General features: G+C 69.0%; 102 protein-coding genes, 15 tRNA genes and 2 pseudogenes (2 of these 119 running past the window's edge). 46 read left to right on the forward strand and 73 right to left on the reverse strand.

Features of this window, described 5'->3' with window-relative positions:
* The 3 genes from lepB to E7T09_RS14365 form a co-directional block, all read left to right on the forward strand.
* Positions 1-543 carry the 3' portion of a signal peptidase I gene (gene lepB / locus E7T09_RS14355; protein WP_240741803.1) on the forward strand. The gene continues 57 nt to the left of window position 1, outside the view, so only the last 543 of its 600 coding nucleotides appear in the window; its start codon lies beyond the left edge, outside the window; the stop codon is at positions 541-543.
* Positions 544-632: 89 nt separating this feature from the next.
* Positions 633-1,139 carry a hypothetical protein gene (locus E7T09_RS14360; protein WP_136389899.1) on the forward strand — a complete coding sequence of 169 codons (507 nt, stop codon included), beginning with the start codon at positions 633-635 and terminating at the stop codon, positions 1,137-1,139.
* Positions 1,140-1,271: 132 nt separating this feature from the next.
* Entirely contained in the window at positions 1,272-1,961 is a 690-nt protein-coding gene (locus tag E7T09_RS14365; RefSeq protein WP_136389900.1) for a DUF2259 domain-containing protein, read from the forward strand.
* A gap of 34 nt (positions 1,962-1,995) precedes the next feature.
* Here the strand turns inward: E7T09_RS14365 and E7T09_RS14370 are convergent, their stop codons facing one another.
* Together E7T09_RS14370 and E7T09_RS14375 are read right to left on the reverse strand one after the other, a co-directional pair.
* Entirely contained in the window at positions 1,996-2,511 is a 516-nt protein-coding gene (locus tag E7T09_RS14370) for a MarR family winged helix-turn-helix transcriptional regulator (protein ID WP_136389901.1), read from the reverse strand.
* Positions 2,512-2,751: 240 nt separating this feature from the next.
* A complete protein-coding gene (locus tag E7T09_RS14375) occupies positions 2,752-4,041 on the reverse strand; it encodes an aminopeptidase (RefSeq protein ID WP_136389902.1) in 1,290 nt (429 codons plus the stop codon).
* A 197-nt stretch (positions 4,042-4,238) separates the two neighbouring features.
* Here E7T09_RS14375 and E7T09_RS14380 point away from each other — a divergent pair, with 197 nt between their 5' ends.
* The 3 genes from E7T09_RS14380 (at position 4,239) to E7T09_RS14390 (ending at position 7,302) form a co-directional block, all read left to right on the forward strand.
* Positions 4,239-4,808, forward strand: a complete 570-nt coding sequence (locus E7T09_RS14380) for an NYN domain-containing protein (protein WP_136389903.1) — start codon at positions 4,239-4,241, stop codon at positions 4,806-4,808.
* Positions 4,792-5,853, forward strand: a complete 1,062-nt coding sequence (gene queA / locus E7T09_RS14385; protein ID WP_136389904.1) for a tRNA preQ1(34) S-adenosylmethionine ribosyltransferase-isomerase QueA — start codon at positions 4,792-4,794, stop codon at positions 5,851-5,853. Before E7T09_RS14380 ends, queA begins: the two co-directional genes overlap by 17 nt.
* A gap of 513 nt (positions 5,854-6,366) precedes the next feature.
* Positions 6,367-7,302, forward strand: a complete 936-nt coding sequence (locus tag E7T09_RS14390; RefSeq protein ID WP_136389905.1) for a homocysteine S-methyltransferase family protein — start codon at positions 6,367-6,369, stop codon at positions 7,300-7,302.
* Positions 7,303-7,401: 99 nt separating this feature from the next.
* Here E7T09_RS14390 and E7T09_RS14395 read toward each other — a convergent pair whose 3' ends face one another.
* Entirely contained in the window at positions 7,402-8,406 is a 1,005-nt protein-coding gene (locus tag E7T09_RS14395) for a GNAT family N-acetyltransferase (RefSeq protein WP_240741804.1), read from the reverse strand.
* Between the two features lie 85 nt (positions 8,407-8,491).
* On the opposite strand from E7T09_RS14395, the gene E7T09_RS14400 reads away from it, so the two are divergent.
* Both E7T09_RS14400 and E7T09_RS14405 read left to right on the forward strand, forming a co-directional pair.
* Positions 8,492-10,543, forward strand: a complete 2,052-nt coding sequence (locus E7T09_RS14400; protein WP_136389906.1) for a M3 family metallopeptidase — start codon at positions 8,492-8,494, stop codon at positions 10,541-10,543.
* A 73-nt stretch (positions 10,544-10,616) separates the two neighbouring features.
* Positions 10,617-11,099: a CAP domain-containing protein gene (locus E7T09_RS14405; protein WP_136389907.1), complete on the forward strand. Its 483-nt coding sequence runs from the start codon at positions 10,617-10,619 to the stop codon at positions 11,097-11,099.
* 30 nt (positions 11,100-11,129) lie between these two features.
* On the opposite strand, the gene E7T09_RS14410 is transcribed toward E7T09_RS14405, so the two are convergent.
* The gene (locus tag E7T09_RS14410) at positions 11,130-11,903 is read right to left on the reverse strand and encodes a 3-hydroxybutyrate dehydrogenase (RefSeq protein WP_136389908.1); all 774 of its coding nucleotides are present in this window, start codon (positions 11,901-11,903) and stop codon (positions 11,130-11,132) included.
* Positions 11,904-11,938: 35 nt separating this feature from the next.
* The gene (locus E7T09_RS14415; protein ID WP_136389909.1) at positions 11,939-14,995 is read right to left on the reverse strand and encodes a transcriptional regulator; all 3,057 of its coding nucleotides are present in this window, start codon (positions 14,993-14,995) and stop codon (positions 11,939-11,941) included.
* A 92-nt stretch (positions 14,996-15,087) separates the two neighbouring features.
* Here E7T09_RS14415 and E7T09_RS14420 point away from each other — a divergent pair, with 92 nt between their 5' ends.
* From E7T09_RS14420 to E7T09_RS14430, 3 genes are read left to right on the forward strand one after another with little or no spacing between them, the layout of a single operon-like run.
* Positions 15,088-16,245, forward strand: a complete 1,158-nt coding sequence (locus E7T09_RS14420; RefSeq protein WP_168734857.1) for a DUF5009 domain-containing protein — start codon at positions 15,088-15,090, stop codon at positions 16,243-16,245.
* Positions 16,246-16,292: 47 nt separating this feature from the next.
* Entirely contained in the window at positions 16,293-17,360 is a 1,068-nt protein-coding gene (locus tag E7T09_RS14425) for a hypothetical protein (protein ID WP_136389910.1), read from the forward strand.
* 13 nt (positions 17,361-17,373) lie between these two features.
* Positions 17,374-18,591, forward strand: a complete 1,218-nt coding sequence (locus E7T09_RS14430) for a polysaccharide deacetylase family protein (protein WP_136389911.1) — start codon at positions 17,374-17,376, stop codon at positions 18,589-18,591.
* 87 nt (positions 18,592-18,678) lie between these two features.
* Here the strand turns inward: E7T09_RS14430 and E7T09_RS14435 are convergent, their stop codons facing one another.
* Positions 18,679-19,101 carry a MarR family winged helix-turn-helix transcriptional regulator gene (locus tag E7T09_RS14435; RefSeq protein WP_136389912.1) on the reverse strand — a complete coding sequence of 141 codons (423 nt, stop codon included), beginning with the start codon at positions 19,099-19,101 and terminating at the stop codon, positions 18,679-18,681.
* Positions 19,102-19,162: 61 nt separating this feature from the next.
* On the opposite strand from E7T09_RS14435, the gene E7T09_RS14440 reads away from it, so the two are divergent.
* Positions 19,163-19,951 (forward strand): alpha/beta fold hydrolase, encoded by a 789-nt coding sequence (locus E7T09_RS14440; protein ID WP_136389913.1) that lies wholly within the window; start codon positions 19,163-19,165, stop codon positions 19,949-19,951.
* Between the two features lie 82 nt (positions 19,952-20,033).
* Here E7T09_RS14440 and E7T09_RS14445 read toward each other — a convergent pair whose 3' ends face one another.
* The 6 genes from E7T09_RS14445 to E7T09_RS14470 form a co-directional block, all read right to left on the reverse strand.
* On the reverse strand, positions 20,034-20,777 hold the full coding sequence (locus tag E7T09_RS14445) for an ABC transporter ATP-binding protein (RefSeq protein ID WP_136389914.1): 744 nt from the start codon (positions 20,775-20,777) through the stop codon (positions 20,034-20,036).
* Between the two features lie 23 nt (positions 20,778-20,800).
* Positions 20,801-21,547, reverse strand: coding sequence for an ABC transporter ATP-binding protein (locus E7T09_RS14450; protein WP_205747022.1), 747 nt, complete (start codon positions 21,545-21,547; stop codon positions 20,801-20,803).
* Positions 21,544-22,521 (reverse strand): branched-chain amino acid ABC transporter permease, encoded by a 978-nt coding sequence (locus tag E7T09_RS14455; protein ID WP_240741805.1) that lies wholly within the window; start codon positions 22,519-22,521, stop codon positions 21,544-21,546. Before E7T09_RS14455 ends, E7T09_RS14450 begins: the two co-directional genes overlap by 4 nt.
* Positions 22,518-23,378, reverse strand: a complete 861-nt coding sequence (locus E7T09_RS14460; RefSeq protein ID WP_136389915.1) for a branched-chain amino acid ABC transporter permease — start codon at positions 23,376-23,378, stop codon at positions 22,518-22,520. The genes E7T09_RS14455 and E7T09_RS14460 overlap by 4 nt, the downstream gene beginning before the upstream one ends.
* Entirely contained in the window at positions 23,379-24,488 is a 1,110-nt protein-coding gene (locus tag E7T09_RS14465) for an alpha/beta fold hydrolase (protein ID WP_136389916.1), read from the reverse strand. It lies immediately after the preceding gene.
* Positions 24,489-24,602: 114 nt separating this feature from the next.
* Complete coding sequence (locus E7T09_RS14470) at positions 24,603-25,763, reverse strand: ABC transporter substrate-binding protein (protein WP_136389917.1); 1,161 nt, start codon at positions 25,761-25,763, stop codon at positions 24,603-24,605.
* A gap of 105 nt (positions 25,764-25,868) precedes the next feature.
* Between E7T09_RS14470 and E7T09_RS14475 the strand changes: the two genes are divergently transcribed.
* Genes E7T09_RS14475 through E7T09_RS14490 form a run of 4 tightly spaced genes read left to right on the forward strand, consistent with a single transcriptional unit; the run spans position 25,869 to position 29,040 of the window.
* Complete coding sequence (locus E7T09_RS14475; protein WP_136389918.1) at positions 25,869-26,960, forward strand: alpha/beta fold hydrolase; 1,092 nt, start codon at positions 25,869-25,871, stop codon at positions 26,958-26,960.
* On the forward strand, positions 26,953-27,693 hold the full coding sequence (locus E7T09_RS14480) for an alpha/beta fold hydrolase (protein WP_136389919.1): 741 nt from the start codon (positions 26,953-26,955) through the stop codon (positions 27,691-27,693). Before E7T09_RS14475 ends, E7T09_RS14480 begins: the two co-directional genes overlap by 8 nt.
* Positions 27,694-27,715: 22 nt before the next feature.
* Complete coding sequence (locus E7T09_RS14485; protein ID WP_136389920.1) at positions 27,716-28,411, forward strand: CoA transferase subunit A; 696 nt, start codon at positions 27,716-27,718, stop codon at positions 28,409-28,411.
* Positions 28,411-29,040: a CoA transferase subunit B gene (locus E7T09_RS14490; protein ID WP_136389921.1), complete on the forward strand. Its 630-nt coding sequence runs from the start codon at positions 28,411-28,413 to the stop codon at positions 29,038-29,040. Before E7T09_RS14485 ends, E7T09_RS14490 begins: the two co-directional genes overlap by 1 nt.
* 45 nt (positions 29,041-29,085) lie before the next feature.
* Here the strand turns inward: E7T09_RS14490 and E7T09_RS14495 are convergent, their stop codons facing one another.
* Positions 29,086-29,709 (reverse strand): CBS and ACT domain-containing protein, encoded by a 624-nt coding sequence (locus E7T09_RS14495; protein WP_136389922.1) that lies wholly within the window; start codon positions 29,707-29,709, stop codon positions 29,086-29,088.
* 88 nt (positions 29,710-29,797) lie between these two features.
* On the opposite strand from E7T09_RS14495, the gene E7T09_RS14500 reads away from it, so the two are divergent.
* Both E7T09_RS14500 and E7T09_RS14505 read left to right on the forward strand, forming a co-directional pair.
* Complete coding sequence (locus E7T09_RS14500; RefSeq protein WP_136389923.1) at positions 29,798-30,289, forward strand: OmpH family outer membrane protein; 492 nt, start codon at positions 29,798-29,800, stop codon at positions 30,287-30,289.
* Between the two features lie 46 nt (positions 30,290-30,335).
* A complete protein-coding gene (locus E7T09_RS14505; protein WP_136389924.1) occupies positions 30,336-30,806 on the forward strand; it encodes an OmpH family outer membrane protein in 471 nt (156 codons plus the stop codon).
* 60 nt (positions 30,807-30,866) lie between these two features.
* On the opposite strand, the gene E7T09_RS14510 is transcribed toward E7T09_RS14505, so the two are convergent.
* From E7T09_RS14510 to E7T09_RS14555, 10 genes are all read right to left on the reverse strand, one after another.
* On the reverse strand, positions 30,867-31,361 hold the full coding sequence (locus E7T09_RS14510; RefSeq protein ID WP_136389925.1) for a pyridoxamine 5'-phosphate oxidase family protein: 495 nt from the start codon (positions 31,359-31,361) through the stop codon (positions 30,867-30,869).
* A 103-nt stretch (positions 31,362-31,464) separates the two neighbouring features.
* Positions 31,465-32,736, reverse strand: coding sequence for an MFS transporter (locus E7T09_RS14515; protein ID WP_136389926.1), 1,272 nt, complete (start codon positions 32,734-32,736; stop codon positions 31,465-31,467).
* A 37-nt stretch (positions 32,737-32,773) separates the two neighbouring features.
* Positions 32,774-33,079: a MarR family transcriptional regulator gene (locus E7T09_RS14520; RefSeq protein ID WP_240741806.1), complete on the reverse strand. Its 306-nt coding sequence runs from the start codon at positions 33,077-33,079 to the stop codon at positions 32,774-32,776.
* A 13-nt stretch (positions 33,080-33,092) separates the two neighbouring features.
* The gene (gene feoB / locus E7T09_RS14525; protein ID WP_136389927.1) at positions 33,093-35,324 is read right to left on the reverse strand and encodes a ferrous iron transport protein B; all 2,232 of its coding nucleotides are present in this window, start codon (positions 35,322-35,324) and stop codon (positions 33,093-33,095) included.
* A complete protein-coding gene (locus E7T09_RS14530) occupies positions 35,321-35,551 on the reverse strand; it encodes a ferrous iron transport protein A (RefSeq protein ID WP_136389928.1) in 231 nt (76 codons plus the stop codon). The genes feoB and E7T09_RS14530 overlap by 4 nt, the downstream gene beginning before the upstream one ends.
* 118 nt (positions 35,552-35,669) lie before the next feature.
* Positions 35,670-36,422, reverse strand: coding sequence for an RluA family pseudouridine synthase (locus E7T09_RS14535; protein WP_136389929.1), 753 nt, complete (start codon positions 36,420-36,422; stop codon positions 35,670-35,672).
* Positions 36,410-37,000: an NADPH-dependent FMN reductase gene (locus E7T09_RS14540; RefSeq protein WP_136389930.1), complete on the reverse strand. Its 591-nt coding sequence runs from the start codon at positions 36,998-37,000 to the stop codon at positions 36,410-36,412. Before E7T09_RS14540 ends, E7T09_RS14535 begins: the two co-directional genes overlap by 13 nt.
* A gap of 133 nt (positions 37,001-37,133) precedes the next feature.
* Positions 37,134-38,219 carry a M48 family metallopeptidase gene (locus tag E7T09_RS14545; RefSeq protein ID WP_136389931.1) on the reverse strand — a complete coding sequence of 362 codons (1,086 nt, stop codon included), beginning with the start codon at positions 38,217-38,219 and terminating at the stop codon, positions 37,134-37,136.
* Positions 38,219-39,391 (reverse strand): DUF898 domain-containing protein, encoded by a 1,173-nt coding sequence (locus E7T09_RS14550; protein ID WP_240741807.1) that lies wholly within the window; start codon positions 39,389-39,391, stop codon positions 38,219-38,221. The genes E7T09_RS14545 and E7T09_RS14550 overlap by 1 nt, the downstream gene beginning before the upstream one ends.
* A gap of 171 nt (positions 39,392-39,562) precedes the next feature.
* Positions 39,563-39,841 carry a cold-shock protein gene (locus E7T09_RS14555; protein ID WP_136389932.1) on the reverse strand — a complete coding sequence of 93 codons (279 nt, stop codon included), beginning with the start codon at positions 39,839-39,841 and terminating at the stop codon, positions 39,563-39,565.
* Between the two features lie 374 nt (positions 39,842-40,215).
* Here E7T09_RS14555 and E7T09_RS14560 point away from each other — a divergent pair, with 374 nt between their 5' ends.
* On the forward strand, positions 40,216-40,767 hold the full coding sequence (locus tag E7T09_RS14560) for a gamma carbonic anhydrase family protein (protein WP_136389933.1): 552 nt from the start codon (positions 40,216-40,218) through the stop codon (positions 40,765-40,767).
* Entirely contained in the window at positions 40,764-41,663 is a 900-nt protein-coding gene (locus E7T09_RS14565; protein ID WP_240741808.1) for a hypothetical protein, read from the forward strand. Before E7T09_RS14560 ends, E7T09_RS14565 begins: the two co-directional genes overlap by 4 nt.
* Before the next feature lie 6 nt (positions 41,664-41,669).
* Here E7T09_RS14565 and E7T09_RS14570 read toward each other — a convergent pair whose 3' ends face one another.
* Positions 41,670-42,566: an SDR family oxidoreductase gene (locus E7T09_RS14570; RefSeq protein ID WP_205747023.1), complete on the reverse strand. Its 897-nt coding sequence runs from the start codon at positions 42,564-42,566 to the stop codon at positions 41,670-41,672.
* 359 nt (positions 42,567-42,925) lie between these two features.
* Between E7T09_RS14570 and E7T09_RS22525 the strand changes: the two genes are divergently transcribed.
* Positions 42,926-45,205: a VWA domain-containing protein gene (locus tag E7T09_RS22525; RefSeq protein WP_136389934.1), complete on the forward strand. Its 2,280-nt coding sequence runs from the start codon at positions 42,926-42,928 to the stop codon at positions 45,203-45,205.
* A gap of 7 nt (positions 45,206-45,212) precedes the next feature.
* On the opposite strand, the gene E7T09_RS14580 is transcribed toward E7T09_RS22525, so the two are convergent.
* From E7T09_RS14580 to E7T09_RS14595, 4 genes are all read right to left on the reverse strand, one after another.
* Positions 45,213-45,566 carry a DUF705 domain-containing protein gene (locus E7T09_RS14580; RefSeq protein WP_136389935.1) on the reverse strand — a complete coding sequence of 118 codons (354 nt, stop codon included), beginning with the start codon at positions 45,564-45,566 and terminating at the stop codon, positions 45,213-45,215.
* A complete protein-coding gene (locus E7T09_RS14585; protein ID WP_136389936.1) occupies positions 45,563-45,919 on the reverse strand; it encodes a hypothetical protein in 357 nt (118 codons plus the stop codon). Before E7T09_RS14585 ends, E7T09_RS14580 begins: the two co-directional genes overlap by 4 nt.
* A gap of 62 nt (positions 45,920-45,981) precedes the next feature.
* On the reverse strand, positions 45,982-48,324 hold the full coding sequence (recG, locus tag E7T09_RS14590; protein WP_136389937.1) for an ATP-dependent DNA helicase RecG: 2,343 nt from the start codon (positions 48,322-48,324) through the stop codon (positions 45,982-45,984).
* A 223-nt stretch (positions 48,325-48,547) separates the two neighbouring features.
* Positions 48,548-49,954 (reverse strand): MFS transporter, encoded by a 1,407-nt coding sequence (locus E7T09_RS14595; RefSeq protein WP_240741809.1) that lies wholly within the window; start codon positions 49,952-49,954, stop codon positions 48,548-48,550.
* Between the two features lie 77 nt (positions 49,955-50,031).
* Here E7T09_RS14595 and E7T09_RS14600 point away from each other — a divergent pair, with 77 nt between their 5' ends.
* The 3 genes from E7T09_RS14600 (at position 50,032) to E7T09_RS14610 (ending at position 52,400) form a co-directional block, all read left to right on the forward strand.
* Positions 50,032-51,030, forward strand: a complete 999-nt coding sequence (locus E7T09_RS14600; RefSeq protein ID WP_205747024.1) for an aldo/keto reductase — start codon at positions 50,032-50,034, stop codon at positions 51,028-51,030.
* Between the two features lie 78 nt (positions 51,031-51,108).
* Positions 51,109-52,239, forward strand: a complete 1,131-nt coding sequence (locus E7T09_RS14605) for a deoxyguanosinetriphosphate triphosphohydrolase (RefSeq protein WP_136389939.1) — start codon at positions 51,109-51,111, stop codon at positions 52,237-52,239.
* Between the two features lie 84 nt (positions 52,240-52,323).
* Positions 52,324-52,400, forward strand: a tRNA-Ile gene (locus E7T09_RS14610).
* A gap of 115 nt (positions 52,401-52,515) precedes the next feature.
* Here E7T09_RS14610 and E7T09_RS14615 read toward each other — a convergent pair.
* The gene (locus E7T09_RS14615; protein ID WP_136389940.1) at positions 52,516-53,358 is read right to left on the reverse strand and encodes a CBS domain-containing protein; all 843 of its coding nucleotides are present in this window, start codon (positions 53,356-53,358) and stop codon (positions 52,516-52,518) included.
* 112 nt (positions 53,359-53,470) lie between these two features.
* On the opposite strand from E7T09_RS14615, the gene E7T09_RS14620 reads away from it, so the two are divergent.
* Positions 53,471-54,037 (forward strand): chloramphenicol phosphotransferase CPT family protein, encoded by a 567-nt coding sequence (locus E7T09_RS14620; protein ID WP_168734858.1) that lies wholly within the window; start codon positions 53,471-53,473, stop codon positions 54,035-54,037.
* A 49-nt stretch (positions 54,038-54,086) separates the two neighbouring features.
* Here E7T09_RS14620 and E7T09_RS21940 read toward each other — a convergent pair whose 3' ends face one another.
* Complete coding sequence (locus tag E7T09_RS21940) at positions 54,087-54,665, reverse strand: hypothetical protein (protein WP_168734859.1); 579 nt, start codon at positions 54,663-54,665, stop codon at positions 54,087-54,089.
* Positions 54,666-54,668: 3 nt separating this feature from the next.
* Between E7T09_RS21940 and E7T09_RS14625 the strand changes: the two genes are divergently transcribed.
* Positions 54,669-57,158, forward strand: a complete 2,490-nt coding sequence (locus E7T09_RS14625; RefSeq protein WP_168734860.1) for a helix-turn-helix domain-containing protein — start codon at positions 54,669-54,671, stop codon at positions 57,156-57,158.
* Here E7T09_RS14625 and lipA read toward each other — a convergent pair.
* A complete protein-coding gene (gene lipA, locus E7T09_RS14630; RefSeq protein WP_136389943.1) occupies positions 57,145-58,140 on the reverse strand; it encodes a lipoyl synthase in 996 nt (331 codons plus the stop codon). The two genes, E7T09_RS14625 and lipA, sit on opposite strands and share 14 nt — an antisense overlap.
* Positions 58,141-58,145: 5 nt before the next feature.
* A complete protein-coding gene (gene lipB / locus E7T09_RS14635; protein WP_136389944.1) occupies positions 58,146-58,868 on the reverse strand; it encodes a lipoyl(octanoyl) transferase LipB in 723 nt (240 codons plus the stop codon).
* Positions 58,869-59,060: 192 nt separating this feature from the next.
* Here lipB and E7T09_RS14640 point away from each other — a divergent pair, with 192 nt between their 5' ends.
* Positions 59,061-59,528 (forward strand): GNAT family N-acetyltransferase, encoded by a 468-nt coding sequence (locus E7T09_RS14640; protein ID WP_136389945.1) that lies wholly within the window; start codon positions 59,061-59,063, stop codon positions 59,526-59,528.
* Positions 59,529-59,683: 155 nt separating this feature from the next.
* On the opposite strand, the gene E7T09_RS14645 is transcribed toward E7T09_RS14640, so the two are convergent.
* Positions 59,684-60,496 (reverse strand): hypothetical protein, encoded by an 813-nt coding sequence (locus E7T09_RS14645; RefSeq protein WP_136389946.1) that lies wholly within the window; start codon positions 60,494-60,496, stop codon positions 59,684-59,686.
* 164 nt (positions 60,497-60,660) lie between these two features.
* Here E7T09_RS14645 and rplS point away from each other — a divergent pair, with 164 nt between their 5' ends.
* The 4 genes from rplS to E7T09_RS14665 all read left to right on the forward strand — a co-directional run bounded on the left by rplS (position 60,661) and on the right by E7T09_RS14665 (position 63,514).
* Positions 60,661-61,131 (forward strand): 50S ribosomal protein L19, encoded by a 471-nt coding sequence (gene rplS / locus E7T09_RS14650; protein WP_136389947.1) that lies wholly within the window; start codon positions 60,661-60,663, stop codon positions 61,129-61,131.
* Positions 61,132-61,246: 115 nt separating this feature from the next.
* Complete coding sequence (locus E7T09_RS14655; protein ID WP_136389948.1) at positions 61,247-62,044, forward strand: HAD hydrolase family protein; 798 nt, start codon at positions 61,247-61,249, stop codon at positions 62,042-62,044.
* Between the two features lie 81 nt (positions 62,045-62,125).
* A complete protein-coding gene (locus E7T09_RS14660; RefSeq protein ID WP_136389949.1) occupies positions 62,126-62,539 on the forward strand; it encodes an Rrf2 family transcriptional regulator in 414 nt (137 codons plus the stop codon).
* 72 nt (positions 62,540-62,611) lie between these two features.
* Complete coding sequence (locus tag E7T09_RS14665) at positions 62,612-63,514, forward strand: SDR family oxidoreductase (protein ID WP_136389950.1); 903 nt, start codon at positions 62,612-62,614, stop codon at positions 63,512-63,514.
* 110 nt (positions 63,515-63,624) lie between these two features.
* Here E7T09_RS14665 and E7T09_RS14670 read toward each other — a convergent pair whose 3' ends face one another.
* On the reverse strand, positions 63,625-64,203 hold the full coding sequence (locus E7T09_RS14670) for a DUF1795 domain-containing protein (protein WP_136389951.1): 579 nt from the start codon (positions 64,201-64,203) through the stop codon (positions 63,625-63,627).
* Positions 64,204-64,350: 147 nt separating this feature from the next.
* Between E7T09_RS14670 and E7T09_RS14675 the strand changes: the two genes are divergently transcribed.
* The gene (locus tag E7T09_RS14675) at positions 64,351-65,283 is read left to right on the forward strand and encodes an SMP-30/gluconolactonase/LRE family protein (protein ID WP_136389952.1); all 933 of its coding nucleotides are present in this window, start codon (positions 64,351-64,353) and stop codon (positions 65,281-65,283) included.
* A gap of 14 nt (positions 65,284-65,297) precedes the next feature.
* On the opposite strand, the gene E7T09_RS14680 is transcribed toward E7T09_RS14675, so the two are convergent.
* Positions 65,298-66,761: an ATP-binding cassette domain-containing protein gene (locus E7T09_RS14680; RefSeq protein WP_136389953.1), complete on the reverse strand. Its 1,464-nt coding sequence runs from the start codon at positions 66,759-66,761 to the stop codon at positions 65,298-65,300.
* A 72-nt stretch (positions 66,762-66,833) separates the two neighbouring features.
* On the opposite strand from E7T09_RS14680, the gene E7T09_RS14685 reads away from it, so the two are divergent.
* Genes E7T09_RS14685 through E7T09_RS14695 form a run of 3 tightly spaced genes read left to right on the forward strand, consistent with a single transcriptional unit; the run spans position 66,834 to position 68,841 of the window.
* Entirely contained in the window at positions 66,834-67,394 is a 561-nt protein-coding gene (locus E7T09_RS14685) for a histidine phosphatase family protein (protein WP_136389954.1), read from the forward strand.
* Positions 67,395-67,424: 30 nt separating this feature from the next.
* Positions 67,425-68,345 (forward strand): SPFH domain-containing protein, encoded by a 921-nt coding sequence (locus E7T09_RS14690; protein ID WP_136389955.1) that lies wholly within the window; start codon positions 67,425-67,427, stop codon positions 68,343-68,345.
* Between the two features lie 4 nt (positions 68,346-68,349).
* A complete protein-coding gene (locus E7T09_RS14695) occupies positions 68,350-68,841 on the forward strand; it encodes an NfeD family protein (RefSeq protein ID WP_136389956.1) in 492 nt (163 codons plus the stop codon).
* A gap of 66 nt (positions 68,842-68,907) precedes the next feature.
* Here the strand turns inward: E7T09_RS14695 and rpsI are convergent, their stop codons facing one another.
* From rpsI to murF, 15 genes are all read right to left on the reverse strand, one after another.
* Positions 68,908-69,309, reverse strand: coding sequence for a 30S ribosomal protein S9 (gene rpsI, locus E7T09_RS14700; RefSeq protein ID WP_136389957.1), 402 nt, complete (start codon positions 69,307-69,309; stop codon positions 68,908-68,910).
* A 2-nt stretch (positions 69,310-69,311) separates the two neighbouring features.
* Positions 69,312-69,737: a 50S ribosomal protein L13 gene (rplM, locus tag E7T09_RS14705; RefSeq protein ID WP_136389958.1), complete on the reverse strand. Its 426-nt coding sequence runs from the start codon at positions 69,735-69,737 to the stop codon at positions 69,312-69,314.
* Between the two features lie 158 nt (positions 69,738-69,895).
* Positions 69,896-70,318 carry a hypothetical protein gene (locus E7T09_RS14710; RefSeq protein ID WP_136389959.1) on the reverse strand — a complete coding sequence of 141 codons (423 nt, stop codon included), beginning with the start codon at positions 70,316-70,318 and terminating at the stop codon, positions 69,896-69,898.
* Between the two features lie 114 nt (positions 70,319-70,432).
* A complete protein-coding gene (locus tag E7T09_RS14715) occupies positions 70,433-73,459 on the reverse strand; it encodes an acyltransferase family protein (RefSeq protein WP_136389960.1) in 3,027 nt (1,008 codons plus the stop codon).
* 237 nt (positions 73,460-73,696) lie between these two features.
* Complete coding sequence (gene aroQ / locus E7T09_RS14720; RefSeq protein WP_136389961.1) at positions 73,697-74,119, reverse strand: type II 3-dehydroquinate dehydratase; 423 nt, start codon at positions 74,117-74,119, stop codon at positions 73,697-73,699.
* A gap of 25 nt (positions 74,120-74,144) precedes the next feature.
* Positions 74,145-75,191, reverse strand: coding sequence for a 3-dehydroquinate synthase (gene aroB, locus E7T09_RS14725; protein ID WP_136389962.1), 1,047 nt, complete (start codon positions 75,189-75,191; stop codon positions 74,145-74,147).
* A complete protein-coding gene (locus tag E7T09_RS14730) occupies positions 75,178-75,774 on the reverse strand; it encodes a shikimate kinase (protein ID WP_168734874.1) in 597 nt (198 codons plus the stop codon). The genes aroB and E7T09_RS14730 overlap by 14 nt, the downstream gene beginning before the upstream one ends.
* A gap of 119 nt (positions 75,775-75,893) precedes the next feature.
* Positions 75,894-77,042: a chorismate synthase gene (aroC, locus tag E7T09_RS14735; RefSeq protein WP_136389963.1), complete on the reverse strand. Its 1,149-nt coding sequence runs from the start codon at positions 77,040-77,042 to the stop codon at positions 75,894-75,896.
* Positions 77,043-77,159: 117 nt separating this feature from the next.
* The gene (locus E7T09_RS14740) at positions 77,160-79,406 is read right to left on the reverse strand and encodes a type II secretion system protein GspD (protein WP_136389964.1); all 2,247 of its coding nucleotides are present in this window, start codon (positions 79,404-79,406) and stop codon (positions 77,160-77,162) included.
* Between the two features lie 3 nt (positions 79,407-79,409).
* Positions 79,410-80,735: a hypothetical protein gene (locus E7T09_RS14745; RefSeq protein WP_136389965.1), complete on the reverse strand. Its 1,326-nt coding sequence runs from the start codon at positions 80,733-80,735 to the stop codon at positions 79,410-79,412.
* The gene (locus E7T09_RS14750) at positions 80,732-81,373 is read right to left on the reverse strand and encodes a type 4a pilus biogenesis protein PilO (RefSeq protein WP_136389966.1); all 642 of its coding nucleotides are present in this window, start codon (positions 81,371-81,373) and stop codon (positions 80,732-80,734) included. Before E7T09_RS14750 ends, E7T09_RS14745 begins: the two co-directional genes overlap by 4 nt.
* Positions 81,363-82,106 carry a fimbrial assembly protein gene (locus E7T09_RS14755; RefSeq protein ID WP_136389967.1) on the reverse strand — a complete coding sequence of 248 codons (744 nt, stop codon included), beginning with the start codon at positions 82,104-82,106 and terminating at the stop codon, positions 81,363-81,365. Before E7T09_RS14755 ends, E7T09_RS14750 begins: the two co-directional genes overlap by 11 nt.
* Positions 82,099-83,277, reverse strand: a complete 1,179-nt coding sequence (pilM, locus tag E7T09_RS14760; RefSeq protein WP_136389968.1) for a type IV pilus assembly protein PilM — start codon at positions 83,275-83,277, stop codon at positions 82,099-82,101. The genes E7T09_RS14755 and pilM overlap by 8 nt, the downstream gene beginning before the upstream one ends.
* A gap of 500 nt (positions 83,278-83,777) precedes the next feature.
* The gene (locus E7T09_RS14765) at positions 83,778-84,512 is read right to left on the reverse strand and encodes a hypothetical protein (RefSeq protein WP_136389969.1); all 735 of its coding nucleotides are present in this window, start codon (positions 84,510-84,512) and stop codon (positions 83,778-83,780) included.
* Positions 84,513-84,663: 151 nt separating this feature from the next.
* Entirely contained in the window at positions 84,664-85,959 is a 1,296-nt protein-coding gene (murF, locus tag E7T09_RS14770; RefSeq protein WP_136389970.1) for a UDP-N-acetylmuramoyl-tripeptide--D-alanyl-D-alanine ligase, read from the reverse strand.
* A gap of 126 nt (positions 85,960-86,085) precedes the next feature.
* Here murF and E7T09_RS14775 point away from each other — a divergent pair, with 126 nt between their 5' ends.
* Both E7T09_RS14775 and E7T09_RS14780 read left to right on the forward strand, forming a co-directional pair.
* A complete protein-coding gene (locus tag E7T09_RS14775) occupies positions 86,086-87,837 on the forward strand; it encodes a bifunctional UDP-sugar hydrolase/5'-nucleotidase (RefSeq protein ID WP_136389971.1) in 1,752 nt (583 codons plus the stop codon).
* A 62-nt stretch (positions 87,838-87,899) separates the two neighbouring features.
* Positions 87,900-88,883 carry an acetamidase/formamidase family protein gene (locus E7T09_RS14780; protein ID WP_136389972.1) on the forward strand — a complete coding sequence of 328 codons (984 nt, stop codon included), beginning with the start codon at positions 87,900-87,902 and terminating at the stop codon, positions 88,881-88,883.
* A 57-nt stretch (positions 88,884-88,940) separates the two neighbouring features.
* On the opposite strand, the gene rsr is transcribed toward E7T09_RS14780, so the two are convergent.
* The 20 genes and pseudogenes from rsr to E7T09_RS14865 form a co-directional block, all read right to left on the reverse strand.
* Positions 88,941-90,587 (reverse strand): RNA-binding protein Rsr, encoded by a 1,647-nt coding sequence (gene rsr / locus E7T09_RS14785; protein ID WP_136389973.1) that lies wholly within the window; start codon positions 90,585-90,587, stop codon positions 88,941-88,943.
* An 80-nt stretch (positions 90,588-90,667) separates the two neighbouring features.
* A tRNA-Met gene (locus E7T09_RS14790) sits at positions 90,668-90,742 on the reverse strand.
* Between the two features lie 96 nt (positions 90,743-90,838).
* A tRNA-Ile gene (locus tag E7T09_RS14800) sits at positions 90,839-90,913 on the reverse strand.
* Positions 90,914-90,994: 81 nt separating this feature from the next.
* Positions 90,995-91,069 (reverse strand) — tRNA-His (locus tag E7T09_RS14805).
* A 57-nt stretch (positions 91,070-91,126) separates the two neighbouring features.
* Positions 91,127-91,202, reverse strand: a tRNA-Ala gene (locus E7T09_RS14810).
* Between the two features lie 3 nt (positions 91,203-91,205).
* Positions 91,206-91,280, reverse strand: a tRNA-Pro gene (locus E7T09_RS14815).
* Positions 91,281-91,284: 4 nt separating this feature from the next.
* Positions 91,285-91,359 (reverse strand) — tRNA-Asn (locus tag E7T09_RS14820).
* A 4-nt stretch (positions 91,360-91,363) separates the two neighbouring features.
* Positions 91,364-91,439 (reverse strand) — tRNA-Arg (locus E7T09_RS14825).
* Positions 91,440-91,442: 3 nt separating this feature from the next.
* Positions 91,443-91,561 (reverse strand): annotated as a pseudogene (locus E7T09_RS21945).
* 8 nt (positions 91,562-91,569) lie between these two features.
* Positions 91,570-91,692 (reverse strand) — tRNA-OTHER (locus tag E7T09_RS21950).
* A 13-nt stretch (positions 91,693-91,705) separates the two neighbouring features.
* Positions 91,706-91,827, reverse strand: a pseudogene (locus tag E7T09_RS21955).
* Between the two features lie 18 nt (positions 91,828-91,845).
* Positions 91,846-91,985: transfer RNA gene (locus E7T09_RS21960), tRNA-OTHER, on the reverse strand.
* Between the two features lie 3 nt (positions 91,986-91,988).
* Positions 91,989-92,074, reverse strand: a tRNA-Tyr gene (locus tag E7T09_RS14830).
* 262 nt (positions 92,075-92,336) lie between these two features.
* Positions 92,337-92,414, reverse strand: a tRNA-Leu gene (locus E7T09_RS14835).
* Positions 92,415-92,533: 119 nt separating this feature from the next.
* Positions 92,534-92,608: transfer RNA gene (locus tag E7T09_RS14840), tRNA-Gly, on the reverse strand.
* Positions 92,609-92,876: 268 nt separating this feature from the next.
* A tRNA-Asp gene (locus tag E7T09_RS14845) sits at positions 92,877-92,951 on the reverse strand.
* Between the two features lie 19 nt (positions 92,952-92,970).
* Positions 92,971-93,045, reverse strand: a tRNA-Glu gene (locus tag E7T09_RS14850).
* A 224-nt stretch (positions 93,046-93,269) separates the two neighbouring features.
* Positions 93,270-94,829, reverse strand: coding sequence for a DAK2 domain-containing protein (locus E7T09_RS14855; RefSeq protein WP_136390137.1), 1,560 nt, complete (start codon positions 94,827-94,829; stop codon positions 93,270-93,272).
* A gap of 37 nt (positions 94,830-94,866) precedes the next feature.
* Positions 94,867-95,199, reverse strand: coding sequence for an Asp23/Gls24 family envelope stress response protein (locus E7T09_RS14860; protein ID WP_136389974.1), 333 nt, complete (start codon positions 95,197-95,199; stop codon positions 94,867-94,869).
* Positions 95,200-95,371: 172 nt separating this feature from the next.
* Positions 95,372-96,301, reverse strand: coding sequence for a DUF4032 domain-containing protein (locus E7T09_RS14865; protein ID WP_136389975.1), 930 nt, complete (start codon positions 96,299-96,301; stop codon positions 95,372-95,374).
* A 237-nt stretch (positions 96,302-96,538) separates the two neighbouring features.
* Here E7T09_RS14865 and E7T09_RS14870 point away from each other — a divergent pair, with 237 nt between their 5' ends.
* The 8 genes from E7T09_RS14870 (at position 96,539) to E7T09_RS14905 (ending at position 106,588) form a co-directional block, all read left to right on the forward strand.
* Positions 96,539-97,138 carry a sulfite oxidase-like oxidoreductase gene (locus E7T09_RS14870; RefSeq protein ID WP_136389976.1) on the forward strand — a complete coding sequence of 200 codons (600 nt, stop codon included), beginning with the start codon at positions 96,539-96,541 and terminating at the stop codon, positions 97,136-97,138.
* A gap of 64 nt (positions 97,139-97,202) precedes the next feature.
* Positions 97,203-97,706: a mismatch-specific DNA-glycosylase gene (locus E7T09_RS14875; RefSeq protein WP_168734861.1), complete on the forward strand. Its 504-nt coding sequence runs from the start codon at positions 97,203-97,205 to the stop codon at positions 97,704-97,706.
* Positions 97,707-97,780: 74 nt separating this feature from the next.
* Positions 97,781-99,595 (forward strand): HSP90 family protein, encoded by a 1,815-nt coding sequence (locus tag E7T09_RS14880; protein WP_168734862.1) that lies wholly within the window; start codon positions 97,781-97,783, stop codon positions 99,593-99,595.
* A 12-nt stretch (positions 99,596-99,607) separates the two neighbouring features.
* Positions 99,608-100,702, forward strand: a complete 1,095-nt coding sequence (locus E7T09_RS14885; RefSeq protein ID WP_136389979.1) for a hypothetical protein — start codon at positions 99,608-99,610, stop codon at positions 100,700-100,702.
* A gap of 71 nt (positions 100,703-100,773) precedes the next feature.
* A complete protein-coding gene (locus E7T09_RS14890) occupies positions 100,774-101,538 on the forward strand; it encodes a hypothetical protein (protein ID WP_136389980.1) in 765 nt (254 codons plus the stop codon).
* A 103-nt stretch (positions 101,539-101,641) separates the two neighbouring features.
* Positions 101,642-103,123: an alpha/beta fold hydrolase gene (locus tag E7T09_RS14895; protein ID WP_240741810.1), complete on the forward strand. Its 1,482-nt coding sequence runs from the start codon at positions 101,642-101,644 to the stop codon at positions 103,121-103,123.
* A 413-nt stretch (positions 103,124-103,536) separates the two neighbouring features.
* Complete coding sequence (locus E7T09_RS14900) at positions 103,537-105,336, forward strand: asparagine synthase-related protein (protein ID WP_136389981.1); 1,800 nt, start codon at positions 103,537-103,539, stop codon at positions 105,334-105,336.
* An 88-nt stretch (positions 105,337-105,424) separates the two neighbouring features.
* Positions 105,425-106,588, forward strand: coding sequence for an amidohydrolase (locus tag E7T09_RS14905; protein WP_136389982.1), 1,164 nt, complete (start codon positions 105,425-105,427; stop codon positions 106,586-106,588).
* Between the two features lie 27 nt (positions 106,589-106,615).
* Here E7T09_RS14905 and mutL read toward each other — a convergent pair whose 3' ends face one another.
* The 3 genes from mutL to E7T09_RS14920 form a co-directional block, all read right to left on the reverse strand.
* Complete coding sequence (mutL, locus tag E7T09_RS14910; RefSeq protein ID WP_136389983.1) at positions 106,616-108,259, reverse strand: DNA mismatch repair endonuclease MutL; 1,644 nt, start codon at positions 108,257-108,259, stop codon at positions 106,616-106,618.
* A 73-nt stretch (positions 108,260-108,332) separates the two neighbouring features.
* Positions 108,333-109,829 (reverse strand): DUF1080 domain-containing protein, encoded by a 1,497-nt coding sequence (locus E7T09_RS14915; protein WP_136389984.1) that lies wholly within the window; start codon positions 109,827-109,829, stop codon positions 108,333-108,335.
* A gap of 152 nt (positions 109,830-109,981) precedes the next feature.
* Positions 109,982-111,349: an FAD-binding oxidoreductase gene (locus tag E7T09_RS14920; RefSeq protein WP_136389985.1), complete on the reverse strand. Its 1,368-nt coding sequence runs from the start codon at positions 111,347-111,349 to the stop codon at positions 109,982-109,984.
* Positions 111,350-111,470: 121 nt separating this feature from the next.
* Here E7T09_RS14920 and E7T09_RS14925 point away from each other — a divergent pair, with 121 nt between their 5' ends.
* A protein-coding gene (locus tag E7T09_RS14925) for a basic amino acid ABC transporter substrate-binding protein (RefSeq protein WP_136389986.1) crosses the window boundary here: on the forward strand, positions 111,471-111,926 show its 5' portion. Its footprint extends 288 nt past the window's final position; 456 of the gene's 744 nt are visible here — the first part of the coding sequence; it begins with the start codon at positions 111,471-111,473; its stop codon lies off the right edge, out of view.

A 111,926-nucleotide genomic window follows, 5' to 3' on the forward strand; every position in this document is an offset into this window, starting at 1 on the left:
CGCACGTGGATTCTGGGCGCGCTGGTGCCGGTGTACGTGCTGACCACCTTCGTGGGCACGCTGGCCCGCGTGGACGGCGACTCCATGAACCCGACCCTGCACACCGGGGACGTGCTGCTGCTGCTGAAATACCCGCGCTGGCAGCGCACGTGGGGTCTCGGCGGATCGTACCCCCGGCGCGGCGATCTGGTGGTCTTCAAGGCCCCGGCAGACAGTCCCTACGCGTACGAGACGGTGCTGGGCGTCCGGCACCGGGCCTACAACATCAAGCGGGTGCTGGCCCTGCCCGGCGACCGCGTGGCGATCATCGACGGTCACGTGACTGTCAATGATCACCCACTGAACGAGCCGTACGCCGGTGAGGGGTTCGTGCAGGATCAGCCCGCCCAGACGGTACCCGTCGGAGCGGTCTGGGTCATGGGCGACAACCGCCGCCTGGGCGAGAGCCTCGACAGCCGCGCCTACGGCCCGGTCGCCCTGCGCGACGTGGCGGGGCCAGCCGATCTGCGCCTGTGGCCGCAGCCGGGCCTGATCCCTCGTTGACCACTGACCCTGCGATCACCCCCGGCCCCGCTGAATTCCAGCCGCGCCCTGCGGCGAGGTGCTCATGCGCCGCTGCTACGCTCGCGGACATGAAGGCCCTGCCCCTCTTCCTGACCGCCGCCCTGCTCGGGTCCACGGCCAGCGCACAGACCCTCGTGCTCGTCAACGATCCCAAACTCCCGTTTACCGTCGCGCTGCCCGGAGGGTGGCTCGGCGCCGACTTCGGGGACAAGGCCGCTGGCCTGAGCGTCGTGTCGGCCAAGGCCCCGCCCGCCACGCTGGTTCGGCTGCTGTACACCCCGAAAAATGGCGCGACCGTAGATCTGAACACGGAATTCAAGAAGTTCGAGGCGGGCGTGGCGGCCAGCGGCGTGACACTCAAGCAGCAGTCCAGCACGGCCGTGAAGTACGGCGGGGTCGGCGGTATCGAACGCCACTACCTCCTCACGCATCCCAGGGGCCAGCTGAGGATGCGCGTGTGGTACGGCAACGGTGCGAAGAACCTCTACTCGTTCCAGCTGACTGACTCGCCTGTCCGCTACGCGCAGGCCAGCGCCCTGTTCAGCAAGGTGCTCGCCTCCCTGCGCTTCCGCTGAGCCACACTGTCCGGCCGCTGTCCCCGCGCACGAGCCCCTGCTTCCGTCGGCGTGGCCCGATCAACAGCTCCGACTGAGCACTTCCTTGTACCGGGTGCAGCGGATCGCTCGGATGAGGGACTACGGTGGGCCATGCGCCGACTGCTTGCCCTGCTGCTCGCGTCCGGAACCGTGGCCCTCGCAAACGAGCGTCTGCCTGTCGACCATGTGCGCTTCGCCGCCACAGGCGGCCGTGTCCTCGTGCTCACGTCCGGCGTGAAGGACGGTTCCGGCCTGGGCACAGCGAGCCTGTCTGTGCTCAGCACGACCAGTGGGGTGACCCTCTACCGCCGGTCACGCCTGGCCGACCTGCCCCCCAACACCCTGCGGGGATGGGTGCTGGCCACTCCCCCCACCCCGGCCCGCCTGACCGCCTGGGGCCTGCAGCCAGGCCGCGTCCACACGGCGCGCTTCAACCGCACGTATCCCACGCCCTTCCCGCAGTGGTCGGACGCCGTGACGTCCGGGCAGAGCCAGCAGACGCCCGTGCCCCTGTGGACGCAGCCGGTACCCGTGGAGCTGGACGTGTACGCCCTGCCGTCCACCTGCCCGTACCCGGACATGCTCGGCGGAGCGGTGCCCGCCGGCTTCCGCCTGAGCGTGAACGGTCAGGTCGTGTTCCAGGACGCCGCGTTGCCCGCCGACCGGCGCTGCGCCGCTGGATACACCCTGGAGCGCGTTGACGTGCAGGGTAACCGCGCCCTGCTGACGGTCCGGGCCTACGTGCCGGGCTTCGAGGGCCCCGATGCCGAGCCGGTCTTTGTTGCCGTCACGTTGAACTGAGCTTCCAGAAAGACCGCGATCGGCGGAATGCTGATCAGGCCTTGGACAGCAGGATCGGGCGCTCGCGAAGCTTTTCGCGGAGCGGATCGTCGTCCAGCTGCTGCGTGACAGCGAGGCCCAGGGTGCGCGTCAGGGCAGCCAGGTCGGCAACCTCGTCGGGCGGCAGCAGCCGGAAGATGTCGCGGATGGTGGCCACGTGTTCCGGCAGCACCCGCGCGATCAGCAGCTGCCCCCTGGACGTCAGGGTGACGCTCATGACCCGGCGGTCCGTGGGCACGCGCTCCCGGCTGACCAGGCCGTCGCGTTCGAGGTTATCGATCACCATGGTCAGGTTCCCGCTGGATCGCAGGATCTTGTCGGCCAGTTGCCGCTGGCTGAGCGGGCCCAGGTGGTACAGCGCCTCCAACACCGCGAACTGGCTGACCGTCAGGTTGTGTTCGGTCAGGTGGCGGTTGGCGGCAACCTCGACCGAGTGCGCGGCGCGCCAGAGTTTGACGTAGGCGTCCAGCGCCACGCGCTCCTCGTCTGTGCCGGCATAACGGTTTGGCATGCACTTCATCGTGCGGCCCACAGGTACGGCCGTCAAGTCCGACCGGTCAGTCAGGTGTCGCGCCGAGACGCCTGATTTGACAGAAAGCGTGTTTCTCAGCACTTCTGTCGTTCACAATTGACAACACGGCGGCGCCACAACGCTCAGCGTGAAGGTGCCTTTATGGGCTGAGACGCAGGCATATGAAGAGGGAGGCGTCCTGGCCGTGAGTGGGCCGGGCGCCTCCCTCTTCAGCTCGCGTCAGATGCGGAGGGCCGCCTCGTTCGATCCGGTCTGCGCGGCCAGATACTCCTCGGTCGCCAGACGGATGCAGGCGGCCACCGCCTGCATGGCGGTGTGCACCTCGCTCAGTGGCGGGCGGGTGGGGGCCAGGCGGATGTTGCGGTTGTGCGGATCCCTGCCGCTGGGGTAGGTGGCGCCGGCCGGCGTCAGACTCACGCCCGCCTCCTCGGCGAGCTGCACGACGCGCGCCGCGACCGGGTACGCGGTGTCCAGCGAACTGAAGTACCCGCCGCGCGGATTCGTCCAGGTCGCGTACTCGCCGCCCTGGCCCAGTTCGGCGCGCAGCACCTCGTCCACCGCCCGGAATTTCGGCGCGATCAGGGCCGCGTGGTCACGCATCAGGCCCTCGACACCGCCAGGGTAGGATTCCAGGAATTTCACGTGCCGCGCCTGCTCGACCTTGTTCGGGCCGATGCTCTGCGCGTTGAGGTACTTCGACATCCACTTGATGTTGTCCTCGCTGCTGGCCACGAAGCCCAGGCCCGCGCCCGCGAAGGTGATCTTGCTGGTGCTCGCGAACACGAAGGCCCGGTCGGGGAAGCCCGCGTCGCGCGCGAGGGCCACGAAGTTCACTGTCTCATCCGCGTCGCCCAGGTGGTGCGCGCGGTACGCGTCGTCCGCGAGGATCGTGAAGTCCGGCGCGGCCGCCCGGAGACCCGCCAGCCGGGCGGCCTTCGCGGCGCTGATCGTCTCGCCGCCCGGATTCGAGTACGTGGGCACGAACAGGACGCCCTTGATGGACGCGTCGTTCGCCGCGAGCCGCTCCACGGCGTCCACATCCGGGCCGTCCGGCTGCATGTCCACGGTGATCAGCTCGAAGCCCAGCGTCTGCAGCAGCAGGAAGTGGCGGTCGTAGCCGGGCGTGGTCACGATCATCTTCGGCTGCTGGTGCACCCACGGGCCGGTGCTGTGGCGCGTGCCGTGCAGCAGCGCGAAGGTCAGCACGAAGGCCTGCAATTCCAGCGAGGCGTTGTTCCACACGATCACGTTCTCGGCCTTCACGTCCAGGTACGCCGCGAACAGTTTCCGCGCGCTCGGCAGGCCCGCCACGCCGCCCGGATAGTTGCGCAGGTCGATGCCGTCCATGGTGAGGTCGGTCTCGCCGAGTGTGCCCAGCAGGCCGTTGCTGAGGTCGAAATCCGCGTCGGAGGGCTGCCCGCGCTGCATGTTCAGCTTCAGGCCCCGCGCCCGCAATTCGTCGTATGCCGCCTGTGCCCTGGCCAGCGCCGCCTGCCGCTCACTCGTCATGCCCCAGCGTACCGCCCGGCCCTCCTTCCCGTCCGGGCCTTGTTTGGCGTTCCCGGCCACCCGTGGGGGCAGTGGTAGACTTCTACGCGCTGTCCGGGTTCGGTCAGCCTTTAGCCCCGCCTCTTTCCAAGGTCGCCCTTTCCCGAGTCACCCGTCCCGCTCCCTCTTTCATGGATCCAGACAACAGGAGAACCACAATGCAGTACGTCGTATCCCGTCCCCGCGTCGGCGTGTTCATCGACACGCAGAACCTCTATCACTCTGCCCGCGATCTGCTCGAACGCACGGTGAATTTCGAATCCCTGCTGAGAACCGCCACGCAGGGCCGCGAACTCGTGCACGCCATCGCCTACACCGTCGAGCGCGAGGGCGAGGCCACCGCCCGGCCGTTCATCTACAAGCTGTCCACGCTGGGCTTCAAAGTCCGGCGTATGAACCTCACGCTGCACCACGTCACCGACGGCGGAAAACCCATCTACGAGGGCAACTGGGACATGGGCATCGTGGCCGACATGTTCCGCATGATGGACGCCATGGACGTCATCGTGCTCGGCAGCGGCGACGGCGATTTCACCGATATCGTGGAGGTCTTGCAGGAGCGTGGCAAGCGTGTGGAGGTCATCTCGTTCCGCGAGCACACCGCGCAGAAACTGATCGATGCGGCCGACCGCTTCACGCACCTGCCGGACCTGGACGACGCCCTAATGCCCGCCCGGGTGAAGAACGGCGGCGCAGCGAAAGGTCCCGCCGATGAGCCCCAGCCCTGACGACCGCAGCCCCGATGCCGTGCTGGCCCGACTGAACTTTCATCTGGCCCCGCAGCGCATCGCCCAGACGGGCGCCGAGCCCCGCGACACCTCCCGCCTGATGGTGGTGGGGGAGGGCATCACGCACCACGTATTCCGTGATCTGCCCGCGCTGTTGCGCCCCGGCGACCTGCTCGTCACGAACGAGAGCCGCGTGATTCCCGCCCGGATCCTGGCCCACAAGCCCGTGGATGCCCGCGGCCACGGCGGCGGACAGGTCGAGGTGCTACTGCTGCGCGAGGAAGAGCCGAACGTCTGGAGCGCCTACCTGAAGCCCGCGAAGCGGGCCGGCAAGGAACTGTGGCTCGGCGAGCACCGGGCCGAGGTCGTGGGCGTGCTGGACGACGGCGCCCGCCTGTTGCGCTTCGATCACGACATCACCCTCCACCTGGACGACATCGGCCGCCTGCCCCTGCCACCGTACATCGACACGGGCGACTCGGACGAGGTCTGGCGCGAACGTTACCAGACGGTGTACGCGGGCACGCCCGGCAGCGTGGCGGCACCCACGGCCGGGCTACATTTCACGCCGGAGCTCCTCGCGCAGCTCGACCGCGTGGGCGTCCAGCGTGCGCACGTGACCCTCCACGTCGGCGCGGGCACCTTCAAACCCATCACCGGCCCGGTCGGCGAGCACGTCATGCACGCGGAACGGTACTCGGTCAGTCCAGAGACGGCCGCCGCGATCAACCGGGCCAGGGCCGAGGGCCGCCGGATCGTGGCGGTCGGCACCACCACCGTCCGTACGCTGGAAAGTGCGTGGGACGGCGCGCAGGTTCAGCCCGGCGAAGGCGACACACGTATCTTCATCACGCCCGGCACACCCGTGAACGTGCCGGACATGCTGATCACGAACCTGCACCTGCCCGGCAGCACCCTGTTGCTGCTGGTGGCCGCCTTCGCCGGCACGGAGCGTATCCGGGCCGCCTACGACGCCGCGCTGGAGCGGGACTACCGCTTCTACTCGCTGGGCGACGCGATGCTGCTGGAGAACGCGCGGGAGTGACGGGCACATCGGTGGAAACGGGTCTGTTCGGGAGACAGCACGTGTACTGCCGCAATGCGGACAGCAGTGTGGTCGTGCGCTGATAGTTCCGTTCCCTGACGACCGGCCTGGTTTAGGTCCAGAGCACCGACTATGTCCATGCTGCGGACGATCTGGGTCGCGGGGTGCCGAAGTCAGATGCACAGGTGAGCGAGCTGTTTCTGGCATCACTACCCGATGAACGGACAGTGGGGGCGGGAACCCTGGCTGCAGCTGTGGTGGCCTTTGATGGTCTGCTCGGCCATTCGTGAGCTGACACAACGTCTAATGAAAGGCCGCCTGCCCAGGCTGGAAACCTAGCCACGGGGGCGGAGAAATCCGGACGGATGGACACTCGCGATACGGTGCAGGGCCTCAACTCCCGTTGCGAACCGGTGCCCTGTTCCAGACATGTTCTTGGCCCGGATCGAGAATGTTACGCTGAACATCGCACATCGTCTAGCTGCCCGAACCCACCTGACAGAGGAGGATGGAATGACAGGACAGATGTTTCAGTTCAAGCGCTTCATGCTGACTGATGGCGGCTTGGAGACTGACCTCCTCTACAACCGTGGAATTGATCTTCCCTGCTTCGCCGCGATCGTGCTGCTGCGCACCGCAGAGGGCAGGGCAGCGCTTGAGGCCTACTACCGCCCCTATCTGGAGGTGGCAAGGGAACTCGGCGCCGGGTTCATCCTTGAGAGTCCCACCTGGCGCGCGAGCCCCGACTGGGCCGCACCACTCGGCCTCGACCTGTCGGAGCTCGACGAGCTGAATATCGCCGCAATCGACCTGATGCGCCGCCTGTGCGCCGACTATCGGGGCGCCGTGCCCGAGATCGTGGTCAGCGGCTGCATCGGGCCGCGCGGCGACGGCTATGTCGCCGGCGAGATCATGGGCGTGGCGGAGGCGACGGAGTACCACACCCACCAGACGCGGGTGCTCGCGTCGGCGGGCGCCGACCTGATCTCTGCCCTCACCATGACGAACGTGAACGAGGCGATCGGCCTTGTGCGGGCCGCACAGGCGGTCGGTGTGCCGGTGGTGATCTCGTTCACCGTGGAGACGGATGGGCGCCTTCCGACGGGCGACACGCTGATGGACGCGGTGATGGCAGTCGATGCGGCGACGGACGCCTACGCGTCGTATTTCATGATCAACTGCGCCCATCCCGATCACTTCGCGGCGGTGCTCGATCCGCGTGCCGCGTGGACACAGCGCATCCGTGGAGTACGCGCCAACGCCTCGCGCTGTAGCCACGACGAGCTGAACGCCATGACGGAGCTCGACGACGGAAACCCCGCCGAGCTCGGGCAGCTCTACCGCGAACTCCTGGCCACCCAGCCGCAGATCACGGTACTGGGGGGCTGCTGCGGCACTGACCTGCGCCATGTGACCGCCGTCGCACAGGCGTGCATTCCGTCGTCGTGATCGGCCCTGGCGGGACAGGCTCAGGGTCGGCGGTTCTGGCAGGTGGTCGCTCCCTGTCCGGGCCGGCCGGCACAGAGCTACAGAACTGGAGGTGAGCAGTCAGCCCCGACGTTCCTCGTCCCCCATAACCTCTTTTGTCAGCGTCAGCCATGCGGATTCGCGCACGAAGCCCATCGCCTCGTTGATGGCCAGCATGGGCGCGTTGCGGCTGTGGTTGCCGGTAAAGACCTTCGTGTAGCCCCGTTCCAGCCCGGCGCGGGCCGCCGCGAGCTTCAGGGCGTACGCGATGCCGTGCCGTCGCCACGCGGCCAGGACACCGGTCAGGCCGATCATCAGCGTGCCGGGTCGCGAGGGCATCGGGGTGTGCAGTTCGCTGACGCCCACCCAGTCGCCCGCCGGGCTCACCGCCACGAAGAAGCCCTCCGGCTGTTTCAGGGTGTCCAGGAAGCGGCGCTGCCACGTCTCGAACGGCCACACACTGACCGGCGTGCTGCTGGGAACGTCACGCAGCAGGGTGGCGACCAGGCCGTAGAGCCGGCGCTGCATCGCCTCGTCGGCGTGGATGTCGCCTAGGCTCGGCAGCGGGCTTAGGGTGATGCCGGCGGCGGCCGCACGATCCTCGAAGGGACGGAAGGCCGCGAAGTCCAGCGTCGTCAGGTCGAGCACGCTGGGCCACATGGTGTCGTGCACGGCGTAGCCGCGCGCTTCCAGGGCTCCTTTCTCCCACCAGTCCTCGCGGGCACGGGTGACCAGGGTGCGCGCCCCGAAGTCCAGCGCTCGCGCCTCGGCCAGACCAGACAGTGAGTCGTACAGGGCGGCGTTCTCCGGCCACACGCGCACCGTCACGTCGATCCAGCCGGGGTGTCCGTCCATGCGCGGAATGCCGGCCTCGGCCATCCCGACGATCCCGCCGCCACGCTCTGCCAGCACGTGCCAGTGGGGCTCGCCGGGCAGGCGGAAGGTCGCGTGCCGTTCCAGATCTGCCACCGCCACGGGCTGGTCTGGGTGCGCGGCGGTCAGGAAGGCGGCCAGGGCCAGGCGGTCGTCCAGCGTCGCAGGACGGAGGGTGACGGCGGGCGGTAGGGGAGGGGCAAAAGCGACCATACGGAAGTGCAGCACATGGGCGGGGTGATGGCATCCGTCGTCCGGCTTACTTCAGGAATCACCGCCCTTCTCTATACTTTTTCGGATGTCACCTGACGCAGTCATGACGGCGAACCCCCTGCTGAACCTGGGGTTCAAGATTCCCTTTGACCGGATCCGGCCGGAACACGCCGAGCCCGCGGTCGATACCCTGCTGGCCGCCACCCGCGAGAACCTCGAACGGCTCGCCGCCGCGCCGGGGCGGAAGTTCGAGGCCTTCATGGACGACCTCGACACCCTGACGGATCAGCTGGACACCGTGAGCACCATCGTCTCGCACCTCGACGGGGTGGTCACCAGCGACGCATGGAAGGCTGCCCGCAAGGCGATCATCCCGAAGGTCAGCGAATTCCGCACTCTGCTCAGCCTGCATCCCGGCCTGTGGGCTGCCCTGAAGGCGTACGCCGCCACGCCGGAGGCCGCGGCGCTCGACCCCGTCCGTGCCCGCCATCTGAAGCTGACCATCGACGATTTCCGGCGGGGCGGCGCCGACCTCCAGGGCGCCGGACGTGAGCGCCTGACCGGGCTGAACACCCGCCTGGCCGAGATCACGAACGAGTTCGGCAAGAACGTGCTGGACGCCACGGCCGCCTACGAGCTGTATGTGCCGACAGAGCGCTTGGCTGGGGTGCCCGTTCGCGTCCAGGACGCCACGCGCCGCGACGCCGAGGAGCACGGCAAAGAAGGCCACCGTCTGACCCTGCACTATCCCGTGTACGGCCCGGTCATGACCTATGCCGACGACCGCGATCTGCGCCGCGAGCTGTGGGAGGCGCAGCAGCAGGTGGGCCGCCAGGAGGGCCGGGACAACCGCCCCCTGGTTCGCGAGATCCTGGCCCTGCGGCGCGAGAAGGCGCAGTTGCTGGGCTTCCGGAACTTCGCGGATTACGTGCTGGAGGACCGTATGGCAGGCGGCGGCGAGGTGGCGCTGAAGTTCGAACGTGAACTCGAAGGCCGGACGCGCGCGGCCTTCGAGCAGGAGAACGCCGAGCTGGCCGCCTTCCACCGCGCGCAGGTCGGCGCGGACGCCCCGGAACTGGCCGCGTGGGACGTGTCGTACTGGGCCGAAAAGCAGCGGCAGGCGAAATACGACTTCGACGAGGAGCAGGTGCGCCCGTATTTCCCGCTGGCCAGTGTCCTGGCTGGACTGTTCGACATCACCACGCGCGTCTTCGGTGTGACGGTCACGGAGGCCCAGGCTCCCGGCTGGCACCCGGAAGTGCGGTACTACGACATCCACGACGAGGCAGGCGTACACGTGGCGTCCTTCTACACCGACTGGTTCCCGCGCGACACCAAACGCGGCGGCGCGTGGATGAATGCGTTCTTCACCGGCGGCCCGCGCGAGGGCGGCGTGGAACCCCACTTGGGCCTGATGTGCGGCAACATGACGCCGCCCAGCGGTGACACGCCCGCCCTGCTCTCGATCAGCGAGGTCGAGACGGTCTTCCACGAGTTCGGACATCTGCTGCACCACGCGCTCTCCCGCGTGCCCGTGCGGTCGCTGGCCGGCACGAACGTCGCGTGGGACTTCGTGGAACTGCCCAGCCAGATCATGGAGAACTGGGTCATGGAGCGCGAGGCGCTGGATCTGTTCGCGCGGCACTACCAGACCGGCGAGCGCCTGCCGGAGGAGCTGTACGCCCGCATGGTCGCGGCCCGCAACTACCGCTCCGCGAACTTCAGCATGCGTCAGTACTCGTTCGGCCTGACCGACCTGACCCTGCACGTCGAGTACGACCCGGACAGCGACGCCGACCCGATCACGGTGGCGCGCGACGTCATGGCCCGCTTCTACCCGTACGCGCTGCCCGACGATTACGCCATGATCGCCAGCTTCGGGCACCTGTTCAGCTCTCCGGTCGGGTACGGCGCGGGCTACTACTCGTACAAATGGGCAGAAGTCCTCGATGCCGACGCCTTCACCCGTTTCGCGCGCGAGGGGATCTTCAACCGCGAGACCGGTCGCGCCTTCGTGGACGCCGTGCTGTCCCGCGGCAACAGCGAGGATCCCGCCGAGCTGTACCGGGAGTTCATGGGACGCGATCCCGATCCGGACGCCCTGCTGCGCCGCAGCGGCATTCTCGTCTCCAGCTGACTCGACCCGCGTCCCGGTCACCCTCTGTGCCCATGTCAGGGCGCGGCAAGGTGGCCGGGTTTATGCTGTCTTCATGCGCGCCCGCTTCCTGACGACCCTCGCGGCCCTGGCCCTGCTGGGCAGCGCCCACGCGCAGAGCATTGCCGAACGGCAACTGCTGACCCGGCTGAATCAGGTGCGTGCGCAAGGCGTCACCTGCCCCGGCAGCGGCATCCGCCCCGCGTCCGGAGCGCTCGCCTACAGCGCCCCGCACGCACAGGCGGCGAGGCTCCAGGCCGGGTTCATGAGCCAGTCCGGGCGCGTGTCGCACACCGGGGCTGGCGGCACCACGCCGCGTGTCCGGGCGGCCAGCACCGGCGTGAACGCCGTGAGCGTCACCGAGATCATCTACATGAACGGCGGCCTGAACCCCGCGCAGGCCATGCAGTGGTGGCTGCACAGCCCCGTGCACTGCTACTGGATGACCGAGGGCCGGTACACCCGCGCCGGGGCCAGCGTGATCCGGGGTACGCACGGCACCGCCTACGTGATTGTGCTCAGCAGCGAACCGAGGTAGACCGCCGCGCACTCGGGTTGGGCTCTCGGCTTACCGCGCCGTCCAGCCCAGATCGAGATCCAGCACGGCGCCGGTCATGCCCCACGCGGCGCGGCTGACCACGTAACTGGCGAGCGCGGCCACGTCCTCCGGGTTCAGCAGTTGTTTGATGGCGGCGCTCTCCAGCATGACTGTCTGTTCGACCTGCGCCTCGGTGATGCCGCGCGTGCGGGCCTGATCCGCGATCTGGTGCTCGACCAGCGGCGTGCGCACGTAGGCGGGGCACAGGGCGTTCACGGTGAAGCCCTGCTCGCCCGCCTCCAGCGCGGCCGTGCGCGTCAGGCCGATCAGGCCGTGTTTCGCGCTGATGTACGCTGCCTTGAAGGGACTCGCGACCTGCGCGTGGATGCTGGCCACGTTCACGACCCGGCCGTGCCCGCTGCGCCGCAGGTGCGGCCACGCGAGCTTCGTCAGCAGGAAGGGCGCCGTGAGCATGACGTGCAGCATGGCGTCCCAGGTGTCCTCCGGGAACTCGGCAATGGGCGCGATGTGCTGGAAGCCCGCGTTGTTCACCAGCACGTCCAGCCCGCCCAGCGCCGCGACGGCCTCCGGTACGGCGCGCATGCAGTCCTCGCGGCCGGCGAGGTCGGCGGCGATCAGGGGGAAGCCTTCCGCGTTCGCCACGGAGCGCGCCTGCGGCCGGTCAAGGTCGAGCACGGCCACCCGCAGCCCATCCTCGCGCAGCCGCCGCGCGATGGCGAGACCGATGCCGCTGGTGCCGCCGGTGACCAGGGCCGTCCGGTCGTCCTGAAATGCTGTGGTCATGCCGCCGAGTCTAGGGCGCGGCCGTCACCCGCCCGTTACCCGGTCGGGTCGGTGGCGTCCACTCCGCCCAGGGCGCGGCGCAGGGCCACCGTCTCCGGCAGGGGCCGCAGCTCCAGTTCCCGCAGCGCGCTGCACAGGGCCGCGTACACGCGCCGCGCCGCCGCCGGATGCCCCCGGGCCTGATGGGCCCGCATGGCGGCCCGCGCCGCCGGTTCATGCGCCGCGTCGAGACTCAGGGCGCGCTCGGCCGCAAGGGCCGCGCCGTCTGGATCCCCCGCGTCCAGGGCCCAGGCGGCCTCGGCGGCCAGGGCCTCCGGCAGGGCCGTCGCGTAGCGCTCCGCCTCCCGCTGCACGTCGTGCAGGTCGGATTCCGCCACGTGGTTGCCCAGCGTGCTCAGCGCCAGCAGCCGGCCAGGCGTACCGACGGGGGCATCCAGCGCCTCCCAGGCGGTCCACAGGTCGACGCGCAGATCCGGCCCCGGCCGCAGGCGCAGCCACTCGCCGCGTTCCAGGAACACGCCGCTGGCCGCACCCTCCTCGAGCACCTGCCCCAGCGCGTGCAGGGTCACGCGGAAGTTCCGTTCCCCCACACCGGGGTCTGCGTCCGGGAACAGGGCCTCCTGCGCGGCCTCGCGGGCCAGACCCGCGCGGTGCACGACCAGCAGGGCCAGCAGGTCGCGGGCCTTCGCGCGGCCCCACTCGCGCGCACGGCCTTCGTGGTTCCGCTGAACCAGCACGCGTTCCAGCACCTGCACGTGCACGCCGAAGCCCGGCGTGTCGGCCAGGTCTGGAACGTCCGGGTACCCCAGGGCGGAGGCCACGCCGCCCAGCGCGGCCCGCGCCGGCGGGTGCGCGGCCGCCAGCGACGCGAGCAGCTTCGCGCGGCCCGCCGGGGTCGGCGCGGGCGTGAACATCGCTGCGGTCGCCAGCAGGAAGGGGTAGCGGGCGACCGCCTGGGCGGCCTCGGGCGCGTTCCGTCCGTCCATGGCGAAGGCGGCCAGGGTCACGGCCGCCCGTCCGAAGGCGTCCCCACAGGTGGTGAAGGCGGCGCGGGCCGCCGCCAGATCGGAGTGTCCGTCCAGCAGCGTGCCGGCCTGAATGGTTCCCAGCGCCGCCGCGAGGTGCACCAGGCCGCGCATGTACCCGTCGCCGCCGGTGTGTTCCAGCGCCTCGTCCCGCAGCGCCTCAGCCCGCCCCGTGTCGCCCGCGCGGGCGGTCAGAAAGCACAGGCCCATCAGAGGCTCGACCCGCAAGCGGGGCACCACACCCTGCGCCAGGCCCAGCGCCTCCGCGTAGGCCGCGCGGGCGGCGGCCTCATCGCCCCCGCTGAGGTGCGCATGTCCCAGGCGGGCCAGCGCCAGCGACCGCACGAAGGGGCTGTCGAGCCGCTCCCCCTCCGCGAGGCCCTCGCGCGCCGCTCGAATCCCCGCCGGAGCCGTGCCCATGATGGCGTGCAGGAAACTGGCCAGCAGCAGGCCCTCGCGGTGGTTCTGCGCGGCCCGCGCGCCTCCGGTCTCGCCCCGCGCGGCTTCATACGCCAGGGCCAGGGCGCGGTTCAACTGGCCGGTTCGCAGGGCATAGCGGGCCCCACCCGCCAGCGCCGGTTCCAGCGCGACGGCCTGCGCGGGCTGCCCGGCATTCAGCAGGTTCTCGGCCCGCAGGCGGCGCAGGCCGTCCAGTCCGACCCAGTCGTCCGGTCCGGTCAGCAGGGCCTGTGCGGTGTCCAGCGGCGCCCACGCCAGCGCGGGCTGCACGGTGTCCAGGGCCACCTGAACCTCACCCAGCGCGCGGCGTAGCGGCGTGGCCCGGGCGTAGGCGGCCAGCGCTCCGTCGTAGCGCGATGAGAGCCGCAGCGCGTCGCCTGCCAGGGCGTTCAGATCGGGTGTCCAGGCGTCCGATGGCAGGCGGTTCAGGCTGCGCTCCACCAGCGTGACCCGTCCCTGCGAGAGCCATGCGGTTCCATGCCCGGCGAGCAGTTCGGCCGCGCGGCCCGTGTGCCCGGCCAGCAGGTGGGCCGCCAGGGCGCGGCGGGGCCGACGGGTACGCTCGTAGTACGCCGCGCCCCGCGCCGCCAGCCGGGTTACCTCACCGGGCGGCAGGGTGCTGCGCAGGTGGGCGCGCAGCAGCGGGTGTGCCCGGTACGCGCCGCCGCCCGGCTCGGACGGGCCGGACCGGGTGAGGAAGGTGCCGCCGCCCGCCAGGGCCTCCAGCAGCGCGCCCGCATGCGGTTCCTCCAGCACGTCGGCCAGCAGGTCTGCCGTGAGCTCCTCGAACACGCTGCCTCGGGTCAGGACGTTGCGGAGCGCGGGTTCCAGCGGCCCCAGCACCTCCTGCGCGAGGTAGGCGAACAGCGTGCCCAGCTGCGCCTCGCCGCCGTCCAGGTCGGCCAGCGCCCGCAGGTGCACGCGGCCCTGGGCGACCGAGTGTGCCAGAAAACGCACCGCGATCGGCCAGCCCTCGGTGAGCACCTGTGCCTGTCGCACCTCGGCGCTCCCCGGTGCGAGACCCTGCGCGCGCAGGAGTGCGCCCACTTCGTCCGGCGTGAAGCCCAGATCCGCCGCCGAGAGCCGGGTGACCACGCCCGCCGCTTCCAGGCGCGTCAGATCCGGCACGGGCAGCGGCACGCGCGAGAGCAGCGTCACGCGCCCCGCGCCGCAGTCGAGCACTTCCCGCAGGACGTCGCCGACCAGGGGAGCCAGCAGGTGCTGCGCCTCGTCCAGCACCAGCCGCGCCTGCGCGCCGTCCAGCACGTCGGCCACCCGCGCGGCCACGCGCCGGGGACTGGCTCCGGCGTCCAGCAGCGCGCCGGGAGCCGCGCCACCCGGCAGCCCCTCCACGGCCAGGGCCAGTCCTGCCGCGAGCACCTGCGGGTCGGCGTCGTCGGCGTCCAGGGTGAGCCAGGCGCGCTGGCCGCCCAGATCCGGCCCGGCGGCGGCCAGCGCGGTGGTCTTGCCGTAGCCCGCCGGGGCGACCACGACCAGCACGGGCGAGGCGTCCAGCAGCGCCAGCAGCCGGGGACGCGCGACGGCGCCGGACGCCGCCGGCCAGCGCGCCCGCCGGGGCGAGGTCAGGTCACGCCAGGAAAGGGTCATGCGCTGCGAATGCTATCAATCCGGTGGCCCACACTGCCGGACGGCTGCGCGGCTTTCATCTGGATCTGAGTGGTCCGCGCTCCACTATGGGCATGACGGCCGTCCCCGCTCCGGCCCCAGTGGCCCCTCCGACCGACCTGCCTGCCGACCCTCCGGCCCTCCCGGCTGCCCGCGCTCCCCGCCTGATCGCGCTGGACGCCTTCCGTGGTCTGACGGTGCTGCTGATGCTGCTGGTGAACAACGTGTCGCTGGGCGGTCAGACGCCTGCGCAGCTGATGCACGCGCCGTTTGGCGGCCTGACCCTCACCGACCTGGTGTTTCCGTGGTTCCTGTACTGCGCGGGCGCCGCGCTGCCGTTCTCGCTCGCGGCCATGACCCGTGCGGGCGTGACCGGCGCGGCCCGCCTTCGCCGCCTGCTGGAACGCGCCGTCCTGCTGTACCTGCTCGGCGCCTTCGAGACCAGCGTCACCACCCACACCTTCACGCTGGGTCTGGGCGTCCTGCAACTGATCGCCCTGGCGACCCTGGCCGCCGCGCTGCTCGGGCACCTGCGGGTGCGCTGGCAGCTGCTGATCGCTGCCGCGCTGCTGGTCGGGTACGCGGCCTTCCTGAGCCTGGGAACCCATCCGGCGGGCGTGGGCGTAATTGACGAGACCCACAATCCCGTACAGGCCCTGAACGACGCGCTGCTCAATCCCATCGGCCTGCGCGGCCTGCTCTCGGTGGTGCCCACGACGGCGCTGGTGCTGCTGGGCGCGGCGGCGGCCACGGCCCTCCAGCGGCGCGATCCGCGCGCCAGTCTGAAACTGCTCGGGCTGGGAGTCCTCCTGAGCGCCGTGGGCTTCGGCTGGGCGGCCAGCGGGCACCTGCCCCTGAGCAAGACCCTGTGGACGCCGCCCTACATCCTGTACTCGGCCGGTCTGGGCACCCTGGGCCTGCTGCTCGCGTGGCTGCTGGCCGACTCGGGCCGCGTGCCGGGCGGCGCGGCGCTGCTGGGCCCGCTCACCATCCCCGGCCGCAACGCGCTGGCCGGCTATGTCCTCCCGATCCTGATCAAGGTCTGGATCCTGCAGGACTGGGTGGTCGGCTGGGCAGGGAAGGCCATGCCGATGGGCACCGCCCTGCTGACCCTGGCCCGTGCGCACCTGGGCGGTCTCGCCGGCGGCTGGACGTACACCCTGGGGTACGTGCTGGCCGTGTGGCTGGGCCTGGCATGGATGGCCCGCCGGGGCCTGATCCTGAAACTCTGATTCCCACACCCCCGATCCGCCTCCCATTCAGCTGTCCTGAGGTTCCCATGCCACGACTGATGCCCCTGCTGCTCACCCTGACCCTCGCCCCGGCCACCCTGGCCGCCGCCGCGCCTGCCCCCGCCGACGTCCACCTGGGCGGCGCGGCCTTCGCGGGCCTCGCGGCCGACTCGTACCGCCGCGCGAACCTGGACGGCACCTTCACCACGTGGCTGAACGAGGCCTACACCCGCACCGGCAAGCCCCTCGGAGACGGCAAAACGCTGACCGCCGCGCTGGAGGCCCGCCGGGCCGAGCTCCACGCGGCCAGCGGCGCCCAGCGTGACAAGCTGGCGCTGGAGACGGCCACGTGGGCGCACGCCTTCGTGAAGGCCAGCATCCCCCGCTTCAGCCTGGAACGCGGCTACGAGTTCGCCAGCATCCCGAAGTACGGCGAGCGCCAGTGCCTGCTGCAGAGCACCATCATCGCCGCGCTGCTCCAGCGGGCCGGACTGGACGCCGGGCTGGTCATGGTCTGGAAGAGTCTCAGCGGACAGGAGAGCAACCTGGGCCACGTCACCAGCGTGCTGCGCCTGAGCACCGGGGACGTGCAGATCGACGCGAGCGAGCCCACGCCCACGGCCACCCACCAGGGCCTGCTGGCGTGGGTGGACGGCGGCTGGCGCTTCGTGACTCCCACCTTCGACGGCGACGTCATGACCGCCTACGTCCGCACCGACGGCAAGGGCAGCGTGCCCGCCGCGAAACTGGGCTTCCTGAGCCTCGCGTACGTCAAGAGCCAGTACGACTACTACCGCGCCGAGCGCACGGTGGGCGGCGTGCTCGGCACCGGCAGTGGGCACTCCAGTCCGGACGGCCTGAAGACCAGCGAGGCCCTGCTGCGCCTGTCGCTCAAAGAGGAACCCGGCAATCCCCTGGCCGCCAGCGTGCTGGGCACGGTGCTGCGCAAGGAGGGCCGGGACGACGAGGCCCGCACCCAGTACCGGTCGGCCGCCGCGCTGTACAGCGCCGCCGGCCACATGCCCGCCGGGATGGCCGCCAACCTGAGCTGGGCGAACGGCACCGGCCACCGGCCCCTTCCCGCCCTGCTGGCGACCCTGCTCGCCCACCGGTGACTTTCCCTGGAGAATGACGGCTGTGATCCGATCCATCCTGCTCGTGACCCTGGCCCTGCTGGCGTCGCCCCTCACGTCGGCTTCCGCCCAGTCGCCCGCCCTGCCCGGTCAGGTGCAGCCTGTCGCGCCCGGCACCCGCCCGGCTCCCACGCTGCCCACCATGACCGTCACCCCGGCCGTCCCGGGCGTCCATACCATCAACGTGCTCGGCAACGGGTTCATCACCGTCGCGCACGTCATCCTCACCCTCACGCCGGAGCAGCACGCCCAGGCGCGGGCGCTCGCGGCGACGGTCGCGACCCGTGTGTTCGCTACGCGCTCCGATCTGGCCGAGGTGGACATCAGTGCCTACGACGCCGCGTCGTACGCGGGCTTCGGCGGGCCGCTGCCGCTGCTGACCGCCAGCGTGCCCCGCCCCCGCCTGAAGGACTTCGAGGCGTGGACGGCCGGATCTGGCGCGTACGAGCGGCAGTGGGTGAATCCCGGCCCGGCCGCCCTGCCCGCCTACCGCGATCCGGACCGGGTTCGCGAGACCGGCCCGACCCTCACCGTGTCGCCGACCCTGACGACCCGGCAGGCGCAGCAGAACCGCACGCAACTGCGCGTCACCACGGCCCAGATCACGGGCGGCGAGGCGGGTGGCCTGCTGTACCGGGGCCGGCGGGGCACCGAGGGCGTGGCCGCCCTGACCTTCGACGACGCGCCACACCCCCTGTTCGAGCCGCTGCTGCTCGACCTGCTGCGGCGCAGCGGCGCGCACGCGACCTTCTTCGTGATCGGCCGCAACGCCCAGGCGTACCCGTACTTCGTCCGCGACATGGCCGCCCAGGGACACGAGGTCGCGAACCACACCTACCACCACGTTCGGCTACCTCCGCTGAGCACCGAGGACGCCGTGGATGAACTGCGCTGGACCGACGACCTGCTCAAGTCCATCACGGGTAAGCCCGTGCATTACTTCCGGCCGCCCGGCGGGGAGTACACATCCGGCACGCTGAATGCCGCGCGCAGCCAGGGTCTGACCACCGTGTTCTGGACGGACGATCCCGGCGACTTCCAGAACCCCGGCGACTCGACCCTGGAGGCCCGCTACCGCAGCAAGCTGCACGCGGGCGGGATCGTGCTGCTGCATGACAACGCGCCCGAGATGCTGGACGTGCTGCGCAATTTCCTGCATTACGCCCGGCAGCGCGCCGTGGCCCTGACCACCGTGGGCGGCCTGCCGAAGTAAACCCGCCGGGCGCAGGGGGTCAGTGGGGCGTGCTGATGCTTGTCGAGGGTTCCCCGGCCCTGGCGCCGGATGGGGCGAGCAGGAGTGTTACGCCGGCGGCTGGCCCCCGATGAGCTTTTCGAGCAGCGTCAGCAGCGTGGCGCGTTCCGGTTCCTCCAGCGGGGCCAGCGAAGCGTTCAGGATGTCCTCGACGAGCGGTTGACCGGCCCTGAGCATCTGCAGTCCGGCGGGCGTGAGGTGATGTTCAAGGCGGCGGCCCCGTCCGGCCCGGCGTTCGATCAGGCCCTGCGCGGCGAGGCGCTGCACGAGCGTGCCGAAGGCCTGGTCGCTCTGGAAGGTGTCCTGGGCCAGGGCGTGGGCAGAGGCGCCGGGCGTGCGATCGATGGCGCGCAGGGCATCCCACTGAACCAGCGTGGTGCCGATGTTGGCGAGTCGCGTGTCGAGCGTGCGGTGGTGCCGGTACTGCACCTGTTTCAGGGCGCGGCCCAGGCGGGGAACGTCGGTCGGCATGGCCCAAGCTTACCAGGTTTGTCAACTTGCTTATATAAATATATTGATATAAAGTGTGCGTATGACCGCACCCCAGACCACCGCAATTCAGCTGTCTCCCGACCTGCCCCTGACCGTCACTGCACAGGGATCTGGCCGCCCGGTGCTCGTCCTGCACGGTGGGGGCGGCCCCGCCACTGTCGCAGGCCTCGCCGCGCACCTCGCCCAGACCAGTCACGCGCTGACGCCCACACACCCTGGCTGGAACGGCACGCCCCGCCCGGAACGCCTTGGCACCCCCGCCGCGTATGCCCGCACCTACCTCGACCTGCTCCACGCGCAGGATCTGCGAGACGTGCTGGTCATCGGCTCGTCGCTCGGCGGCTGGATCGGCGCGGAGCTGGCTCTTCAGGACACCGAAGGGCGGGTCTCCGGCCTGATCCTGATCGACGCCGGGGGCATCGACGTGCCCACTGCCCCCATCCTGAACGTCTTTGGCCTCTCGCCCGCTGAGCTGGCGGCCCACTCGTTCCACGACCCCGCGAAGTTCCGGGTCGATCCGGCCACCGTCACGGAGCACGCCCGCGCCACGCAGCAGGCGAACATGGCCACCATGAACCACATCGCGGGCGATCCGTACATGCACGCCCCCACCCTGCGTGCCCGCCTGAGCGGCATCGCCCTTCCCACCCTGGTGCTGTGGGGCGCCAGCGACGGCGTCTTCACACCCGCCTATGGGCAGGCACTGGCCCAGGCGATTCCGGGCGCCCAATTCACCGTCATCCCGGAGGCCGGTCATCTGCCGCAGATCGAACAGCCCGAGGCGACCTTCGCCCTCGTGGATGCCTTCGCGGCGGGCCAGCGGGCCTGATCGGCCCCACCGTCAGCGTCCTGTCCACCCTACCTCCGTCCACGACGCGCTCCGCATCCCGAATCCAGGTCGAGGGTTCAGGCTAGAGCGCCAGGTAGGCCTCGCGCACGGCCGGGTCGGCCAGCAGCGCTGCGCCGGTGCCCTCCTTCACGACCTGACCGTTCTCCAGCACGTAGGCCCGGTGCGCCAGCCGCAGGCTCAGGCCCACGTTCTGTTCGACCAGCAGCACGCTCACGCCGTCGTCGTTCACGGCCTTCAGGGCACCGAACACCGTCTGCGTCATCAGTGGCGACAGGCCCAGGCTGGGCTCGTCCACCACCAGCACGCTCGGCAGGCCCATCAGGGCGCGGCCCACCGCGACCATCTGCTGCTCGCCGCCCGACAGCGTGCCCGCCAGTTGCCCGGCGCGCTCCTGGAGGCGGGGGAACAGCGCGTATACCCGCTCCAGCGTGGTTCCCTGCGCGTCCCGAGCTTCCGGGCGCATGGCCGCCCCGAGGTCCAGGTTCTCGCGCACGGTCATGTGGGCGAACAGCTCGCGGCCCTCGGGCACGTGCCCGAGGCCCAGGCGCACCACCTGTGACGGCGCCGCGCGCGTCACGTCCACGCCGCCCAGCGTGATCCGCCCGGCCGTCGGTTTCACCACGCCGCTCACCGCCCGCAGCGTGGTCGTCTTCCCGGCCCCGTTCGCACCGATCATCGCCACGAACTCGCCCGGCCCGACGCGCACGGTCACGTCCCACAACACCTGCACCTTGCCGTACCCGGCGGCCAGATGTTCGATCAGGAGTTCCTGGCCCGCAAGGGTGCTGGTCGGTGCTGCGGTCATCGGCTCGTTTCTCTGTTCCGGGATCATGCGTGCAACTCCGCTTCCGTGCCCAGATAGGCGCTGACGACCTGCGGATCGGCCGTGACCTCGCGGTACGTGCCCTGCGCGATCACGCGGCCCTGATCCATCACGACCACGCGGTCGGCCAAGTCCCGCACCACGGGCATGATGTGCTCGATGAACAGCACGCTCACGCCGCTGTCGCGGACGCTGCGGATGAGCTGAACCGCCTCCTGCGACTCGGCGGGCCGCAGCCCGGCCATCACCTCGTCAAGCAGCAGCACCTGGGGGCGCGTGGCCAGGGCGCGGGCGACTTCCAGCCGCTTGTCCTGCAACAGGGTCAGTTCGTGGGCGGCCTTCTCGGCGTGCGGAGCGAGACCGGTGAGTTCCAGCAGGCTCCAGGCCTGCCCGCGGGCGTCTGCCAGCCGCGTGCCGGGCGTGCCGAACAGCGCGCCCACCGTGACGTTCTCGTGCACGGTCATGTCCGGAAAGGGCCGCACGATCTGAAACGCGCGCCCCAGGCCCAGGTGACAGCGGTGCTCGATGGGCGAGTCCGTGACGTCCTGCCCGAGCAGGTGCAGGCGGCCCGCGCTGGGACGGTACACGCCGGAAAGCAGGTTCAGCAGGGTCGTCTTGCCCGCGCCGTTCGGCCCGATGATGGCCAGCACCTCCCCCCGCCGCTGGGTGAACGACACGTCCTGCACCGCCTGGAGGCCGCCGAAGCGTTTGCCCAGGCCCTCGGCGCGCAGCACGTCCTGTCCGGCCGTCACAGGTCGCCTCCGCTGCGCCCGCGCCGCCACAGGCCCACGATGCCGCGTGGCAGCCACAGGATGCTCAGCATCAGCACCAAGCCATACACGACCAGATAGCCGTTCTTCACGGCCCCGTGCAGGAGCTCTTCCGCGATCCGCAGCAGCGTCGCCCCCAGGATCGGCCCGAGCGTGGTGTACAGTCCGCCGAAGATCGAGGTGGTCAGCGGCGCGATGGAATTGGCGAGGCTGAACGTCTCCAGCGGGTTGATGAAGAAGGTCTTCCCGGCGTACAGCACGCCGCCCACCGCCGCCAGACTGCTCGACAGGAAGAAGGCCAGCAGCTTGTAGCGCACGACGCTCACCCCCAGCACGCGGGCCGTCTCCTCGCCCTGCCGGATGGCGGCGAATGCGTGGTGCAGCCGCGTGAGGCGCACGGCCAGGCTCACCGCCACGGTGACGCCCAGCAGCACCAGGGCCAGCAGGTACTGCCCGCGCGAGTTTCCGCCCAGCAGCGCCGGCACCAGCAGGCCGTTCGCGCCGCCCGCCACGCCCTCCGGCAGGTTCTGGATGACCGTGCGGACGACCTCCGTGAAGGCCAGCGTGGCAATGGCGAAATACATGCCGTTCAGGCGCATGGTGACCGCGCCCAGGATCAGGCTGATCCCGCCGGACGCGAGGGCCGCCAGGGGCAGCGCGGCGGGCCACGGCAGCCCCGCCCTCAGCAGCAGGGCGTACCCGTATGCGCCCAGTCCATAGAACGCTGCGTGCGCCAGGCTCACCTGTCCGGAGCGCGCCAGAAGATCCCACGACAGCGCCAGAATGCCCGCGACCAGCGTGAAGTACCCGATCTGGAGCAGGAATTCGCGCCGGTCGCCGAAGGGCAGGAACGGAAAGGCCAGCGCCAGCACGAAGAAGACCAGCAGCGGCAGCAGCTTGGGCAGCGTGACGTCCGGCTGCAGGCGGGCCGCGCGGCCGGGCACTGCGGCGCTCACCTCGCTCCCCGGTAGGAGCGGAGCACCAGTGTGGCGAAGATCATCAGGAAGAACACCGCGTCACTCCAGCCGCCACCGCCCGGCACGTAGGTCTGCACCAGCGCCTCGGACACGCCCAGGATCACCGAGGCCCACAGCACCCCGGTCAGGTTGCCCAGGCCCGCCATCACGATGATCGCGAAGGCCTTCAGCGCGAACACCAGCCCCACCGTCGGTGAGGCGAACAGCAGCACGCTGACGAGCACGCCCGCGATGGCCGCCAGGCCGCACGACGCCGCGAAGGCGATCAGGTACACGCGGTCGACGTCGATGCCGATCAGCTGCGCGCCGCGGCGGTTCTGCGCCACCGCCCGCATCTGCTTCCCGAGGGTGGTGCGGTACAGCACGAAGTACAGCGCGCCCAGCAGCGCCGCCGCCAGCCCGAACGCGATCGCTTTCGGCCCGCCAATACTCAGCGGCCCCAGCTGGAGGCTGCTCGCCTGGTACGGCACGCTGACGGTGCGGGTGTTGCCGCCCATGACCATCAGCGCGAGGTTCTGCAGCAGGATGCCCAGGCCGAAGGTCAGCAGCATCTGGTTGAGTTCCGGCGCGAGCAGCACGTGTCGGATGCTCACCCGGTACGTCAGGGCGCCCACGCCGAACACCGCGACCGCCACGACCGGCAGGGTCAGCAGCGGGTCGAGGCCCAGCAGGGCGCTGCCGGCCCACGCGAGAAACGCGCCGATCATCAGGTACTCGCCGTGCGCGAAGTTCACGATGCCGACCACGCCTACTGCCAGCGCGAGCCCGGAGGCGACCAGAGCGTAGATGCCGCTTTGCAGCAGGCCGTTGATGAGGGTCTGGAGAAAGAGATCCATTCAGTTGGGTTCCGTGGTGGGGGAGGAGTCGAGGGACGTCGGGGTGTCGGGGACGGACGCCGCGTCCAGGTGCGCGGTGAAGGCGGCCAGGAAGGCCTCCGGCGCTTCTAGGAAGGGCGAGTGGCCCACGCCGGGCAGCACCACCTCACGGTACGATCCGCCGCCATCCTGCGCGGCGTCCAGCACGGCGCGCAGCTGGGCCAGCATGGGCTGTGGCGGGCAGGTGTCCGCGCCGGGCCAGCCGGGCACGGCGCCCAGCGCGCCGAGCTGCGCGAGGTCGAACAGGCTCGTATCGCTCACGATGGGGTCGGCGTCGCCGCGCACCCACAGCACTGGCGGCGGGGGAGAGAGCTGCGCGAAGCCCGTGAGGTTCTGGTACTTCGGCGAGAAGGCGTTGGCCACGCCGCGCGTGCCCGGCGCGACATTCGGCCACGACCCGCTGGAGGTCGAGTCACCGGGGTAGTGGTCGTCCCCGGTGCGGGTGCTCAGCATGGCGTCCAGCCACGCAGTTTCCTGATCCGGGGTGGGCGTGAACGCGGCCGGATTCATGTAGAACTTCCGCAGCACGTCGCGCGGACTGCCGGGTGCGTCCGAGCGGTCGCCGTCCGCCACGGCCGCGACAAAGGCGGCATTGACGGTGCCGCCCCCGCTGCCCGCGTAGTCTGGGGCGTTCGGCGTGCCCTCCGGGCCGTGCGTGCCGCCGAAGCCGTAGGGGGAAATGCCCGCCGCGAGCGTCAGCGACTGCACCCGCGCCGGCGCGTCGATGGCGAGCTGCATGACCACGCCGCCGCCCAGGCTCCAGCCCAGCAGGTGCGCCGATTCCCACCCCAGCGCGTCCAGCAGCGCGAGCAGGTCGTCCGACCAGTCGCGCAGGCCGCGCGTGGCGTCCACCGGCCTCGGTTCGGTGCCGCCGTAGCCGCGCAGATCCGGCGCGACCGCGTGCACGTCGTCCGGCAGGGCCGTCAGCAGGTCGTGGAAAAAGGCGCTGCTGGACACGTTGCCATGCACCAGCAGCACCCGCCGCCGCACGTCGCCCACGGCCGGGCGTTCCAGCACCTGCGTCCGCACGCGGGACGTTTCCAGCCCTCTTGAGATCACGTTTCCCGTCATGGTGTCCTCCCGGCACTGTATTTGCTGGCACCGTGTGTTCTGCTGGCACCGAGTCCTGCTGGCACGAGGGCCGCGCGTGATGCTGCGCGGCCCCCTGACGACGCGCCCCTGCTCCTACTTGCCGTACACCATGGGTTTCTGCGCGAACTTGATCGGGAAGACCGGCACGCGCCCGTCGCCCTGGAACTGGAAGTGCAGCCAGTTGCCGGCCTTGAAGCCCTGGTATTTGGTCTTCAGGCTGGGCGTGAAGGTCAGCGGCCCGAAGGGCGTGGGCATGTTCGTCTTGGCGAGTTCCGCCGCGACCTTGTCCTTGTCGGTGCTGCCGGCCGCGTTGATGGCGGCGGCCAGGGATTTGAGGTTCACGTACGCCAGCGGCGCGAAATACTCCTCGGTGACGGTGCCGTACTTCTTCTTGTACGCCGCCACGAAGGCCCGGCTTTCCTGGGTGGGGCTGGTGGGCAACCACAGGCTCAGGCCCGCCACGTTGTCCGACAGCGGGTTTTTCTCGAAGCCCACCGGCCATGAGGGCGGCGTGCCGTACATCAGGCCCAATTTCAGGTTCTGCTGCTTGACCTCGGTGGCCAGCGGCAGGGCGTCGGTGTCGTAGCCGACCCAGTACAGGATGTCGGGGTTCGCGGCCTTGGCCTTGCTGACCAGCGGCCCGAAATTCCCGCTGCCGGTCTTGAACTTCTCGGTCATGACCACGTTGAAGCCCGCCTTCTTGAAGGCGTCCACGGTCGCGTCGATGCCGGCGCTGCCGAAGGGACCGTCCTCGTAGGCGATGGCGATGTTCTTCGCCTTCTTGTAGGTCTTGAGGTACTTGAAGTACCCCAGGATCGCCTCGAAGTTGTAGTAGGACCACGGGTGGTAGTGGAAGAAGTACGGGTAGCCCGCGAACGCGTCCTCGACGGGCGTGGCGGCCGCGCCGATCCACGCCATGAAGGTGTTGTACTGCTTGGCCGGGCCGGACAGCGCCACGGTGACGCCGCTGCTCACGCCGCCCGCCATGAAGTCCACCTTGTCCACCGTCACGAGCTTCACGAACTCCGGCACGGCCTTGGCAGGCGCGCTCCCATCGTCCGCAATGTCCAGCTCCAGCGGTTTGCCCAGTACTCCGCCGGCCTTGTTGATCTCGTCCAGCGCCAGGTTGTAGCCGTTCTGCGCGGCCTGGCCGGACACCGAACTCGGGCCGCTGAGGGGAATGAGGATACCGACTTTCACTGCGGCCGCGCTGGACACGGCGAGCAGGACGCCCGTCAGAAGGATTCTGTTCATGTTCGCCCCGGAGTGTAGGGCGTCTCCATCACGGCCGCGTTACACCCGCCGACCGGCCCCGTCCTGTGACCGGCCCGTAACGCTCCCTGCCTACGCTGAACCCCGATGCAAGACAACGCGCAGGGGGGCAGAGCGGTGGAGGCCGGCGCCGGGCCGCCGGGCACGCTGGTGCTGGACGTGGCCGCGACGCTGGCGGGCCAACCGGTACCGGTGCGGCTGGGCGCGCAGACCTGGGGCGTGCTGAATGCCGCGCACGACAACGCTGTGCTGGTGTGCCACTACTACACCGGCACCATGCGCGCGGCCGGCCTGCAGGCCGACGGCACGCCCGGCTGGTGGGACGACGTGATCGGCCCCGGCAAGGCGGTGGACACGGAGCGCTACTTCGTGGTGTGCGCCAACAGCCTGTCGAACGTGCAGGCGCTCGATCCGGCCGTGGTCACGACCGGCCCCGCCACGCCGCACCCCGACGGGCAGCCGTGGGGCGAGCGGTTTCCTGCGTGGGAAATGGGCGACCTGCACGCCCTGCAACTCGACCTGATGCGCTCGCTCGGCGTGGCCCGCTGGCACGCGGTGGTCGGCCCCAGCTTCGGCGGCATGCAGGCCCTTCAGTGGGCGGCCCGGACGCCGGAACTGGCGCCGCGCGTGGCGGCCATCGCGGCGTCCCCGGCGGCGGGGCCGTCTCTGAAAGACGCCTTCGCGCCGCTGCTGCGCGACGTGGCCAGCAGCGGCGGCCTGGAGGCGGCCCTGCGCCTGATCTCGCTGTTCGGTTTCGGCGCGGACGGCCTGCAGCGCACCTTCACGGCCACGGACTTCGGCGCGTACCTGCGCTCGCGCTCGGGCGTGGCCAGCCTGCCGCATGTCCTCGACATCGGCCGGGCGGTGCTCACGCACGACCTCGCGCAGGTCGGCCCGCCGGACGGGCTGTACCGCCGCTGGCGCGACACCGGACTGACCCTGCTCACCGCGAACGTCACGGTGGATCAGTTCTTTCCGGCGGCCGAGATGCGTGCCTTCGCGCAGGCCAGTGCGGTGGCGGGCGTGGCCCACACGCACCTGGAATTCCCCTCTCCGAACGGCCACCTGGGCTGCATCATGGACACCCACGCCTTCGCCCCGGCGCTCCGCGCGCTGCTGGACACGCCGGAACCCCTCACCGCGCCAGCGGGTGTGGCCGCCGGGGAGGCACATGACTGAACGGGTGCTAGTGGCCGTGCACGGCAATTTCGCCTCGGCGGTGTGGTGGAGCGAGCTGCTGGCCGATTCGCCGAGCGGCTGGCGGGTGCTCGTGCCCACGCTGCCGGGTTTCGGCGGCACCCACCACCCTGCCGGGCTGGTGTCCATTCCCGCCTTCGCGGCGTGGCTGTCTGCGTGGCTGACCGGGCGCGGCGTGGGCCGCCCGGTGCTGCTGGGACATTCGCTGGGCGGCGCGGTCGCACTGGAACTCGCCGCGCAGGCCCCGGAGACCGTCGCAGGCCTGATCCTAGCGGCGAGCGCCCCGCCGTCCGGGCTGGTCACGCCCGAGGAGAACTACCCGGTGCTCGACCTCCTGCGCACCCACCGGCCGGTGCGGGAGGCCAGCCTGAGCGCGCTGTTCCCGTCGGGCCGTCCTGGCAATTTCGCGCAGTACGTTGAGGACGCGGGGCGGATGCATGAGGGTCACTATTCCGGGAATGCCCGCGCGCTCGCCGCGTGGCGGATCGATCCGGTCGCCCTGCGCGGGGTGCCCACCCTGGTCATGGGCGGCGCGCTCGACACGCTGGTCACGCCCGACATGGTGCGCGCCACGGCCGACGTCCTGGGTAGCCGGCCCTTCATCCTGGATGGCGTCGGGCACGGCTTTCCGCAGGAGAACCCGGCCGGGTTCCGCGAGCACGTCACGGTGTTCCTGAACGCCTTGCCTGTGACGGGACGCCTGGAAACTGCATGATGAGCGGGCGAATGGAGGACGAATGAACAAGGTGTACCCGAGCGCCGCCGAGGCGCTCCATGACCTCGTGCGGGACGGCCAGACCATCGCGGTCGGTGGCTTCGGCCTGTGCGGGATCCCCGAGGCGCTGATCGGTGCGCTGCGCGACAGCGGCGTGCGGAACCTGACCGCCGTGAGCAACAACGCGGGCGTGGACGGCTTCGGCCTGGGCCTGCTGCTGGAGACGCGGCAGATCCGGAAGATGGTCAGCAGTTACGTCGGGGAGAACAAGGAGTTCGAGCGGCAGTACCTCGCCGGCGAACTCGAACTGGAGTTCACGCCGCAGGGCACCCTGGCCGAGCGCCTGCGTGCCGGCGGGGCGGGCATTCCCGGCTTCTACACCAAGACCGGTGTGGGCACCCTGGTCGCCGAGGGCAAGGAGCACAAGGACTTCGGCGGCCAGACGTACATCCTCGAACACGGCATCGTGGCCGACTTGGGCCTGGTCAAGGCGTGGAAGGCCGACCGGGCGGGAAACCTGATCTACCGCCGGACGGCGCGGAACTTCAACCCGATGGTGGCCACCAGTGGCCGCGTCACGGTCGCGGAGGTCGAGGAGATCGTCGAGACCGGCACCTTCGACCCGGACGATGTGGACACGCCGGGCATCTTCGTGCAGCGCGTGGTGCTGAACGCCACGCCGGAAAAACGCATCGAGCAGAGGACGGTGAGGCCCTGATGCCCTGGACGCGAGACGAGATGGCCGCCCGCGCCGCGCGGGAACTCCGCGACGGCTACTACGTGAACCTCGGCATCGGACTGCCTACCCTGGTCGCCAACCACATCCCACCCGGCATGGAGGTCTGGCTCCAGTCCGAGAACGGCCTGCTGGGCATCGGTCCCTTTCCCACCGAGGACGAGGTGGACGCCGACCTGATCAACGCCGGGAAGCAGACGGTCACCGCCCTGCCCGGCGCGAGCATCTTCTCCAGCGCCGACTCCTTCGGCATGATCCGCGGCGGGCACGTGAACCTCGCCATTCTGGGCGCCATGCAGGTCAGCGAACGCGGCGACCTGGCGAACTGGATGATTCCCGGCAAGATGGTCAAGGGCATGGGCGGCGCGATGGATCTCGTGGCGGGCGTGCAGCGCGTGGTCGTGCTGATGGAACACGTGGCCAAGGGGGACGTGCACAAGATCCTGCGCGAGTGCACCCTGCCGCTGACCGGCCAGGCCGTCGTCGACCGGATCATCACGGATCTGGGCGTGCTGGACGTGACGCCGCAGGGCCTGACGGTGGTCGAACTGGCCCCCGGCATCACGCTCGACGACCTGCGGTCGAAGACCGGCGCGGCCATCCACGGCTGACCCACCTGTGGCGGGACAGTCTGTCGCCGGCCCCACCACATTCGGTCAGTCCAGCACGCTGATGCCGGCCTGATGCACCCGGTCGCGCACGTCGTGCAGACCCTCACCGCTCACGCGGATCACGAAGCGCAGCCGCCCCGGCCCGCCCGGATACGTGGCGACCGAGATGATGTTGCTCGGCAGGATGGCGTTGGTGGCCGCCGCGAGGCTGCCCGGCACGTCGTTCATCTCCAGCGTCAGGCGCTGCCCGCCGCCCTGCATACCCAGGATGCTGGTGAAGGCCTGGAGGATGTCGCGGGTGGTGATCATGCCAGTCAGCTGCCCGGCGTCATTCAGCACCGGCAGGCCGCCCACGCGGTGCTCCTGCATGCGCAGCGCGGCGTCCTCCAGATACTCGTTCTCGGCGGCAGTCACGACCGGTCGGGCCATCACCTCCGAGACCGTCAGCTTGCTCAGCAGGTAGTTCAGCTCCCACACGCTCAGGGTGGTGGCCTTGCTCGGCATGGCGTCCTTGAGGTCTTTTCTGGTCGTGATGCCGATCAAGCGGCCGCCGTCCATGACCGGCAGGCGGCGGAAGTGATGGTCCTTGATGATGTGCAGGGCCTCCATGACGGGGGTGTCCGGGGTGATGGTCACGGGCCCTTGGGTCATCCAGTCTTTAACCAGCATGCGGAAAGTCTAGTCCACGCAGCCGCCTGATCCGCAGGTGACGGGCCGCTTCATTCGGCTCAGAGAAGCGCATGCTAGCGTTCGTCTCATGAAGATTTCCGCCAAAGCACTTGCCCCCCTTGCCCTCATGGCCGCGTTCGGCCTGGGTACCCTCGCCCCGCACGCCCAGACCGCACCGCAGAAAGTCGGCTTCGTCGACGTGTCCAAGCTGCTCGCCGCGCACCCCAACGACAAGGACATCAAGGCCGTGCAGGCCAAGGCCGACGCCGAACTCGGCGACCTCGACAAGCAGGTCAAGGCCATCGATGCCAAGGGCGCCAGCGCCACCGCCGCCGAGAAGCAGCAGCGCGAGACCCTGGTGGCCACCATCAAGGCCAAGGCCGACGCCTACGACAAGCAGATCAATCCCAAGATCACGGCCGTCGAGGCTGCCGTGGACACGGCCGTCAGCTCGGTCGCCAAGGCCAACGGCTACTCCATCGTGATGGACAAGGGCGTGGCCGCCAAGAGCGGACTGGTCGTCTACGCCGATCCCGCCACCGAACTGACCGACGCGGCCGTGAAGGCCCTGAAGCCCTGATTCTCCCCACCCTCCGGACTGTCCGCGTAGTGAAAGGGGACTCCCTGTGAACCGAATTCTGATGCTGCTGCCGCTGGCCCTGCTGGCCACCGTGCCCCACGCCCAGCAGAGCAAAGCGCGTGTGGCCTTCGTGAACGTGGACACGCTGATTAAGGCCATGCCGAACAGCGCCGCGTACCTGAAAGTGATGACCCAGGCCGACACCGACCTGAAAGCCAAGCGCACCGCCCTGCAGACGCTGGTGGCCAAGGCGAGCACCACCGGCGCGGCCGCTGACCGGCAGGCCGTGACCAAGGCCCAGCAGGCGTACAACACCCTGCAGACCGACTACACCAAGAAGATCCAGGCGGCCTTCGCGCCCCTGAGCAGCAAGCTGAACGCCGCCGTGGCCAAGGCCGCGCAGGCGAACGGCTTCAGCGTCGTGATGGACGAGAAGGTCGCCGCGCAGACGCACCTCGTGCTGTACGCCGACAAGGGCATCAGCCTGACCGCCGCCGCGCAGAAACTGCTCAAGTAGATCCAGTGAGAACGGGCCGCCCACAGCGTTCGCTGCCGGGCGGCCTTCTTGGTGCAGGGTTCAGAGCTTGACGGTATCGTTCGTGCCCATGTGCGCCTGCTGGCCGGTGATCGCGCCCCGGGCGAGCTGGAACAGGGTGCGAACCTTGCCGTCGCTCTCCCAGAACTCGGCACCGCCCGCGTGGATCTTGATCAGCTGGATGTTCGGATCTTCCTTGCCGCCCTCGAAGTACGCCTTGTAGAAATCACTCCACAGCTCGTCGAGTTTCGCGCGGTCTTCGACCAGTTCGGCCGTGCCGGTCAGGCTGACGTACTCGCCGTCGCCGGGCTTGGCGTAGGCCAGATTCACCTGGGGCCGCGCGCGCATGTCGGCCACACTCTCGGTGTCCTTCCCACCGATGAACCACACGTCGCCGTCGAACTCGGTCTGCTGGGTGGTCATCGGGCGGGAGTGCAGATGCCCTTCGGAGGTCGTCGTGGTCAGCATCGCGAACTTCACGTCCTTGATGATTCCGGCGATCTTCTTCACCGCGTCCTGGTGGGTCAGTTCACTCATGCTCCGACCTTGCCACGCTCCACGCGGGCGGTGTGCAAGGAGCCGCACCGTCTGAACTTCCCGTCAAGATTCCGTGAGGGACACCTCCAGACGAGGGAGGGCTTCAGGCCGGCTGGGCCAGCGGGGTCTGCACGCGATCCGGCACGTTCCGCACCAGAATCACGCCCAGCGCGAAGAACACCGCCGCCACGGCGAACACCAGCGTGTACCCCAAGTTGGGACTTTGCGCGTTTCCCCAGTCGAGCAGTGCGCCCTGCGGCCCCCCGATGAACTGCGGCGCGACGAAGGCCACATGCCAGATGCCCATGTCGCGCGCGTAACTGGCGCTGCTGGGCATGGCGTCGCTCCCCAGAGCCCAGTCCACGGACGTGAAGGCCCCGTACCCCAGTCCGAACACCACGGCCAGTCCCACCGCCACGAGGAAACTGGGCGCGACCAGGAACAGCAGCGCCGTGACGGCCATGGTGGTGCCCGCCACGTAGATCACCGGTTTGCGGCCCACCCGGTCGCTGATCCGCCCGCCGATCAGAGCCGAGACGATGCTCGCCACGATGATGGCTGCGAGCATGTACAGGTTCGACTGCACCGGGTTGCCCTGTTTGAGGACGTCGCGGTTGTAGAACTGCAAAAAGGGCTGCACCGAATACTGCCCGAGCGCGAACAGCGCCCGCGTGACGAACACCCACAGGAAGGGCTTGTAGGCGAACAGCGTCGTCCAGGAGGGCCGGGAGACGTTGCCGGAGGTGGTGACGGGCGCGGCCCGGTCAGCCGAGCCCACGCCCCGCATGGTGACCAGGGCCGGGATCAGGAGCATCACGCCGACCAGCGCGAACAGCGCCGCGTCCGGCAGCTTCAGCAGGCTCACGACCAGCGCACCGACCGCCCCCAGGAGTTGCCCGGCGGCCTGGAGCATGCCCATGGCGCCCGAATACCGGCCCCGCTGGGAGACCGGCACGAGCTGCGGAATCAGCGCGGAGTACGGCGCGGTGGCGTAATTGTTCCCGAACTGCACCAGCAGGAAGCCCAGGACGTACACCCAGAAGCCGCCCATGCCCGACAGGCCCGCCACGGCCAGGGCCATCACGACCAGCCCCACAAGGTTCACGCCCACGCCCAGGCGCAGGTACGGCAGGCGCCGGCCCAGGCGGTCGCTCTGCGCGCCCACCAGCGGTGGAATGACCAGCGCCATGGCCGCGCCGATCAGGGTGAGCAGGCCGACGTAGGTGCCCTTGTGCGCCTCGCCCACGAAGTGCAGGACGTTCGCGGGCACCAGCGACAGCAGGATCACCAGCCAGTGGAAGGCCGTGCCGAACCAGAACGCCGAGAGCGCCCACGGACTCACGGCCGCCCGTTCCAGAGGAGCAGAAGTCGTCATGTGGAGCGAGTATAGGGGGCGGGTGTCATGCCGCCCGTCAGCGGGCCGTCAGCCGCGCCAGGTACGCCGCGCCACGCGGCGTGAGGCGCAGCAGCGACAGGGCCGGGGCCGGCGAATCTGCGTTGCGGCACAGGCTTTTCAGCGCGCACGGCCCGCACGCGCAGGCCCCCTGCTCCGGCACGGCCTCCTGCACGTACCCGCCCGCATGCAGGGTCACGAGCATGCCGCTCAGCGCGTCCTCGCTGCTGCCCAGGTCACGCGCCAGTTCGGCCGGCGTGCGCGGCGCGGTCGACACGGCACTGAGGATGCGGGCCAGGGGAGAGGGCACGGCGGAACCCGTCACAGGGGCCCCACCATCACAGCAGCCTGGAGGCGATCTGGTACACGACGAACGCCGCCACCCACGCGGTCGCCAGCTGGTACGCCACGGTGATCCAGGCGATGCGGCGGCCGTATTCTTGCGCCAGCGCGCCCACCGTGGCGATACACGGCGTGTACAGGAGCACGAATACCAGATACGCCAGCCCGGCGGCGGGCGTGTACGCCCGGGCCAGTGCGGCGGCCAGCGGGGATTTCGCCTCCGCACCGGCATCCGCGCCCAGGTGCGGCAGTGCGATCACGGTGGGCAGGGCGGCCACGCTGGCCTTCACGGCGACCCAGGTGGCCTGGGCGGCCTTCGCGGCCCCCTCCAGCACACCGAGCGGGGCGGGCGCGGCGGCCTGCTCCCCCAGGTAGATCTGCCCCAGCGTGCCCACTACGACCTCCTTGGCAATGAATCCCGGCACCAGGGCGCCCGTCGCCTGCCAGTTCCCGAAGCCCAGCGGCGCGAAGATGGGCGAGACGGCGCGGCTGACGGTGCCGAACAGGCTGTCCTGTGGCGGCACCGTCGCGAACTTCTGTCCGCTCACCATGGGAATCGCCAGCAGCACCCACACCACGGCCACGGTGGACATGACGGTCGTCCGGGCGCGCTTCGCGAAGCTGGCCGTGCGGCGGGCCGCGTGCTTCCACAGCACCTTCCACGCTGGGAAGCGGTACGGTGGGAGTTCCAGCAGCACGCCGCCACCCTCGGCGGGCAGGGACGTGCGGCGCAGCACCAGCGCGAAGGCGAAGGCGACCAGCATGCCCAGCACGTACAGCGCCCACACCAGCGTGCTGCCCTGGTTCGGGAACAGCGCCGCCGCGAAGATCACGTACACCGGCAGCCGCGCCGAGCAGCTCATGAACGGCAGGATCATGCCCACCAGAATCCGGTCGGACTGGCGTTCCAGCGTGCGCGTCGCGTACACGGCGGGCACGTTGCAGCCGAAGCCCAGCACCAGCGGAATGAACGCCCGCCCGTCCAGCCCCACCGAGCGCATGCCCCGATCCATCAGGAAGGCGGCGCGCGCCATGTAGCCGCTGTCTTCCAGGAAACTCATGGCGAGGTACAGCACCAGCAGCGTCGGCAGGAAGCTCAGCACCGTGCCCACCCCGGGAATGATCGCGCCGACCACCAGATCGCGGCCCAGCGGGAACCATGCGAGCAGCGCCGATGCCCAGCCGCTCAGCGTGTCCTGGAGCGGCCCGCCGATCAGATCCACGAACGGACTGGCGACGCTGAAGGTCAGCCGGAAGACCAGCAGCACCAGCGCCAGGAAGATCGGAATGCCCAGCCACGGGTGCAGCGCCACCGTGTCGATCCGCTCGGACAGCGTCCGCCGCGACTGCGCCTTGGGCACCGCCAGCCGCGCCAAATCCCCGGCCCGCGCGTAGCGCGCCTCCGCGATGTCGATCAGGGCGTCCAGGCCCCCTGCGTCCAGCGTCAGCAGGTGCGTGTCGGCCGCGGCCAGCAGCGGTTGGTGCCCGGTCGCCGCCAGCCGCCCCCGCACCGAGGGATCGCCCTCCAGCAGCGCCAGCGCCAGGTACCGGTGCGCGTGCGGCGGCAGGGTCGGGAGGTGCTTCATGCGGCCCGTCAGGTCGGCCACGGCCTCCTCGATCGGTTTCGGGTAGCGCACGCCGATGCCCAGGGTGGCCTCGCCCAGCACCTTGCCGAGCACATCCGCCGTGCCGGTGCTCTTGCTCGCCACGGTCTCCACGACCGGGACGCCAAGCGCCCGCGACAGGGCCCGCGCGTCCACCGTCAGGCCCTTGTCCCGGGCCTCGTCCACCAGATTCAGCGCCACCGCCACCGGCACTTGGAAGTCCATGAGCTGCAAGGTCAGGTACAGGTTGCGCTCCAGGTTCCCGGCATCCAGAACGTTCAGCACGGCGTCCGGCGCCTCGTCCAGCAGCGCCGTGCGCGCCACGAGTTCCTCGGGCGTGTGCGGGCTCAGCGAATACGCCCCGGGCAGGTCGAGCAGATACACGCTGCGCCCCGAGTGCGTCAGGTGGGCCTCGCGCTTCTCGATGGTCACGCCGCCCCAGTTCCCCACCTTCAGGCGCGTGCCGGCCACCGCGTTGATCAGCGTGGTCTTGCCCACGTTCGGGTTGCCGACCACCACCACGCGCGGCTCGTGCGCGGACTTCAGGCGTTCCAGCGTGGCCACGCAGGCCGCCTCATCCGGAATCAGCGGTAGGCTCGGCGCAGGAGCGGTCGGCAGACTCATCCGCGTACCCGGATGCCGCGCAGATCCGCCGCCCGCAGGGCCAGGTCCGTGCCGTTCACGCGCAGTTCCAGCGGATCGCCCATGGGAGCGCGGCGCACGATGGTCACGGGCGCACCCCGCACGAAGCCCAGTTCCAGCAGCCGCCGCCGCAACGGGTGCTTCGGGTCGAGGGCCACGACGTGCGCGGTCTCGCCGGGCCGCAGTTGATCCAGTGTGCGTTCATCCATGCCGATCTCCCTATACCCGATAAGAATAGTCGGGTTAGAGAATTTGGCAAGGGACAGACCCAGATGAGTCAGCGACAGTGTCTCACTGAGCTTCGAGCCAGCGTGCCATTCCCAGTACTCAAATCAGCCCGTCCCAGTACGCCTGCAAATCCGAGCTCAGGGGCACCTCGGCCACGACCTGCGCGCCGTCCCAGGGGAAGGCGAGGCGGGCGGCGTGCAGGGCCTGACGGCTCAAACCCAGCCGCGCGGTCAGCTCCGGCGTCTGTCCGGTCTGCATGAACTCCAGGAATACGGTGGGGTCGCGTCCGTAAATCTTGTCGCCGACCATGGGCAACCCCAGGTGCGAGAGGTGTGCGCGGATCTGGTGCAGCCGTCCGCTGCGGGGGTAGGCCTCGATCAGCGCGTGCCCGGCGCGGCGATCCACCACGCGGAAGTCCGTGATGGCGGGTCGCCCGTCTGGAATCACGGCCTGCCGGATGACCACGCGGTTCGCGCCGCCCAGGCCCAGTTCGCCCAGCGGGGCGTCCACGGTGAGGCGTTCCCAGTCGGGCGTGCCGTGCACGATGGCGAGGTACGTCTTGCCGACCAGATGCTGCTTGAACAGCGTGTAGAACGTCCGTGCGGCGTCCGGGTCGCGGCTCAGCACCTGCGCACCGCTGGTCTCGCGGTCCAGCCGGTGCGGGGGCGAGAGCCCCTCCTCGCCGGTGTCCTGCTGCATGAACGTGACCACGTCCGGCACCTCGAAGCGCGCGTGGACGCGGTGTGTGAGCCACAGGGCGGGCTTGTGAACGACGTAGAAATCCGGGTGTTCGATAACCACGCGCGGGATTTCCCTGGACGGCAGGGAAGGGGTGAGCGTCAGATCTCCCATACGCTCCGGTAGGCGCGGCCTTTCAGGCGTTCCGAGAGATCGGTGGCGCGGTTCACGGTGCGTTCCAGTCGCTCGGCCAGCCAGGGGCCGGGTACCTGGGGCGCGTCCCAGTGGGCCGACGTGGCGTACACGTAATGTGGGTTGACCACGCACCGGAAGTCCACCATCATCCCGAAGGCGAAGGCTCCGTGGCTGAGGTATCCGTGATCCAGCCCGCCGGAGACCAGGAAGGTCACGGGCTGGTCGAACCACGCGCCGTGCAGGCCGCGCAGGGCGTCGCTGCTGCCGGTCAGTTCCACCAGTGCCTTCGCGCCGGAACCGACGCCCCAGTTGTACACGGGCACGCCCAGCAGCACGCCGTCGGCCTCCAGGATCGCGCGGTGGTACAGGCCCGCGTTCGGGTGGTCGTAACAGCCACTCGGCCCCTGCGCGTTGTCGAAGGGCGGCAGAACCGTGGTTCTCAGGTCGAGGTGCGTGACCTCGTGCCCCTGCGTTTCGAGCTGCCGGGTCGCCAGGGCACACATCCACGCGCTGCGGCTGTCCGGGTCGAGGCTGGTGGCGATGACCGCGAACTTCACCGGTCACCCGCTGGAGACGCAGACAGGGCCGGGCGTCGTCCGGGGCCGAACAGAACGGATCGCGGCGATGGCATGGAAGCGGGGCGGTTCGTCCTCACGCCCGCAGGGTAGCGCCCCGGTCAGACCGTTCTGCTCAGGGCAGCGCGGCCCGCTCGATGGCCCGGAGGTGCTCGATGCGCTGCGGCGTGCCCGGATGTGACCGGAGCAGGTCGAACACGCTGGCCCGGCTGTCCTTCCCGTCACCCAGTTCCTTCTCCAGCCGCGCCAGGATGTCCTGAAGGGGCCGCGTGGTGTGGTAGCGCTCCAGCATGAAGCGGCCGGCCACCTCGTCGGCCTGCGTTTCGTCGGCCCGCGAGTAGCCGCCGCGCAGCAGGGCGGCAGGCACGGCGGCGGCGAAGGTGGTCGCGGACACCAGATCGCCCGTGATGACGGTGGAGACCAGCGTGAGCCCCAGGCCCTGGTACACGCCCGCCAGTCCGTGCCGGTGCGTGACGTGTCCGGTCTCGTGCGCCAGGACGCCCATCAGTTCACGGTCGTTGCTGGCGAGCGCCACGATCTGGTCGGTCATCACGACCGTGCCGCCGGGCAGGGCGAAGGCATTGGCACCGATCCCGCCGCTGTCCGTGCCCGCTGGCTCGCCGTCGCGCAGCAGCAGCGTGTACGGGTAGCCGCCACCGGCCCACGCGGCCACGTCGCGGAATTCCGCCTGCAACTGGGCCTGCCGCGCGGCGCTGAGCTTCGTCGGCCCCACATACTCGCCCGTGTTCAGGACTTTCAAGGTCTCGCGGTCGAAGGTCGCCAGGACGCTGCGGGGCGTGACGGCGGCCGCCTGCCGGGCCAGCACCGGCAGGCCGAACACCACGAAGGCCGCCACGGCCGCCACCGCCAGCACCAGTGCTCCCAGCGCGGCGGCCCAGCGGGATTCCAGCCAGCGCACGCCGGTCAGTGCGCGGTTCAGCCCCACTTGCCGCTCCCACGCACTGATGGCTGCGTCATCGGCGGTCTCGTAACGTCCCCCGTCCCGGAACTTCACCACGCGCCGGACGCCCGGAACGGCCGGATCGACCGTCACCTCGGCCAGCGGCCACATCCGGGGCGAACCCAGCTCCGGCACGTTCAGGGTTACGCCCTGCTCCGTCAGGGTCACGGTGGCGGGATGGTCTCGGCTGCTGCGGCCATCGAAGTAGACGCCCGCCACCGGGCCGCCAGGAAGGGTCATCAGAAGCCCACCTGGATGTCGAGGAGTTCCGTGGCCGCCTCGCCCAGCGCGGAGGGCTGCTGTGACGCCCCCGCCGCGAAATCGTCCAGCGGGGCGATGGCCCGCACCTGAATGCCCTCCAGGACGTACTTCGTCCGGCGGATCGCGGCCCAGGGCGTGGCGAGCCCCAGCGTGAAGACGGTGGCCAGGGTGTTCGTCACGCCGATCCACACCAGCGTCCACGGTCTGAACGTCGCGCGCGTGCGGATCACTCCCCCCAGTTCCCCGTGGTTTAGGACGTAGGCCATGATCGCGGCCCGCGCGTACTGCCACAGCACCGTGTACAGCAGGATGAACGCCACGTACGCCACCGCAAAGAGGACAATCAGGGTGGTCGGGTCGCCGTCACCGAACGTGTCCGGGTTCCAGTTCATGGAGCCGAACAGCACGGCCGCCAGGGGAATCAGGAGCACGATCCCCAGGCCCACCCCGACGCCCACAGCCGTCAGGGCGATCACGTAGAAAGGGGCCACGTCGCCCCGGAATTTCCCGCGTGCCGTGCCGTACTCCAGGTGGTTCAGCTGGTAGCGCCGCTGCATGAACCACGCCCACGGCAGCGCGAAGATCCCCCCGATCGAGCCCAGGATGTTGGCCGCGCCATACGCCACGTACGAGTCTCGCAGGCTGCCCATGAAGCCGAAACGCAGGCCCCGGTGCACGGTGTTGGCAGCCTGGAAACGCAGCGACTGCCGCACCAGCCAGGGGTACAGGCCCACGTAGATCAGCAGCAGCGGCACCGCGATCCAGTACTTCTGGAACTGCGTGGCCAGCGAGTAACCCAGGAACAGGCCCCCCACGATCACGTACCCGCGCAGCAGGGCCACGGGATTCGCGCGGTACTCGAAATTCTGCCCATCCACCCAGGCGTGCCCGTAGAAGTACTGGCGCGTGCGGACGCGGGCCCACGGCAGGTAGATGCCCAGCGTGACGATCGTGAGGGCCACGTTCACGATCCAGATCCGGAAGTACTCGTCGGCCCGCCCCGTGAAGGAAACCGGGTACTCCGTGACCGTCATGGGCGTGGGCGCCGGGCTGTCGGTGACGGCCGGAAGGAGCGGCTGACCCGCGTGGCGTCCGTACGGAGCGCCGGTCTGGTCATCCGCAGGGTCGAGTGGGGCGGGCAGGTCGGTCATGTGTCCATCGTACGGACGCGCGGGCCGCCGCGCAGCGCACCTGACCGACCCCCCCAGTGCGCGGTTTTCCCTCCGCCCGACACATGACAAGGGCGGGTGGCCAGTTGCCCCCGCCCGCAAGAATTCAGTGTTCAGTGACCGGGACAGGCGTCCTGTCGGGTCAAGTGGGACTTACCAGCGGCTGCCGCCGCCCCGGTTGCCGCCACCCATGCTGCTGCTGCCACCCATCGGGGCGGGCGCGGCGTTCGTGACGACCACGTTCTTGGCCTGCGGGCCTTTGTTGCCCTGGCCGGCCTCCACCTCGAACTCGACCTCATCGCCCTCGTTGAGCTTGCGGAAGCCGCCGCTCTGGATGGCGCTGTAGTGCACGAAAACGTCAGGGTTGCCGGGGTGTTCGATGAACCCGTAGCCCTTCTCGACGTTAAACCACTTCACTCGACCTTGAGCCATAACTCTCCTTGCATCTCCAAGACCGCTGCCCGGTTATCCGCCCTCTGGGCCGAAACCACGAGATGGCGCGTGACTTGAGACCCTGGCATTATCGCATGACCGACCGGTTCCTACCACCTTCCTCGCCCGCCGCTCCGCTGGGAACGAAACGCAGAAGCCCCTGCCAGTCGCGGTCGAGCTGTTTTTCTGGCCCCGGTTCAAGGTTTCAAGGATGGCCCGTGCATCCCCCCCACTGCATCCTGGGCGGTCAGCGCTTCGCGTTCGCTGGGCGCGTGGTAACCTGTGCCGCAAGTTCACCCGCTGCGCGCCGCACTGGAAGCCTCCCGCCCCGCCGGGCCCCCGGCCCCATACGGACGCAGCCCCCGGAGGAAGGCATGCCGCGCTACGCCCTGGACGGGCACGTTCCCGACATTCACCCCACTGCGTTCATCGCCCCCAGTGCCGACCTGATCGGCCAGGTGCGGGTGCAGGCGCAGGCGAGCGTGTGGTTCGGCGCGGTGCTGCGCGGCGACCTCGAACCCATCACGGTGGGCGTGGGCAGCAACGTGCAGGACGGGGCCGTGCTCCACACGGATCTGGGCTGGCCGTGCACGCTCGGTGAACACGTGACCATCGGGCACCGCGCCATCGTGCACGGCGCCACCTGCGGGCCGGGCAGTCTGGTCGGCATGGGCGCCGTGATGCTCAGCGGTTCCAGCCTGGGCGCCGGGGCGGTGCTCGGCGCTGGCGCCGTGCTGCCCGAGGGCGCGCACGTGCCGGACGGCATGCTGGCCGTGGGCGTGCCCGCCCGCGTGGTGCGAACTGCCCCCAGCACCGGGAATGCCACCCGCTACGTGCAGAACGGCGAGCGCTTCAGCCGTGGCCTGCGCCGCCTGGACGCCGACGCGGCCGCTCCCGAGTGCCAGTCCCTGCTGGAGGGCGTGTGAGCGACGACCTGCGCCCCGCCCGCCCAGATGACACCGAGGTGCCGCACCTGCCCGAGCCTCCGGAGCCCCTGAATGGTGTTGCTGTCGACCCGCCGGACGTCCAGCCCCTGGACGGCGGCGAGGAACTCGCCGAGCTGATCCCCGAACTGACCCCCATGTTCCAGGGCGCGGCCCCCTTCCTGGCGCGGTTTCTGCCGCACTCGATCCCCACGCACGCCGGGCTGAACCAGAACTTCTGCGACCTGCACGCGTTCCTGAAGTACCTGCACGAGCACTCGTGGTACGGGTACCTGCATGCGCTGCTGGGAGACCAGAGCGCGTACGTGCTGCTGTACGAGGGCCGCACGGTCACGGCGGCGGCCGCGAGTGCCACAGGCGAGCAGGCCCTGGGCGAACTGCTGAACCTGTACGAGCAGGGCGCGTCCCTGAGCGCGCACCCGCTGGCCAGCAATTACGCGCATGTGCTGAGCGGCATCGGTTCCCGCGCGTGGAAGTTCAACCTGACCGAGGACTTCACGGGCCTGCACGCCCGCCCCACCGGCGCGATCTTCTACGTGCGCGGTGAGATCGTGGCCACCATGCCCGCCACGCTTCCCTACGAGGGGGCGTTCCCGGCGCCCCTGCGCCCCCAGACGCTGATCCTGCCGCGCAGCCTGGCCGGCTGGGCGCACCACCACTACGCCCTGACCCTGCGCGGCAAGGACGCCCTGAACGCCATCACGGACGTCCATCAGGTCTTCCGCATCCAGCACGGGCAGGGCGGCCTGACCTTCCTGAAGGCGCTGGGCGACAAGAACACGCCGGCCGAGTACGCCATGCGCAGCGACGTGGCGCTGCACGACCTGGAGCCCATGATCCAGGACTTCCTGAAGACCGGCTGCATCAAGGAAGGCTGAGCGGCGTCAGGCCCTGGTCACGCGGCGCACCTCGGCCAGGATGTCCGGCCATGTGCGGGCTGTCGTGCCGCGCAGCACCTCGTCCACCTGCGCTTCGCTGAGGTTCCACAGGCGCAGCGCGGTTCCGTCGTCGAGGGCCTGGGGGGCCGGCGCCGTCTCCTGCGATTTCACGAAGTACCGCCCGCTCACGTCCAGCAGGTCTGCGGCGAGGTGGATGGTCGTCTGCGCGCCCTGCTCCGGTGTCAGGGAGAAGCGGTCGACTACCCGGTACAGCTGGCTGAACGCTCCTCCCTGGTGCGCCCCGAAGCCGGTGGCGACCAGGCCCGGATGGAGCGTGTTCGCCGTGAGCCACGGTTCGCGCCGCGCGAGTTCCCGCGTGAACAGGATGTTCGCCAGCTTGCTCTGCGCGTACGCGGGCCACGCCGAGTAGCCGCGCCGGAACTCCGGATCGTCAAACCTGATCCGGCCCATCGCGTGCGCCCCGGACGACACCGTCACCACGCGCGGGTGCGACCCCTGGCGCAGGAGAGGCAGCAGTTCACGCGTCAGCAGGAACGGCGACAGGTGATCCAGCGCCCACGTCATCTCGATGCCCTCGCGGGTCTCCTGGCGCGTGTTGAACAGCGCCCCGACATTGTTGACCAGGACGTCCAGCCGCCCGTGCCGCTCCGCGAAGTCCGCCGCCGCCTGCCGCACCTGCGCGAGTTCCGACAGGTCCGCGATCAGCGTGCCGGCGGCGCCGATGTCTTGGGCCACCTGCTCGGTTTTCTGCGTGCTACGCCCGGCAACCGTGACCAGCGCGCCCCGCCGGACGAGTTCCCGCGCGGCCTCCAGGCCGATGCCGCCGGTCGAGCCGGTCACCAGCACCACCCGGCCGTCCATCCCTTTCGTCCTTGCCGTCATGCCCCAAGCATAGGCGCGTGGCCGGGGTCGCGGCGGTGCGCGTGGCGGCAAAAGGAAAAACCGGCTCTTGGAGACTCCGGTTCCTCCGCGCTACGGACTTCACCCGGCCCGTGTTGCGTTGTCTGCGCTGATAGGGGAAGTGTAGCCGCCCCCCTCTGACACCCCTGTCACACGCTGACCGCCGGTCATTCCCCCGTTCGTGGGTGGTCTGGCCCGCCGACGCCTCCGGGCCGCACTCGCCGTGAGACCGGAAGGTGCGCCACAATACGGGTGTGGGAACACGGGGGAGCCGCCGGGGGGCGTGCACCGATCCCTCCTGGGGCGACGGGGCGGCCAGCAGCTCCGGAACTGGGGATCGCATGAGGGAACACACGAGGAAAGCGCCACGCCGCCAGGGCTTGGCCGTGGGCCTGCTGCTGCTGCTGGGCACCGCACACGCTCAGACCACGCCAAGCTACGTCGAGCTGATCCTGGACGCCTCCGGCAGCATGTTCACGCGCCTGGACGGCGGCCAGACCCGCATTGCCGCTGCGCAGGCCGTACTGAACGACCTGATCGGACGCCTGCCCGCCGACCCTGCCCTGAACGTGGGGCTGCGCCTGTACGGGGCGCGCACGACGGCCTCCGAGACCGGCGCGTGCCAGGACAGCGTGCTGACCCTGCCCATGAAGGGCATCGACCGGACCGCGCTGCTTCAGACCGTGAACCAGACGCGCCCGAAAGGGGCCACGCCCATCGCGTACTCGCTCACGCAGGCCGCGAACGACTTCCCCACGACCGCCGGGAAGAAGCTGATCGTGCTCGTCACCGACGGCCAGGAATCCTGCCGGGGCGACCTGAAGGCCGCACTGGCCGCCTTCAAGGATCGGGGCATCGAGGTCGACCTGCGGATCATCGGCATCGACCTCGACGCCCGTGCGCAGCAGTCCTTCACGGGCGTGGGCACCTTCGTGAACGCCCGCAGCATCCCGGAACTCGCGTCGGCCCTCGGCAGCGCCGTGCAGACGGTTGCGCCGCCCACCGTGGCGACCGTCCCCGTGACGGTGACCCTCACCAGCGGCGGCCAGCCGGTGGCCAGCGGCCCCACCGTGACCTTCACCGGCAGCGCCGGCGGCGCGGGCACGCCGCTGACCAACTCCGGCGGCACCTACGGAGCCAGCGTGCTGCCCGGCGGGTACACCGCCACCGTCAAGACCGCCACCGACACCCAGACCTTCGGCGGCCTGAGCGTCAGCGTGGGCGCGGCCAACACCTTCACCTTCGACGTGTCGCCCGTCGGCGGCGTGACACTGACCGTCACGCCCACCCAGCCGATTGCCGGCGGCAAACTCAGCGTGGCCTTCAGCGGCGCCCCCGCCGGCGCGAAGAACTGGGTGACCGTCGCCCGCAAGACCGATGCCGACCCGGTCTACCTCGACTGGGCCTACGTACAGGGCGCCAGCGGCACCCTCGACCTGAACGTCCCGGACGACGAGAACGAATACGAGGCCCGCTACCACCTCGCCAACCCGGACGGCAGCACCCGCATCATCGGCCGCAGCGCTCCCTTCACGCCCAAGCGCCAGGGCGCCAGCCTGAGCGCCCCCGCCACCGCGCAGGCCGGCGGGAAGATCGAGGTGAAATGGCAGGGGCCGAACAACGACGGCGATTACGTCACCGTCGTGCCCAAGGGCGCCGACGTGGGCGCGTACACCGATTACTTCTACACCCGGGCCGCCAACCCCGGCACCCTGTCCCTGCCCCTCACGCCCGGCGACTACGAACTGCGGTACAGCAACGACAAGAGCGTCCGGGTGCTTGCCACCCTTCCCCTCACACTGACCAGCGCCACATACACGTTGCAGGCCCCGGCCAGCGCCGTGGCTGGCAGCGCCGTGCAGGTGAAGTGGCAGGGGCCGAACAATGACGGCGACTACGTCACCATCGTCCCCAAAGGGGCACCGGTCGGTCAGTACACCACGTACTTCTACACCCGCGATGGCAACCCCGGCACCCTGAAAACGCCCGCCGCCCCCGGCGACTACGAACTCCGGTACTCCAGCGAGCACGGCACCCCGAACCCCACCCTGGCCAGCGTTCCCCTCACCCTGACCGGCACCACGTACACCCTCAGTGGCCCAGCCAGTACCAGCGCAGGCAGCGAAATCCAGGTCAAGTGGACTGGCCCGAACAACTCCGGCGATTACATCACCATCGTGCCCAAGGGCGCGCCGGTCGGCACGTACACCCAGTACTTCTACACCAAGGACGCCAACCCCGGCAAACTCAAGGTTCCCTTCGCGCCCGGCGAGTACGAACTGCGCTACTCCACCGAAGGACAGAGTCCCAACCCCACCCTGGCCACCATGCCACTCACGATCAAGAGCAGCACCTACAGCTTCACCGCCCCCAAACAGGGCAAGGCGGGCAGCACCATCCAGATCAAATGGGCCGGGCCGAACAACCCTGGTGAGTACATCACCATCGTCAAGAAGGGTGCCCCTGTGGGCAGTTACCTGAACTACACCTACACCCGCGACGGCAACCCCGTGACCCTGCGCCTGCCCGACGAGCCCGGCGAGTACGAACTGCGCTACTCCACCGAGGCCGCCAGCCCCAACCCCACGCTGTACAGCACGCCGTTCACCGTCACGAAGTAGACGACACTCACTCCTCCGGGCGGCCGCTCGACAGGGCCGCCCAGTACGTGTTGACGGTGTTCCCTGCGCAGGACAGCGGATGCACCTGCACCAGCCGGCGCCACGTACCCACCGGCTGATCGTCCAGCAGCACCTGGGGCTTCGGCAAGAACGCCGTGAACACGGCCTCCAGTCCGACCTCATGCGCACTCTCCCGCGCGTAGGCGGCCCCACCGGAACTCCAGCAGTACAGTTCCGCACCCTGCGCCGCCAGCTCCCGCACGTGCTGGATCGCCGCTGGAATGGGAATCCGCGCCCGGCCCGCGTTGCGAACCAGCGTCTCGTCCACATCCACGTACACGATAAGCGGGGGAGGGGTCAAGCCGTTCCATCCTTCACCTGATAGCAGCGTGCCAGCTTTCTGGCCCGGTGCCGGAGGTGCTGGGTGCGGCCCTCGGTGACCAGACGCTCCAGCTCCGGGATCACGTCGTTGCTAAGACCCAGCGCAGCTACCCAGCGGAGGGCATGCCCCTGCCAGTACTCCGATGGCCAGTTCAGGCCCATCCTGACGCTGGCCATCAGAGGAAAGGAGGCTGCCGCAGGGGCGTCGAGGTTCCTTGTATCAAGATCGCTGGCGAGGGTGTCCCAGAACGTCGCCGGCTCGTGTTCCAGTAATGTGACCAGACTCTGTGAAGCCTCCAGCTGCCGACATGTACCGTCCGGCGATTGCGCCATCCACACTCCATCAAGGAGTCCGACTGGACAGCCACCCAGCGCCCGTACTTCGTGGAACGACATCAGATCACTTCTCTGAACGCCACGCTCTGGCTTCGGTTCTGAAGTTCTGAGCGCAAGTACTGCAACCTTGGATGCTCCAGCTTCGGATCGTGCGCCAGGATATGCTTCGCCAGTTCCCGCGCCTGCTCGATAATCTGCGTGTCGTTGGCGAGGTCGGCCAGCCGCAGGTCGGGAATGCCACTCTGGCGGGTGCCGCGGATCTCGCCGGGGCCACGGAGTTTCAGGTCGGCTTCGGCGATCACGAAGCCGTCTGTCGAGCCCTCGATGATCTTGAGGCGCTTGCGGGTCTTCTGGCTGTGCTCGCCGGCGATCAGGACGCAGTAGCTCTTGGCACTGCCACGGCCGACGCGGCCCCGGAGCTGGTGGAGTTGCGCGAGGCCGAAGCGTTCGGCGTTCTCGATGACCATCACCGAGGCGTTGGGGACGTCCACGCCGACTTCGATGACGGTGGTGGACACGAGGATGTCAAAGTCGCGGGCGCGGAACCGCTCCATGACGTAGTCCTTCTCGGCGGCGGACATCTTGCCGTGCAGCAGGTCGATGCGGGCCTCGGGCAGGATGGCCTTGAGGTCATCGGCGAGCTGGGTGGCGGCGAGGAGTTCCAGCGTGTCGGATTCCTCGATCAGGGCGGTGACGACGAAGGCCTGCCGGCCCCCCCGGATCTGGCCCATCACGAACCCGTAGGCCTGGGCGCGGAAATTGTCCTGAATGAGCTTGGTCTCGATGGGCGTACGGCCCGGCGGCAGTTCGTCGATGATGCTGAGTTCCAGGTCGCCGTACGCGGTGAGGGCTAACGAGCGGGGAATGGGCGTGGCCGACATGACCAGCACGTCCGGCCGCCCGGCCAGCAGCTTGCGGCGCTGCTGCACGCCGAAGCGGTGCTCCTCATCCACCACGGCGAGCCCCAGGTTGTCGAAGCGGACGTTCTCCTGAATCAGCGCCTGCGTGCCGACCACGACATCCACGCTGCCCTCGGCGATGCGGGTCTGCATCTCCAGCTTCGCCTTCGGGGTCATGGCGCCCATCAGCAGGCCCACCCGCACGTCGAGCTGGCCCAGGTACCCGACGAGGTTCGCGTAGTGCTGCCGTGCGAGGATTTCCGTGGGGGCCATCAGCGCGCCCTGGTAGCCGTCGCGCACGGCGAGGTACAGGGCACACGCGGCCACGGCGGTCTTGCCGCTGCCCACGTCGCCCTGTACCAGCCGGGCCATCTGCCGGTCGGAACGCATGTCGTCCGTGATCTCTAGCAGCACGCGGCGCTGCGCGTTCGTGAAGCGGAAGGGCAGCGCTCCCTCGAAGGTATGGATGTCTTCACTCTTTGCGTTGAAACGCTTGCCTTCCAGCACAGCGTCCTCGCCCTGAAGGAGCATCCGCAGTTCCAGGAACAGGTACTCGTCGAAGCGCAGCCGCGCGCTGCCCCGGCTCAGGTGCGCCTCGTCGTGCGGGAAGTGCATGCCCCACAGGGCGTCGCCCAGATCCGTCACGCCGTACTGTTTGCGCCAGTGCGCGGGCAGGTAATCGTCGAGCGGGACGGTCTCCAGCGCCCGGTGCGCGGCGCGGCGCAGGAATTCCTGCGAGATGCCGTCCTTGCTGTCGTAGACGCCCACGATCCGCCCGGTGCTCAGGCTGTCCTGCGCGGCGTCCACCGTCTCCAGGTGCTCCACGCCCAGTTGCACGCTCCGCCCGAACTTCTTCACGCGGCCCGTGAGCACCAGCCGCGCGCCCTCGCGGAGCTGCTTCTCTACCCACGGCTGGTTGAACCACGTGGCCTTCACCCGCCCGCCGGACGGCGTTTCCAGTGTCACATCGATCACCAGCATGCCGGGGCGCGGGCTGCGCCGCGATTTCGCCACCACACGGCCCTCCACCGTCACCTTCTGGCCCTCCTCCACGTCAGCCAAATCGGGCAGTGCCCGGCGGTCCTCATGGCGGTGCGGGTAGGCGTGCAGCACGTCGCGCAGCAGGTGCAGGCCCAGCGACTGGAGCTTGCGCGCTCCGCCTGGCCCGGTGTTCAGGCGCTCCACGGGCGCGTCCGGTGGGAGCCGTTCGCCCGGCGCGGCCACCGGCACCGCCGTCCGGGAGGCCGCCTTCGCCGGCGTGGCCGCCTTCGGCTTGCCGTCCGTCAGCAGCTCAAGCGCCGCCCTCAGCGCCTCCGCTCGTACTTCCGCTTCCCACTCGCCGTACCCCTTCAGGGCCTCGCGCACCTGCGGGAAGGGGTTCCCCAGGGGCGAAGCCAGCAGCTTCTCCACGCCGCCCGCCACCACGCGATTCTGGCAACCGGACGCCAGCTCGGCGCTCAGCGGCCGCCTCAGCTTCTCCCGGAGTTCCGCCACCGTCGCCATTCGGATTGCAGGCTAGCAGAGGGGGCGTTTGCCGTCCCGTGAGGTGGAGATTCCCCACCATCTGGAGAGGAGCCTACGTTGCACCGGGCTTGTTGTCGTCACTGCTTCCCGGCTGACCTTCATGGCTGTCCCGGTGGCATGGGGTGCCTCACCTGCTTTCAATGGTGACCTTCGGTCAGGGGCAGGGTGGAACCCTTCAGATGTGCTGGAGGGTCTTGGGCTGTCACTCCAGCGTCGCCGGCCGCTCACTGGCGCGGCCGCTCTGGCTGGCGGGGATCACGCGCAGCAGGAGGCTCAGGCTGAAGGCGATGACGACCATCACGAGGGCGAGGTCGTAGGCGCGGCGCAGGCCCTCGGCCAGCTGGAAGCCGCCGGCCTGGATGGCGGCGGGACCGATCAGCAGGGCCATGAGCGCCACGCCCAGGGCGCCGCCCATCTGTCGGGCGAACAGCACGCCGCTGGTCACGGCACCGAGTTCGTGGCGGGGACTGGCTTCCTGCGCGGCGAGCAGCAGGCTGAGCATGGCGAAGCCCATGCCGGTGCCGACCGCGAAGCCCAGGACACTGGTGACCCAGAGGGGCGCGTGGACGGCGAAGATCAGCGCGGCGAACATGACGACCAGTACCAGAAACCCGCCCTGCGCGATGCGGGCCAGCGGCACCGTTTTCACCAGCCGCGCGGTGGCGACGGCGGTGATCGTCCAGCCGACGAGCATGGGGGTAAGGATGGCGCCGGCGGCCGTGGCGCCGCCGCCGGTCACGCCCTGAGCGTACAGGGGCAGGTAGGCGATGACGCCGAAATACGCCGCGCCGCCCAGCAGATTCCCGGCGAACGCCACGCGCGGAAGCCGTTCCTGCAGGGCGCGCATGGGGAGCAGCGGGTCGCTGTGGCGGCGCTCGACGAGCACGGCGGCGATCAGGATGACGATGCCGACGCCGACCAGCACCCACTGGCGTTGTTCCAGGCCCCAGACGACCAGGCCGCTGCCGGCGGTGAACAGGCCCGCGCCGAACCAGTCGAGGCGGGCGGGGCGGGGCTGCCCGGTTTCCGGGAGGGAACGCAGCGCGATGACCAGGGCGGCGATGCCGAAGGGCAGACTGGAGTAGAACGTCCAGCGCCACGAGAGGGTTTCGGTGAGCCAGCCGCCCAGCAGCGGCCCCAGCAGCCCGCTGATGCCCCACACGCCGGAAATGAAGGACTGTACGCGGCTGCGTTCGGCCAGGGTGTACAGTTCGCCGATCATGGTGAGGGTCAGGGGCAGCAGCGCGCCGGAACCGATCCCCTGCACGACTCGCGCGGCGATCAGGGTAGACATGTTCTGGCTCACGCCGCACAGGGCCGAGCCGATCAGGAAGATCACGACGCCCCACAGGTACAGGCGGCGGCGGCCCATGATGTCGCTGGCGCGGCCCCACAGGGGGCTGGACACGGTGCTGGTCAGCAGGTACACCGCGAAGGGCAGGGCGTAGAGGTTCTCGCCGCCCAGGTCTTTGATGACGCTGGGCATGGCGGTCGCGACCACGCTGGCCTCCAGCGCGGCCAGGAACACGCCAATCACGAGGCCCACGGTGGCGAGTTGCCGCACCTGCGGGGAAATGGAGGGCAGGGGAGCGGAGGTGGGCGCAGTCACCTGGGCAGCGTACTCCCGACCGTCACGTGAAGATTGCGTGGCTGGTTTCATCCACCCTGAATCGTTACAGTCGGGCCATGACCACCCTACCTTCGAAGTTGCACCAGCGGCCACTTGGCCGCACCGGCATGAACGTCACGGAGATCGGCTACGGCGCCTGGGGCATCGGCGCGGACGCCTGGGTCGGCGCGAAGGACGACGAGAGCCTGACGGCCCTGCGCCGCTATGTCGAGCTGGGCGGCAATTTCATCGATACGGCCATGGGCTACGGCAGCGGCCACAGCGAGACACTGGTTGGGCAGGTCGCCCGCGAGCACCCCGGTACGCTGGTCGCCACGAAGGTCAGCCCCAAGAACGGAGAGTGGCCAGCCGCCGACAGAACGACCGCCGAGGCGGCTTTCCCCGGCGAGTACGTGATCCGCATGACCGAAGCCAGTCTGGAACGCCTGGGTCTGGGAACCATTGACGTGCAGCAGTTCCACGTGTGGAACGACTCCTGGCTCGGGCAGGGAGACTGGCAGGACGCCGTGGCGCAGCTCAAGCAGAGTGGCAAAATCCGGGCTTTCGGCATCAGCATCAACGACCACCAGCCGAACAACGCTGTGAAGGCCGTCGAGGCGGGCGTGGTCGAGACGGTTCAGGTCATCTACAATGTCTTCGACCAGGCCCCACAGGATCGTCTGCTGGATGCCTGCCATGCCAACGGGGTGGGCGTGATCGTGCGGGTGGCGCTCGACGAGGGCAGCCTGACCGGCACCATCACGCCCGACACGACCTTCCCGGAGGGCGACTGGCGCAACCGGTACTTCGGCGGGGATCGCAAGACCGAACTCCAGGGGCGCCTCCGGGCCGTCGAAACGGATCTGGGCATCGGCACGGATCGGCTGGCCGAAACCAGCCTGCGCTTCGTGCTCTCGCACCCGGCTGTCAGCACCGTGATTGTGGGCATGCGCTCCGTGCGCAATGTGGAACGCAACGTGGCCCTGGCTGACGGGAAGGGCCTTCCCGCCGAGCAGGTGCAGAAACTGCACGCCCACCGCTGGGATCGCAACTGGTACCAGCCCGCACAGCAATAGGCCCAACGCAGGAGAAGGCAGCTTGATCGCTCCCTGGCCTTCTGTGACCATCGGCCCGCCCTCTGCCACACTGTCCGCATGGTGACCCGCGCTGAACTCGAAGCCCGTGAGGGAGCGACCCTGGCCCCCTACGCGACCCTCAGCCAGGACACGCGTGGGCGGGAGTACCCGGAAGCCGAGAGTGCCACCCGCACCGCCTTCCAGAAAGACCGCGACCGGGTGCTGCACACCACCGCCTTCCGGCGCCTGGAAGCCAAGACGCAGGTGTTTCTGAACGCCAGCGGCGACCATTACCGCACCCGCCTGACCCACACCCTGGAAGTGCAGCAGGTCGCCCGCAGCGTCGCCCTCACGCTCGGGCTGAACGAGACCCTGGCCGAGACCATCGCCCTGGCCCACGACCTCGGCCACCCTCCGTTCGGCCACGCGGGTGAGCGCGTCCTGAACGACCTCATGGAGGTTCACGGCGGCTTCGACCACAACGCGCAGGCCCGCCGGATCGTCACGCTGCTCGAATTCCGCCGGCCCGACGTGCCCGGCCTGAACCTCACCCTCGACACCCTCGACGGCCTGAACAAACACGACCGCGCGGATCTCGGCCGCCCCAGCCTGGAAGCGCAGGTCGTGGATGCTGCCGACGCCCTCGCCTACACCGCCCACGACCTCGACGACGGCCTGCGCAGCGGCCTGATCACCCCGGATCAGCTCGCCACCCTGCCTCTGTGGCAGGCGCTCACCCAGCGGGCCGAGCTGCGATCCACCACCATCACGGACAGCGAACGCCGCTCCCTGCACCGCGAACTCCTCGGCTGGCTCATCACGGATCTCAGCGTCACCAGCGACGCCAGCATCCGGGCCAGCGGCATCACGGGCGCCCCCGACGCCCGCGCCCAGCCCCGCAACCTGATCACGTACAGCGACAGCATGCGCGAACTGCTGCGGGACACGGCCACGTTCCTGCAACAGAACCTCTACCGCCACTGGCGGGTCGAGATGCAGGTCGAGCAGGCCACCCGCGTCCTGACCACCCTGTTCCACGCCCTGGTCGGGCGGCCCAGCATGTTGCCGCCACTTTACCAGCGCTGGGCCACGGAACGCGGCACGCACCGGGCCGTCTGCGATTACATTGCCGGCATGACCGACCGGTACGCGCTGGACATCCACGCCAGCCTCACCCCACCCGGCAGCGCCACCCCCTGGCCCCGCTGACGCTCCCGCCCCTGCGTTGACACCCTGCCGCCCCCCTGCTACATTGACTGCCGCCTGTCCACCCGGACTGGCAGCCCACGGTGCGCGGGTGTAGCTCAGCTGGTTAGAGCGCACGCCTGATAAGCGTGAGGTCCCCAGTTCAAGTCTGGGCATCCGCACCACCTCAAGCCCCCGCACGCAGCGGGGGCTTCTGCTGTCCTGGCTCAACTCGACAGCGGTGCCAAGTCGTCTTCGTCCGGTTCGGTCGCCTTGCCGAACCGGCGCGGCATGCCGTGCTCAGGCCGAGTGCGCCTCGCGGCCCAGCACGGTTCTGAGGACGTCGCTGATCGTCACGACGCCCAGCAGGTCTCCATCCAGGGTGATGACAGGCAGGCCGTGGACGTCCAGCGCCAGCATCTGCGTGAGGGCGTCGTGCATGGGCGTGCCCTCGCGCAGGAATCCGGTCGGTGGCCGCATCAGGTCGCGTACCGTGCGGCCCTCCAGCAGTAACTGCGCGCCCATCACGGTCGGGCCGTGCCCCGCCTGCGCGAGTTCCACGGCGCTCGTCACGTCCGTCTCGTGCAGCAGGCCCACCAGCGTGCGGCCTTCCAGGGCGGGGAGCACCCGCAGGCGACTGATCTTCAGGCGGGCGGCCCCATCGGCCGCGGGTGAGTCGGCCGGCACGCTCACCACGGCCGTGGTCATGTGCTGTTCCACCGCGCCCCATTCCAGGCGTGCGGCGCGGTTCGCGGCCCGCAACACGTCCGTCAGGGTCAGCATGCCAACCACGCGACCGTCGTCGTCCAGCACGGGCAGACCGCCCACGTGCCGGTCGAACATGGTCGTCATCGCACGTTCCAGGGGCTCCGTGTCCTGCGCCGTATGAACCGGGGTGCGCATGGCGTCCCGCACCCGGACGCGCCCGGCCCGCCCGGCGAAGTCCCAAGGGGTCAGGCCCTCGCTCAGGGGGGGCAGGTGGGAGCGGATTTCACCGTCCGTGAGGATGCCGACCAGCCGTCCGTCGTGCAGCACGGGCAGGCGTTTCACATGCAATTCCTGCATTTTCACCACGGCCTCGGGCAGCGTGTCGTTCGGATCGGCGGTCACAGCGCGGGTGTGCATGGCGTCCCTGACTAACATAGTGAATCCTCCTGCGCTTACCTTCGGGTTCGCGTGTTACGGAGGCATTACGGCATGCTGGTCAGCCCTTCGGCCGATACGCTGGCCGCGAACGGACGGGCAGACTGGGTGGATGACGTCCAGCCAGCCCGGGGCCCTGATTCTGATCAACGGCGCGTCCAGCGCGGGGAAGTCCACGCTCGCGCAGGCGCTGCAAGGCGCCCTGCCCGCGCCCTTCCTGCACTTCAGCCTGGACTTCTTCCTGTTCGGAGATCGGGTGCTGCCCCGCACGCCACAGGGCAAGCTCCGCGACTGGACGACGATCCGCCCGCAGGTCTTCCAGGGCTTCAACCGCTGCCTGCCCGCGCTGCTCACCGCCGGGAACAACCTCGTCGTGGATTACATCATCGAGACGCCGCAGATGTGGAGCGAGTTCCGCACGCTGCTTGCGGGCTACGACGTGTTTCTGGTCGGCCTGGACTGCCCCGTGGCTGAACTCGAACGCCGGGAACACGCGCGTGGCGACCGGGGCATGGGCGACGCGCGTCGGGACGCCCTGACCGTACATACGTTTACCGCATACGACCTGGAACTTTCGTGTCAGACGCCGCTGGCGAACAACGTTCTACGGGTGATCCGAGAATGGGCAGGCAGGAGCGAGCGGGCGCAGCGGGTTTTTCCCGCTGTGCCCCTCCTCTGAACATGACCCCTGATCTGTTCCGAACCAGAAGTCTTTCTGGCGCGTCCGCTCAGGGCCCCACGTAGGGCAGGTCGTAACTGAGGTCGGCCAGGCGGGGTTTGCAGGTGTCCTGAACCGGCGTGTACTGCAGCGCCACCGGGCGGCTGCCCAGGCGCAGCACGCGCACCTCGTAGACGGCCAGCGCGCACTCGGGCATGCTCGGCGGGACGCCCTGAACATTCATGGTCAGGCGGCTGCCGCTGAAGCTGTACGTGCCATGCGGGAACGGTGCCGCCGGCTGGGCGGTTCCTGCCACGGTGGACGAGAGGACGAAGGTGCCATCCGCGGCGTACCGGATGAACCCCATGCTGTTCGACGGTGCGAACGCCGGGTTGTGCTGGTACTGCTTCCAGACGCCCGTGATGTCGCTCGCCTGACTGGCCAGCACCACGCAGGGCCTGTCCTGCCCCGCCTCACAGGCCACCAGGGCGGGATACGGCCCGGCGGCGGGCGCTGCCGCCGGGGTCTGGGCCAGGGTCGGCGCGCAGGACAGCAGCAGGCCGGTGAGTCCGAGCTTCAGGACGTGGAATGGGGTCGGGTGGCGGGACGCAGTCATGGACGTGGCGCTCTGGAGCTGGGTACGGTTCATGGAATGCCTCCGGTCCCCGGGGATGTCCTCATTACGACCGTCCAACAGGGGAAATTCAAGCTGGATGTCGTGCCACGCGGCGTACCATGGGTCGTACCGGCGGGGTCGTACCCGCCGGATCGTGGGGGGCACGTGACCGGGGACAGGGCATTCGGGCAGGAGGTGCGCGAGCGGCGGCGGACGCTGGGGCTGACCCAGAAGAAACTGGCCCGGCTGCTCGGCTGCTCGCCCGTCACCGTGCAGAAGCTGGAGGAAGGCCACCGCCGCCCTTCCCCCCACCTGGCGCGGGCGCTGGCGCAGCACCTGAACATAGGCGCGGCGGAAATAGTTGCATTCCTGCGCTCGGCTCAGGAGGCGCCTGTCATCCCGCGTCGGCCCGTCACACCGCCTGGGAACCCGGTGCCGGACGGCACCCGCAGCAGCGCGCTGCCGACCCCCCCGACTCCTTTCCTGGGCCGCGCACCGGAACGCCGGACGCTCGCCCGCCTGCTCACGCGGGGAGCGCGTCCCGTCGTGACCCTCATCGGGCCGCCCGGCGTCGGCAAGACCCGCCTGGCCCTGGAGGTGGCCCGTGACGTGCAGGCCGAATTCGAGCAGGTGCACTTCATTCCCCTCACCACGGTGCTGGACGCGCGGCAAGTCTGGGCGCAGACCGCGCGACTACTGGGCCTCACGCTGGGCGCGCGCCCCCCCCTCGACCGCCTCGCGGTGCATTTGGGCCGTCGCCGGATCCTGCTGGTGCTCGACAACTTCGAACACGTCCTGGCCGCCGCGGCCGACCTTCACACGTTGCTGGAGCAGGCGCCCGGCGTGCGTGTACTGGTCACCAGCCGCGAGGCCCTGCACTTGTCCGCCGAACAGGTCTGGGCGCTCGCCCCGCTTGGCCTGCCGTCGCCGGAGCCTCAGGCGCTGGCCCGCTTGCGCCGGGTGCCGGCGGTCGCCCTGTTCACTGAGCGGGCGGCCGCGAGCTGGCCGGAGTTTCGCCTGACAGCGAGTACAGCGCCAGACGTGGCCCGGATCGTCCGCTGGTGTGACGGGCTGCCGCTGGCGCTGGAACTCGCGGCGGGCCAGATCGGGCCGCTCAGTGCCGCCGAGGTCTGGGCGGCGCTGCAAGCTGCGCCGCTGGCCCTGCTGGGTGAGGGCCCGCTGGACGTGCCTGCGCGGCAGCGCAGCGTCCATGCGGCCGTGGCCTGGACCTACGACCGGCTGGATCACGGTCTACAGCAGGACTTCCGGCACCTGGGCGTGTTCGTCGGCGGGTTCAGCGCCGCAGCGGCCGGAGCGCTGGGGGTGGCCCGCCTGGCCCTGGACGCCCTGCTCAGGCTCGGCCTGGTACGCCGCCACGAGTTCCAGGGCCGGTACAGCCTGCTTGAACCTCTTCGGGCCTTCGCGCTGGAGCACTTGGCGTTCCACGGGGAACTGGACGCCGCCCAGCAGGAGCACGCCACCCAGCTGCTGCACTCCCAGGACACCCCGATCTGGCGGTCGCTTGGGTGGGTGGCCGCTGAGCTGGACAACGTGCGGGCGGCCCTGCGCTGGGCCATCGGCCACGCCCGGCCTGACCTGGCCCTGCGGCTGGCGCTGGGGGTCAGCTGGTACCTGGAAATTCACGGCCTCCAGAGAGAGGAGCTCGCGTGGTTCGACGAGGCGCTGGCCGTGGACGGGGGGAACGCCGCCCTGCGCCTACAGGTCATGGTTCGCTCAGCGACGCCAGCGTGGCAGGTGGGCCGGCATGCCCTGGCCGCCGGGCGGCTGCACGCGGCACTACCCCACGTCCGGACGCTGGGTGCCGCCGAGGAGGTCGGTGTCCTCATGACGCTGGGTCGAGTGGAATTCGAACAGGGAAACGTAGAGGAGGCACTTCAGCATCTTGAGGCCGCACGGCGGCTTGTCGAACCTGGGTTCGGCGTCAGTCTGAACGCGGGCCTGAGGTTTCACTTGGCCGATGTCCACGCGGCCTTGGGCGAGCCCGGTCAGGCCCGCGCGGACGTGACCGGGGGTCTAGCCCTGTGCCAGCAGGAGCCCGGCCTATTCTGGGAAGCGCACCTGCTGACGGTTCAGGCTGCCCTGGATCTGAACGACGGTCAGGTGCTTTCCGCCCGCCGGGCATTGGCCCGCGCCCTGGACGTGCTGGCCCCGACCCTGCATACCCGCATTCTGACCCTGGCGCTGTCCTATCTGGCCTGCACGTACGCCACCCAGGGGGCAGACTCCGCCGAATTGCAGTGGGCCGCGCGACTGTGGGGGCTGGTGGAGGCGCAGCGGGAGGCGAGTGCCCAGCCCCTGGCTGCGCCCCATCAGGCCGATCTCGCCCGGTTCATGCGGGCGGCCGAGCGGCACGTGCCAGCGGCCGCGTGGCAGGCGGCCTGGGCGGATGGCCGCGCCCTGGAGCTCCACGCCACCTGGAAGGACAGTCTCGACCGCCTTCGTACGGAGGTCAGTGTCCTGACGCTGGGCGTTCCGGTGACCCGGCCGTCCCTCAAATCAGGCTGAGTTCGCTGCCCGCGTCCAGGTGCGCGAGGTGCTCCGGCAGGTTGCCGGGTCTGTCCATAACGATCTGCTCGGCCTTGTAACTGCTGCGCACCAGGGGGCCGGACACGACCTCCATGAAGCCCAGAGCCATGCCCTCGGTGCGGATCTCGTCGAATTCGGCGGGGGTCACGTAGCGCTCCACCGGCAGGTGGTGCATGGTGGGCCGGAGGTACTGCCCGAAGGTCAGGACGTCCACCCCGGCGGCGCGGCAGTCGGCCATGGCTTCGCGGATCTCCTCGCGGGTCTCGCCCAGGCCCAGCATGATGCTGGTCTTGGTGATCACGTCCGGCCGGGCCTGCTTGGCGTGGGCCAGCACGGCCAGGGTCTGGTCGTAGTCGGCGCGGATGTCGCGCACGGGGTGGGTCAGGCGGCGCACGGTCTCCAGATTCTGGGCGTAGGTGTCCACGCCGCTGTCCAGCACCAGATCCACGCAGTGCGTGTTCCCGCCGAAGTCCGGCGTCAGGGCCTCCACGCGCGTCTCGGGGTTCAGCTTCTTGATGGCCGTGACGGTTTTCGCGAAGTGGTACGCGCCGCCGTCTGGCAGATCGTCCCGGTCCACCGAGGTCAGCACCACGTACTTCAGTCCCATCAGGCCCACGCTCTCGGCCACGTGCTGCGGTTCGTCCAGATCGAGTTTGCCCATGGGGTTACCGGTGTCCACGGCGCAGAACCGGCACGCGCGGGTGCAGATGTGGCCCATCAGCATGAAGGTGGCCGTGCCGCGCGACCAGCATTCGCCGATGTTCGGGCACATGGCCTCCTCGCACACGGTGTGCAGGCGGTGCTCCTTGACGATCTTGCGCACCTCGCCGTACACGCCGCCGGTGGGGATCGTGACCTTGAGCCACTCGGGTTTCTGCTCGCGCACGCGGACGCTGTCCTTGCGGTAGATGCCGTTCTTGACGAACTTCGCTTCTTTCTCGGGCGGTGTGGTCTGGGTCATGTGCGTCAACTCCCCACTGCCGCGAACTGTGGCAGCGTCCAGTCGTAGGGTTCGAAGGTGGCGGCAAAGGCGTCGGCAAGGGCCGTGCGGGCCTCGGCCATGCTCGCCGTGCGGGTTGCGCCACGCCGGTCGTACTCGCGCTCCACTGAGGTCATCTGCGTGTCGGTCAGGCCGCAGGGCACGATCAGGTCGAAGTGCGCGAGGTTCGTGGTGACGTTCAGCGCCAGCCCGTGAAGGGCCACGTGGCGTTTCACGGCCACGCCGAACGACGCGATCTTCTGGTCGTAGGTGTGACCGTTCACCGCACGCGGCTCGACGTAGACCCCCGCGTAGCCGGGGTTCGGGCGGGCGTCGTCCAGCCCCAAAGTGTGCAGGGCCGTGATGGTCGCGTCCTCCAGCAGCCGCAGGAAGTCCACGACCCGGCGGCCCACCGGGAAGATCGCGTACGCGACGAGTTGGCCGGGGCCGTGGTACGTGACGTCCCCGCCGCGCTCAACCTCCAGCACCTCGATGCCCTGAGCCTCCAGGTAGGCCCGCGTGACGATGATGTTCGTGCCTTCCCGCGCCTTGCGGCCCAGCGTGAGCACTGGCGGGTGCTCGACCAGCAACAGCGTGGGCGGCGTCGTGCCGTCCACGACCTGGGCGTGCAGCTCGCGTTGCAGCGCCCAGGCGTCGCGGTAGGGCAGGGTTCCCAGGTCGCGCAGCACGTAGGAAGGGGGGGCGGACATGCTGTGGATTCTAAACCGGCCCTGCGGCCCGTTACCGTGTCAGCAGCCGAGATTCCGGCCCGATTGACCAACGCGGGTGGTAGGTGGCGGCATTCCTGCTGATGGACACGCCGGGCAGATCGTCCAGATCCTCTGGACACCTCGGCCATCCGGCCGATTGGCGTGGTCTGCCCTGTACCGCCAGACTGCGCCATGCCCACCCTCGTTCCCCCGAGCGAAACGTTCAAGGACAGCTTTCTGGACGCCGTGCGCGAGGCCCAGGCGACCGGCAGCGGCCTGGGTGACACCCTAGGCTTCAACGTCGCTGAGATCGAACGCAACTTTCCGGCCTTCCTGATCAACCTGAACCGCTTCGTGCCGCCCGCCGTCCCGCCGGAGGGCTTCGTGAATTCCGAACCGTTGTGGCTGGTCGAGGGCGACACCTATCTGGGCCGCGTCAGCCTCCGCCACACCCTGAACCGGAGGCTGCGCGAGTTCGGCGGGCACATCGGCTACGAGATCAGACCAGGTGAGCGCCGCAGGGGCTACGCCACCCTGGCCCTGCGGCTCGCGCTGGAGCGTGCCCGCGCCCTGGGACTGTCGCGCGTGCTCGTCACCTGCGACCTGGACAACCTCGGCTCGCGTCGGGTCATCGAGACGAACGGCGGCGAACTGGAGTGAGAATTTCTGGTGCCGGACTATCACGACCAGCCGATCCGCCGGTACTGGATCACCGTGGCCGCCTGACAAGGCCTGCACGGTCGAACAAGGGGCCGGGCAGAGCGATAAGCAGCGAAGCCGATTCTTTCAGAACAACAGTTGGACTCGGTGTGGTGTCAGTCGTTGCCGTTGCGGATGTCGTCGGCCCTGTCTTTGAGTTCCTCGGACAGGTGCTCCAGGGTCGCGACCTTCTGCTCGTCGGGCGCCCCCGTATTCCCCACGTGCTCGGCCACCGCATGACCGATGCGGCGCAGGGCTCCCAGCTGCACGGGAGCGGCCTCGTCGAGCTCACCGATCCGCTGAACGATGTCCTCACCGGCTCCGGCCAGCGCTTCGGCTTCCGAACCCGCGCTAATGAGCCGCAGGTCACGGATCTTCTGCTGGTGTTCGGCGATCACCTGATCGAGTTTGTGCACCTGCTCCAGCGTGTCGGCCTGCGCGTGGGCCGAGGCGATGATGGTATGCAGCGCGTCGACCTGCACCTGCACGCGTGACTGGATGTTCTTCAGCCGGGCCACGCTGATGTCCGTGATCGGCGTCGAGGTCACGTCTTGCAGCGCCTGCCGCACCAGCTCGTCGACATGCCGCGCGATCTCCAGCTGTCCCTCGCTGCTGCTGAGCACGCCGTGGATCGTGGCGACATGGCCGGCCCGCTCCTCGTCGCCGCTTCCCAGCGACAGGCTGCGGAGTTTCTCCCCGGTCAGATCCACCACGTGCCGGAGGGCCTCGGTCGCGACCAGCCCTTCATGTCCCGCGCGGATGATGCTCTCGAGCGTGCTGGACTGCGCCCACCCGGCGGCGCCCACGTGCTCACGGGCCTGTACCTCGGCCAGGCGCCGGCGTTGCCCGGCGGCCGCCTGCTCGGCGCCGGCCAGATAGTCGTCTGGATTGGGGGGGATCACGTGCCGATCCTGTCGCTTCAGCTGCATTGCAAGTGTGAGCGGAGTGCCGCTTGTCCAGACGTAGCCTGATCGTGTATATTGTCGCGGTTTGGTCGGTCGCCAGCGTGCGACCGGCCTGAGTACCGGAGTACGAACGTCTCTGCCCGCCCATGCGGGAGTGTGGGACGGTCCGCTGCCCAGAGGAGTTCATCATGCAGAGCAGCATCAAGACGAACCGTGGCGCGATCCTGCGCGCCGTCGAGCAGCCCCACATCAAGACCGATCACCCGGATTTCCGTCCCGGCGACACCGTGCGTGTGGAGACGAAGGTCGTGGAAGGCACCCGCACCCGCAACCAGGCCTTCGAGGGCGTGGTCATCGCTATGAACGGCTCGGGCAGCCGCAAGAGCTTCACCGTACGCAAGATCAGCTTCGGTGAGGGCGTGGAGCGTGTGTTCCCCTTCAGCAGCCCGCTGCTCGCCAAGGTCACGGTGCTGGAACGCGGCAAGGTGCGCCGCGCCAAGCTGTACTACCTGCGCGACCTGCGTGGCAAGGCCGCCCGCATCAAGAGCGACCGCAGCCGCGTGATGAAGGACGCCGCCAACGCCAAGTCCGCCAAAGCCACCGCCGCCAGCGCTCAGGCCACCACGGCCGAGCCTGCGGCCGATCCCCAGGGCGAGTAAACGCCCGGGTGATCCTCAGAGCGCCGCTTCCCGGTTGGGAGGCGGCGCTCCTCTGTGGTTCCGTCCACCCGTGCCGGGGCTGCCCTCGGGGAGCCTCGGCTGCTAGGCTCCGGCGATGAGCGCTGCCCTTCCCGTGACCCTGCCCCTGCTGATGGCCTTCGATCTGGACGGCACGCTGATCCCGGATCGGGGCGACCGCGTGGCCGACGACGTCGTGAGCGCGCTGGGGCGGCTGCGGAACGCTGGCGTGAAGCTGGCGATCATCACGGGGCGGGACGTGTCGCCCTCGCGGGTGCGGGCGGCGGTGCAGCCGGACGCGGTGGCCACGAACAACGGCGGCCGGATCGAGGTGAACGGCACGCTGCATTCCGAGGCGATCTTCACGCCGGACGATCTGGAGGCGGTGCTGGCGCATGAACTCGACGGCGCGCGGGTGGTGCTGTTCACGGCCGAGCGGCTGTACGTGGATGTGCCGGCGGGCACCGAGCCCGAGCCGTGGATGGAGGTGCGCGGGTACGCGCCGCTGGTGGACGCGCCGCGTGACGCGATCCTGAAGGTCGGGTACTTCCATGCGCATGTGGCGGGCTTCGCGCAGCGTCTGCGGGACTCGCATCCGCATCTGGTGCTCACGGGCGCGCAAGATCCATATCCGCATTTCCTGACCGTGACGCCCGAGGGAGCGCACAAGGGCGCGGCCCTCTCGCTGATCGCGGACGCGCTGGAGGTGCCGCACGCGCGAACCGTGGCCTTCGGGGACAGCGACAACGACGAGGCGATGCTGGAGGTGGCCGGGTACGCGGTGCAGGTGGGCACCCTGCCGCTGCTGGCGCGTCATGCCCATACGCAGGTGAGCGAGCAGACTGACCTGGGGGCCTTTCTGCAGGCGTGGGCGGATCAACTGTCGCTGCCATGAACCTTCCGTGGTCGGGCAGGCGCTTGACAGATCGCGTACATGTAGGTACTTTAATTACATGTTGGTTCGGGGGGGGAATACGTGAACAGCCAGTACGCCGTGGCCGTCCACATCCTGGCCCTGATCAGCACCTTCCCTGATCATTCCAGTTCCGCGGACATCGCCGACAGTGTGGGCACCAATCCCGTCGTGATCCGGGGCGTGACCGGCCAGCTGCGCCGCGCGGGCCTGCTGAGCACGCAGCGTGGCGTGGCCGGTGCGACCCTGACCCGTCCGGCGGCACAGATCACCCTGCTGGATGTCTACCGGGCGGTGAACGGCGACGCGTCCGTCTTCCGGCTGCACGACCATCCGCACCCGCAGTGTCCGGTCGGCGCGAACATCCAGGGAACCCTGGAACAGCGCTTCGGGGTGGCACAGGCGGCCATGGAACGGGAACTGGAACGCACCACGCTGGCCGACGTGATGTCGGACCTCGCGGTTCGGGCGGGCTGATTTTTTTTGACCAACATGTAAGTGGTTTGTTTACACCCAGGCGTTCGCCCCCATTCACCCCAGGAGCCTCCCATGACGCAGTCCCACCCCGCGCAGTCCGGTGTCCAGCAGCCCCCCACCATCGCCATCACCGGAGCCACCGGCCACCTCGGCCGCCTCGTCGTCCAGGCCCTGCTGAACCGCGGCGTGCCCGCCAGCAGCATTGCCGCTCTCGTGCGCGATCCTGCCAAGGCCACGGACCTCGCCGCACAGGGCGTCCATGTCCGGCAGGCCGACTACACCCAGCCCGACACGCTCGGCAGCGCCCTGACCGGCATCCACAAACTGCTGCTGATCTCCAGCAGCGACATGACCGACCGCCCCGGCCAGCACCGGAACGTCATTGAGGCCGCCAAGACGGCTGGCGTGCAGCTCATCGCGTACACCAGCATCCTGAATGCCGACACGACCACCATGCTGCTGGCCGCCGACCACCAAGCGACGGAAACCGCCCTGCGGGCCTCCGGCCTTCCCTTCACGCTGCTGCGGGACGGCTGGTACTTCGAGAATTACACCGGCACCCTGGCCCAGACCCTCCCGCACGGCGTCATGCTGGGCGCCGCCAGCGACGGTCAGCTGACGCCCGCCACCCGCCAGGATTACGCCGAGGCGGCCGCAGCCGTCCTCGCCACCGACGGGCACGAGAACGCCACCTACGAACTCGGCGGGGACGAGACCTTCACGCTCGACCAGATCGCCGCCGAAATCAGCCGCCAGAGTGGCCAGCCCTACGCCTACGTGAACCAGTCGGTGCCGGAGTACACCAGCGCCCTGATCGGCTTCGGTCTGCCTGCGGGCCTCGCCGGCGTCCTCGCCGACAGCGACGCCGCCATTGCCCGGGGTGACCTCCGCACGGACAGCGGGGATCTGCGCCGTCTGATCGGCCGACCCAGCACGTCCCTGACCGACGCCGTCGCTGCGGCCCTCCAGGGCTGAGGACGATCTCGGCTCGTAGCTGAGGCGACCCCTGATCGGGTGACGGGTGGACGGAAAGGCGGGCGAGGATTCTGAATCCCCTCGCTCGCCTCCCTGTACCGCGACCGCGCTTATTTGGCAGTCAGCGTGAACGAATCCAGGATCTCGCGCCCGGACGCCATGACGTCGGCGGGCGTGCCGGTCGGGGTCATGAGCGTCGTGGTGAACAGGCGGTTGCTTTTCAGGACGATCATCTGGGTCCAGCGCACCGGGCCGCCGTCGCCATCGCCGGAATACGACCACAGGATGGCCGACTGACCGCTCACCCGGATGGTCTTCTCGCCCAGCATCTTGAGGTTCGGCACGTCCTTCTGGAGCTGCCGGGAGTACAGGTCACGGAAATCCGCGAGCGTCGCCTTGATGGACGGCTGCACGTCCTGCACGATCACGGTCACGGTGGGCCGCAGGCCGTTCACGGTCTGGTTCAGGAAGGCGACATCGGTGCCCGGCACGTTCTTCAACGGCGTCCAGCCCTGACCGCCCGGCATGCGGATGCTGTAGCCCTTCGGACTCGTCGCCGTGACCGCCTCGATCGACTTCGCGGGAGCAGGCGCAGGGGCGGGCGTGGCCGCAGGAGTCGCGGATTGAGCGAGGGTCACAGGCAGCGCCAGGGCAGCAAGCAGGGTCAGGGTCAGGACGAAACGATTCACGTCCCGAAGGGTAGTGCGTGAAGGTGAGCTGAACCTGACGCAGCGCGGATTCGCGGCTCCAGCTGAATATTCCTCGAATGACATTCTCTGCGTATCATGAACCCCCCTGGTATCCGGTCATCTGTGCACCATGCCTATAACGGAAGCATGATCCGTATCCTCACGGCAGGCCTGCTCACCTCGATCCTCGCCGCGTGCAACTTCGGTCCGCCGGTGGCCACGACCAGCGGCTACATCCTGAGCGGCAGCAGCGTGTTCCCGGAGGGCATCACGCATCAGGCGGGCAGCAGCGCCTTCTACGTGGGCAGCACCACTGACGGAACGATCTTCAAGGGCAAGCTGGGCACCGCGGCCACGCAGGTGTTCCTCCCGGCCGAAGCTGCCCGTCCCACCGCCGTCGGCCTGAAACTCGACCCGCAGGGCCGCCTATACATCGCCGGTGGCGCGACCGGCAAGGTGTTTGTGTACAACGTCGCGACCAAGGCCCTGGTGCAGAGCTTCGACACGCCCGCCGTGAGCGCCACCTTCCTGAACGACATTGCGCTCACCGCCGACGCGGCGTACATCACGGACTCGCAGCGTCCAGTGCTGTTCCGCCTGGCACGCACACCCACCGGCCTCGGGACGCTGGACGCGTGGCTCGACCTGAGCGGCACGCCAATCACCTATGGTGCGGGCTTCAACCTGAACGGCATCGCGTCCACGCCTGACGGTAAGTACCTGCTCGTGGTGCAGTCCAACACCGGCAAGCTGTACCGGATCACCGTGGCCGACAAGAGCGTCACGGAGATCGACCTGGGCGGCGAGACCCTCACCAACGGAGACGGCATGCTGCTCGACGGCCAGACCCTGTACGTGGTGCGGAACCAGAACGCCCTGATCGTGCCCGTGACCCTCTCGGCGGACTTTGCCAGCGGCACGGTCGGCAGCAGCTTTACGGACGCCACCCTGAAGTACCCGACCACCATCGCCCTGAGCGGTTCGGCGCTGCTGGTCGTGAATTCTCAGTTCGATAAGCGCGGCACCGGCCTCACGCCGGAACTGCCGTTCACGGTCTCTACCGTCGCGCTGCCTCGATAAATCCGGTCAAGCGGTCAGCCGTCACGCCTGATTCCTGGCGGTTCGGAGCGGTTAGCCGTCCGTTTCTCCAGCACGCGACTGAATTCCACCCGGCCCGCCCGAAGGCCCAGGTGGTGGGTAAGACCGGCGGGCGCATCGGCTTCACGGTGCGCGATCACCATGACGTGTGTGCCGGTGCGCGCCAGATCAGGAAGCAGCGCCAGAAAGCGTGCGCGTGACGCCGTGTCGAGGAAGTCCAGACCCTCGTCCAGGATCAGCACCCTGGGGCGGTGGACGACCGCGCGGGCCAGCAGCAGCCGCCGGAGTTGCCCCTGGGACAGGGTCTCCGCGTTGCGTTCCAACAGGTCGGCGATCTCCAGCGCCTCCGCGATCTCCGTGACGGCGCACAACTGGCTGGGGGAGAGGGCGGCGGTGAAGCCCTCCGTGCCCTCCCATGCACTGCCGATCACGTCCTCTCCCGTCCATTCGCGCCGCTGGCGCACCGATAGTTCCGCGCTGACCAGCCCGGTGGAGCGGCGGCGCTCCGTGTGCAGATCGCGCGCCACGTAGGAGTGCTCCACCGTGCCGCCCCGAGCGGGCCAGAATTCGCCCGCGATCACGCGGGCCAGCGTGCTCTTGCCGCTGCCGTTCCCGCCCGTGACCAGCCAGTGCTGTCCTGCACGCCACGTCCAGTCCAGTGGCCCCAGCGCCCTATGCCCGTTGCGCCATACTTCCGCGGCGCTCAGGCGGATCAGGTCACCCGTGCCGGGCGGGGTGGGCAGGCCGCCCGGCGGGTTCGTTGCGACGGGAGCCGGCACCTGGCCCACGATCCGGCCTCCCTCGACCTGCACGGTGCGCCAGGGCAGCGCCGGCGCCTCGTCCGGCCGGTGCGTGGCCAGCACGATGGCGACCCCGGACGCGTGGATCTCCCGCAGCACGCTCCCCAGTTCCATGCAGGCTTCCGCACTCAGGCCGTCCGTGAACTCGTCCAGCAGCAGCAGTTCCGGCGAGGGCATCATGGCGCGGGCCAGCCCCACCCGCCGCCGCTGCCCGTGGCTGAGCGTCCGCAGGTCACGCTCCAGCAGGTGGTCGATCCCGGTCAGGGCCGCGACTTCCACCAGCCTCGCCGAGGCGGTCGCGCTGCCGCCCCAGAGGTTGAGCGTGTCGCCCTCGAAGCTTGCCAGCAGGGCGTCCCGTACGGTCTGCACCCATTCACGGGTCAGTGCAAAGGCCTCGGCGTCCGGGCCGACCACGTTCAGGGCGCGCCGGGCCTGCACCGCGTTCGTGCGCGCCACACCCCCCAGCCCGTACAGGCGCGAGCCCTTCACCGGCGCGACCTCGCCCGACAGCAGACGCAGCAGCGTGGTCTTCCCGCCGCCGTTCGGCCCGGCCAGCCGCACGGCCTCACCCGGCTGGACGCTCAGCGTCACGCCCTCAAGCAGGGTACGGCCCCCGGCGATCACGGTCACATCGGTCAATTCCACCAGCGGCAATGGCATCGGGAAGAAGTGTAGTGCGTGGGTGTGGCGCGTGTCCGGCGGCTGTTCCCCTCCCTGTGTTGTGCTGTGTCCATGCCGCGCACGCTGCATCTGATCAAACATGGCAAGCCCCGACTGATCCCCGGCATTCCTGCGCACGAGTGGGAACTGGCCGACGACGCCCTGGAGCACCTCGATGGCCTGATCGCCCGACTCTCCCCACCGCCGCACCTCATCGTGTCCAGCTTCGAGCCCAAGGCGCAGGCCACGGCGGCCGCCCTGGCCGCCACGCTGGGCGTTCCACACCGGCCGATGCATGGCCTGCATGAACAGCTCAGATACACCGCCCCCTTTCATGCCGATCCCGCCGACTTCGAGGCTGACCTGCGCCGGTTTTTCGAACATCCGACCCAGATCGTGTCGGGCGAGGAATCGGCCGACGACGCCCGCACACGTTTCGCAAACGCCATCCAGGCCGCCCTGCACGCCAATCCGCACGACACGCTCGCCGTCGTGGCGCACGGCACGGTCATCAGCCTGCTCGTGGCGCACGCAAATCGGCTCGATCCCTGGCCCCTGTGGAGGAACTTCGGGCTGCTGGACGCTGTCACGGTGGACGTTCCCGGCCTGCGCCTGCGGGAACCAATGCGCTGAACGGCACGTACTCGCATCAGGAGGCACAACATGGGCTTTACGATCGTCGTCGTCTTTCTGGTGTTGCTCGTGATCATCACGCTGCTGGCCGGAGTCAAGAGCGTCCCGCAGGGCTACCAGTGGACCCAGGAACGCTTCGGCAAATTCCAGCGCACCCTCAAACCCGGCCTGAACCTGATCCTGCCGTACATTGACCGCATCGGCCGCAAGGTCAACATGATGGAACAGGTCATGGACGTCCCCAGCCAGGAGATCATCACCAAGGACAACGCCCTGGTCACGGTGGACGGCGTGGTGTTCTACCAGGTGCTGGACGCCGCCAAGGCCAGCTACGAGGTCGGCAACCTGCAGCAGGCCACCCTGAACCTCACCATGACCAACATCCGCACTGTGATGGGCTCGATGGATCTCGACGAACTTCTGAGCAACCGCGACCAGATCAACGCCCGCCTGCTGGCCGTGGTCGATGAGGCGACCGAGCCATGGGGAGTGAAGGTCACGCGCATCGAGGTCAAGGACATCAAGCCGCCGGCCGATCTGGTCGCCAGCATGGCCCGCCAGATGAAGGCCGAACGCGAGAAGCGCGCCAACATCCTCGACGCCGAGGGGTTCCGGCAGGCCGCGATCCTGAAGGCCGAGGGCGAGAAGCAGGCCGAGATCCTGAACGCCGAGGGCGCGCGGCAGGCCGCGTTCCTCCAGGCCGAGGCGCGTGAGCGCGCCGCCCAGGCCGAGGCCGCCGCGACCCGCATGGTCAGCGAGGCGATTGCCGCCGGGAACGTGCAGGCCATCAACTACTTCGTCGCGCAGAAATACGTCGATGCGCTCGCGCAGTTCGCCACGTCGCCCAACCAGAAGACCCTAATCCTTCCCATGGAGGCGACCGCCATCCTGGGCAGCCTCCAAGGCATCGCGGCCGTGGCGCAGGAAGCCTTCGGCGGACGGAAGGACTGAGGCCATGGACCTGTGGCCCACCCTCAGCCGTGTGCAGCCCTGGCACTGGTGGGTGCTGGGGGCCGCACTCCTGATTCTGGAAGTGCTCGCGCCCGGCGTGTTCTTCGTGTGGCTGGCATTGAGCGCCTTCGCGCTCGGTCTCGTGGTGTTCGTGCTGCCCATTCCCGTGACCGTGCAACTGCTGCTGTTCGCCATCTTCAGCGTGGCCAGCGTGCTGATCGGGCGGCGCTACGTGGGACGTCTCGCGCTGGGCGGCACGGAGGGCGAGGAGATGAACCAGGGCTCCAGCCGCCTGGTGGGCCGCACCGTGACCGTCACGACCGCCATCCACAACGGCACCGGCCGGGTGCGGGTGGGCGACAGCGACTGGCGCGCCACCGGCCCCGACACGCCGGTGGGTGCGGACGTCCTGATCGTCGCGGCCGACGGCAGTACCCTGATCGTGCGGGAAATCAGCGGCTCCTGGGTCGAAGGGCCAGGGCGCACCTCGGCCTGAAAACACTGTTCCAGGAGAACGCAGAAAGCCCCCGCCAACGCTGGCGGGGGCTTTGAAGTGGGCAGATCAGCGCTTGCTGAACTGCGGGGCCTTGCGGGCCTTCTTCAGGCCGTACTTCTTGCGTTCCACTTCGCGGGAATCGCGGGTCAGGAGGCCCTTGGGCTTCATCATCGGGCGGAAGTCCGGGTTGACTTTCAGCAGCGCGCGGGCAATGCCGAGCTTGATGGCGTCGGCCTGACCGGTCGGGCCGCCACCGGCCACGGTGATCACGGCATCGTAACGGCCGGCGGTGCCGGTCTCACGGAAGGCCTGGAGGGCGTGCACGGCGCGGAGCAGACCACGGAAGTAGGTCTGGAATTCCTTGCCGTTCACGACGATCTTGCCTTCGCCAGGGCGGAGGAACACGCGGGCCACGGCGGTCTTGCGGCGGCCGGTGCCGTAGAACTGTTCGGGTTGCTGGATCGCCATGATTATTTGACCTCGAGCGTCTGGGGCTGCTGGGCGGAGTGCGGGTGCTGTTCGCCGGGGTACACCTTCAGGCGGCTGTGCATGGCCCGGCCCTGACGGCCCTTAGGCAGCATGCCGAACACGGCGTGCTCGATCACGCGCTCGGGGTGCTTCTTCAGCGCCTCGCGGGCGGTTTCGGTCTTCAGGCCACCCTGGTAGCCGGTGTAGCGGGTGTACACCTTGCCGTCCAGCTTGTTCCCGGTCAGCGCGACCTGCTGGGCGTTCACGACCACCACGAAATCACCCTGGATGATGTTCGGGGTGAAGTCCGGGCGGTGCTTGCCACGAATACGGCTCGCGATCAGCGTCGCCAGACGGCCCAGGGGCACGTCCTTCGCGTCCACCACGACCCAGTTCTGCTCGTCATTGTTGGGAATGTAGGTTTTCACCGCAGTACTCCATGAAGAAGGGGATTTGGCTGTGACACGCCCCGCGCTGTCAGGGGGAAAGCATCGTGCGTGTCCGGGAGCCTCCCGGTCATCTCGGCTCTACCAAGCACGAGACACTAAACGCAAAGGTATCAGATTGGGGGGTGCGAGGGCAAGGGTCACTCGGCGGGATCGGGAACTTGTCTGAGACGGTTGGCTATGAGTTTCCAGTTGTCTTCAAATGCCTCAATCTGACTTATCGACAATCTGCAATCGAAAGACTTAGGGTTGCGTGGCCTGACCCAGGCTCTCTCTTCCATATAAGTGATATAAGACTCGGCAAGTATTTTTTGCAGCACGGTCTTATCGAGGATGAAAAACCGATCATTTGAAGAGCTATTGGATTTCAGTGAGATAAAGACGTAGATGAGTTGTGGGTGGGTGATTGCCTTGAAGCCTCTGCTCCTCTGCTTCCCCTTGGAGACGGACAGCTCAAGCCAAAGATCGGCACTGGAGCGCCACTGTTCACTGTTAGATGCCTTGACCTGAATTGGTAGCGTTCTGCCCTCCTCATCAGCGGCCAAAACGTCAAAGGCGGGCACGTTGCCGGAGAATGGTGTAGCTATGAGGCCTCGCCTACCGAGCTCTGCACACACGAGAAACTCTCCAATCTGCCCTGTCAGTTTGTTGGCTCGACCAGTCGGCATATTCTCAGATTAGTTCTTAGTGTGACGTGCTAGTGCCGATGTTGGTGCATTGACCTTACCCCTATGCATGCCCCGCAGGAACGGCTCCTCGATATGCCGGTAGCTGAGGTTCGCCGCCCAGTACGCCAGCCCCAGTCCGGTCGCGCTGGTCAGCGCCCACGCACCGAGGCTGTCCATGCCGAAGTACACGAAGTGCGGGTTGTGCAGCAGGCGGATCAGCTCGAGGATCAGGTAGTGCCAGATGTACAGGCCGAAGCTCAGGCGGGCGGTGGTTCGCAGGGGCCGGTCGAGCCACGCGCCGAGCACGCGGGTGAAGGGCAACGTGGCGAGCAGCGCGGCAACCAGCAGCGGGAAGGTCGGGTAGAAGTACGGCTGGCGACCCAGGCTGAAACTGAACTCCGGCGCGTGCCGGGTGGTGAACAGCAGGCCGATGATCCCGGCGATCAGGCCGAGGCCCAGCACATCGTTCCAGACCCGGATCGTGCGGCCCGCGCGGGTACGCCACGCGATCACGCCGGCCGCCAGGACGCCCAGCAGGTAATGGCCGTACAGCCCGATGGGGTTGTAGTTTGGCACCCAGTACTTGCTGCCGCCGGTGATGCCGTACTGCCACCCGCGCCCCTCCGAGTCCGGGATCAGGTGCGTCAGAATCCACTGGTGGGCCAGGAGGGTCACGGCCAGTACGCCCAGCCACCAGCCGAAGGCCAGCGCCGGATGCCGCCGCTTTACGGCGAACAGGCCGAGCATCCCGATGGGCAGCAGGACGTAGCACAGCACCTCGAAGCCGATGCTCCACAGCGGGCCGTTCAGGTCGGCGGGAAAGAAGGTCAGCCAGTGCAGCGCGGAGGTGAAGGTGGCGGCGCTCAGGGCGCGCAGGTAGGGATGCACGGCGTCCGGCACGAGAGCCAGGGTCAGCAGCAGGCTCACGCCCAGGCTGGCCCAGAAGCCGGGCGCGATGCGCAGGAAGCGGCGGCGGGTGTACTCGCGCAGCGAGGGACGTTCCCGCCCGGCCAGGTAGCGTCGCCAGAAGGGCAGCGACAGCAGCAGGCCCGACAGCACGAAGAATGCGCTCACACCGACCGCGCCGCTCATCACGTACGACTGGAGTTCCCGGATGACCGGGGGCTGCACGTTCCCGTTCAGGCGCTGCGAGAGGTGGTGGCAGATGACCATCAGGCACGCGACGGCGCGCACCGCATCTGCGCCGGGCAGGGCACCGTCGGACGGGGTCGTGGCCCGGGGAGCGGCTGCACCCGTGCCCCCGGACGTGATGTTCAGGCCACGGGCGATCTGCGCGGCGGCCAGGATGAACAGCAGCAGCGTGGGCAGGGTCGCGGCGGCCGCTCCGACCGACAGCGCCCCGCCCGTGACGAGGCTCAGGGCCTGTGACACCAGCCGGTGGGTGGGATCGTGCAGGATGGCCAGGGCGTTCAGACTGTCCCCCCACTGCGCAATGAAGGTCAGCAGGAAGACCGTGACCATGACGGGCCGCGCGACTGGCAGCACGATCCGCGTCAGGATGGCCGGGGTGCGCGCGCCGTCGATCCGGGCCGCCTCCAGCACGCTGCGTGGCACGGCAGCCTGGAGGTACTGCCGGGTCAGGAAGATGCCGATGGCGCTCGCCAGCGCGGGCACCCACAGCGCGCGGGGCTGCTCGACCCAGCCGAGCAGGCCCATGGTGAGCACGGTGGGAATCAGGTTCGTGAGGCTGGGGAACAGCATGACGCCCAGCACCACGGCGTACAGCGGGCGCTTGTGTGCAAAGTCCAGGTGTGCGAAGGCGTACCCAGCGAGCAGGGAGGTGAGGGTCGCCCCGATGCCCGCCAGCGTGGCGATGTACACCGAGTTCCAGACGTTCCGCCAGAAATCCGGGAGCTGCGAGAGCAGGTCGGCGTAGTTGCTGCTCAGGCTGTCCCCGACGTTCAGCAGGAAGTCCGGATAGGGATGGGTGGCGTTCAGCAGCAGCGCGGCGGCGGGCAGCACCGCTGAGAGCAGGGCCAGGGCGATGAGCAGCTTCAGTGCGGCAGCGGGCGCGGGTGCAAGGTGGGTTGGCGTGTCGTCTCCCGCCGCGTCGCCGGCCGTATCGAGTTCCGTGAAGTGCCGCCCGATCAGCGCGTACAGCACGCCCACGACCAGGGCGATGCCCGCGAAGTACACCCAGGTCTGTCCGGCCGCCAGGCCACCGTCGAAGTCCCAGAAACTGGTGCGGATCACGTACTCGGGAATGGTCATGGTGGCGTAACTGATGGGCGCGCTGGGATTCCACACGCTGGTCTGCGTGGCCGCCAGGAAACTCAGGGTGAAGGCCACGAACATCATGGGCCGCACCAGGGGCAGCGTGATGCGCCGGAACTGCGTCCAGAGCCCCGCGCCGTCCACCTGCGCGGCCTCATACAGTTGCTGGGGAATGGCGTTCAGGGCCATCAGGTACAGCAGGACGTTCCAGCCGACTCCGTTCCATGCCACATTGAAGGCCCGCTCAGCACTGACCGAATCGAGCGAGTACGGCAGGGCGTCCGACAGGACGTGCAGGGCCGGGACCGCCTGAACCCCAGCGTACAGGGCGGTGTACAGGTCTCCCAGAGGTCGCCAGAGGATGGTGAACAGCAGCGCCAGCACCGGCCCGGTCGCCAGAGGCGAGGCCACGTACGGCAGGAACAGCACGGTGCCCAGCACGCCCTGAAGGCGGCGAAAGGTCAGGTGGAGCGCGAAAGCGAGCGGCAGGGCGGCCACGTGCTGCATGACGGCACTTTTCAGGGCGGTGCCCAGGGTGCGGAGCAGGGCCGGCCAGTACGCCGGATCGGTGAAGATGTTCTGGTACGTCCACAGGCCGTCGAAGCGAGCACGGCCCACCGTCGCCAGCGGATTCCAGTCGTAGAAGGCGATGATGAACGAGAACAGCAGGGGAAACAGGCCGAAGGCCAGCAGGATCAGGAAGAACGGGGAGAGCAGCAGGACGGGGGTGCGGTTCAGGCGTGTACGCCGCCGGGCTCGGGCGCTGGACGCAGTCATGGACGCGGCGGACGGGCGGATCATGGAAACTCCTGCGGGTCTGAAAGCGGTTTCAAAGGCGTGCTGGTTCCGCTCATAGTACACGGCTGCGCCCACTGAATTCTGGACTCGACCTGAAGACGATCTGGAACCGTCCCACTCGGGTGGCCCCACATCAGACGCAGGCCTACCCGACGCTCCTACAATCGATCAAGGAAGCTTGCTGTCCATCACCACACCGCAGCCCGCTCTCCGTGGCCCAGGAACGGGACTCGCGCGCTGCTATTCCGTCAGGTATTCCATGCCCAGGCGGTATCCCAGGAAGCCCAGGCCACTGATCTTGCCCTTGCAGACCCCCGCCGTGACGCTGGTGTGCCGGAACGACTCCCGGGCGTCCACATTGCTGATGTGCACCTCCACGACCGGCAGAGGCTGCCCGGCGATCGCGTCCCGCAGCGCGTAGCTGTAGTGCGTCAGCGCGCCCGGATTGATCACGATGCCCGTGAAGCCCTGCTCCTGCGCCTCATGCACCCATTCCAGCAGCTGGCCCTCGTAATTGCTCTGGCGGCAGGTCACGCTCTCGCCCAGTTCCGCGCCCCAGGCCTCGCACTGGCGCTCCAGATCCTCCAGCGTCTGGGAGCCGTACACGCCGGGTTCGCGCAGGCCGAGGCGGTTCAGGTTCGGGCCATTCAGGACGAGCAGCATGGTTCCAGCGTAACGGGTCGCGCGCTCAGGGGAGACGGGACACGTCATCCCGCCAGGTCATGAACGCCGCCCGGAGCACGTCGTCCGGAACCCGCGTCAGGTACGGGTGCGCCAGTTCGCGGAGCAGCACGAAGCGCACGCCGTCCGAATCGGCCTTCTTGTCGCGGGCCATGTACGGGGCCACGTCGTCATAGTCCAGGTTCGGCAGGGCCGAGGGCCGCTGCCAGCGCAGGAAGGCCAGGGTGTCCGGTGTCAGGTCGGCGCCACCCTGGGCGCGGCTCAGCAGGGCGGCGTAGTGCATGCCGTACGCCACTGCCTCACCGTGCGGGATGCCCTGGTGGGTCACGCCTTCCAGCGCATGGGCCAGCGTGTGGCCGAAGTTCAGGAAGGCCCGTTCGCCTCGCTCGGTCAGGTCACGCGTGACCACGCCGGCCTTCACGGCAATCGCGTCGGCTACGGTGTCCTCCAGCAGCGCCCCGCCGGGTCTGAATGCCGGGGCCAGCACGCGCGGCAGCAGGCTGGGATCCTGAATCAGGCCGTGTTTGAAGGCCTCGGCTGCGCCCTCGCGGAACACGCTCTCCGGCAGTGTGGAGAGCGTATTGGTATCGCACCACACCGCGCTCGGCGGCCAGAACGCGCCCACCAGATTCTTGCCTTCGGGCAGGTTCACGCCCGTCTTGCCGCCCACGGCCGCGTCCACCATTCCCAGCAGCGTGGTCGGCAGCGTGTAGAACGCCACGCCCCGCAGGTAGCTGGCGGCCACGAAGCCCGCAAGATCCGTGGCCGCGCCGCCACCCAGGCCCACGACCGCGCCGTCGCGGGGCAGGTTCGCCTGTGCCAGCCGCGACAGCACATCCGCGTACACCTTCAGGGTCTTGCAGGCATCGCGCGCGGGCACGCTGACGGTGACGACCGGCGACAGCCGGGCCTGCACCTGCCGCACGAATTGTGGCGGCAGATCCTCGGGGTGGATCAGCGCCACCTGTCTTTCGTCCAGACTGAGGCCACCAAGGAGCCCCGCGCCGATCTCGACCGTGTAGGGCTGCGCCCCGCCGACGTCAATCCGTCGCACGGTCGACGGCCATGGGCAGCTCGGGTTCCGCCCAGGCGTGCTGTGCGTCCGCCCAGTTCCACAGGCGGTCGATGACTTCCTCCACGATCTCCTCGCTGGGCCGTCCGTCGCTGTGCACGTGGATGGTGCCCTGGCGGTACACCGGCTCACGTTCGTTCATCAGGTGCCGGATGCGGCCCATGGGATCCTCGGCCCGGAGCAGGGGGCGGTCGCTGTGCTTCGTGCGGGCGTACACGGTTTCCGGCGTGGCCCACAGCACGACCACCGGCCCCCGCTCCAGCAGCACCCGGCGGTTCTCCTCGTGCACGAAGGTGCCGCCGCCCAGGCTGATCACGGCGTGATCCAGGCGGCTCACGCGGCCCACCACTTCCTGCTCGCACGCGCGGAAGTAGCCCTCGCCCTCCTGCGCGAACACCTCGGGAATGCTCTTGCCGACCACGCGCGTGATCAGCTTGTCCGTATCGACGAAATGCAGCGCCAGGGCGCGCGACAGTTCCCACCCGATCCGGCTTTTCCCGGTGCCCATGAAGCCCGCCAGCGCCACCCAGCTCACGGGACGATCAATCAGGCCGGAGGCCACCATAGGCGACAGTCTAAGGGAATCCTGCGCGGGGAGCGTGATCGCGGTTCCTGAAGTCTCCTGCAGGTGGGCGCACAGGCCCGCTTCCATCCGCTCGGGCGGCACATGCAGGGCCGTCACGTTCAGTAGGTCTGCGCGTAGGCGCGCGCGGTGGTCACCCGTTCCTGCAATTCAGGCAGGGTGTCGCCGCCGAACTTCTCCACCATCGCCTCGGCCAGCACCCAGCCGATGGCACATTGCAGAACCACACCCGCTGCCGGCACCGCCGTCGTGTCGCTGCGCTCGCGGGCCGCGTCAGACGCCTCGTGCGTAACCACGTTCACGGTCGGCAGTGGAGTCATCAACGTGGCGATCGGCTTCATGGCAACCCGGACGATGAGTTCCTCGCCGTTCGTCATGCCCGCTTCCAGGCCGCCCGCCCCGTTCGTGTCGCGGGCGTACGTGCCTTCCCGGTAGTACACGGCGTCATGGACGCCGCTGCCGGGCTTCAGGGCATTGTCGAAAGCCCGGCCGATCTCCACGCCCTTCATGGCCTGCACGCTCAGGCAGGCCTGCGCGATCCGGCCGTCAAGCTTGCGGTCGTAATGCACGAACGACCCCAGGCCCACCGGCAGCCCCCGGAACCGGATTTCCAGAATGCCGCCCAGCGTGTCGCCCTCCTTCTTCGCGCGGTCGATCCGCTCGCGCATCTGCGCCGCCGCATCGGCATCGGGCGTCCGCAGGTCGCTGTCCTCGATGGCCTCCAGCGCGTCCCACGAGAAGGCCTGGTTCGTCTCGATGCCCGCCAGACTCGATACGAAATTCGCACCCTGCACGCCCAGTTCCGCCAGCAGCTTCAGGGCGATGCTGCCCACCGCCACGCGCGCCGCCGTCTCCCGCGCGCTGGCCCGTTCCAGCACGTCCCGCAGATCCTTGTGCCGGTACTTGATGCCGCCCGTGAGATCCGCGTGACCGGGCCGGGCGTCCGTCAGGGCCTTCTTGCGCGGCTCGCCACCCGCCTCGGGCGACATGATCTCCACCCAGTTCCGGTGATCCTTGTTCTGGACCGCGAGTGTGACTGGGGCGCCTGTCGTCCGCCCGGCCCGCACGCCGCTCAGGATCTCGGCCTCGTCCGTCTCGATCACCATGCGCCGTCCACGCCCATACCCGCCCTGCCGCTTCCTCAGCCAGGGGTCGATGTCGCCCTTGCCCAGCGGCAGTTGCGACGGCAACCCCTCGATGATGGCCGTCAACTGCGGCCCGTGCGACTCCCCGGCGGTCAGATACCTCATGTGACCGGACTCTAGCGCCCGCCAGGGGCCGCGCCGGTCGGCCTGACCAAACAGCCACCTCCGTCACGCACCAATAAAGCGCCCCCCGGGGAAGGGGACGCCGTGGGCAGAGAACGCTTACTGAACGACGGTTCCGGTGATGACCACCAGCAACTGCGTCTGGGTGTGGTTCGTGCTCTGCTTGCCGAAGGCCGCGCCGATCAGCGGAATGCTGCTCAGAATCGGCACGCCCACCGTGCTGTTCACGTCGTTGGTGCTCATCAGGCCGCTCATCAACACCGTCTGGCCGCTCTTGAAGGTGATGGTGCTCTGCGCCTCGCTGTTCGTGAACGACAGGATATTCGGCACGCCCGTGGTGGGCAGCGGGGACGCCGGCTGGTTGATCTGGCCACGCACCCGCAGCGTGATCGTGCCGTCCGGCGCGACCTGCGGGCTGAAGAAGTCCAGATTCACGCCGTAATCGATCTGCCGGATGATGTTTCCGCTGGTCGAAGGGATGTTCAGTTCCACCCGGCCGCCGCTCTTGATGGTAGCCGCCGCGTTGCTCGATGCGTTCTCCGCGCCGCTGGTCGAGGTCAGCGAGCGCTGGCCGCTCTGCATGGTCACCGAACCGTCGTACACCCGCTTGGTCATGCCCTGGTTTTCCAGTGCGGTCAGGGTCGGACCCAGGTTGAAGCCCACCAGGCTGCGGGTCGGGTCGAAGGAGGCCGACAGGCCGTTCTGGCCCAGGCCGATGTTGAAGCCGCCGAAGCCCAGCTTCCAGTCCACGCCCAGCGAGCGCAGGGCCGTGTCCGTGATCTCCTGGATGCGCACCTGCACGTTGATCTGTGGCACGACCTTGTCCAGGTTCGGGATGAGTTCCGCGATCTGCGCGACCTGCTCGGTCGTGCCTCGCACGATCAGCGTATTCGTCCGCACGTCCGCGATAATCGTCGCGCCCGTCGCGGGCTGGGCCGTGGCGCTGGCGGCCTGCTGGGCCTGAGCCGCTGCCGTGGCTGCCGCCGCACCAGCCGCCGTCTGTGACGCCGGAACAGTCACGGTGATCGGAGTGCCGCTGGCATCCGTGCCGGTCACGGGAACGTTGGGAATGGCCGTGGAGGACGTGTCGGTCAGGGCGCGGGCCAGGGTACCTTCCAGCGTGGCCTTGACCTCCTCGGCGCTGGCATTCACCAGCCCGAACACGCGCTGCACGGTGCCCGGCGCGGCATTCGCCGGCTTGTCCACCTGTCCGAGCAGCGCCAAAGCGGCCGTCAGCTGATCCTGCGGCCCGTTGATGACGAGTTGACCGGTCTTCCCGACCGGCGTGACCTTCAGCGCGGGGAACTGTGCGCCGAGGAGGGCCACGGCGTCGTCCTGCTGGCCCTTGACGGCGTACACCTGCTGCGCAGTGTTCGGCGCGGCCGTGGGAGCGGGTGGGGCCTTATCCACCTGCCCAAGGAGCGTCAGGGCCGAGTCCACCGTATCCTGAGGCCCGGTGATGACCAGCTGTCCGCTCGCGCCGACCGGCGTGACTTTCAGGGTGGGGAACTGCGACGTGAGCAGCGCCGTGATCTCGGCCGACGTGGAATTCACGGTGTAGATGCGCTGCACGGTGGGCACCGGAGCGGCGACCTGCGTGCCCTCCGGCTGCGAGGCGATGATCTGGGACAGCAGGGCCTGCACCTGCGCGACTTCCTGGTTCGTCCCCCGGATGATGATGGAGTTCGAGGTGGGCTCCGCCACGATACGCAGGGTCTTGGAGTCGAGGACGATATCGCTGTCGTTCGTCGCGGCGGGAGAGGTCGTGGCCGGGGTGGTGGCGGTGCCCGCCGTCTGGGTGGCGGGGGCCTGCACGGCCTGGGGCGTGCCGAAGGACAGTTTCAGCTGCCGCTCGACCGCGCTGGCCTGAAGGCCGCCGGGCAGTCTCACGATCTTCTGAATGGGCTTGATGCCCACGCGCAGCACGGTCTTGCCGCCCACCGGAAGGGACTCGTAGCTCAGGCCGTAGATATCCAGCACCAGCGGCCAGACCTGATTGAACGGCTTGTTGCTGAACGCATACGACACCATGCTCACGGACGCTGCGCCAGACGGGGCCGTCGCGCCCGCGGCCGCCGGAGCGCTGCTTGCCGTCGTGCTCGCAGACCGCAGTACGTCGTCGGCCGTGGGTTCGATGATGATGTCGTACCCAGCACTCTTGGCCAGCGCCACGAGCAGCGAGGTCAGGTCGCTGCCGGCGCGGCGGATCTCGAAGGTCACGGCGGCGCTCGACAGGGCCGGATCCGCGACGCTGGCGGCCGCAGGGGTGGCCGGCGTGGTGGAGGTCTGCGCGGCGGCCATGCCGAGCGCGGCGGTCAGCAGGAGGGATGCGTAGCGTCTAGTCATGGCTCACCTTTTGTCCAGTTCAAGAGTTTTGGAGTCGGTACCGAGATTCAGGGTGGCGCTGGTGGCCGTGATGTCGCCCACGACGACCTTCGAGTCCGGCAGGGGCTGGCCACTGGCGACGACCACATACCCCGCGTTGCTGCGGAAGATCGCGGTGTTGATGGGGCCGAGCACCACGGCGTTGAACACGAGGTTCTGATCCTGCACGTACTGTTCCAGGGTGCTCACCGTGGGGGTGACCGCGCCGCTGGCCGTGCTCACCGCGCTCGTCTGAAGGTCGCGGATGAGCTGGGGCGTGCCCGGCATGGGCAGGGACGTGGAGGCCGGTGCCGTGGCGGTGGCCGCTGCTCCCGTCGTTCCGGTCGTGGTGCCCTGGGTGGGAGCGGCCGCGACGACGTTCGGCAGGCGGGTCACCCCGCTGGGCACGTTCACGCCCACGACCGGTGCCTTGACCGGAACGGGAGGAGCCAGGACGACGGTGCCGGTAGGGGTGGTGGCTGTTCCCGGCGTGCCGCTGGGAAGGCTGCCCGTGCTGGGCACCGTTCCGGCGGGTGTGACCGGCACGATGACCGGCGTGGCGGCAACTCCGGTGCTGCCGTCTCCACCAGGGATGACCGGCACGGGGAGGGCGCCACCGCTGACCGTGCCGGATGACACGCCGACGGTACCGTCTGCTCCGGGGATCGGGCTCAGGCCCAGCGCGCCACCGGTATTGCCCAGCGAATCCACGGCGGGCGTGACCGGCTGCGCGGGAATGGTCGCCGTGACCTGGCCACTGGCCGCGGGCCGGGTGGCGGGCGCCGTGACGGCGGGGCTGGTGCTGGCGGGCGTGTTGCCGGTGCCGTTTCCGGCGGCGGTGGCGTCCAGGCTGAGCGGCTTGAAGGGATTGCTGCCGGGCGTGGCCGCGATGACGCCGTCTGGATTGATGCCGGTGGGCGTGGTTGGTGTGGGCGCGGTGGGGGTGGCCGTCGTGGGGCCGTCGGTGGGGAAGGGCGGAATGGTCTCCACCTGCACCTGACTGTCGGGCTGAACCGTCAGCGACGTACCGGTGCTCCCCGAACCACTTCCGGAGGTGGGCGGCGTGACCGGCACGGTGTCCGGGTTGCCGCTGCCCGTGCCGGGCGTGGTCGCCGTCCCCGTGGCCGGGGTGGTCGTGGTGCCGCTGCCCGTGCCCGAACCGGTGGTCACTGGGGGCGTCGGCTGCTGGGCGAGGTCACCGGTGGAGGGCTTGTTGGTCAGCACGTACCACAGGCCGATCAGACCGACCATCAGCAGCAGCAGCAGCAGCAGCTTCATCTCGCGGGAGAGTTTCACGGGCGCGCGCGTCACTGGGTGCCTCCTGGTGCGGCGGGCGGAGCGCTGGGCGCGGCGGGCGCGTTCGGCGTGGCCCCGGCCTGCGCCGCCGCCTGCGTCGGATCGAAGGTATAGACGGTCATGCCCAGCGACCCTTCCAGGTTCGGATCGAAGGACGTCGCGGTCGGAAGCTGCAACGAGACGTTGCTGATGGTGGTGAAGCGGCTCATGGTTTCAATCGAGCGCAGCGTCTGGAAGACCTGTGAGAACTTCCCGGTGATGCCGACCGTGAGGTTCAGCGGGCGCACGCCGCCAGGCAGGTTCGCAACGTTGCCCGTCTGGACGGAGAAGTTGTTCATGGTCGCGCCGGTAGCGGCGGTCGTCAGGCGCAGTTCGTCGAGAACCGGCCCGAAGTTTGCCGCGCTGGGCAGGGCTGCCAGGAAGGTCTGGCGATCCGCCCGCATGGTCTCGACTTCCGTCCGCAGGGCCGGGAGACGCGCGGCGGACGTCCGGAGCGTGGCGACCTGGGTATTGAGGGTGTCGAGCTGCCCGCCGAGTTCCGTGATCTGGGCCTGACGCGGCTGGAAGCGCAACAGGTACCACAGCCCGATCAGCAGCACGCACGCGGCGAGCGCTACCAGGAACAGGTTGCGGGGCGAGAGTTTAGTTAACATTCTGCCCCCCCTGGGCACCCGGCACCCGGCCTGTCGGCCCGGTGGACGTCGGTGCGCTGCCCGAGGGCGCGGCGGCCGGTGCCTGCGGAGCCTGACCGGGCGCCGTCGGCGCGGCGGCGGGCGTGGCGCTCGCTGCCGCGCCGACCACGCCGACGGTGGCCGTGAAGTTGTACTGCCCGGACGTCTGGTCGCTCTGCATGGTCTTGAAGTTCACGCCGAAGTTCGGGTTCGTCTCGAAGGTCTTCAGGAAGTTCACCACGGCCTGCTGGCTGCTGGCCACGCCCGTCACGTCGATCTCGCGCACCACGTTCTTGCCCAGGTAGATCCCGCTCTGCTGCAGGGTGCTCAGGGCTGCGGCCTCCATGGGGCGCATGGTCATGCTCTTCACGGCCACGCCGGGCGCGCTGGGCAGCTGGGAGCTGAAGGCTGCGAGGTCGTTGATCCAGTAGCTCTTGGTCGCCTTGAGCTGCGTGGCGATGGCCGTGACCTGATCGAGGTCGCGTTTCTCGGCACTGAGCCGGTCATATTCCGCTTTGGCCGGTGTCAGGGCGGTGATCTCGCCGTTCAGCGCGTCGATCTGCCGGTTCAGTTCCGACACCCGCGTCGCCGTGACGACCTCGGGAATCAGGATGGCCGCCACGGTCAGGGGGGCCAGGGCGTACATGGCGAAGCGCCACGCGCTCGGTTCGGACTGGGTGCGGTATTGCTGTGGCAGGAGGTTGATCTCAACCACGGCCGGTCACCCCCCGCAGGGCCAGTCCCAGCGGCACCGTAAATTCCGGCGCGTTCGTCTGGAGGTACCCGGTATCCACGTTCGCCTGATCGGTCTGAACGGTCAGCCAGGGGCTGGCGACCTCCACGCGGAAGCCCAGCGCGTCACTGATCGCCGCGGCCAGCCCGCGCAGTTTCGCGCCGCCGCCCGCCAGGAAGGTCCGGTCGATGACCACGTCGCCGCTCTGCACGCGGTAGAACTCCAGGCTGCGGCGGATTTCGGTGATCAGGTCGCCCAGCACCGGCCGCACCACCTCGAACACGCGCGCCGGCGAGTACTGCTCGCGCGCCAGGTCGAAGTTCAGCAGGTCTTCCTCATCCTCGGTGGGCGTGGTCGCGGTGGCGTACCCGAGCTTCACGTCCTCGGCGGCGCTGAAGTCCAGGTCGAAGGACTTCTGGAGGGCCGTGGTGAAATCGTCGGCCGCCACATTGATGTTGCGGGTGAGGAGTACACGGTCGCCCCGAACCAGATTGATCACGCTGCTGCTCGCGCCAATCTCCATGACCAGCGCGACCTCGCCCGCCTCTGTGTAGTTGCTGCCGGTCAGGGTGCTCTTGGTGAGATGCTCGCCCAGCAAATTCCCACGCAGGGCGCGTAGCGCCGCGAAGGACTTGAGATCCACGATGGTCGGCTCCAGGCCCGCAAGACGCAGCACCTCGACCTGACGCGCGATGGCCTCGGTGGGGGCGGCGGCGATCACCACCTCCATCTGCGCGTCGTCGGGAATCGTGGCCGGGTCGTCCAGCAGGTCGAAGTCCAGGCTGACGTCGTCGATGGGATAGGGAATGTACCGCTCGGCCTCCCACTTGATGGCGTCCTGGAGTTCCTTACGATCCATCTTGGGCACCATGATGTTGCGCGTGACCGCCGACTGGTTGGGCACGGCGGTCACGGCGTACTTGGTGGTGATGCGGTGCTCGGCCAGGAGGTTTTTGAGCTCCGTCGCGACTGCCTGGGGCTCGACCACCAGTCCATCCCGCATGCTGCCGATCGGGGTGGGCACCATGACGGCATGCAGCAGGGACGGGGGGGAGCCTGGCCGCAGGGCCACCACCTTGATGGCGCTCGTGCCGATTTCGACACCAAGCGCCGGGGGCCGCGGATTAAGTAGTCGGTTCAGGAAACTTGACATTCTCCCTCCAGAGTTGGGCGGATTTTAACATTCACTCATCTGGCGGGTCACGTCCCAGAGGGGGAATGGCAGCATATCGGCAAGGGAAGGATGACAGGGGTCATGACGCGTTCATCCAATCATTCCGGTGCTTACCGAACTCTGACACGTTGGCGACGCCGTTTCCATCACATCTCCAGTCCGTCCATGGGCCCTGGAAACCGGAACCCCCGCCGCTGGATGAAGACGATGAACCGCAGTGGTGAAGCCTTCGATGAAGTCCGGCATGCCCATCCTTACACAACGCTTCATCTGGAGCACGTGAAGGAACAGGCATCGCTGGTCGGCCTCCCACCTTGAACCGCGTCCATTTCGGAAGCGTCCGTGACCACGGGTCGACCTCACTCTGCCTGCCCGGAGGTTCGACACCGGCCAGCTCAAATCGGCCCGCCAAGATACTGCCAGACTCCACACGGGTGCCCTCCGGTACGGATCAGAAGAGAGTCAAAGGCCGGAACGGGTCAATGAAGGCGGTCTGCCAGGGTCTCGGAATAGACGCGCACCATGCCGTCGGCGGTCACAGTCACGACCTCCGTGCCGACCACCCCGATCCGCCCCTCCGGATGGGGCACCGACGCCACCACGTGACCGGTGAGATCCAGCCGTTCCAACCGGCCCCCGGACAACTGGTACGTTCCGCCAACCGACTCGGTGGCCGGTACCATGGACGCCCGCGCTCCAGTGAGGGTGGACACCAGGAACGTTCCGCTGGCCCCCTCCAGCTTCGCGCCGCCCGGAACGGTCACCAGCGACCCGGCCAGCAGCACGTAGTCCGCTCCGTTCCCTCCCGTCAGGGCCAGCGTAGGCGCGCCAGTCACGCCACCCACGGGCGTACCCCCATAACTCACGGCGCTGCCATCCTCGCGGTACGCCCGGGTGGCGCTCAGGGCCACCACGCGGCCTACATTCACGCTTCGGGCGGCGCGATCCAGCGTGACCACCACCCCCAGCGAGGGCACGGCCGCCCAGGCGTCCCCGCCGTTCCACGCGACGTCCACAGCTGCAGGCAGGCGCGGACACACGGTCTGGTACGACGGGGCCCGCGCCACGCATGCCCGGCCCGCCGTCACGAACGCCACGCCCTGATCGCTGAACGCCGCCCGGAACGTGCTGCCCGCGGAGGCCGTCGGCCCCATCGTGGGCGCGCAGGCCACCAGCACTCCAGCACCCAGGGCCACCAGCAGGAGGAAACGCATACCGCCCAGTCTGGCTGGCCCGCCCCTGAGGGGCATGAGCGTCTATCCGACGTCATAGCCCCGGATCTCGGCCCTGCCCTTCACTTTTAAGAACTCCACTACATGCACGAAGCTAAGGAGGTACTACGGCCACACGGTCGTGACCCCGCCCTCAGCCGGCGGCTTTGCCTGGCACGCCGTCGCGCTGCTGCAGGAGCGCCGCGACGACCACGTCCAGTCCCACGCCTTCCTGCGCGCGTTTCTCGGGCGTCCACGAGATGCCACGGCTGGCCTTGACCAGAACGACGTCGCCATCGCGCACCTCGGGGAGCAGGTCGGCCAGAAGTTCAGGCACGGTCGCGTGGGCCCGGTCGCCCAGTTCGGCCGCAAAGCCGCCCACGCCGAAGGTCAGGTCGGCACGCTCCCGCGCTTCCCGGCCCACCTGCGCGTGCAATTCGCGTTCCGTGTCGCCCAGTTCCAGCATGCGGCCCAGCACGCTGATCCGCCGTCCGTTGAACCCCTGCAGGGCTTCGAGCGCCGCGCTGACGGCGACCGGCGAGGCGTTGTAGGCATCGTCGATGACCGTGAACCGGCCCGGATGCACCCGGTAGCGCCCGCCGGGCACGCGCACTGTCGTCAGGCGCACGGCGGCATCGACCAGCGCCAGTCCGTGCTCCTGCGCGAGCCGCATGCCCAGCACGGCGGCCTCGGCCTGCACGCGGGAGGCGAGCGGCAATAGCACTTGAATGCCCCGGAACGAGAAGCGGGCCGCATGGGGCGTCACGGTCAGGTGCTCGCCCTGGAACGTGAGGCCCTCGCCGAACCCGTAGGTGTCCACGCCCGGATAGAACGGCGATGCCTGCGCGCCCACCAGTGCCCGCCGCCCCTGCAGGATCACGCCCTTTTCGCGCGCGATGGCCTCCACGCTGCCCAGTTGTTCCAGATGCGCGGGGGCCACGGTCGTCACGACCCCCACATCGGGCCGGACGAGATCCACCAGCTCGGCCATCTCGCCCAGACGGTCGATGCCCATCTCGACCACCAGGGGCTGCTGGCTGCGCCCGTACTGCACCAGGAAGCACGCGATGGCGGGCATGGTGTTGAACACCGGCATGGAGTACGCGTCCAGGGCCGCCGAGACGTACGCCTTGGCGGTCGTCTTGCCCGCGCTGCCCGTGATGCCCACGACCAGCGGACTGTGCGCCCGCTCGGAGCGGGCCCAGGCGAAGAGCGCGGCCTGCGCGTCCGGCACCCGTACGGCCCGCGGCACGTCCAGATCGGTGAGCACGAAGGGTGCCCCCGCCTCCAGCGCCTGCGGCACGAACCCGTTGCCGTGCATGCGCTCTCCGGGCAGGGCCACGAAGGCGGTGTCGGCATTCACCTCCCGTGAATCCCACGTCAGCCGCTTGGCTGGCCGGGCCTGTGGATGAACGGTGGCAGCGAACGGAACGGCGCGGGGATCCAGCATCCGGCAAGGCTAGCAGAGCGGGGCTGGCGGAATACTTTCAGCGCCACAGATCCGGCGGTGCGGCGCGTGGCGCCGGTTAACGGAAACATGAAACCATGACGAATCTCGCGGTACGATGCTCGTGCCATGAAAAGAAACGCGCCTCTGCTGCTCCTGACGGCCGCCCTGGGTCTGAACGCCTGCTCCACCACGCCCACCACCGTGACGCCGAAACCGGTGAGCGTGACTGTACTCGGCCTGAACGACTTCCACGGCAACCTGGCGCCGACCTCGTTCACGAAGGCGGGCGAGACGACCGCCATCAAGGCCGGCGGCATCGAGGCCATCGCCGCCGAGCTGAACGACGCGCGCAAGAAAAACCCGAACACCATCTTCGTGGGCGGCGGCGACCTGATCGGCGCGTCGCCCATCAACTCCGGCCTGCTGCGCGACGAACCGGCCGTGTACGCCATGAACCAGATGGGCATGAAGGTCAGCGCGCTGGGCAACCACGAATTCGACCAGGGCCTGGACGAACTGTTCCGCATGCAGAACGGCGGCTGTGCCAGCAACGACACCACCAAGGCCTGCAAGTTCGACCCGAACTACAGCGGCGCAACCTTCAAGTGGATCGGCGCGAACGTCAAGTACAACGCCGCGTCCGGCAAGACCGGCACACCCTTCGCCCCGTACCTCATCCAGGAAATCGGCGGCGCGAGGATCGCCTTCGTGGGCGCCGTGACCAAGACCACGCCCGGCATCGTCTCGCCCGAGGGCGTGGCCATGCTGGACTTCACCGATGAAGCCGAGGCCGTGAACGCCGTGATCCCCGAGATCCAGGCCAAGAAAGTGGACGCGATCATCATGCTGATCCACGAGGGCGGCGAGCTGAACAGCACCACCACCGCCAACTACAGCACCGTCGGCTGCACCACGAGCGACCTTGACGCCACCCAGAGCCCCATCATCGACATCGCCAAGCGCGTCAGCCCGGCCGTCAGCGCCATCATCAGCGGCCACACCCACAAGGGTTACAACTGCCTGCTGCCCGATCCCAACGGCAAGAACCGCATTGTGATCGAGGGCGATTTCTACGGCCACCTGCTCCAGCACCTGGAATTGAAGGTGGATGTCGCCAACCACGCCGTCATGAGCGTCTCGGCCGCGAACCTGGTCGTGGACTACACCGCCCGTCAGGCCGCCGGAACCCTGGACTTCAACATGACCCAGCTCCTGACGACCGCGAATTCCAAGACAGACGCCATCTCGAACGTCACGATCGCCAACCTCGGGGCTCCGCAGATCCAGCGCGGCATCAGCAACGCGCGCAACACCGAGAGCGCCCTGGGCGACGTGGACGCAGACGCGCTGCTCTTCGGCACCCAGGCCCAGGGCGCCCAGATCGGCCTGATGAACCCCGGCGGCATCCGCGCCGACCTGCCCGACACCACCCGCATCAAGCCGGGCAACGCCGTGAACTTCGGCGACGTGTTCGCCGTCCATCCCTTCGGTAACACCACCACGGTGCTCAGCCTGACCGGGCAGCAGCTCAAGGATCTGCTCGAACAGCAGTGGAGCGGCCCGAACGCCACCGCCATCAAACTGCTGCAGGTGTCCGAGGGCTTCACGTACTCGTACACCCTGGCCAACCCGGACGGCCAGCGCATCAACATCGCGGACATCAAGCTGAACAACGCGCCGATCAGTGCAACCGCCACCTACCGCATTGCCACGAACAACTTCCTGGCGTCCGGCGGCGACAACTTCACCATCTTCAAGCAGGCCACGAACGTCGTACAGCTCGCCAATCTGGCCGATACGGACATCCTGTCGAATTACCTGAAGGCCAAGGGCAGCACCCTGACCAACACCGTCAAGGGCCGCATCACCGCGAAGTAAACCCGGCCCACAGTACGCCCCGGACGACTGGTGTCCGGGGCGTTTCCCGTACCCTGAGCGGCATGACCGACCACCACCTGGGCACCGATCACATCCACACCGTCTGGGACAACGCCCTGCCTCCAGCGCTGACGATCGAACCGGGCGACACGGTCACGCTCGACACGTTGGACGCCTCGGACGGCGGCGTGGCCCGGCGCGTGGCGACCGGCGACCTGACTCCGCCTGCTGGGCTGGTCGACGTGATCTCCCGCGACCTGCGTCCGCTACGGAACGGCCCGCGCGGCCATCCCCTGACTGGGCCGATCTCGGTCGAGGGCGCGCAGCCAGGCGACGCCCTGCGCATCGAGATCCTGGACGTGCGGGCAGCCGACTGGGGCTGGACCGGCTGCCGCCCCGATGGGATCGGCCTGCTCGACGCCGTGCTGGGCGCGGAGGGCCTCCAGCCGTACACGCACTTCTGGGATCTGCGTGCCCGGACGCACACGGAGTTTCTGCCCGGCATTCGCCTGCCCCTCGCGCCGTTTCCTGGCGTGATCGGCGTGGCCCCCGGCGCGACCGGCCCGCACCCCACGTCCCCGCCCAGGCAGGTCGGTGGGAACATGGATATCCGGCAACTCGTGGCGGGCTCGGTGCTGTGGCTGCCGGTGGAGGTGCCGGGCGCGCTGCTGTCGGCGGGGGACCTGCACGCAGCCCAGGGAGACGGCGAACTGTCGGGCACCGGCATCGAGATGGACGGGCACCTCACCCTGCGCGTTCATGTCGAGAAGCGCGCCGGCATCACCACGCCCGAATTCACCACCCCAACCCACGGCGGCAGCAGCCGGCAATGGCACGTCACCACTGGCCACGACCCGGAGCTGATGACCGCCGCCCGGATCGCCCTGCGTGCCCTGCTTCGCCGGCTGGAACCGCGCGGCCTCACGCTGGAGCAGGCCTACGTCCTGGCGAGCGCCTGCGTGGATCTGAAGATCAGCCAGATCGTGGACGCCCCCAACTACACCGTCAGCGCGTTCCTGCCGCTGGACATCTTCACAGGGCATTGAACGCCGAGGGCAGAGAGTCGGGGCTGTCGCCCTCCGCTCTCTGCCCTCCACGCTTCTCTACAGCTCACCCCGCGCGAAGGCCGTCATGATGCCCGGCGCAGCCGTGTCGAAGCCCACGACATCCAGCATGTCGGCCCGATCCTTGTCGGCGATGGTGAACTCGGTCGCGGTCATGCCGACCACGATCAGGCGCGCGCCGATCCCCATCGTCTGACGGTACTGGTCGAGCGCGACCGTCGGATGGACGTTCCCCGCCCAGGTCTCGTTGTCGGTGTACACCACGAAGGTATCCACCGGCACCTTATTCTTCGCTGCCCAGAGCATCGGCAGGGCGCAGTCGGTGCCACCCATCGGGATCTTCGACATGGCTGTCATCACGTCGTCCAGCCGCTGGCGGGCGCTGAGGGTCAGCGGGGTCAGGCCGGGCGTGCCGCCGCCCCAGCGCCCACCGTAGCCGCCGCCCGCCGCGCTGAACGCCAGGGCCGAGTACGCCGGTTCCGTGCGGGCCGTGACCAGCGCCATGGCCGCCGTCGCCTTCAACGGGCTCAGGCCCGGTACGCCGCCCACGGTGCCCATGCCCATGCTGCCCGAGACGTCCAGACCCAGCAGGACGCGCTTCCCGGCGGGCTGCACCGCCCCGAAGGCCAGGTAAAACGCATCCTGAAGGGCGTCCACGACCTGCGGAACAGGCACCCACTCGCCCTTGCCCTTCACGCCGCGACCCTGCGCGTACACCAGATGTGCCTTCAGCGCGTCCAGCGGGTGGATGCGCCCACGCTTCAGCGCGTCCGGGTCGGTCACGCGGTTCACGACCTCACGCACGATGTCGCGGTCGTTCGCGGTCAGCACGCCCACGCGGCCCAGGTTGCCCAGGTTCCGCAGCAGCCACGTCAGCCCATTCGTCTGCATGGCTGCGCGGTACACCTCAGCGCCGCGCAGGTGGGTGGGAATCGCCTCGATGGGCAGGCCGTAGCCGCGCATCAGGATCGCGGCCTCCTTGTCCGTGGTCACGCGCTGGGCCAGCAGGTGGCCCTCGATCACGCGCAGGGCCGGTTCGCTGATCTCGCCCGCATCCGGCAGCACGCCATCCACCATGAACTTCAGCACCGCGTTGCGGCCCGCGTCCGTGGTCTTCGGGTGCGCCTTGCGCAGGGCATCGGCCTGGCTCCAGCCGTCGCGGGCCTTGTACTTCACGGCCCACAGCGCCAGCTTCTCCACGCCCACGTCCTCGTACACGCGCGCCACGCCCCGGCGCGTCAGGCGACCCCAGCCGCCCAGCGCGTCCGCGAACGCCAAGAAGTGCAGCAGCATGGTGCCCGTGCGCGCTACCTCAGGCAGCACGTCCCAGGCGGCCTTGCGAACCGCCACCTCCGGCGCGGTCTTCGCAATCAGGGCCAGCACCAGCAGCGCCGGGTTGGGCTTCGGCGCGCGGCCCGCACGGATCACGTCCAGCGTCACGCGCAGGGCTGCGCCCGCGTCGAGCTGCACGAAAGTCTTCACGAATTCCGTCGCCTGCACGGTGTGTGCGCGCTCAGTCGCGTAGAAGGTGCCGCCGTCCGTGCCCAGGATCAGGAACCGGGTCAGGCGCGCCTCGTCCGACAGGGCGTACACGAAGCCGCCCGTGTGGTTCACGACCTGGCGGGAATCGAGCCGCTCGGTCTGCGTGCGCTTCAGGGGATTGATGGCGTTCAGGTAGTTCTTCATGGATGCGGCCCTCCTGTTCAACCGGGCGAGTGGGTGGAGCGCTGGATTCGCCAGCGGCGACGGGGCACGGGCGTGCCGGGTGGTGACCTGGGCAGGACTCGAACCTGCGCCTCCCTGCGTATGAAACAGGTGCTCTGCCGCTGAGCGACCAGGCCTGGTGAATCGGGTGGGCCTCGACCCACGACCCCTCGCTGAAGAGGCGAGTGCTCTACCCGCTGAGCTACCGAAACGTGACGGGCCAGTTGTGGCCCTGGTGGAGGTGGAAGGAGTCGAACCTTCGGCCGCTCGCGTATCAGACGAGTGCTCTGCCACTGAGCTACACCTCCGTGATGAACCGGATGGGCTCCAGGCCCACAACCCTCTGCCTATCAGGCAGCCGAACTGCCAATCGAGGGATAGGAACAGGGTGGGGAGAGCGGCGGGAATCGAACCCATGACCTCCGCCTTCACAGGGCGGCGTGCAGCCGTTACACCACACTCTCCGTACTTCAGATGTTCTTCCCCGAGCCGGTGACCCGGCCTCCAGATCGCGGTCTGTGTGGTGGACAAGGGGAGACTCGATCTTCCACTCTTCCCTGTGCAGGAGGGACGCGCTGCCAGTGGCGCTCCAGGCCCAGATGGTTTGAACGGCAAGGAGTGAAGGTGCGACCTCCTGAATCCGAATCAGGCGTGCTGCCGCTGCACTACGTCCAGATGGTGGCTCCGGGAGCAGGGATCGAACCTGCGACGTCCTGCTTAACAGGCAGGCACTCTGCCACTGAGTTATCCCGGAATGATGGCGAACCGGGCAGGACTTGAACCTGCGGCCTCCCCGTTCGTAGCGGGGCGCCCTTCCAGCTGGGCTACCGGTTCGTGTGGTGGAACGGGTGGGATTCGAACCCACGACCTTCGATAGGTAGTCGATAAGCCTGCACGGTCGGCCCAGATGGGCAAGGTGGTGTGGAGGCGATGCTCTACCGCTGAGCTACCGTTCCATGTGGTGTGGAGCTGGGCGGGGATTGAACCCGCGACCTTCCGCCCGGGCAGACGCTCTAACCAGAAGCCTCTGCGGTCGGCCCGAAAGGCGAGGAGAAGCGGAGGCACATTGAACTGAGCTACCAGCCCCGCGAAGGGGAGTGGGGGACGGGCGGGATTCGAACCCGCACTGAACATCAGCCTCAGACAGCGGCCCACGCTTGGGCAAGTGGCGCTGAGGTATAACCTCGCGGTCACGTTTGTGCTGCCATTGCACCACCGTCCCCACGGTGGATGGAAGTGAAGCGGCGGGGCGGGATTCGAACCCGCGACCCATCGATTAACGGATAACCTTTCGCTGTCGGCCCACAGGTGGGCAAGGTGTCGCCAAAGGAAACGCCCTTTCGGACAGTCAATTGCTCTGCCAATTGAGCTACCCGCCGCGTGTGGTGGATGGGGTGGGACTTGAACCCACTTGCCTTACGGCAAACGATCTACAGTCGTCCGCGACTCGCCGTCTTCGCCGCCCATCCAGGATTTCGGGTCTGGGTGAGGAGGGAATATCGGGTCTGGTCGGGATGGCACTGATGATCTCGCTGGAGTCGCGTGATGCGGCCGGCCCATCCGAGAGGGTTCAGTTGTTCAGGCTGTTTCATATGCGTACCTCCTGTGTTGGATTTGGGTTGGGTGTCTGGATTCGAACCAGGATCACCACTAACGCTCGTGCGTCGGCCCAGGTTGGGCAAGCTGTGCGGAGGGAACGAGACACCCACTAGAGTCTGCCCGCGCTGGGGCTGGTACTCCGAGTCGGATTTGAACCGACACTGACACGCTTCTGAGGCGTGTTCCTCTGCCGAATTGGGATACCGGAGCATAGCGAGACCTTGGGAAATGGGTCGCAGGGTGGAGCAGGCTGGACGGAATTGCACCGCCGTCACCCGGCGGTTGCCGGGCATCTTGCTGACTAGAAGAAACCTGCGTGTGGCGGGCGGTGGAGCAGATGGACAGACTTGCACTGTCGTCTACCCGCTGGCAGCGGGGCATCCTGGCTGCTGGACGACATCTGCGTGGTGTGGTCGGGCGAGGAATGAAGGTCGGAGTGGGAGTCGAACCCAGACCCACGCGGGTGGGTCATCGCCGGAGATAACCGAGCCTTCTTCGGCCCAACCGGGCTGAGTGGGAAGAACTGCCGGGCAAGGGTCTGGTCACGGATCGGGCCACTTCAATGCCGGGAATCGAACCCGGAGCCCTCGCTGAAGGCTTCCGCCCGTTCGCCCCCATGGGGGACGAGGTGTGAAAGAACCGTGGCCGGTCGGCCCGGAAGTTGCCCTGTACTGGCGATTCCAGCCGGACTCGAACCGGCGTAGTCCCGCAGACAACGGGGCGTCCTGACCGCTGAACGATGGAATCATCCTCCATGACGGAGGGGTGGTACTCCCAGCCGGAGTTGAACCGGCGTTTTCTGGGTGAAAGCCTGATGTCCTGACCATTGGACGATGGGAGCGTCATGAAGCTGTGGTCGGGCAAGTGTGCCGCTCAGGGTGGTTGACCGTGACAGGGTAACCCTGGGCGTTCGGCCCGGCCGGTGGGAGCGGGGTTCGCCCTCCCCTGCCATGAAGTGTACGGGGAAGGGTGAGCGGGGCACATTCGCCGGGTGGCGTAGGCGTGATGTACGCCATACGGCGAGGGCCGGAGCACATCAGCCCCGGCCCGCTGCACGTGCGCCGCTTATTCCAGTGTCACGAGGTAGTCGTACAGATCCGGCCCGCCAGCGTGGGCCTCGACCTCGACCATGGGGAACGCGGCGCTGATCTTCGCCGACAGCGCGTCCAGGTCGTCCGGCGTTTTCTGCGGGCCGCCGAACACGGTCACGACCTCCTGTCCGGCGTAGGCCCTGTTCAGCATCTCCAGCACGCTGTCCTCGGGCGCACCTCCCGCCTGGACGAGTTCGTCGTCCTTCAGCCCGATCACATCGCCCTCCTTGATGTCCAGCGTCTGACCCTCTTTGGTCGTGATGTTGGTGGTGCGGCTGGCGCGCGTGACCTCGAAGGTCGTGACGTTCCCGGCCCCCTCGGTCATGGCGTCCTTCAGATCGTCGGCGTCCATGTCCGCCTGGAAGGCCAGCGCCGCTCCGATGCCCTGCCCGAGCGTGCGCGTGGGAATCACGACGGCGCGGCCGTCCATGAGTTCCATGGCCTTCTCGGCGGCCATCAGGACGTTCTTGTTGTTCGGCAGGATGATGACCTTCTGGGCGCTCACGGAGCGCACGGCGTCCACGATGTCCTGCACGCTTGGATTTGCCGTCTGCCCGCCGGACACGATGCGGGCGCCCAGGCTGCGGAACAGTTTCACCAGTCCGTACCCGTTCGCCACGGCCACCAGTCCCGACGGCGGAACCTCCTCCTCGGCCTTCGCGGCGGCGCCGGTCATGCCCAGGATTTCCGTGTGCTGCTCGGACATGTCCTCGACCTTGGTCTTGAGCATCTTGCCGTAGCGCCCGACGGTGGCCAGCAGTTGATCTGGTTCGTTGGTGTGGATGTGGCCCTTCACGTACCCTTCCGCGCCCACCACCAGCAGGCTGTCCCCGAAGGGCGTGACCAGCTCGCGGATCTTTTCGATGGGCTCGGTCGCTTCCGACATCAGGAATTCGGTGCAGAAGCCGAACTCCTCGTTCTCGAACTGCTGCTGCGCGTAGCTCGTGATCTCCGGCGCGGGCGGCAGCGCCTCACCGCGCAGCTCGGCCAGCATGCCCTCGACCAAGTACAGGTAGCCCTGGCCGCCGGAGTCGATCACGCCCGCCTGCTTCAGCGCCGGGAGCATCTCGGGCGTCTGGTCGAGGAGTTCCTGCCCCTTGAACAGCGCGTTCTCCAGCACCTCCTCGATGTCGCTTCCCTGCGCGCCCTCGGCCACGCCCCGCGCGACGGTCAGGATGGTGCCCTCGACCGGCTTCATCACCGCGCCGTAGCCGGCTTTCTGAGCGGCCTGGAGGGCCCGTCCCAGCAGCGCCGCGTCCACAGTGGCTGCGTCCCGGATCGCCTCCGCAAAACCCTTGAGGAGTTGCGACAGGATCACGCCACTGTTCCCCCGCGCGCCCAGCAGCGCGCCGTAACTGATCGCGCGGGCCACGCTGGGCATGCTGGTCTGCTCGCAGGTGTCCAGCTCGCGGCGCACGGACTGCATGGTCAGGTGCATGTTCGTGCCCGTGTCGCCGTCCGGCACGGGGTACACGTTCAGGGCGTTCACCTGCTCGCGGTACACGCCCAGCCAGTCCGTCGCGTAGCGCAGCATGCGGGCCAGATCTGCCGGCTGCAGGGTGGTGTGGCGCTCAGACACGTTGGACCCCCACGGCGTGCACGCGGGTCGCGGCCAGGTCGATACCCGCCTGGGTCTTCACGGTGTGCATCACGCGATCCACGATGTTCTGCGCCACCGTCGGAATGCTCACGCCATACGCCGCCACGATGAACAGATCCGCCGTGTACTTTCCGCTGTCCTTGCCGATCACCACGCCCTCGCTGGCATTCGCGCGGCCCAGCACGCGGCTGATGCCCTCGCGCAGGTTCGCGGGGGCCATGCCCACCACGCCGGGAATCTCGTGGGCCGTCAGCCCGATCAGCGAGGCGAGGGCCGCCTCGGTTATGTGTATGGAGCCGCTCACAGTAAGGGCGAGTATACGGGAGGCCACCATCGGGTTCTGGCCCTGCACGGATCTGCACAGTTCTGACGACACGCGGTTGTGACGGCACAAGAAAACCGAACCGCGCGGGGGGATCCCGGTCGCGATTCGGTTCAGTGGGTTTTGGGTTTCTCCGGCGGTGTGCGCGTCCTGATCACATCGCCGGATCGAGTTTTCCCGTGAGCATCAGCTGCATGCGCTGGCCGATGCGTTTGTACAGCGGGGGGGCGAAGTGCTCGCCGAAATCGCGGGTGGCTTCCTCGGATCCGACGTCATGGCCGTACTTCTGCGTCAGGAAGTAGCGGTGGTCCATGATCCACAGGTACAGGTCGGCCTCGGTGCGGCCGGGGAAGCGGAACATGACGTGGTGCAGGTCGAGGTTCTCCACGATCCGCAGGTAGAGGCGGGTGTACCAGCTCTCGACCGCCTCTTCCCAGGTCACGGGTTCCTTGCCTTCTGCCGCGCGTTTCTGGTTCAGGTAGTACTCGCGGGTTCGGATGTGCTCCAGCAGTTTCTCGTAGCGGCCGGGAGTGGTGAACAGGATCTCGCGGTGCTCCGGGAGGATGCGGTCGAGGTCGGTGGCCTTCAGGAACTGGGCGTACTCGCCTTTGATGATCAGGTCCTTGAGGGTGTCGCCCTCGTCGGGCGGCACGGTCACGTTCAGTTCGATCACGTAGGCGTCGATGAACTTCTGGCCCTGGCGGCGGGCGACCGACACGCGGTGGTTGCCGTCCTTGACGAAGTACAGGTCGCCGACCTTGTACACCTGGATGGGCGGGAGTTCCTTGCCGTCCAGCTGGGCGCTGCGCACGCCGATCCAGCGTTCGTCGAGGTGGGGTTCCTTGGGCAGGTAGTGGCGGTCGAATTCACGGTAGCGGTCGACGCTGCCGATGATGTGATCCACGGGAATGGTCTGGATGCCGAGCTGGTGCTCGCCTTCGGGGGCCAGGTGCTTGACCCAGTCGAAGGGCAGCAGCTCGTTCGGTTGGCGGCGCAGCACGGCGACCATGTCGCGGATATCGCTCATGAAGCGGGCGCGTTCGACCTCGTGCCGGGCGGCGGTGCGGTGGTGAAGTGAGGACATGCGGCGTACTCCTTGCGCCGGATACGGCCGGGGCCGGGGGCGCGGGTGGTGCCGGGGCATGTGCGGACTGGGGAAAGGTGATCACCCCGGTCTTGGTGTTGATCTTACACCAAGCCCCTTGCTTAATTCTGACGGTTCGGGTCAGTTTCGTGTCAAGCACAGACAAGTGACCGAGTATGAATAAAACCGCTACCTCCTCACCTCACACCGGGTCATTTGTCATCGTCCAATTGGGGCATGCTTGGCAACTTCTTCAAAAAACCGGCAGACAACATGGGGGGACGCGTGCCGCCCGGTCAGACGCTCACGACCCGCTTTCCTGTCCTGACCTACGGCCCCACGCAGCATTACCGGCCCGAAGACGTGGTCATCCGCATCAGTGGTCTGGCGCGCGAGCAGACCTTCACGTGGGCCGACCTCCTCGCGTTGCCGCAGACCACCCTGACCTACGACATCCACTGCGTGACGCACTGGAGTAAGTTCGACACCACCTGGACCGGCGTGCGCGTCACCGACCTGATGGAACACCTGCAGCTCGAGCCGGGGGCCACACACGTCATGCAGCACTCGGTCGGTGGGTACACCACGAACCTGAGCCTGGACGATTTCACCCGGCCCGAGAACCTGCTGGCACATACATTCAATGGCGAACCGCTGGACGCCGAGCACGGAGGCCCGCTTCGGCTGGTCGTGCCGCACCTGTACTTCTGGAAGAGTGCCAAGTGGTTGACCGGTCTGGAGTTCATGGCCGCCGATAAGCCCGGCTTCTGGGAAGTGAACGGCTACCACATGCGCGGCGATCCCTTCAAGGAACAGCGCTACGACGACGACAAATAAGGCGCAGCGGGCAGGGGACTCCGAGCCCGGAGCGGCAGACCTGACCGGCGGTGGGGACTACCTCGTGCCGGATGTGCTGGAACCCGGCCTGACGCTGCTGCTGGTCGGAACCGCGCCCAGCCGGATTAGTGCGGCGGCGCGGGCGTACTACGCCAATCCCACCAACAAGTTCTGGCGCGTGCTGCACGAAGTCGGTTTGACCCCACGCCAACTCTCGCCGCACGAGTACCCGCTCCTGCCCACCTTCGGGATCGGCCTGACCGATGTGGCCAAGCGGCACAGCGGCGTGGACGCCGATCTGCCGCCGGGTGCGTGGGAACCGTCGGAACTGCGGGCGAAGATCGCCCGGTACCGCCCCGCACTCGTGGCCTTCACCAGCAAACGCGGGGCGTCCGAGGTGTTGGGCGTGCCGACCGGTCGCCTGCTGTACGGCCCTCAGGTTCAGCTCCTGGAGGGCGCGGAGGTGTGGGTGCTGCCCAGCACCAGCCCGCTGGGACACACGCACTTCCAGCTGGAGCCGTGGCACGCGCTCGCCGCGCGGGTGGCCGCCCTGCGCGCCGGCGGATAGGTCACCCGGCCCACCCCCCACCCGCGGCCCCCCCGCCAGTGGGGGAAAGGCAGGCATCTGGAAGAATGGCGCGCATGACGCACGCCTTCGCCGTGGATCTGCGCGGCCTGATCGACCTGCTCAGCGAGCACCTGTACGCCGGCCCGGAGGTGTACATTCGGGAACTCATGCAGAACGGTGTGGACGCCATCCGCGCCCGCCTGGCACTGGACGGTGAAGCCTTCGCGCCCACGCTCGAGTTCGCCGTGCAGGACGACACGTTGACCTTCACGGACAACGGCGTGGGCCTCACGCCGGAGGACATCCACACGTTCCTGGCCACCATCGGACGCAGTTCCAAACGGGGCAGCGTGGAGTTCATCGGGCAGTTCGGGATCGGCCTGCTCGCGTGCTTCCTGGTCAGCGAGCGGATCGAGGTGGTGTCCCGCTCGGCCAGTGGGACGCCGCCCCTGCTCTGGGTGGGCCACGCAGATGGATCGTACGCGCTGGCGGATGGCCCGGACGACACGCCCATCGGCACGCGCGTGATCCTGCGCGCCCGCGCCGACCGCGCCCAGTACCTGTTGGCGGATCGGGTGGCCGCGTGGGCGGGCGACTACGGCGCGCTGCTGCCCTACCCGATCGTGGTGCAGGAACCGGGGCAGCGGACGACCGTGAATGCGCGCGGCGCTCCGTGGCTGGATCACAGCGCCGGCGAGGACGCCCGCCGCGCCGCCGTGCTGGCGTACGGCGAGGCGCTGCTCGGCACGCCACCCCTGGCGTTCGTGGACATCCACACCGAGGCAGGCGACGTGCGCGGCGTGGCCTTCGTGCTGCCGTGGACACCCACCCTGGAGGCACGCGGGCAGCACCGCGTGTATGTGCGGCACATGCTGCTCTCCGAGGAGGAGGCCCAGCTCGTGCCGAAGTGGGCGTTCTTCGTGAAGGCCGTGCTGGACGCCGGGGGCCTGCGCCCGAACGCGGCGCGGGACGCCCTGCGCGACGACGCCGTGCTGCACGCCGCGCGCCGCGAGATCGCGCAGACGCTGCGACGCTGGCTGATCGACCTCGCCGAGCGTACGCCCGACACGCTGCGGCACCTGATTGCGCTGCACTACCTGAGCATCAAGGCGCTGGCCGCCGAGGATGATGCCTTCCTGGAACTGTTCCTGCGCTGGCTGCCCTTCGAGTCCAGCGCCGGGCGGTTGACCCTGCCGGAAGTCCTGGCGCACGCGGGCGGGGCCGAGGTGCGCTACGTGGCCGACCTGAACCTGTACCGGCAGGCGGCGCAGTTGGCCGCACCGGGCGGCCCACCGGTCATCCACGCCGTCTACACCTACGACGCCACGCTGCTCGAGCGCTACGGCGCGCTGCACCCGGAAGTGCAGGTGAGCCGCCTGGACGCCAGCGACCTGGTGCAGGAGCTCACGCCCCTGACGCCCGCAGAGCGCTCGGCGACGGCCGAGCTCCTGACGGCCGCGCGCGATACGCTGGCCGCCCTCGACGCCGACGCCCGCCTGAGCCGCTTCGAGCCGGCCGCGCTGTGTGCCCTGGCCTTCCCGCGGGCGGGCCGTGACCTGCACCGCACCCGCGAGACCGTCGCCAGCGGAGCCGGCGGTGGACTGTGGGCGGGCCTGCTGGACGACCTCCAGGCCGACGCGCCGGACGGGTACGCCACCGAGGTGCACTTCAACCTGAACCACCCCCTGCTGGTGCGGGCGGCGCAACTGCCCGACGGCCCGCTGTTGCGCCGCGTGTTAGGGATGTTGTACGTGCAGGCGCTGCTGCTGGGCCACCACCCCCTGACCGCGCGGGAACTGGGCCTGCTGAACGGCGGCCTGCTCGACCTGATCGGCGCGGCGCTGGACGGCCCGGACGCCGCCACGCCCTCGACCATCCACCTGAACTGACGGGAGCGCCGCATGGACATTCACGAACTGCTGGAACGCGCGCAGGAGCTGCCGCATGGCCCGGAACGTCTGGCCATGGTCGAGGAGGCTGTGCGCGCCGCCGACCTCGCACAGGACGGACGCGCCGGGTATGAGGCCCGCAAGGAAATCATCTACAGCGCCGATTACGCGGGCCAGAGCGAGAAGATGCTGGTCGCCTTCGCATGGTGCCGCACGTATCTGGACGCCCACCCGGACGACTTCGGGCCGGGGGAACACCGCAGCCTCGCGTGGTACCACAAGTGGGTCTTGATCGCCGGGCACCACTTCCCGCAGATTCCCCTGGAGCGTCTCCGCGAGCTGCACGCCGATTACGCCCGGCGGGTGCAGGCAATGGGCTATGGAGCGGGCACCGTGCCGTACTTCCGGCTGAACCTCGACATGCACCGGGGCGACGCCCAGGACGCCCGCGTGGCCTTCAACCTGTGGCAGTTCGCACGGCGGGACGCGCTGAGCGACTGCCCGGCGTGTGAGGCGCAGACCATCGCCGACTACCACGAATTCCTGGGCGACGACGAGGGCTGCGTCGCGCAGGTGGAACGCATGATCGCGCGGCGCCTGACCTGCGCGCACATTCCGCACTCCACGCACGGCATGGTGTTGCCCGCCCTGCTGCGCCTGGGCCGCTGGGACGACGCGCAGCGCCACCACGAGCAGGGCCGCGAGCTGGTCGCAGGCGACCCGGATCACCTGACGCCGCAGGCCCGACACCTGGAATACCTGAGCGTGACCGACCCGGACGCGGCGCTGGCGTGGTACGCGCGGCACCTCGGGTGGGCCGAGCGCACCAGCGAACTCGACGACCGGCTGGATTACCACCTGGCCGCCGCCCTGCTCTTTCAGCAACTGGGCCGCGCCAACCGGGAGCAGGTGACCATCGCCCTTCCACAGGAGGTGCCCGGTCACCGCCCGGACGGCACCTACGACGTGCAGGAACGCCACGCGTACCACGCGGCGCAGGCCACCGCACTGGCCCGGCGTTTCGACGAACGCAACGGAATGGAGCACCACGTGGGCCGCCTGACCCGCACCCTGGCCCTGGGCGACCTGCCGCGTCCCGGCGTGTGAGCGGCCGTCCGGACGGGCCGGATGGTGGCTTGGAACGGAACGCCGGGTGCCCGGGCCGCGTACCCTGAAGCATGGCTCCCCGCGTCACGACCCTCCTCACCGTGGCCCGCACCGGCACCCGGGTCGCGCGTTACCTGATCCGTCCCGCCGTCCGCGAGCCGCTGCGGCCGGATGGCTGGGGCCTGGAGACTCTGCCTCCAGCGCTCGCCGTGCGCCGGAGTCTGACGTCGGCCCGGCGGGCGGCCGGTCTGGGGGTGCTGACGCTCGTGGGGCTGGTGGGCGCATCTCTGCTGGCCCTGAGCACCGTGTTCCTCGGCGTGGGCGCGGCCTCCGGCAGTTACGCCGCCGTCTGGGGACTGGTCTTCGTACTGCTGCTGGGCGTGGCTGGAGCCGTGTGGCTGGCGCGGCGTGTCTCGGCCCTCATGCGCGACCCGGCACACCTTCCCGGCACGGCCGTGGTCGCGTCCGCCGATCTGGACGCGCTGGCCCGCCTGCACCGCGCCGCCCGCGCCCTGCCCGCGCCGCGGCGCGTCGCCTACCGCCGCACGCTGGGCAGCGCCGCCGCCGCCCTGCGCGCCTGCGCGGCCGACACCACCCTGGGCCGCGACACCTTCGACGCCCGGCAGGCTGCCCTGGAGGATCTGCCGGAGCTGCTGCGCGCCTACCGAGCGGCCCCGCCCAGCCCGACCGCCGACCGGGAATTCACGCGGCAGCTCACGCTGATCGAGCAGCGCATGCAGGTCATCGCACGGGAACGCGCCATGCAGCAGGAACGTGACCTGCGCGCGCACGGCCGCTACCTGGACGACAAGTACGGCGATCGCGACCAGTCGTGAATCCCTGGCCCTCCCCCGGCGCATGAAGCGGCCGTGCAGGTTGCGTCAGGGAACCGTGGCCACCGGCGGAGCACGGGGCGCGGCCGGAACCTCACCATGGGGTATGCCCGCTGCCCGGCGTTCCCTGGCCCTCCTGACCGCCGTCCTCCTCTTGCCTCTGACCGCCGTCGCGCAGACCCCACCGTCCGGCGCGGCTGTGGCCGACACCCTGCCGATGAGTCCTGCCAAGTCCAGCCCGGCGCAGGCCAGTGCCGTGCCGGGCGACGCGGCACTGGCCCGTGTGCCCGCCGTACGCGTGCAGCGGGCCGGTGCGGTGGTTCCCGGCACGCCGGCCGAATACAACGCGAGCATCACCGTGCGCTACGGCGCCGCCCATCCTGGCGCGGTGCTGCTGCTGATGCCGGGCTTCCTGGGCGGCGCGGGCAGTTTCGACCGGCTGGCCCGGACGATCGTGACGCTCGATCCGCAGGTGGCCGTCTGGGCGGTCGACCGGCGCAGCAACCTCCTCGAACCTCAGGAACTCCTGGCGCACGCCACGCCGTCCGACCTGATCCGGATCGTGCAGGAGGGCCTGCCCGTCCGGTCACCGGCCAGCGTCCCCTTCATGCGCGACTGGGGCCTGGACGTCACCCTGCGGGACTGGCGGGTGGCCGTGCAGGAAGCCCGCACCCTGACGCCGAACGTCTTTCTCGGCGGCCATTCCCTGGGAGGCAGCCTGACCGGCCTGTACGCCGCCTACGACTTCGGCGGGTACGTGGGCAGCACGGACCTGCGCGGCCTGGTCATGCTGGACGGCCTCCCCGGCGTCCTTGCCGACCGCCCCATGAATGCCGACCAGTACCGGCAGGGTGGTCTGAATGCCCTGGGACCACTACCCGGTCTGCTTCAGCTGGACACGCAGCCGTACGTGGACTCCCTGATCTTCGGGCCGAAACTCGCCGCCCAGGCCGACGCGCAGGCCCGGCTTGCCGCCCTGCACCCGGACGATCCGGCCCCGACGGGCGGGCTGACGCGCTTTCCGGCCACCAACCTCGCGGCGGGCCTGCTGCAACTCGAAGACCGGTACGCCCTGCTGCCCTTCCTGACCCTGCACACGGGAGCGCCCACGAACGCCATCGAGGCGCCCAGTTTCGCCGCCCTGGCCCTGGGCGGCCGCAACAGCCACTGGCTGGTCGGCCCTCAGGACGCGGCGCGCCCCGTCGGCTGGCAGGACGACCCGGCCGCCCCGACCGACGGATTGGACTTCGTGCGCCGGTATTGGACGCCCTTGGCGGATTACAGCGAGTGGTATTTCCCGAACCGGCTTACGTTGGATGTGGCCGCCGCCAGATCCGGCACGCGCGGCACGCCCTTCGAGTCAGACATGCGCGTGTGGTACACCGCGCAGCTGAGCGCGCCCATCCTGGGGATCGCCGCGCAGAACGGCGTGACGCGTGAGGACATGTACCGGGAATACGCGGCGGGTACCCACGCGACCCTCACCACCCGGACGCTGCCCGACGCCACCCATCTCGACATCGTCGCCGCGCGCAGCGATCAGGTGGCCCGCTGGATCCTCGACTGGATGCGTCCGCTGCGCCGCTAATGTTCAGGCCACCTCGTGGGTAAATCTTGCTCAGCCTCACGATCGCTCTCTGACTGAGCCCAGGTGCGTGCCTCGGGAGGTGCTTGCCACCCGCGCAGGTCGGACGGCGGTTTGCATGCACCGTGTCGAGGTCAACCCCAGCACGCGGCCCCTCCCCTGAACGGAGACGGGCATCCCCGAGACAATAGCCACGTCATCGCCGCCCGATCCCGCTGTGTCATCGATGGTCAGGCTGTGGGGCCTTCCCCCGCCAGGGGGGGCCATGGTGGCGACCGCTGGGGGCCGTGCTGGACGGCGTTTTGTCAGATTCATGTGTATTGCGTGTACCTACCCTGAAGGTATGAACGACCGCCACGCCGTCTCACGCTCCCCCGGACGTGGTGAGCCCTTCTCAAGTATGTCTGGCCGGCTCCATGCCCACTGACTTCGGCCTGCGCCTGGACTGGTTGGGCGGCGCTCCAGGCACGGAGCCCCTCACGTCAGCTTCCCTCGCCGGATCTGTTCAGGTCGGCCCGTGGACGGTTCAGCTCGATCTGGACGGCGCGCGGCCCATCGTGAACCCGGTGGCGGGCGTGGTCGCGCTGCTGCACGGGCACCTGTATGGCACGGCAGTGGAAACCCTTCCGGCGCTGTACCGGCAGTACGGCGCGGCGCTGGGCATGCACCTGGAGGGGGCCTACGCGCTGCTGATCCTCGACGTCCGTGACGGGCGAATCAGCGTCTTCACGGACCGCACCGGGTCGCACAAGCTGTATGCCGCGCATGACGGCGACCATGCGGCCCTTGCGACCCGCGCCGACTGGGCCGGATTCCAGCCCAGGCCGCTCGATCCGGCAGGCGTCGCGGCGTACTTGGCAACCGGGAACATGTTCGGCGGCCTGACCCTGCACCGGGGCGTCCGCGCCCTGCCGCGCGCCAGCGTGACCGATCTGGAACGCACACGACTGACATCGCGCGAATACTGGACGGTGGAACCCGGCCCCCTGGGTGGCGGGGTCAGCCCCGATCAGACGCAGGAACTCGCGGAACTGCTGCGCGCGGCGGTCGCCCGGCGCGTTCCGTCATCGGCCCATGAGGTGCATTTGTCGCTCAGCGGAGGCTACGATTCGCGCGGTCTGCTCAGCCTGCTGTCCGGATCTGGGCCGTCCCTCCAGACCTTCTCGTATGCCCTGGGCGATCAGGCGCGCGGCTCGGACACCAGCGTCGCGGCGCGGCTCGCCCGGCAGTATGGCGCGCAGCACACCGTGATCGACGCGTACGGCGGCGACCTGCTGGGCACCGTGCGGCACAACGCGCAGTGGGGCCAGGGGGTCACGCACTTCTGCGACGAGGCCGACGCCTGGGCGCAGCTGGATACCCTGCACCCGACCGACGTGTTCACGGGTGAGCAGCCGTTCGAACTCTGCACCCACCCGCTGAAGACCGTGCCCGAGCAGCTCAAGAACCACCACCTGACCGGGTTCTCGCCCCTGGCGTGGTTGCAGGGCCGCATTCCGGCGCATACCTATGCCACGCTGCGTGACGCGTGGCAGACCGAGCTGGACGTGATCACGGCCCGCACGCTGCGCTGGGAGCACCCCGCGCAGCGTGACCTGATGCTGATGCTCGACCAGCACCTGCCGCACGTGCTGCTGCCCTGGCGCGAGCGCTACGCCGGACACGCCGCCCGCGTGCACACGCCGTTCCTGGACACGCAGGTGCTGGACTTCCTGGGCCGCGTGCCGCTCGACGCTCTGGCCGACAAGGCCCTGTTCCGCGCGGCCCTGACCCATCTCGACCCGCACCTGCTGAATGTGCCCATCGCGGCCAGCCAGGGCTATGAGCCGGACTGGAATGCCGAGCTGATCCGCCAGCAGGACGAGGTGCAGGCCAGCGTGGCCCTGGAACCCAGCCGACTCGACGACCTGCTGAGTCCGGAGCTGATGCTCGGCCTGCTCCAGGGCCTGAGGACACCCTCCCGGAAGGCGAGCCTGAAAGGCAATCTGCGCTCGCACCTGGGCCGCCTGCGCCGCACGCCGCTCGGGACGCGCCTGCTGGGTATCCCGGCCCTGCGGATCGGGCAGGTGGATCATGCGACCTTCCTGATGCGGCTGCTGACCCTGCGCGAGGCCGACCAGATCGTCACCTCCCGCCCCGTTCCGGCCAGCCGGCCTCACCTGGGCCGGCCAGAGATCCCACAGGGAACGTCGTACTCCGCGCCCGCCGGAGACTGAGCTGCCGCAGGTTTGACATCCGGAGCGGATCGGTGGAATCGTCGTGGTCTGGCCGCCAGCGTGTCTCCGCGCGGCCTGGAGGTACTCCATGACCGCGAGCCCTACCGACGCCCCCGCCACGCAGGTGATCGAATGGCGGCGCTGGCTGCACCAGCATCCGGAACTGTCCTTTCAGGAGCACGGCACCGCGCAGTACGTCGAGGATCTCCTGCGTTCCTTCCCCAACCTGAGCGTGTCCCGGCCCACGCCCACCAGCGTCCTGGCCATTCTGAAGGGCACGGCGGGGCCGGGGCGCACCGTGCTGCTGCGCGCTGACATGGACGCCCTGCCCATTCAGGAGGACACCGGCCTGGCCTTCGCGTCCGTGAATCCCGGCGTCATGCATGCCTGTGGGCACGATGGCCACACCGCGATGCTTCTCGGCGCGGCGCGTGAACTCAGCGCCCACCCGGAGGCGCTGCGCGGCGAGGTGCGTTTCATCTTCCAGCACGCCGAGGAACTGTTTCCCGGCGGGGCGCGGGAACTCGTGGACGGCGGCCTGCTGGACGGCGTGGACGTCGCCGTGGGCACGCACCTGATGAGCCCCGTGCCGGCGGGCGTGATCGTGCTGCGCGAAGGTCCGCTGCTGGCCGCGCCGGACAGCTTCGACCTGACCATTCACGGCCACGGCGGACACGCCGCGTTCCCCCACACCACCATCGACCCGGTCGTGATCGCCGCGCAGGTCATCCTGGGCTTGCAGACCGTCATCTCCCGCCAGCGGGATCCGGTGAAGGCGGGCGTGCTCAGCGTGACCACCCTGCACGGCGGTACCGCGCACAACGTCATTCCCGGCGAGGTCGCGCTGGGCGGTTCGGTGCGGATCTTCGACCCGGATCTGCGCGCCGCCATGCCGGAGCGGATGGAACAGGTCGTCCGGGGCATCACCGACGCCTACGGGGCCACCTACACCTTCACGTACCACACCGGGTACGACGCGGTGAATAACGACCCGGCCGTCACGCAGGTTCTGCGCGAGGTGGCCGCCACGGCGCTGCCGGACGTCACCGTTCACCCCGGCGAGCCTCTGATGGGCGGCGAGGATTTCAGCGCCTACATGACCAGGGTGCCCGGTTCGTTCATCCTGATCGGGGCGGGCGGCCCGGACGCCGCGCCGCATCACCACCCGAAGTTCGACATCGACGAGCGTGCCCTGGACTCGGGCACGACGATGTACGTCGCGGCGGCCCGGAGACTGACGCAGCCGGAGTGACCCGATCCAGGGGGTGCCCGGCCTCCTTCAGCGGTTGAGGCCGGGCACGTCGTCCCGCCCACGCGCCACGTCGCGCACCCCCCGCCGCCCGAACGCGTGCGCGAGATCGCGTTCCGGGAGCCGGAGCACGGTCGGGCGGCCATGCGGACAGGCCCACGGGTGCTCGCAGGCGGCCAGGGCGGCCAGCACAAGCTCGCCGCGCGCGTGATCGATCATGCCGGCCTTCAGGGCGGGAGCGCAGGCCAGCCGCGCCAGCACGTCCCGGCGGGGATCCGGCGAGTCGCCCAGCGCGGCCTCCACGATCTGCTCGTGCAGCCGGGGCACGGCCAGCGCGGCCAGACTGGCGGGCAGGGTGCGCAGCCGCGCCAGGCCCGCGCCGAAGTCCTCCAGCGTCAGGCCCCAGCCCTGCAACTGCGGGGCGCGTTCGTGCAGCCGGGCGGTCTGTTCGGGGGTCAGGTGCAGCAGTTCCGGTTCCGGCAACTCCACCGGCGGGGCCTCGCCCAGCCCACGGGTCAGGCGTTCGTACAGGGCGCGTTCATGGGCGGCGTGCGCGTCCACGACCCACAGGTCACCCTCGCCCTGGGCCAGCAGGTACAGGTTCTGGTACACGCCGACCAGACCCAGGTCAGGAAACGAGGTGCCGCCCGCGTCGCGCACGGGCTGGGGTGGGGCACTCAGCGCCGGGGCCAGCCGCGCCAGCGGGTGCGCGGCGAGGGCCGACGCCACGGCCTCACGCACGCGGGCCGCGACGCCCGCCAGATCGGCCAGCGCCACCATCTGCTTGGCCGGGTGGACGTTCGGGTTGTGATCCTCCGGGGCGACCGTCAGGTCGAGCACGCACAGAGGCGCGACTCCTGAGGGCAGCAGTTCCGTGTAACCCTCGATCACGGCCTTCTCCAGTTCCGGCGGAGCCAGTACCGGGCGGCCGTTCACGCTGAAGTGCATGCGGTCACGTCGCGCCCGCGTCAGCTCCGGGCGCGACACCACGCCGCGCACGCCCGGCGCCTCGACCATCAGCACGCGGTTCGCACTGAGCGGCCCGTACACGCTGGCGACCGCGCCTCGATGATCGGCGGGCGCGTGCGTCAGGCGGGCCTCGCCATCCACCGTGACCCGCCAGTGCACACCCGGATGGTGCAGCACGTAGCGGCCCAGCAGCGCCGTGATCTCGCGCACCTCGACCGTGGCCGGGAGCTGGGTGCGCAGGCGCGCGGGCAGCGCCTCGAACAGCCCCGACACCGTGACGGTCGTTCCCGCCGGAGCGGAGACGCGGCCCACGCGCACGTCCTCGCCCTGCGCGTGCACCTCGGCCGCCCCCACCTGCGCGGCCGGTCGGGTCACGAGATGCAGTTCTCCCGCCTGCGCCGCCGCCCACAGCGCCTCGCCCCGGAAGCCCAGGGTAGTCACGCGCTCCACGGCCGCCGCGTCCGGCGCGAGCTTGCTCGTCGCGTGCCGCACGGCCGCCAGGGCCACCGACGCCGCCGGAATGCCCACGCCGTTGTCGCGCACACGCACCACACGCAGACCGCCGTCCTCGACCTCGATCTCGATCCGGGTCGCCCCGGCATCCAGGGCGTTGTCCACCAGTTCCCGCACTACGTCCAGCGGCCGGGACACCACCTCGCCCGCCGCGATCAGGCGGGCCACATGCGGCGGCAGGACGTGAATCACCCGCGCAGCGTAGCGCACGTCCACGAACCGGATTGGGGCATGGATTCCGTCCAGGCGGCCCTGGACGGCTGCCCTACGACCCGCTGTCCGGCGGCGCGACCCAGATGTTCCGGAACTGCACGGCGCTCCCGTGATCCTGAAGCACCACCGGCCCGTCAGACTCCGCCTGCGGTGCGCCCAGCAGGGTACTGACGCCGATGGGCACGTCGTCCTGAACCTTCTCGCCGTTCAGGTAGACGGTCACGCGGGCGTCCTCGGTCTTCTGGCCGCCCTGCCATCGGGCCGCGCGGAACTGGAGATCGTAGGTCTGCCACGTTCCCGCCGGCAGCGCCGCGTTCGAAGTGGCGTCCGTCTGCCCGTACACGGCCCCCAGGTCGTTTCGCCCGTCCAGGGGCTGCCCGAAGGAATCGAGGATCTGCACCTCGTAGCGGCCCTGCAGGAACACGCCGCTGTTGCCCCGATCCTGTTCCGGCAGATCCTCCCGCGTGACCGGCACCTTGAACTCTAGGTGCAGGTGCACGTCCCCGAAAGCCTGCGCACTCCGGACATCGTTGCTGCTGGCCGCATCGCCGGGCACGGCCGTGCTGTTCACCGTCATCACGCCACCCTGCACGGGCCAGTCTGCCGGGCCGCCCGCCCGCGACTGCCACGCATCCGCGCCGGTCGCGTCAGGGCCGAGCAGCACCGTCGCGCCGGCGGGTGGAGGCGTGTACGCCAGGGGTCTCAGGTCGATATTGCGGTAGTACACCTCCGCGCCCTCGGCCTGCAGGGCGATCCGGCCCGAGGTGAGGGGGGAGCCGTCCGGGCCGCGCAGGCCCGTGACCCGCGCGGTCACCTGGCCGTCCACGACCTGCACGGCCTCGTCGCCCGACACGATCATCTCCAGGTCGTTCCAGCCGCCAGCGTTCTCGGGCAGCGGCACGGCACGCTGCACGCGTTTGTAACTCCCGGCCGGAAACGCCGTCGTAAGCGGCTCGCCGAAGGGATCGTAGGCCGGGTCGCCGTCGCCGCCGGACCGGGCCGTGGTGGACAGGTTGACGCCGTTCAGGGCCCACAGATCTCCGGTATTGCCCTCCATGATCTGGAACTCCACCGCACTGGGCCAGATGCCGTCCGGGCCGGTCACGTGGTACAGCACGCCCGCATCCCTCGGCTGGCCCGCGCGGGGCGCGAAGGTCTTGTCTCCCCAGCGGTACTGGAGGCGCAGGCGGTAATCCGAGTGCGCCGTGGTGGTGGTCAGATAACCGAACTCGCGTTCCTGCGCCGTGACCGGAACGTTCAGGACGTGCAGCGCGCCGTTCTCCACCTGAAAGTACCGCTCCGGGTCGCTGCCCGTGCCACGTGCGGGCAGCCACGTCGTCCAGTCGCTCAGGTTCGTGCCGTTGAACAGCGGCGTCCAGACCGTCTGCGGCAGCAGGCTGGCCGCCGGGCCAGGGTTCGAAGCCGGAGCGGTCGGCGCCGTGGCATCGGCGCAGGCCCCCAGGGCCAGGCCGGCGAGCAGCGGGATCGACACCCGCAGCGCCATGGACACTGCCCGGCCTCGGGACGTTCCAGTACAGTCGTTCCGCATGCGATGCCTCCCGCCCAGCGCCAGGGCTAGTGCCTGCGCTTCACTTCATCCACTGTCCGGTACGGAACTACCGTTCCAGTGAGCGCACGGCAAAAGGCCCGCCGGGCTTCATTCACCGGATCTTCAAGGTCGAGCGGCCGTCGTCGCGGCGCTCAGGGCAGGATCTTGCCGGGGTTCAGCAGGCCGCGCGGATCGAGCAGGGTCTTCAGGCCACGCATGACGTGCAGCGAGTCCCCGTGTTCCTGCGCCAGATAGCCGCGCTTGTGCAGCCCCACGCCGTGCTCGCCGGAAGAGGTGCCGCCGGCCGCCAGGGCCAGCGTGATCATCTCGTCGTAGATGCGGTGGATGGTGGCCCAGGTGGCGTGGTCGTCGGGCGGCGCGTGGAACAGCACGTGAAAGTTCCCGTCCCCGACGTGCCCCACGAAACTCGCATGCAGGCCCGCCCGGTCGCACAGGTCGCGGCTGGCGGCCAGCACGTCCGGCAGGCGGTGCAGCGGCACGCACACGTCCGTGCTCATGCGCGCGTGGCCGGGGTACAGGGCGCCCATGGCGTAGTACGCGTGGTGCCGGGCCTCCCAGATCTTCGACCGCTCGGCGGCGCTGCGGGCGGTCCCCAGGTGCTGGGCGCCCGCGTCCTGGCACAGTTCCTGGCACAGGCCCAGGGTGTCCTCCAGGGCGCTCTCGCTGGCGGCGGCGAGTTCGATCCACAACGTCGGCGCTTCCGGGTGATCCGTGTGCTCGTACGCGTTCACGGCGTGGATCTCATGCTCGTCGATCAGCTCCAGCCGTTCGGGTTGCAGCGCGGCGCCCATGATCGTCACGGCGCACGCGGCGGCCGCCCCGACGGTAGGGAAGGTGCCGCGCACCACGACCACGTGCGCGGGCAGTGGCCACAGCTTCACGGTCATTTCCGTGATCACGCCCAGCGTGCCCTCCGCCCCGATGAACAGGTTCTTCAGGTCGTACCCGGCGCTGGTCTTGCGGGCCTTGCTGCCCGCGCGGATGACCGTGCCGTCCATCAGGGCCACGCGCAGTTCCAGCACGTTGTCGCGCATGGTGCCGTAGCGCACCGCGCCCGTGCCGCTGGCATTGGTGGAGGCCATGCCGCCCAGACTGGCCTCCGCACCCGGATCGACCGGGAAGAACAGGCCATGTGGCCGGGCCTGCCGGTTCAGTTCCGGGTACGTCACGCCCGGCTGCACGGTCGCCTGAAAGCCGCCGGGCTCGATGGCCAGTACGCGCTTGAGGTTCGACACGTCCAGCGAGAGGCCGCCCTGCACGGGAATCACCTGGCCTTCCAGGCTGCTGCCCACCGCGAAGGGGGTGACTGGGAAGCCGTGCTCGGCCGCGAGGCTGAGGGCGTCTACCACGTCCGCCTCGTCCTGCGCGAACACGACCGCGTGGGGCGGGTGTACCGTCGGGTGGCTCTCATCGCGCCCGTGGGCTTCCAGGATCGGGGCCGAGGTGCTCAGGTGCTCGCCGTAGCGGGCCTTCAGGGCGGTCAGGGCGTCGGCGTTCAAGGGGCCTTCCTCCTCGCCGGATCACGGCCGGGTGGTACGCGAACTATGCAACCGTATTGCACTCCATGCAACTTCGTCTTAGGCTGCCCCCACAGCTTACAACCTCACCCGGAGGATTCCCATGAAGACGACCCGCATCACGCTCGCCCTCGGACTCAGCCTTCTCGTCGCGCACGCCAGCGCCCAGGGCTGCATGACCGCCATCAAGGCCAGCGGCCTGAACATCGGCACCAGCCCCGACTACCCCCCCTACGAGAGCCTCGACACCAGCAACAAGATCGTCGGCTTCGACATCGACCTCATGAACGCCATCGGCAAGCAGATGGGCGTCAAGGTCAACGTGATCGGCCAGAGCTTCGACGGCCTGATCCCCGCCCTGATGGCCAAGAAGATCGACATGATCGCCGCCGGCATGACCATCACCGACGAGCGCAAGAAGAGCGTGAACTTCAGCCTGCCGTACTTCTCCGGCCAGAACGTCATCGTCGTCCGCAAGGAGAACAGCGCCACCCGCACGCTCGCCAGCCTCAGCGGCAAGAGCATCGCCGTGCAGATCGGCAGCGCCCAGGAGAAACTG

The organism is Deinococcus sp. KSM4-11 (assembly GCF_004801415.1).
GTDB lineage: Bacteria > Deinococcota > Deinococci > Deinococcales > Deinococcaceae > Deinococcus.

What these genes read in the sequence shown, in the direction of transcription:
- rplS (WP_136389947.1), top strand. Translation starts at nt 60,661, where the DNA reads ATGCAGAGCAGCATCAAGACGAACCGTGGCGCGATCCTGCGCGCCGTC.
- aroQ (WP_136389961.1), bottom strand. Translation starts at nt 74,119, where the DNA reads ATGCTGCTCGTCCTGAATGGCCCGAACCTGAACCGCCTCGGCCTGCGC.
- E7T09_RS14655 (WP_136389948.1), top strand. Translation starts at nt 61,247, where the DNA reads ATGAGCGCTGCCCTTCCCGTGACCCTGCCCCTGCTGATGGCCTTCGAT.
- E7T09_RS14510 (WP_136389925.1), bottom strand. Translation starts at nt 31,361, where the DNA reads ATGAGTGAACTGACCCACCAGGACGCGGTGAAGAAGATCGCCGGAATC.
- E7T09_RS14915 (WP_136389984.1), bottom strand. Translation starts at nt 109,829, where the DNA reads ATGCGGAACGACTGTACTGGAACGTCCCGAGGCCGGGCAGTGTCCATG.
- E7T09_RS14545 (WP_136389931.1), bottom strand. Translation starts at nt 38,219, where the DNA reads ATGACCCTTCCTGGCGGCCCGGTGGCGGGCGTCTACTTCGATGGCCGC.
- E7T09_RS14360 (WP_136389899.1), top strand. Translation starts at nt 633, where the DNA reads ATGAAGGCCCTGCCCCTCTTCCTGACCGCCGCCCTGCTCGGGTCCACG.
- E7T09_RS14490 (WP_136389921.1), top strand. Translation starts at nt 28,411, where the DNA reads ATGCCCTGGACGCGAGACGAGATGGCCGCCCGCGCCGCGCGGGAACTC.
- aroC (WP_136389963.1), bottom strand. Translation starts at nt 77,042, where the DNA reads ATGAGGTATCTGACCGCCGGGGAGTCGCACGGGCCGCAGTTGACGGCC.
- E7T09_RS14405 (WP_136389907.1), top strand. Translation starts at nt 10,617, where the DNA reads ATGCGCGCCCGCTTCCTGACGACCCTCGCGGCCCTGGCCCTGCTGGGC.
- E7T09_RS14495 (WP_136389922.1), bottom strand. Translation starts at nt 29,709, where the DNA reads ATGCTGGTTAAAGACTGGATGACCCAAGGGCCCGTGACCATCACCCCG.
- E7T09_RS14870 (WP_136389976.1), top strand. Translation starts at nt 96,539, where the DNA reads ATGCTTGGCAACTTCTTCAAAAAACCGGCAGACAACATGGGGGGACGC.
- E7T09_RS14605 (WP_136389939.1), top strand. Translation starts at nt 51,109, where the DNA reads ATGGTGACCCGCGCTGAACTCGAAGCCCGTGAGGGAGCGACCCTGGCC.
- E7T09_RS14430 (WP_136389911.1), top strand. Translation starts at nt 17,374, where the DNA reads ATGACGGCTGTGATCCGATCCATCCTGCTCGTGACCCTGGCCCTGCTG.
- E7T09_RS14620 (WP_168734858.1), top strand. Translation starts at nt 53,471, where the DNA reads ATGACGTCCAGCCAGCCCGGGGCCCTGATTCTGATCAACGGCGCGTCC.
- E7T09_RS14445 (WP_136389914.1), bottom strand. Translation starts at nt 20,777, where the DNA reads ATGACCGCAGCACCGACCAGCACCCTTGCGGGCCAGGAACTCCTGATC.
- E7T09_RS14680 (WP_136389953.1), bottom strand. Translation starts at nt 66,761, where the DNA reads ATGCCATTGCCGCTGGTGGAATTGACCGATGTGACCGTGATCGCCGGG.
- E7T09_RS14485 (WP_136389920.1), top strand. Translation starts at nt 27,716, where the DNA reads ATGAACAAGGTGTACCCGAGCGCCGCCGAGGCGCTCCATGACCTCGTG.
- E7T09_RS14465 (WP_136389916.1), bottom strand. Translation starts at nt 24,488, where the DNA reads ATGACGGGAAACGTGATCTCAAGAGGGCTGGAAACGTCCCGCGTGCGG.
- E7T09_RS14780 (WP_136389972.1), top strand. Translation starts at nt 87,900, where the DNA reads ATGACCGACCACCACCTGGGCACCGATCACATCCACACCGTCTGGGAC.
- E7T09_RS14740 (WP_136389964.1), bottom strand. Translation starts at nt 79,406, where the DNA reads ATGACTAGACGCTACGCATCCCTCCTGCTGACCGCCGCGCTCGGCATG.
- rpsI (WP_136389957.1), bottom strand. Translation starts at nt 69,309, where the DNA reads ATGGCGATCCAGCAACCCGAACAGTTCTACGGCACCGGCCGCCGCAAG.
- E7T09_RS14600 (WP_205747024.1), top strand. Translation starts at nt 50,032, where the DNA reads ATGACCACCCTACCTTCGAAGTTGCACCAGCGGCCACTTGGCCGCACC.
- E7T09_RS14475 (WP_136389918.1), top strand. Translation starts at nt 25,869, where the DNA reads ATGCAAGACAACGCGCAGGGGGGCAGAGCGGTGGAGGCCGGCGCCGGG.
- E7T09_RS14685 (WP_136389954.1), top strand. Translation starts at nt 66,834, where the DNA reads ATGCCGCGCACGCTGCATCTGATCAAACATGGCAAGCCCCGACTGATC.
- E7T09_RS14885 (WP_136389979.1), top strand. Translation starts at nt 99,608, where the DNA reads ATGGACATTCACGAACTGCTGGAACGCGCGCAGGAGCTGCCGCATGGC.
- E7T09_RS21940 (WP_168734859.1), bottom strand. Translation starts at nt 54,665, where the DNA reads ATGAACCGTACCCAGCTCCAGAGCGCCACGTCCATGACTGCGTCCCGC.
- E7T09_RS14905 (WP_136389982.1), top strand. Translation starts at nt 105,425, where the DNA reads ATGACCGCGAGCCCTACCGACGCCCCCGCCACGCAGGTGATCGAATGG.
- E7T09_RS14380 (WP_136389903.1), top strand. Translation starts at nt 4,239, where the DNA reads ATGCAGTACGTCGTATCCCGTCCCCGCGTCGGCGTGTTCATCGACACG.
- E7T09_RS14395 (WP_240741804.1), bottom strand. Translation starts at nt 8,406, where the DNA reads ATGGTCGCTTTTGCCCCTCCCCTACCGCCCGCCGTCACCCTCCGTCCT.
- E7T09_RS14640 (WP_136389945.1), top strand. Translation starts at nt 59,061, where the DNA reads ATGCCCACCCTCGTTCCCCCGAGCGAAACGTTCAAGGACAGCTTTCTG.
- E7T09_RS14665 (WP_136389950.1), top strand. Translation starts at nt 62,612, where the DNA reads ATGACGCAGTCCCACCCCGCGCAGTCCGGTGTCCAGCAGCCCCCCACC.
- E7T09_RS14765 (WP_136389969.1), bottom strand. Translation starts at nt 84,512, where the DNA reads ATGCGTTTCCTCCTGCTGGTGGCCCTGGGTGCTGGAGTGCTGGTGGCC.
- queA (WP_136389904.1), top strand. Translation starts at nt 4,792, where the DNA reads ATGAGCCCCAGCCCTGACGACCGCAGCCCCGATGCCGTGCTGGCCCGA.
- E7T09_RS14890 (WP_136389980.1), top strand. Translation starts at nt 100,774, where the DNA reads ATGGCTCCCCGCGTCACGACCCTCCTCACCGTGGCCCGCACCGGCACC.
- E7T09_RS14480 (WP_136389919.1), top strand. Translation starts at nt 26,953, where the DNA reads ATGACTGAACGGGTGCTAGTGGCCGTGCACGGCAATTTCGCCTCGGCG.
- E7T09_RS14535 (WP_136389929.1), bottom strand. Translation starts at nt 36,422, where the DNA reads ATGGGAGATCTGACGCTCACCCCTTCCCTGCCGTCCAGGGAAATCCCG.
- E7T09_RS22525 (WP_136389934.1), top strand. Translation starts at nt 42,926, where the DNA reads ATGAGGGAACACACGAGGAAAGCGCCACGCCGCCAGGGCTTGGCCGTG.
- E7T09_RS14375 (WP_136389902.1), bottom strand. Translation starts at nt 4,041, where the DNA reads ATGACGAGTGAGCGGCAGGCGGCGCTGGCCAGGGCACAGGCGGCATAC.
- pilM (WP_136389968.1), bottom strand. Translation starts at nt 83,277, where the DNA reads ATGTCAAGTTTCCTGAACCGACTACTTAATCCGCGGCCCCCGGCGCTT.
- E7T09_RS14420 (WP_168734857.1), top strand. Translation starts at nt 15,088, where the DNA reads ATGACGGCCGTCCCCGCTCCGGCCCCAGTGGCCCCTCCGACCGACCTG.
- E7T09_RS14865 (WP_136389975.1), bottom strand. Translation starts at nt 96,301, where the DNA reads ATGTCCTCACTTCACCACCGCACCGCCGCCCGGCACGAGGTCGAACGC.
- E7T09_RS14390 (WP_136389905.1), top strand. Translation starts at nt 6,367, where the DNA reads ATGACAGGACAGATGTTTCAGTTCAAGCGCTTCATGCTGACTGATGGC.
- E7T09_RS14550 (WP_240741807.1), bottom strand. Translation starts at nt 39,391, where the DNA reads ATGACCGACCTGCCCGCCCCACTCGACCCTGCGGATGACCAGACCGGC.
- E7T09_RS14365 (WP_136389900.1), top strand. Translation starts at nt 1,272, where the DNA reads ATGCGCCGACTGCTTGCCCTGCTGCTCGCGTCCGGAACCGTGGCCCTC.
- E7T09_RS14515 (WP_136389926.1), bottom strand. Translation starts at nt 32,736, where the DNA reads ATGACGACTTCTGCTCCTCTGGAACGGGCGGCCGTGAGTCCGTGGGCG.
- E7T09_RS14730 (WP_168734874.1), bottom strand. Translation starts at nt 75,774, where the DNA reads ATGGTGGCCTCCGGCCTGATTGATCGTCCCGTGAGCTGGGTGGCGCTG.
- recG (WP_136389937.1), bottom strand. Translation starts at nt 48,324, where the DNA reads ATGGCGACGGTGGCGGAACTCCGGGAGAAGCTGAGGCGGCCGCTGAGC.
- rsr (WP_136389973.1), bottom strand. Translation starts at nt 90,587, where the DNA reads ATGAAGAACTACCTGAACGCCATCAATCCCCTGAAGCGCACGCAGACC.
- E7T09_RS14500 (WP_136389923.1), top strand. Translation starts at nt 29,798, where the DNA reads ATGAAGATTTCCGCCAAAGCACTTGCCCCCCTTGCCCTCATGGCCGCG.
- E7T09_RS14530 (WP_136389928.1), bottom strand. Translation starts at nt 35,551, where the DNA reads ATGGATGAACGCACACTGGATCAACTGCGGCCCGGCGAGACCGCGCAC.
- E7T09_RS14555 (WP_136389932.1), bottom strand. Translation starts at nt 39,841, where the DNA reads ATGGCTCAAGGTCGAGTGAAGTGGTTTAACGTCGAGAAGGGCTACGGG.
- E7T09_RS14370 (WP_136389901.1), bottom strand. Translation starts at nt 2,511, where the DNA reads ATGCCAAACCGTTATGCCGGCACAGACGAGGAGCGCGTGGCGCTGGAC.
- feoB (WP_136389927.1), bottom strand. Translation starts at nt 35,324, where the DNA reads ATGAGTCTGCCGACCGCTCCTGCGCCGAGCCTACCGCTGATTCCGGAT.
- E7T09_RS14625 (WP_168734860.1), top strand. Translation starts at nt 54,669, where the DNA reads ATGCCTCCGGTCCCCGGGGATGTCCTCATTACGACCGTCCAACAGGGG.
- E7T09_RS14750 (WP_136389966.1), bottom strand. Translation starts at nt 81,373, where the DNA reads ATGTTAACTAAACTCTCGCCCCGCAACCTGTTCCTGGTAGCGCTCGCC.
- E7T09_RS14470 (WP_136389917.1), bottom strand. Translation starts at nt 25,763, where the DNA reads ATGAACAGAATCCTTCTGACGGGCGTCCTGCTCGCCGTGTCCAGCGCG.
- E7T09_RS14415 (WP_136389909.1), bottom strand. Translation starts at nt 14,995, where the DNA reads ATGACCCTTTCCTGGCGTGACCTGACCTCGCCCCGGCGGGCGCGCTGG.
- lipB (WP_136389944.1), bottom strand. Translation starts at nt 58,868, where the DNA reads ATGTCCGCCCCCCCTTCCTACGTGCTGCGCGACCTGGGAACCCTGCCC.
- E7T09_RS14435 (WP_136389912.1), bottom strand. Translation starts at nt 19,101, where the DNA reads ATGCCGACCGACGTTCCCCGCCTGGGCCGCGCCCTGAAACAGGTGCAG.
- E7T09_RS14715 (WP_136389960.1), bottom strand. Translation starts at nt 73,459, where the DNA reads ATGATCCGCCCGTCCGCCGCGTCCATGACTGCGTCCAGCGCCCGAGCC.
- E7T09_RS14570 (WP_205747023.1), bottom strand. Translation starts at nt 42,566, where the DNA reads ATGACGGCAAGGACGAAAGGGATGGACGGCCGGGTGGTGCTGGTGACC.
- E7T09_RS14880 (WP_168734862.1), top strand. Translation starts at nt 97,781, where the DNA reads ATGACGCACGCCTTCGCCGTGGATCTGCGCGGCCTGATCGACCTGCTC.
- E7T09_RS14675 (WP_136389952.1), top strand. Translation starts at nt 64,351, where the DNA reads ATGATCCGTATCCTCACGGCAGGCCTGCTCACCTCGATCCTCGCCGCG.
- E7T09_RS14560 (WP_136389933.1), top strand. Translation starts at nt 40,216, where the DNA reads ATGCCGCGCTACGCCCTGGACGGGCACGTTCCCGACATTCACCCCACT.
- lipA (WP_136389943.1), bottom strand. Translation starts at nt 58,140, where the DNA reads ATGACCCAGACCACACCGCCCGAGAAAGAAGCGAAGTTCGTCAAGAAC.
- E7T09_RS14440 (WP_136389913.1), top strand. Translation starts at nt 19,163, where the DNA reads ATGACCGCACCCCAGACCACCGCAATTCAGCTGTCTCCCGACCTGCCC.
- E7T09_RS14615 (WP_136389940.1), bottom strand. Translation starts at nt 53,358, where the DNA reads ATGTTAGTCAGGGACGCCATGCACACCCGCGCTGTGACCGCCGATCCG.
- E7T09_RS14460 (WP_136389915.1), bottom strand. Translation starts at nt 23,378, where the DNA reads ATGGATCTCTTTCTCCAGACCCTCATCAACGGCCTGCTGCAAAGCGGC.
- E7T09_RS14585 (WP_136389936.1), bottom strand. Translation starts at nt 45,919, where the DNA reads ATGGCGCAATCGCCGGACGGTACATGTCGGCAGCTGGAGGCTTCACAG.
- murF (WP_136389970.1), bottom strand. Translation starts at nt 85,959, where the DNA reads ATGCTGGATCCCCGCGCCGTTCCGTTCGCTGCCACCGTTCATCCACAG.
- E7T09_RS14775 (WP_136389971.1), top strand. Translation starts at nt 86,086, where the DNA reads ATGAAAAGAAACGCGCCTCTGCTGCTCCTGACGGCCGCCCTGGGTCTG.
- E7T09_RS14895 (WP_240741810.1), top strand. Translation starts at nt 101,642, where the DNA reads ATGCCCGCTGCCCGGCGTTCCCTGGCCCTCCTGACCGCCGTCCTCCTC.
- E7T09_RS14425 (WP_136389910.1), top strand. Translation starts at nt 16,293, where the DNA reads ATGCCACGACTGATGCCCCTGCTGCTCACCCTGACCCTCGCCCCGGCC.
- E7T09_RS14645 (WP_136389946.1), bottom strand. Translation starts at nt 60,496, where the DNA reads ATGCAGCTGAAGCGACAGGATCGGCACGTGATCCCCCCCAATCCAGAC.
- E7T09_RS14400 (WP_136389906.1), top strand. Translation starts at nt 8,492, where the DNA reads ATGTCACCTGACGCAGTCATGACGGCGAACCCCCTGCTGAACCTGGGG.
- E7T09_RS14690 (WP_136389955.1), top strand. Translation starts at nt 67,425, where the DNA reads ATGGGCTTTACGATCGTCGTCGTCTTTCTGGTGTTGCTCGTGATCATC.
- E7T09_RS14410 (WP_136389908.1), bottom strand. Translation starts at nt 11,903, where the DNA reads ATGACCACAGCATTTCAGGACGACCGGACGGCCCTGGTCACCGGCGGC.
- E7T09_RS14900 (WP_136389981.1), top strand. Translation starts at nt 103,537, where the DNA reads ATGCCCACTGACTTCGGCCTGCGCCTGGACTGGTTGGGCGGCGCTCCA.
- E7T09_RS14695 (WP_136389956.1), top strand. Translation starts at nt 68,350, where the DNA reads ATGGACCTGTGGCCCACCCTCAGCCGTGTGCAGCCCTGGCACTGGTGG.
- E7T09_RS14855 (WP_136390137.1), bottom strand. Translation starts at nt 94,829, where the DNA reads ATGCTGCGCTACGCGACGGACTGGCTGGGCGTGTACCGCGAGCAGGTG.